Raw genomic sequence first — 80,982 nt, forward strand, 5'->3', positions numbered from 1 at the left:
TCCCGCTGTCGTTCCGCGAGGTGGAGGAACTGATGCTCCAGCGCGGTGTCGTCGTCTCCTACGAGACGGTCCGGCGGTGGTGCCTGCAGTTCGGGCAGAGCTACGCCGATGCGCTGCGCCGCAGGCAGCCCCGGACCGGGGACAAGTGGCATCTGGACGAGGTCTTCATCAAGGTCAACGGCCGGCGGAAGTACCTGTGGCGGGCCGTTGACCAGGACGGCAACGTGCTGGACATCCTCGTGCAGGGGCGGCGGGACAAGGCCGCGGCCAGGCGCTTCTTGCGCCGCGTCCTCAAGCGGACCCGCGCGGTGCCGAGGGTGATCGTCACGGACAAGCTCCGCCCAATGGAGCCGCCCACCGCGAGGTCATGGCGTCCGTGGAGCACCGCTCCCACAAGGGTTTGAACAACCGGGCCGAGAACAGCCACCAGCCCACCAGGCAACGCGAACGCGCCATGAAGGGCTTCCGCTCCGCCGGCGCGGCCCAACGCTTCCTGTCCGCGTTCAGCGGCATCTCACCCCACTTCCGACCCCGTCGGCACCTGATGGCCGCCACCGGCTACCGAGCCGAGATGACCGTCCGCTTCGCGATCTGGGAGCAGGTCACCGGAGCCGCCGGCCCGCCCACCGCGGCCTGAACACACAGCTGCAACCCGGCTCCACCACACCCCGACACACCCTCAGGCACTCTCGCACGCAACAACGTGACAACGCCCAGAGCGATAGCTGGCGCCCGGACACGGTGCCGGCGAGCCGAGCGGAGCAGGCCGGGCGTCGTCGAGCCGCGGCTCGACGATGAGATCTCAGGGTTGAATTGCAGAACATAGACGGGCCCTGCCGTCACTCATCGTCGCCGCGGACTTTCGTCGTGCACGGGTACCACGCTGCTCGGGTACGTCGGATGGCTGTGAAGGTGGGCCATCGAACGAACCTTCCCGGGCAATGGTTGATCACCATCGAGCGGGCTCGCCGCCACCGCCGAGGACCCTGGCTGTGTCCCGGGCATGTCACGGATCAGGTCCTGGGGCCTCGCCGGTCGAGCCGATCGGCGAGCGGCGCCCACGTCTTCAGGGCGGCGCGCGGGCGGGGCCGCTGGAGGTGTTCGGCGTTTCTCACGATCGCATCGAGTCGGAGGAGCGGTTCCAGACCGCGGTCCGATGACTCGCAGGAGTCCCGGTAGCGCCGGGTGGTCGTTGTCACACCGGGCCCCGGGCGCGCTTCGTGGCCCTTCTTTCACCGCAGGCGGGTGGCAGGACGCGGCAGGGGCATTGGGCCGGGCGGGGTCCCGCGGGTGAGTTCGCGTCTCGCCGGAAGCAGCCTTGGCCGCGGCCCGTTGCGGGGCCGCGGCCAAGGTTCGGCGTGCCGGGAGCCGGCGACCGCCGCGTTACTGGTTCCGGGGTCAGGAGAGCAGGGTCCAGGACTGGCCGGGGGTGGCGCCGTTGGCGGTGTTGGTGACGGCGGTGGAGCCGGCGGTGGTGCCGGAGGTGTCGAGAGCCAGGCCGGTGGCGACGTTGGTGATGGTCAGTGCGCCGGTGGTGGTGTTCTGCATGACCCGCCATTCCTGCCAGGGGTTGCCGGGCGAGTAGTTGAGCAGGTAGGCGCTGTTGCCGGGCTGGGTGCCGGCGGCGAGCACGGTGTGCTGGTGGGTGGGGGTGTAGCAGTTGTCGCTGATGCGCACCGTGCCGTCGGGGTTGGTGGTGAAGGTCCACTGCTCGGAGGTGTGGTCGGTCCACCAGGTGTTGATGTCGGCCGAGGAGCCCAGCTGGGAGCTGCAGGTGCCGGAGACCTCGAGGACCTGGCCGCCGGTGCCACCCGCGCTGATGGAGTGGTAGCGGCCGTCGCCGACGACCGCGGCCGGGATGGTGGCCGGCAGCGGGGTGAGGCGGTACATGGCGACGGCGTGCGGGGCCAGCCAGGAGCTCAGGTTGCCGGTGATGTTGCCGGTGGTGCCGGTCCACAGCTCCTTGGAGGAGTAGCCGGGACCGCCCAGGCCGAGGGCGCTGAGGCTGGTGGAGACGGTCTGCCAGTTGGTCGGGTCCTGGTTGACGAGCAGGACGGCGGTGTCGCCACCCGCGAGCTGGCGCTTGAGCACCACGGGCGCGGTCTGCGAGTTGGGGGCGCTGCCGACCAGGGTGGCGGGCTTGGCCAGCGTGTCCTGGTCGATCCTGATGACATCGGCGTTCTTGTAGATCGCCAGGCTGTTGCTGTTGATGCCGGTGGTCCAGTTGACGCCGTTGTAGCTGTGCTGGGTGTCGGCGACGTTGCGCAGGTCGGCGCCGGAGATCAGCGGGGCGGCCATCATCGAGAGGATCGACATCTCGGTGCGGGACTCGTCGTCGGTGAACGACTTGGAGCTGATGTTGTTGTCGGTGGTGCCGTACACGCCGTAGGGGTCGTTCCAGCCGGTGAACATCATGTCCATGTCGTTCCAGCTGCCGGGGCGGACGTTGCCCGGGTACTGCAGCGCGGTCTGCAGCTGCCCGTTGTAGAGCACGCCGTTGATCTCGCTGTCGCGGTCGCCGCCGATCCGGCACAGGTTGGCGACCTGCCCGCACCAGACGCCCGTGGGCGCGTAGCCCGGCGAGCTGTACTGCGGGGTGCCGGCGGCGAGGATGACCGGGTCGGTGCGGGCCGGGTCGTTGGCGTTCAGCAGATAGGGGACGCCGGTGTGTACGGGCTGCGCGGAGACGCTGAGGGTGACCTTCGGACGGCCCTGAGCGGCGGAGGCGGCGTCGAGGGCCTTCTGGAAGGTCTGCACTCGGGCGTACATGGACTGGGTGAGTTCCTTGCCCTCGCCCTGGGTGTAGTAGTTGTGGCCGTCGGGGCCGGTGATCTGCGGACCGTAGGGGCAGTCGTCGTACTTGACGTAGTCGACGCCCCAGGCGACGAAGTCGCCCGCGTCGGTGGTCTCGTGCCCCAGGCTGCCGGGGTGACCCTGGCAGGTGGTGTATGTGTCCGTGCTGTAGATGCCGAACTTCATGCCCTTGCTGTGCGCGTACCGGGCCAGGTACTGGATGCCGTTCACCGACTGACCGTTGACCGTCTGGGACGGGTAGCCGGCGTTCGGCACCAGGTGGCCCGACGTGGGGTCGTTGCCCGTGCCGTCCGTGCCCCAGACCGGATGGTTGTCGTTGTCGTACAGCTGCATCGCGCCGTAGGAGTTCTTGACCAGGTCGGCGCTCTGGTCGCTGCGGTGCGAGAGTGACCAGCCGTCGTCGATGGTGACGGTGTCGTAGCCGGCCGCCACCAGGCCGTTGGCGGACATGAAGTCGATGGTCTGCTTGACCTGTTGCTCGGTGACGCCGGTACCCAGTGAGTTCCAGGAGTTCCAGCCCATCGGCGGGGTGAGGGCGGTCCCGTTGTCGAGTGCGGCGGCCGGCGTGGCTGTCGCGAGGGTGGCGGCCCCGACGACGGCGAGCCCCGGGGCGGCCAGGGCCAGCGTCAGCAGGACGTTCGAAAGGCTGGTGATTCTTCGTGATACGCGCATGGAGGCAACTCCGCTGGGGCGCATGGGGGATGGGTGGGGGAGCGGAAGAACGCACGGCGCGTGCCGTGGCAGGGGCGCGGGGGTGACGCCACTGCCGGACGAGTCGGCGACGCGGTATCGACTTCAAGAGGGCGAAATCCAACAAGACGTCACGCGCAAGTGCCCCACTTCCGGTGCGCCGACAGCCCACTGGCGCCCTGAGCCCTTGCGGGAACTCACTGGGACAAGACCCGGCTACGCACGGACCGATCGAGCCCGAGGCGAGAGCCTTGTATCGACCAGGGTGCTGTCGTCGCCGACGACACTGTAATGGCACATTTCACAGACCAACAGGGGTCGCGTGTGACTGTGTTCGATAATGTCTGATTGTGTTTCACTGTCGATCGGATATCCGGATGTTGAGGCCGACCCGGACGCGGCTTCGGGTGGGAGTGCTGGAGGGCGCAGTGGCCTCCGCGATCAGGGCGCAAACCCTGCGGGGCGGTCAGTGTCGCTGTGCACACTCCAGGCCGACCGGGCCCGCCCGCAGCCAACCGACCGGCGGCTGGGTACAGCTCGCCGGTGACGACGACGCCACCAGCCCGCTCCACGACGTGGAGTTCGACATCGTCCACCATGAGGCCGGCTCGCCCGGAGGGATCCTGCGACTGGGCCGGAAACGCCAGCCGTTGTGGGGCCGTGGCCGAGGTTGGGATCATCCGGCGTGGCCGGCTGCTGCTGCGCCGCCGGCCGCTGGGTCAGGAGAGCAGGGTCCAGGACTGCCCGGGGGTGGCGCCGTTGGCGGTGTTGGTGACGGCGGTGGATCCGGCGTTGGTGGCGGTGGTGTCGAGGGCCAGGCCGGTGGCGACGTTGGTGATGGTCAGTGCGCCGGTGGTGGTGTTCTGCATGACGCGCCATTCCTGCCAGGGGTTGCCGGGCGAGTAGTTGAGCAGGTAGGCGCTGTTTCCGGCCGAGTTGCCGGCGGAGAGCACGGTGTGGACGTGGGTGGGGGTGTCGCAGTTGTCGCTGATGCGGACGGTCCCGTCGGGGTTGGTGGTGAAGGTCCACTGCTCGGAGGTGTGGTCGGTCCACCAGGTGTTGATGTCGGCCACGGAGGTCAGCGGGGAGCTGCAGGTGCCGTTGACCTCGAGCACCTGGCCGCCGGTGCCAACCGCGCTGATGGAGTGGTAGCGGCCGTCACCGACGATCGCGGCGGGGGCGGCGCCAGGCAGCGGCGAGGCGGATCGGGTGGCCGGCGCCGGTGTGACGGAGGCGGGGCTTGTGGTCGGTGTCGCCGAGGTGGGGCTTGCGATCGTTGATGCCGGTGGAACGGGGGGTGCTGTCGGGGTGGTGACCGGGGTCGGGGTGGCGGTCGGGGTGGGGGTGGAGGGCGTGGTGGGCGTGGCCGAGGGGGTGGGGGATTGAATGGGTACGGTCGGCGGGTCGGGGGTGGTGGGGGTTGCCGTCGATGGCGGGGCCGACAGGGCGGCGGTCGCGTCGGAGGGCGACTGCTGCGTTCCGGCGACGGCCACGATCGCCAGGACCACGGAGGCCGCGCCCGTTGCCAGAACCACTTTTACCCTTCCGCGGGGCGACGCGGGGTGACGGCGGGTACCGTCGGGCCGGCGTGCGGACGCGCTCGCTGCGGTCGCGGTCGGGGACCGCACCAACGCGGTCGGCGCATCGGCGGACGGGTGCGCCGATGGATGCACTGGCCACAGCAACAGCGCCGGGGCCAGGGTGGCGCGTTGCCAGGTGTGGATGGCGATGAGTTCGGTGCGCGCGCGCTCGCAGCTGTCGCATCCGGACAGGTGGAGGTCGAGGTCGTCCGTCCGGCCGGAGGCGGTGCTGCGGACGATGTCGCCCAGTCCGGCCACCAGGTGGCGGCAGGAGCGATTGGGGGTCTGGGAGACGTATACCTGCAGGTAGGCCTCATAAAGCCCATGACGTGCCGTCAAGTCAGGGCGTGGGTGCGGCGTCGAAGCCGGCGTGGCCGGGGCCTGCGTTCCGGCGGGTGCCCCGAGATATTGCCACAGGTCTGCCTGTGAGGATTGCGGCAGGCTTCGGAAGGCGCGTAGAAGGAGTGAGGCTTCTTCCGCGGCGACGGCCGCCGCCTGGGCCGAGGGCTGCGCCGGGTCGGTGCGGGGCAGGCTCTCAAGCCAGGAGGCGAAGTCGGGGGAGAGGGATGCCTGCCGCCCGGTGTCGGCCCAGCTGGCCGCGGTGCGCCGTACCGCAGCCAGCAGGTACGGGTGCCAAGCGCCGGTCGGGCCGGCGCCGGCGCGGACCGCGTCCAGGGTCCGGGTGAGGGCCTCGTCCGCGAGTTCCTCCGCGGCGCGGCCGTCCCGGCAGCACAAGGCCGCGTAGGCCAGCACTGCCGCCCGGTAGCGGCCGGCGATCTCCTGGGCCGCCGGCCCGCCCTGCCGTGGTCCACCACGGATGCGCCCCGCGATTTCGGCATCCGTGGGCATGGTGGTGGCTGGGTCTGGCACTTGCTGTCCTCCGTGCACTTCTTGGGCCACGCGGCCGATGGGGGGCGAGCGAGAACGCCGCGGCGCCGTAGCGGGGAGATTGGGAGCTCGTGGCCCCGACATATGGCCCCGGCCCGGCCCGGCGCGGACGCCGGGCCCGCCTGCAGACGGTCCCGAATGCAGGGCCCGCGGGGCTTGGTCGCACCCGGCCCGTCAATGCCCGGCTGACCTGCAGTGATGTCGTGTAGAACCGCCACCCGCCGAGGATGGATAGTGGCTGCAACGGCCCCCACCCGTCAAGGGGGTGCCACTCGGACCGCACGCACTCGACTCCGACACCCAGTCATGCCGGCAATTCGTCAACAAGCCTGCGGCGCGTCAGGATCGGGCCCTCGGTGGCGAGCAGCATCTTTGCCTGGAGCGGTGTCAGCTCGTGGACGGTGGCATCGGCCCGGACTCTCCTGTGCAGCGGCGGGCGCTGGCTGGGAAGAGGCTGATGACCTCTCTGGCCGGTCCATCCGGGGGCTTGGGCGGGGGCCCAGTCCCACCGATGCGCTGACAAGGTGAAATATCCCACTCCATAGTTATCAACTATAGTAGTTATGGTTCATAGGTAAAGGGCCTTCAACGATGAGCACCAAGACCGCCCTGATCGCTGGCGCCTCCTCCGATATCGGGTCGGCCACCGCTGTCGCGGCCGCGATGCGCGACGCCGTCAAGGCGGGCGTGCTGTCGGCAGCAGCGGAGGCGGCCGGGGTGAGCGTGGAGGTCCGCTGTTCCTCGCCCACCTCGCGGGCACCAACTGACCCTCGCCCCATCTGAACCTCGCCGGGCAGGCGCGGGCCGCATTGGGTCGCGGCCCACCCGGCCGCAGGTCTGCCACGGCTGGATCGCGGGCGTCAGATCATCCAGGCCGGCGCAGAACTGCGCCACGCCCGCCTTCAGGAAACAGTTGCTGGGTCATCGCTCGCCCAGGCACCTTGGCGAACCAGGTCACCGGCGGTCAAAAAGTGTGAAATTACACCGGATTTCCGTCCCCAACAGGACCCCAAGTTGCCGGCGGCACGCTCGCCCGCCCCCATCGCTGCCAACCGGAAGACCCAAGGACCCGCCGACATATGCGCAGTCCGCTTTCCATTGTCGGGATCCTCCCGAGGGGTCTCCCGGGGCGTTGGAGCGGACTTGCCGCGCCAACCCAACTGACGGGGCGAACACCTCTTACAAGGAGCTATCCAGTGAATCACCCCCTGCACCGGACCCTTCCGGTCCTGGCCGGCCTCGGCATAGCCGTGAGCGGCCCGCTCTTCGCCAGCGCCGCACACGCCGTCGGTCGCGACTGCGGCGCCCCCACCGTCCAGTACTCGGTCGACGGCGGTGCGCACTGGGTCAACGACGACCGGATGCCCGCCCCGCACGGCACCATCCAGGTCCGCCTCGCCGGCGAGCCCTTCACCGGCTGCGACTACAAGGTCTCGCTTGCTCCTACAGCACCGAAGGCCCGACCTTCGCGTCCTCGGGCACGCAGGCCTTCCTCGGATCGACCACCGTGACGCTCAGCCGTGAGAACCCCCGGGCGACTCTGGACATCAGCGCCTACCTGCCGAAGTGCTTCGGCCAGATCGACCTGTACCCCGGTGACCGGAAGTTCGACGGCCACAGCAATCCGCTGCCGCACTACCCGGACACCGTTCTCCCGGACCACCTGATCACCGGATGGAACGGCGGCACGGCCTGCCAGTCGCCCACCCCGACCCACCCCGCCACCTCGCCTGCCCCGACCCGCCCGGCCATCAGCACCCCGCCCCTTCCGGGCAAGCCCTCGGCCAGCGCCTCGGCCTCCCCCACCGTTCCGGGCACGTCGGGCGGGTCGGCCCCAGCCCCGGGGGGTTCCACGGACGTGGCCACTCAGGTCGGCTCGCCTTCGGCCAAGCTGACCACGGACCAGCCCGCGCCGGGCCTGGCCCAAACCGGCAGCAACGACGGGCAGGTGATCGCCACCGCCGCGGGCGGCGCGGCTCTGCTCGTTATCGGTGCGGGCACACTGGCCGTCAGCCGACGCCGCACCAGGCGACACTGACGCACCATGATCCAGGCGCCCGCAAATGGCTGGGGCTGGCGCTGCCGCGCCGGCGACGTATCGCTCTCACGTTGCACTCCGTCGGGCGACTGATCTGCGGAAACGCTCCGTCCGTCGCATCAGACGCGAGTTTCGCGTCTGATGCGACGAACGGAGAGTAGTGGCACCGCACGGGAGCGCAGCGAAACCCACAGATCGGGCCCGACACGGTACTGCCCGCTCACCGCATGGCGCGCGTCCAGCCGGCTGGACGCAACGGGCAAGGGCCGGACTGGCCCGTCGGCCGGTGCCGCCGTCAGGTCTCAAGGACCAGTTGCAGCAGTTCGCGCAGAGACTCGCGCTGCTCAGTGGTGAGCCGGGCCAGTGGGGCGCCGGCGAAGGGCATGCGGGTGCGGAGGTCGGCGGCGACGGTACGGCCGGCCGCGGTGGCGGCGACGAGCTTGACGCGCCGGTCGCCCGGGTCGGGGTGGCGCTCGACCAGGCCGCGGGACTCCAGGCGGTCGATGATGGCGGTGACGTTGGAGGGTTCCGCGCGCAGGTGGTCGGCGATGCGACGCATCGGGACCGGATCCTCGGCGGCGAGCAGGGCCTTGACCTGGAGCGGGGTGAGCTCGTGGGCGTTGGCGGCGGACTCGGACTCCTGTGCGTAGCGGCGATTGATGGCCGCGAAGAGTCCGATGACCTCCCTGGCCAGCTCATCCGGTGACTTGGGCATGGGATCCAGTCTACCGGCATGCTTGACAAAGTGAAATATCGCATCCCATAGTTATGGGCAATGGTAGTTATGGCTCATAAGTAAAGGATGACTGAACGATGAACACCAAGACGGTCCTGATCACCGGCACCTCCTCCGGCATCGGCCTGGCCACCGCCGTCGCCGCCGCGCAGAGCGGCTGGCACGTCGTCGCCACGATGCGCGACACCGCCAAGGCGGGCGCGCTGCTGGCGGCGGCGCAGGAGGCCGGGGTGAGCGTGGAGGTCCGCACGCTGGATGTGACCGACCCGGCCTCCGTCTCGGCGTGCCTGGCCGGCCTCGACCGGCTGGACGCGCTGGTCAACAACGCCGGCGCCGGCCACGTCGGCACGCTGGAGCAGGAGAGCGTCGAGGACGTGCGCGCCGTCATGGAGGTCAACTTCTTCGGCGTCCTGCACGTCACCAAGGCCGCCCTGCCCCTGCTGCGCGCGAGCAAGGGCCGCGTGGTGACCGTGTCGAGTGTCGGCGGCGTGGTCGGCCAGCCGTTCAACGAGGCGTACTGCGCCGCCAAGTTCGCGGTCGAGGGCTTCATGGAGTCGCTCGCCCCGGTCGCGGCGACGGTCGGCGTGGCCGTCAGCGTGGTCGAGCCGGGCGCGGTGGCGAGCGAGTTCGTCAGCAACGTGGGCGGCCGCGGCACCCTGCTGGAGCAGGCCGGACCGTACGCCCCCGCCCTGCACGCCTACATCGAGCGCACCCGGAAGGCATTCGACAACGCGCAGACTCCCGAGCAGGCCGCCGCCGCGATCATCGAGGCCCTCACCGTGGACCGGCCGGTCTTCCGCGTGCAGACCTCCGACGCGGCCCGTCAGTTCAGCGCCACCAAGATCGCCGACCTCGACGGCTCCGCCGTCCTCGCCCTCACCGGCTCCTGGATCCGCTGACCTCCAGCCGCCCCGTCCGCCCCGCCCCAGAAGCGAGAACCGACCTTGTCAGAGAACACCGCCGCCGACCTCGACCGCCTACGCGCCGCTCTGCTCGCCGGCTCCTACGAGCACCGGGTCCGCACCGTGATGCACCGCTGGTACAGCGGCTACGAGGCCCCGTACATGGACCTCGACCGCCAGGGTGAACTCGTCACCGAAGACTTCACCATGCACCGCCCGCCCGAGAGCGGCATGCCCAGTGTCCAGGGCCGCCAGGCCTACCTGGACAGCGTCGGCGGCGCCGACCCCAACCAGAGGAACGCCCACCACCTGCGCAGCCTCGCCATCGAGCACACCGGCGCACGGACCGCGCAGGCGGTGGTCACCCACGACTTCGAGACCGTCGGCCCGGCCATGAACGGCGCCGCACTCATGCGCTACGACCTCGAACTCCTTCAGGACCCCACCGAGCGCCTGCCCCGGATCAGGGCCCTGGGCCAGCGGGTCCTCAGCCACCAGGAGGCGCCGTTCACCGAGGCGTACACCGAGAACCGGGTGCTCGCCTTCGTCCACTACTGGCTCTCGCTCCTGGAGCTGCCCGCCCCCGACGCCGAGCCTCTGCGTGAACTCCTGCACACCGACCTCACCATGACCCTCTCCGACGGTCGCGTCCTGCACACCTTCGACCAGGTCGCCGCCTGGTACGCAGAAAACGCCGGCCTGGTCGCCATCAGCACCCACCACCTCGCCGACCTCACCAGCACCCTCGCAGGGGACAACACTCTCGACCTCTCGGTCGACTTCGCCTGGGAAGGCATCACCCGCGCGGGCCAGCCCGTGATCGCACGCACCCGCCACCACTGGAACCTCGCCGAAACCGGCGAACGCTACCTGCGTCTGCGGCGCTTCGCCGTCACCGTCCTCGACCCCTTCACCCATGCCACGGCACAGGAGGCGCACGCCCACCATGACGCCAACAAGATCGGCTGACCGGTGTCCACCGGCCGGACGGGGTAGGAGGACCAGCTCGGCGCGCTCGGCCTGGTGCTGAAGGCCACGGTGCTGTGGACCACCTGCTACCTGGACGCCGCCGTGGCCACCCTGCGGGCCCTGCCCGCCGAGCAGCGCGAGCGCGACGTCCTGGACGAGGAAGTGGCCCGGCTCTCCCCGCTCCAGCACGCCAACCTGAAGGCCTTGGGCCGCTACGGCTTCCGCGGCTCCACCCCGGCCGACGGGGTGCTTCGGCCCCTGCGCGCCGCGGCCGGGGCAGACGAGGAGTAGGACGAGACCGTCGAGAGCTGACCGGGGCTCCGCGTAGTTGCCTCACGACCAGGAAGTGCCGGTCCAGATCACGTGTGGTCGTTGTCGGCGGCGAGGATGGCGTGGCTGGCCGCGGCGAGCCGAGCACAGCGCCGGGTCATGGCTTCGGGTGTCTGGCCGGGGTGGTTGATCCACCAGCGGATGAGGGCGGTGCACAGGCCGCGCCATGCGTACTTGAGGGCGTCGGCGTCGAGGGGGTCGCCGGATCCGGCTGCGTGGAGGAGTTCGGCGGTGCCGGTGGCGGCGAGGTCGTCGATGGCGTCGCGGTAGTACGCGGCGCGGTGGGCGGCGTCGCTGCCGGGCGGCAGCGAGGGGTCGTAGAGGACGAACCAGGCCTCGCGCTGGCCGTCGAGGGCGTCGAAGAGGGCGTGCAGCACGCGCAGGGGCGTGGGCGGTGCGCCGGTGCCGTGTTCGGCCATGGCGCTGCGGATGGCGTCCAGCAGCCGGTCGCCGACCGGGTTGAGACAGGCGAGGTAGAGGTCCTGCTTGCTGCCGAAGTACTGGTGCAGCAGCGGTTTGGTGACGCCGACGCGGGTGGCGATGGCGGCCACGGTGGTGGCCTCGAAGCCGCGGCGGCCGAACTCCTCGGTGGCCGCGGCCAGGACCTGTCGTTCGCGGTCGGCCCTCGGCACGCCCTTGGTGCCGGCTCGGGAGGAGAGCATTGTCATGGAGCCATATCTTACCCTAAGGTAATTTACCGTTGGGTAAGTTAATTCGATCCCATCCGGGAGCACCCCCATGCCTGCCGCCATGTCCGTCCCCCGTACCCGCTCCTGGTGGGGCTGGGGCTACGCCGACGTCCACCCCGACGACGCCGAATGCGCCGCGCTGGGCGCCCTGTTGCCGGGCACCCTGGCCCGCCCGCTGCCGGTGCCCCGCGTCGCCGACCTGCCGATCTGCCGCCCCGCCGCCACTCCCCCGCCCGCCCTGGCGCACCTGGTCACCACCGACCCGCAGGCCCGGGCCGCCCACGCCATGGGCAAGGCCTACCGCGACGTGATCCGCGCCCTGCGCGGCCGGCCCGGCCGGATCCCCGACCTCGTCGCCCACCCGACCGGGGACCAGGACGTGGCCGACCTGCTGGACTGGGCCGGCGAGCACGACGTGGCCGTCATCCCCTTCGGCGGCGGCTCCTCGGTGGTCGGCGGCGTGGAGTACCGCGGCGACGCCCACCGCGCCGTGCTCTCGCTCGACCTGACCTCGATGGACCGAGTACTGGAGATCGACACCACCGGCCGCTCGGCCCTGATCCAGGCCGGGGCCCTCGGCCCTGTGCTGGAGGCCCAGTTGCGGCCCCACGGCCTGACGCTGCGCCACTTCCCGCAGAGCTTCGAGTTCTCCACCCTCGGTGGCTGGCTCGCCACCCGCGCCGGCGGCCACTACGCCACCGGCCGCACCCACATCGACGACTTCGTCCAGTCCCTGCGCGTGATCACCCCCGCCGGGGCGGGCACGTCCTGGCGGCTGCCCGCCTCCGGCGCCGGGCCCTCGCCCGACCGGCTCTTCCTCGGCTCCGAGGGCTCACTCGGCGTCATCACCGAGGCCTGGGTGCGCCTGCAGGAGCGCCCCGGCCACCGCGCCTCCGTGTCGGTGGCCTTCGCCGACTTCCGGCGCGCACTGGACGCTGTGCGCGCCATCGCCCAGTCCGACCTCGCCCCGGCCAACTGCCGCCTACTCGACCCCGGCGAGGCACTGCTGGCCAGCGCCTCGCCCGACGGCTCCAGCGTCCTGGTGCTCGGCTTCGAATCGGCCACCGCCCCGGTCGGTGACCGCCTCGCCGCAGCCCTGGACCTCGCCCGCGCGTACGGCGGCCACGCCGAACCGCCTGCGGCGGACCGCGACGCCCCCGCCGACTCGGCCGTCAGCGCCTGGCGCTCGGCGTTCCTGCGGATGCCCTACCTGCGCGACGGACTGGCCCGGATGGGCGCCGTCGTCGAGACCTTCGAGACCGCCGCCACCTGGGACATGATCCCCGCCCTGATCGACGCCGTCCGCACCGAAGTCGCCGCCGCCGCTCTGAAGGCCACCGGCCACCCCGCCACCGTCAACTGCCGTCTCACCCACGTCTACCCCGACGGCGCCGCCCCCTACTTCACCGTCGCCGTGGCCGGGCGCCCCGGCGACGAGGTCGCGATCTGGGACGACATCAAAGCCGCCGCCAACGACGTGCTGCACCGCCACCACGCCACCATCACCCACCACCATGCCGTCGGCCGCGACCACCGCCCCGCCTACGACCGCCAACGCCCCGAGCCCTTCGCCCTGGCCCTGCGCGCCGCCAAGCACGCCCTCGACCCCCGCCACATCCTCAACCCCGGCGTCCTGATCGACTGACAAGACAGCCAACCGGGCGAGGGCGGTGCTCAGCAGTGCGGAGCCGCGCCCTCGCCCTCGGGGTCGGCCTTCTCCTGGTCGCCGGGCCGAGGTGGACCGCCGGCACCGCGCCTTCCTCCAGAGCCCGGCCTGCACCGACTGCGGCGACGTGCCCAAAGAGGAGTCCAGCCACGTCTACGAGACCGGCCGCTCGTGGACCCGCCGCCCCGGCAGACGCTGCTACCCCTGCCACAAGAGCCAGGAAGAGCGGCAGAAGAAGGAAGCCAAGAAGGCGGCGGAGAAGCCACCGGCACCGGAGGCCGCGCCGGTCACCGAGCCTGCTGCCACGGTCGCTCCGGTCGCTGCCGCGCCGCGTCCGATGGCCGAAGCCTGGCCGTGTGAGCTGCCCACCGTTCCCGAGGGCCCGGCGGGCGCCCCGTTTGAGGCGGTGGGCACCCCTGGCCTCCAAGCGCCCGAACTTCGTCCAGCAGGCCCGCTCCACATTCCTCGACGCGGCGGCCGGTGTTCTGGTTGCGCGCGACCAGGTGGTCCGGGCCGACCTCGGTTCCCGCACCCCGGGCGAGATCCTGGATGCCGTCCCGGCGACGGCGCCGGGCACCGAGCGGGTCTACATCACCGCCGGCGCCCCGTGGCACGACGGCGCCGAGCGGTACAGCACGCTCAAGGACGCGGTCGCGGCGTGGCTGAACACGGCGTCGGAGCGGTGGGCCATCGCCACCGGCTCCGGCCGGGACAGGCTGGCCGGGCTTTTCGTGCACCAGCGCCAGCCGGTGGGCCGCTACGCTCCGGTCGCCGTGCCCGACGGCGGCACCATCGAGATCCGTTTCGTGGGGGAGTGGTTCGACCTGGTCGTCGCGGACGTTGTGACGTGCCGGGAGGCGTTCCGGCTGCTGTGGCAGGCGTTGCGCCGGCACCCGTGCGGCCGAGGTGGTTCTGGCGGAGATCGGCGCGGACATCACCAGGTTCCCCTCGGCCGCTGACCTGGCCTCCTGGGCCGGGGTCTGTCCGGGCAGCCACGAGTCCGCCGGCAAGCGCAGCACTGGCAGGACCCGCCGCGGCGACCCCTGGCTCAAGGGGGTCCTCGGACAGGCCGCCACCTCAGCGGCCCGCTCCAAAGGGACCTACCTCAGTGCCCGCTGCCGGCGTATCGCCTCCCGCCGCGGCAAGAAGAGAGCCCTGGTCGCACTCGAGCACTCGATCCTCGTCGCCGTGTGGCACACGTTCACCAACGACATCGAGTATCACGATCTCGGCGGGGACTGCTTCCTCGAACGCACCGGCGAGGCCCGGCAGGCCCGACGGCTCGTCAGCCAACTGGTCCGCCTCGGCTACCAGGTCACCCGACAACCCGCCGGAGCGGCCTGACCTGGGGCAACAGCCCGAGGACGGGGGACTTTCGTACTAGCCGTTTGCTGGGCAGACCCGGACCCGCCCAAGGGGAGACGGCAGAAGGGGGCGTCAGTCGGTCACGGTCTCATCGGGCCTGATCTCCTCCGGGCCCTGGACAGGGAGCGGACCCGTCCGCGGGCGCGGCGGGTTCACGCGCTCGGCAGTGGGAAGTTCATCCGCATCATCGTGTCGAAGGCGGCGTCCGGCAGCAGCCGCTTGGCCAGCATCGTTCCGCGTGCCATCGCCCCGATCGCGTACCGCGCCCGCGGCCTGCGGGTGGTCGCCGCGCGGACGATCACCCTGGTCGCCGCCTCGGCCGGTACCGCGCCGTTGCGGCGGCGGAAGGCCTTGTTGGCGTACATGTCGGCGAGCTCGGCGCGGAACCGCCCGTACGGGTCGGCGGGGTCGGCCTCGGTCCGCATCGTGCCGACCGCGGTGTCGGCGAACTCGGTGATCGTGGGCCCGGGTTGGACCACCACGACCTTGATGCCGAATGGCGCGACCTCCAGCCGCAGCGAGTCGCTGATCGCCTCCACGGCGTGCTTGCTCGCGTGGTAGAACGCACCACCGGGCGGGGAGAAACGCCCGCCCATGGAGGACAGGTTGACGATCCGTCCGTGCCCGGCACGCCGCATCCCGGGGAGCACCAGCTGGGTCATCCGGACCAGCCCGAAGACGTTGGTGTCGAACTGTGCCCGCACCTCGCCGGGCGTGGCGGACTCCACCGGCACGTGCAGGCCGTACGCGGCATTGTTGATCAGTATGTCGACGCTACCGTGCTCCTCCTTGACCCGGGCCACGGCGGCGGCCATGGACGCCTCGTCGGTGACGTCCAGCGCCAGGGTAATCAAGCCTTCACCGGCCAGCTCGGCAAGCGTTTCCGGTCGACGGGCCGTGGCGTAGACGCGGTGGCCCAGCCGGTGCAGGGCGAGCGCGGTACGCCGACCCATGCCCGAGGAACAGCCGGTGATCAGGACGGTCTTGGCGGTGGTCATCAGCCGGCCTTTCGGTGCAGGAGGTCCCAGACGGCTTCTTCCGCCTGGGCGAGGGCCTCGGGGGAGAGCTGGGCGAGACCTGCGGGGCGCTGCTGCTTCAGCAGTCCGGCGAACGCCCCCATGGCCATCGCGACCAGCTGTTCCGGGTCTCCGGCGCGGATCTCGCCGGCCCGCTGCCCGCGTTCGATGAAGTCCTGGGCCAGCGCGTCGATCTGCGCGGCCAGGGCCTGGCTCTCGGGAGCCAGGAAGGTGTCGTGCTGCTGGTGCTCCAGGAAGACGAACGCATCCAGGTGGTCGCTCGCGTACCGCGTGAAGCCGCGCCAGAACTGGCCGAACTCCTCCCGGGTGTCCACCGCCGGGCCGTCCTCGGCGAACGTCTCGGCCAGCCGGTCCAACAGCGCCTGCTTGGCGTGCTGGAAGGCGGCGTTGCCCAGCGCCTCCTTGCTCGGGAAGTAGCGGTAGATGCTGCCCACCCCCACCCCGGCGCGCTGCGCAACGGCGGGCATCTGGGTGCCCTCGTAGGTGCGCTCGGCGAACAGTGCGATGGCAGCGTCGAGCAGCCGTTGGGCAAGGTCGGGTTTGTTGGACGGAGTCACGGAATGAATATTCATTCCGCCCCTGGGGTGCTGTCAAGCGCCGGGTATCGGGCAGGATCCGCCGGCGGCACCAGCAAGGTCACAGCCTCGCGGCGTAGACGGAGAGTGTCCAACCGCAGGGTGGAACTTCACGCAGGTCCTCCTCCGGCGGCGTGTGGTCGTCCCCGGTGAACCGGTCGTGGAACAGCGGTTGTTCGTCCAGGCCCAGGCGTGGGTAGACGGCGGCCCGGCCGCAGCTGGCGTACAGGTAGACCAGCGCCTCGGCGCGGTGGCCGACGAGCTCGACCAGGGTGTCCCGCTCGTCCAGCCCGAGCAGGGCGCCGTCGAACCCGTCGGTCCCGTACGCGGCGTGGCAGAGCCCGGCGGCCTGGACGGTGGAGTCGGTGTCCCACTCCGCCAACAGTGCCGCCACCCGGGCCAGGTGTTCCAGGAGGGTGCCGCCCGGATGCGGGATCCGGTCGGCCCCGTGGGCGCGCAGGAAGTCATCGATGTGGCTCCACACGGGAGCGCTGCGGTGGTCGGCTGACATCACCTCAGGAGTTCTACTCGTGGAGTCAGCCGCCCCGCAACCGGAATCGGCGGGTCTGCCGGAAGGGTTCGTCAGGCCAGCTCGCGCACCAGCCGGGCGATGGTCGGGGTGTCGACGCCGTGCGCCTCGGCGGCCCGCAGCACGGCGCCGCCGATCGCGTCGAGCTCGGTTGAGCGACCGGCCTCCACGTCGCGCTGCATCGAGGACTTCATCGTCCCGGGGATGCGGTCGAACGCGGCCAGCAGGGTCTGCGGGTCTGCCGGGGCGCCCACCGCCTTGGTGACGGCGGTGATCTCGTCCAGCACGGCGAGGAGTTCGGCCCGGTGCTCGCTGCGGACGACACCGATCCCGTCGGCGTGCCGGGTGGTCAGCAGGGCGAACGGGGCGAGGAAGGACAGCTTGCTCCAGAGCATCGCCGTCTCGTTCTCGCGCAGGGTGACGTCCAGGCCGGTGTGCCGTAGCCGCTCGGCGAACTCCTCGACCGGGGCGGCAAGTTCGATGGTGGCGAACGGGCTGGTGTGCTCGATCCGGCCGGGCGCGGTACGGGTGGCCTCGACCCGGATCGTCCCGGCCGTGACCCGGGCGGCGGGGTAGCGCTCGCGCAGCAGCGCCATGTGGTCGAGGCCGTTGAGCAGCGGGACGACGATCGCCCCGCCGAGGACCTGCGGCGGGATCCGGTCGAGCGCGGCGGTCAGCGCCGTCGCCTTGACGGTCACGAAGACGGCGTCGACCGGTTCGCGCAGCTCGGTGGCGGCGTCGACCCGGGCGGTGAACTCGCCGAACTGGGCGCTGTTGACCTGCAGGCCGTCCCGGTTGAGGACGGCGGCGGTCTCCTCGCTGGCCAGGCAGACGACCCGGTGGCCGTCGCGGGCCAGCAGCCCGCCGATCAGGCCGCCGACGCCGCCGGGGCCGAGTACGGCAACGTTGAGGGGGGCGGTGGTGGACATGGTGACTCCTTTGGATGGCTTTGGATGCCTTGGACAACAGGGGGATCGGGTGCGGCTACACCCCGACGTCCCAGAAGAAGCGACCCTCCAGGCCGTCCGGGCTGAGGAAGCCGAAGCCGTCGCCGTAGTCGAAGTCGAGGAAGAACGGATCGTCCTCCTCGCAGGCGTTCGAGAGGGAGAAGAGGTACCGCCAGTCCGGGCCGACCTCGGCCCGGCCGCTCGGGAAGGAGGGGATACCACCGAGGTGGTCGTGGACGTGCGGGCCGTCCGGGAACGGGACCTCGGGGCCCTCGCCGCGCCAGTACCGCTGGAAGGCGGCTCGTCCATCCATCGACCGGTTCAGGTCGGCCGACAGTGGCACCAGGTCGAGGTGGAACTCGACCGGTGTCCGCTCGCCGTCGGGCTCGCGCCGCCAGAGCGTACGGCCCCGGGTGCCGGGCGGTCCGATGACAGCGAAGGGCGGGATCCGCCCGCCCGGCTGGATGAGCAGCAGGCCGTCGCCCGCCTCCGGATCGCGGCCGCCCATGCGGGCGTCGTCCGCGGCGAGGAAGAGGTAGGCGAGCCGCGATTCCTCGCCCGGGACGGGGAACTGGCCGATGAACACCAGCGGTTCACCGGTGGTGGGGGAGAGCGGCCAGGCGGGTTCGGCCAGCCAGCAGGGCTGGCCGCCGAGCTTGGGGACCGGGGCGGTGATCGGCTGCCCGGACCGGCGCGGGGAGAGTTCCAGGCGGGGGAGGAAGGCGGCGTCGTGCGGACCGGTGGCGGTGCCGGTCGGGTACGTGGTTACGCGGTGGCCTCGGGGGGCGGTGCTGTGGAGGGAGACGTGGTCGAAGTGGAACGGCGGCTCGTGGCGCGGCTTCCGGCCGGGGACCAGGGGCGGACGGCATCGGACGTTCCGGGAGAGGCGCAGTGTGTCGTACCGCAGGCTGCCGCTGCTCGGGTCCGGCACAGGCAGGCCCTCGGCACGCAGCGCCTCCACCAACTCGTGGGCGGGCCAGCCGAACAGGTCGATCCCGTGGTACCCGACCGGGCAGGCGGGCCGGTCGTCGTTCGGGTTCCGGCCCACCATGACGCCCTGCAGGCCGTCACCGTCGCCCGAGGAGAGTGTGACCGCCACTCCGGGCAGCTCGAAGCCCAGCGCCCAGCGGGAGCGGCAGACGAAGGTCGGACGCACCCCGTCCGGCAGTAGCTCGCCGTGCGGGGCCAGCAGCGCGCGCACTGCCGCCTCGGTGAGGCCGAAGCGCAGTTCGGGCAGCGGGGCGGGCAGACGAACGCCGTGGCCGGGCAGCAGGTCGATGGTCACCTGATCATGATCCCTCCTCGGGCGGGTCGGGGGAGCCCGTTTTTCGCGGCCGGAAAAGTGCGGGCCCGGGGTGGGCGGAGCGCGCTAGGGTCGGCCTGGGGGACTGATGACCGTAGATGATCGGTTGGTTGCGGCGGTGCGGGCCCGGGCCGCTGTCGATACGTTGGCCGTCGGGCGTCGAGGGCGCCGGGCTGCGTCACGTCGACCACCCGGATCCGCGGGCGCGCCGGCGGGCCTCCGACTGCCTGCGGACGTACGGCACCCCGCTGTTGGCGGAGGTCGTCGTCCGTCTGCTGCGGCTGGCGCGGGATCCGGTGCCGTCGGTCCGTTGCAGCGCGGCCCTTGTCCCTCGGCGACGGCGGTTGACGGGGGAGACCAGGGCAGCCCGGCTCACGCTCGTCCGGGACGAGGAGGCTGGCGTACGCGTGGCGGCCGGGCACGTCCCGGCGGCCTCCGGGGACCGGACGGCGGAGGTCGCCGACGCCCTCGCGGCGCTGCTGGACGAGGACGAGTTGCGGGTGCGGCTGGAGGGCGCGTACGGGCTCTCGCTCCGGGACGACCTGCGGACGGCCCTGGCGTCCGAGTGGGTCGGCGAGCTGACCGGGCCCGAGTACGAGTACGACGATCGGGCGGAGGCGATCTGGCGCTGGCAGCTGCGGAACCGGCCCGAGGGGACCTAGTTCCACCTGCGGGGTTCGGTTTTCCGAACCCCGAATCGGGGTGCTGGCACAATCGATCTCCCGGTCCCGGATGCCCAGGATTGAGGGCATGAACGGGATGACGACAGCCGCCGCAGCGGCGGCGCAGGACACGGTGACGGACGCGGCGCTCACCGGTGAGGGGCTGTACCGCGAGTACGGGCGCGGCGGGGCCGCCGTCCGGGCGCTGCGCGGGGTCTCCGTGGCCTTCGCGCCGGGGACGTTCACGGCGGTGATGGGGCCCTCGGGCTCGGGCAAGACCACCCTGCTGCACTGCCTGGCCGGGATGGACCGCCCCACCCGGGGCGCCGTCCGCTGGGGCGGCACGGAGGTGTCCCGGCTGCCCGAACGGCGGCTGGCGGAACTTCGGCGGACCAGGGTCGGGTTCGTCTTCCAGTCCTTCAACCTGATGCCCGCGATGACCGTCGCACAGAACGTCGAGCTGCCAGGCCGGTTGGCCGGCCGTCCACCGGAGCGCGCCCGGGTTCGGGAGGCGCTCGCCCGGGTCGGCCTGACCGGGCGAGAGCGCCACCGACCAGGCGAGCTGTCGGGCGGCCAGCAGCAGCGGGTGGCGATCGCCCGCACGCTGGTCGCCCGGCCGGAGGTGCTGTTCGCCGACGAGCCCACCGGCGCGCTGGACCGGGCGACCGGCCACGACATCCTCGACCTGCTGCGCGCGGGGGTGGACGTGGACGGGCAGACGTGCGTGATGGTCACGCACGATCCGGTGGCCGCCGGGTACGCGGACCGGGTGCTGCTGCTCGCGGACGGGGTGCTGGTGGACGAGCTGATCCGGCCCACAGCGGCGCAGGTCGGCGAGCGGCTGAGCCGGTTGGGTGGGTGAGGGCGATGAGTGATTCCGTGCTGATCCTAGCGGTCAGTCAGATCCGGCGTCGACCAACGGCCTTCGCCGGGCTGGCGGCGGCGCTGTTCCTGGCGGTCGGGGCGGTGACGCTGTTCGGCTCACTGGCCGCGGCGCAGCTCACGGCCCCGGCGGCCGTGACCCGGGCCGCGGTGGCCGGGCCCGGCCTGGTGGCGATCGCCGGGGCGTTCGGCGAGATCGCCGTCCTGGTCGCGCTGTTCGTCGTGGTCAACGCGCTCGGCTTCACCCTCCGGCAGCAGCACCGTGACCTCGCGCTGCTGCGGACGGTCGCGGCGACACCCCGGCAGATACGGCGGCTGGTCCGCGCCCAGGTCGCGGCAACGGTCCTGCTGGCCGTCGTCCCCGGCTGCGTGGTGGGCTTGCTCGGGGCCCGCGCCTTCCTCACCGCGCTCCAGCGGCGTGGCATGGCCGCGCCCGGCCTGCGGATACCCGGGACGCCCGTGCCGATGCTGATCGCGCTCGCGGTGGCGCTACTGGTCGGCCTGGCGGCCACCGCCGTCGCGGCCCGGCGGGTCATCCGGCCTGCCCCGGCCGCCGCGCTGACCGACAGCGCGGCCGGACAGCGGCGGACGGGCGTGCTGCGGTTGCTGGCGGGGGTGGCGGTGTTGACGGGCGGTGTCCTGCTACTGCGGCTGGCCGCCGGCAGGCCGACCAGGGAGTTGGACAAGGCGGGGCAGGCGGCGCTGCTCGGTTCGCTGGTGCTGCTGGCGGCGGTCGGGCTGCTGGGGCCACTGGCGGCGCGGGTGCTGGCAGCGGTGCTCGGCGTCCCGATCCGGGCACTGGCGCCTCGGGCGGGCTGGCTGGCGGACGCCAACCTGCGGGGGTACGCGGCCCGGCTCTCCTCGGCGGTGGTTCCGGTCGCGCTGCTGGTCGGACTCTCGGTGACGGTGCTGGTCATGACCAGCACCGTCGAGCACGCGGCCTGGGCGACCGGTGCGACGACCAGCGTCACCAAAGCGAGCGATGTCTGGCTGCGGCAGGCGGAACTCGGGCTGCTGGTCTGCTTCGCGGCTGTCTCCACGGTCAACACCCTGGTCGCGCTGACTGCCGACCGGCGCCGTGAGTTCGCGCTGCTGCGGCTGGTAGGAGCCACGCGCAGGCAGCTGATGCGGATGCTCTCCGTCGAGGCCGTCCTGACGACCGCGGTGGGTGTGCTGCTCGGCGCAGCGGTGGCGGCCGCGGCGACGGGGGCTTTCAGCCGGGCGGTCACTGGCTCGATGGTTCCGGTGGTGCCGGGCACGGCCTGTGCCTGGGTGGTGGCCGGCGCGGCGGTGCTCACGGTGCCGGGGATCGTGGGCACGGGGCTGTGGGCGGTCGGCGGGCGTGCGGTGGAGGAGGTGGGCGGGGAGCGGGGGTGAGGTGTCGGGCGGCGGGTGGTCAGCCGCGCGTGTTGGCGGTGGCTCGGGGAGCGGGAGGAGGGACGGGCGATGGTCCGGGTGGCTGGCGGTCGTTGTGGGCGCTGAGGGGCGTGTGTCCTGGCGGTTGCCCGGGTGGGTGTGCGGCGGTCGGGCCGGCGCCTGGGGGATGCTGGGGGCCGGTTGATCAGTGAACGGTGAGGCGCGTGGTGGCTGGGTGGCGGCGGGTTCTGACGGTGCGGGGCGGTGACGTGGCGTTCGCCGTCCTGGGGCTGCCGCTCGGGGTGCTGGGCGGGGTCTACGCCGTGGCCGTGCTCTACACGGGGGTGCTGCTCTCGCTCACCGTCCTGGGGCTGCCGTTCCTGGTGGCCGCCCTGGTCGGCGCACGGGGGATCGGTGGGCTGCACCGGCGGCTGGTCGGGCGGCTGCTGGGCGAGCAGGTGGCCGCGCCGCCGCCGCGGGAACGGCCCTCCGGGGCGTTCGCCCGGGGGCGGGTGGTGCTGACCGACCCGGTGGCCTGGCGGGCGCTGCTCTACCTCTTCCTACGGCTGCCCCTCGGGACGCTCGGCTTCCTGGTCGTGGTCGGGTTGCCACTGAGCTGCGTCTGGCTGGCGGCCTTCCCGCTGTGGGTAAGGCTGTTGGAGCCGGGGCCCCGGCCGGCGGGCTGGCTGGACGTGCTGGGGCTGCCGGCCGGCCTCGCGGTTCTCGCCGCCGTACCGGCCGCGCTGCGGGCCCTGAGCCGTGCCAACCGCGTACTCGCCCGGGTGTTGCTCGGGCCGGCGCGCTCGCAGCAGCGGGTGCGCGAGCTGGAGAGTGCGCGGGCCACGCTGCTCGCCGAGAGCACCGACCGGCTGCGGCGATTGGAACGCGACCTGCACGACGGCGCCCAGGCGCAACTGGTCGCGCTCGCCATCACCCTCTCGCTGGCCGACGATGCCCTCGCCGACCTGGCCCCGGCCGACCCGGGCCCCGGCGCCGGGGCGGGACGGCTGCGCACCCTGGTCGACCGGGCCCGCGGCCAGACCGACGACACCATCGCCGGGCTGCGCCGTCTGACCCGGGGCATCCACCCGGTGGCGCTGGACGGCGGGTTGGCCGAGGCGCTGCCCGGACTCACCGCCACCTCGCCGGTCCCGGTCACGGTCCGGCTGGACCTGCGGGAGCGGCCGGAGGAGGTGATCGAGCGCGCCGTCTACTTCTGCGCGGCGGAGCTGCTCACCAACGTCGCCAAGCACAGCGGCGCGGACACGGCCGAGCTAACCGCGAGCGTGGTCGAAGGGCAGGTACGGCTGACGGTCCGTGACGACGGTCGCGGCGGTGCGGCGATCGGCGCGGGCACCGGTCTGGCGGGGCTGGCCGAACGGCTCGCGGCGGTGGACGGGGCGCTGCGGGTGGACAGCCCGCCCGGCGGGCCGACGACCGTCACCGCCGAGCTGCCCAGCAGGTTGTGACGCACCTGGACTTGGATTCGGACCTTGACCGGGACCCGGATCCGCCCGCACCCTCACTCTCACCCGCACCTGCGCCGGGACCCGGACCCGCACCTGCGCCGGGAGGCCGGTCAGGCGCCGGTCTCCGCGAGGTAGGCGAGGACCGCCTTGACCCGTCGGTTGTCGGCGTCCGTCGCGGGCAGGGCGAACTTGGTGAACACGGCGGCCACGTGCTTCTCCACCGCCCGCTCCGACACGGTGAGCAGCCCGGCGATCGAGCGGTTGGAACGGCCCTGGGCCATCAGCTCCAGTACCTCCCGCTCGCGTGCGGTGAGCGAGTCCACCCGGCTGCGCCGTCCGCCGTGCATCAGCCCGTTGACGATCTCCGGGTCGAGCGCCGTGCCGCCCTCGGCGACCCGGTGCAGGGCGTCCACGAACTCGGAGGTGCGGGCCACCCGTTCCTTGAGCAGGTAGCCGATGCCGGCGGCGCCACCGGCGAGCAGCCGGGCCGCCCAGGCGGTCTCCACGTGCTGGGAGAAGACCAGGATCCCGACCTCGGGCGAGGCGGCCCGGATCTCGATCGCCGCCCGGATGCCCTCGTCGGTGTGGGTGGGAGGCATCCGGATGTCCACCACGGCCACGTCGGGCCGGAGCTCGGCTACGGCGGCGACCAGCTCGGGGGTTGTACCGGCGGTCGCGACCACCGCGCAGCCGCGGGCGGTCAGGAGCTCGACCATGCCGTCCCGGAGGATCACTGAGTCCTCGGCTAGCACGACGCGGAGCTGCTTGTCGATCATGACGTCATTATCGGGGTGCGCCAGGGCTGCCGGGTGCGGGAGTCCGGCGTCGGCGGAAAATGTACAGCGAGACTGGACAGCCCAGACTGATGAAATTACCGTGGAGTCGTGACCGAGAAGCGAACCTCCCAAGCCACCCTCGAAGCCCCCGCCGACTCCGCACACCCCACCGGCTCCGCCGACCCTGCGGACTCGGCGGCCGTGGCCGCCCGGGAGCTGCGTGCCGTCTTCAGCCGGCTGCGCCGTACCCTCCTGGCGAAGATCCAGGGAGTCAGCGATCTCACCCCCTCCCAGACCGCCGTGCTCAGCAGGCTGATCGGCGAGGGCCCGGCCTCGCCCAGCGCGCTGGCCGCCGCCGAGCGGGTCCGTCCGCAGTCCATGGCCGCCACCCTGGCCGCACTGGAGGAGCACGGGCTGGTCGGGCGGCGGCCCGACCCAGAGGACGGGCGCCGCCAGCTGGTCAGTCTGACCGAGGCAGGCCTGGCGTGGATCGCGGACAGCCGTCGGGCGCGTGAGGAGTGGCTGGCCCGGGCCCTCCAGGAGGAGTTCACCGAGGCCGAGCGGGCCGCCGTGCTGGAGGCGCTGCCGCTGATCGATCGGTTGAACCGGCGGTGACCGGCCCATCGACCCTGCTGGCCCGGCTCCGGGGCCGCCGCAAGTCGCCGGGTGGTCAGCAGCCCGAGCGTCACGATGAACGGCCCACCCCGCGCGGCGAGTTCAACCGTCGGCTGCTCGCGCCGATGGTGCTCGGTTCGGTGCTCAACCCGATCAACTCCTCGATGATCGCGGTGGCCCTGGTCCCGGTCGGCGCCGCCTTCGGTGCGCCGCCCGCCGAGACCGCCTGGCTGGTCACCGCGCTCTACCTCACCACCGCCGTCGGCCAACCGGTGATCGGGCGGCTGGTGGACGACTACGGGCCGCGCCGGCTCTACCTGGCCGGAACGGCCCTGGTCGGTCTGGCCGGAGTACTCGGTGCGCTGGCGCCCTCGCTCGGGGTGTTGGTCGCCGCCCGGGTGCTGCTCGGCCTCGGCACCTCCGCCGCCTACCCCGCCGCGATACACCTCACCCGCAGCGAGGCCGAGCGGACCGGGCAGAGCAGCCCCACCAGTGTGCTGACCGTGCTCGCCGTCGCCGGCCAGACCGTCGCGGTGATCGGACCCACCCTCGGGGGTCTGCTGATCGGACTCGGCGGTTGGCGGACGGTCTTCGCGGTCAACGTCCCGCTGTCGCTGACCTGTCTGGCGCTCGGCGTCGCCCGCCTGCCCACCACGGCGCCGCGCCGTATCCGGGAGGACCGGCTCGACCACGCCGGGATCGCACTGTTCGCGATCCTCCTGCTGGCACTGATGCTGTTCGTGATGAGGCCCAGCACCGCGCTCTGGTACCTGCCGGTGCTCACCGCCCTGGCCGCCGTCGGCTTCGCGGTGCGCGAGACGCGGACCCGCAACCCCTTCATCGACCTGCGGGCGCTCGCCCGCAACCGTCCGCTGATCGCCACCTATCTGCGCCAGGTCCTCGGCAACACCGGCACCTACGCCTTCCTCTACGGCTACACCCAGTGGCTGGAGGAGGGGCGTGGCCTGAGTGCGGCCTCCGCCGGGCTGGTCCTGCTGCCGCTCTCGCTCACCGGCCTCGCGTCCGCCGCCGTCACCGGCCGCAGTGCGGCCGTGCGTGGCAAGCTGGTGGTCGGATCGGTCTTCCAAATGGCCGCCTGCGCCGCTCTGTTGCTGCTGGGTTCGACCAGTGGAGTCGCACTGCTGATTGCCGTCGGCGTGCTGGCCGGCATCCCGCAGGGGCTGATCGGACTCGGCAACCAGAGCGCCCTGTACCACCAGGCCGACCCGGCTGCCATCGCCTCCGCGGCCGGGCTGCTGCGCACCTTCATGTACCTCGGCGCGATGGCGGCCTCGGCGGCGAACGCCGCCTTCTTCCCGGACGGCGCCACCACGGGCGGGCTGCACCACCTCGCGCTGTTCATGTTCGGCGGTGCGGGACTGCTCTTCGTCGTCATCCTCCCCGACCGCTCGCTCGGCCGGGTGGGAACGGCTGCCGTGAAACAGAACTGACGGAGAGTGATTCCTGGCCGACCGCTACCGCACCCATGAGAGCCAGCGCGGCCGGTACGTGGTCGCCCTGCACCGCTTTGGCCGACGCGGCGAGGCCCTGGAGGCCAACCAGCGGAAACCCGCTGGTTGGCGTCGCCCGGGCCGCCGTAGACTCCGGTGCTCGTGACCGAGACCATCACCACCGCCCCGACACCCGGCCCCGCCGCCTCGCCCTCCGACGCCGAGCGGATAGCCGCCGCCGTGGCCGCTGCCGGAAGGGGCATGGTCGGGCGCTAGACCGTGGCCGAGGTGGTGGCGCTGTGCGCCGTCGCCGGTGAGCACCTGCTGGTGGTCGCCGCCCCGGGTACGGCCAAGTCGGAGGCTGTGCGGCGGGTCGCGGCGCAGCTCGGCGGCCGGTACTTCGAGTACCTGCTCGGCCGCTTCACCGAGCCCAACGAACTGTTCGGCCCCGTCGACCTGCGCCGACTCCGGGCGGGGCGGGTCGAGTTCGAGACCGCCGGAATGCTGCCCGAGGCCGAGGTCACCTTCCTGGACGAGATCTTCCTCGGTGAGTTCCTCCCCCTCGTGACCGACTCCGTTGGGAAATCCGCAAACCGGGCTGGATGGTCAGGCTGCCAGGTCGAGTGCGGCGAGGTGTGAGATGCGGGTCTGGCCGAGGGGTGTGTCGTTGAGCCAGGAGTCGAGGCGGACGATGTTGATCGCGGTGGCGGCGAACACATTGCCGAGGTGGGTCTTGGGTAGGCAGAGCGCCCCGTTGCGGCGGCGTGAAGCCGCCTGGTCGGGCGGGGCCTCCTCGGCGCTATGCGAGGCCGCCGGGCCCGAGGGTGAGGTAGCCGTTGAGGCGGGTGGCCGCGGTGAGCATCGCCCGGCCGCGGGTGGTGAGGCGGTGGTGCCAGGCGTCGAGGGCCTCGGCCAGGGAGTCCGTTCCGCCCGCCGTGCGGACCTGTTCCAGCACGGTGGCGATGTGGGGCAGTGGGTAGCCGCCGCGGCGGAGGAGATGGGCGAGTTCGGCGTCGCGGACGTCGTCCGGGCCGTATCGGCGGTGGCCGGTGGTGCGCTCGCGGGATGGGGCGAGGATGCCGGCGGCCTCCCAGGTGCGCAGGGTGGCGGGGGTGAGGGCGAGGCGGTGGGCGAGGTCGCCGATGCTGAGCGGGCCGGGGACGCGTGGGGGTCGCACCGTGGGCTTCGCCGTCAGGTGGTCGACGGCTTGGCGGACGGCGGTGAGGGCCTCGCGGTCGCGCAGGAGTTGGGTGTGGCCCCGGTCGATGGCGGTCAGGGCCTCGTCGAGGCGGTCGGCGTGGACGGCGGTCATGATCCGGCCGCCGGTGGCGTGCCCGTACGCGGCGACCAGGGCGAGGTAGGCACGCAGTGCGGCGGCGTGCAGTTCGGTGTAGATCCGGTAGCCGCTGGGGGTGCGCTCGGCGGGCGGGAGGAAGCCGTCGCGCTCGTAGTTGCGGACGGCCTGGGTCGAGAGGCCGTGCTCGCGTGCGAGGTCGGCGGGGCGCATGGTGGCGTTGGCCTCTCGTTTGAAACTTTTCTCCATGGTTGAGGGGCGCTGTCGCTGAAAGCCTCAACCGAGCTTTCAAGGATACGCTTGAGCTCCATGAGTCACGACATCCGAGACTTCCTCACCCCCTCCTGCGAGCTCCTGGCGCTCGGCGAGCCGACGCACCAGGAGCCGGCCTTCGGGCGGGTCCGCAACCAACTCTTCGCCCGACTGGTCGAGCGGGGCTACCGGTCGATCGCCCTGGAGACCGACCGGGTGGCCGCGCTCGCCGTGGACGACTACGTCCGGGGCGGCCCGGGCACCCTCGACGCGGTGCTGGCCGAGGGCTTCACGCACGGCTTCGGCGCCCAGTCAGGAAACCGCCAACTCGTAGCCTGGATGCGAGAGTTCAACCGCGACCGGGAACCCGGGGAACAGCTGGCCTGCCACGGCTTCGACATCCCGACCGAGAACACCATGGCCCCCAGCCCCCGCGGCTATCTCGAACACGCCCGCGACTACCTCCAACTCGATTTCGACATCGCGGCGTTGACGGGCGAGGGCGAGCGCTGGAGCCGCGAGCAGGCGGTGCTGGACGGGGCGAGCTCGCCCGGTGCCACCCCCGAGGCCGGGACGCTGCGCCGCGTCGCCGACGACATGCTGATCCAACTGTACGTACGAGCACCCGAGTTGATCGCGGCAGGCTCGCGCGCCGACTGGCTCCGGGCCGGGACGCACCTGCAGGCCGGGATCGGACTGCTGCGCTACCACGCGCAGGCCGCGATCCAGGGCCTCGGGCTGAGCGACCGGGTGGCCGGCCTGCTCGGGCTGCGGGACGCGCTGATGGCGCAGAACCTGCTCGACATCCGCGCCGCCGAGGCCGAGCGCGGGCCGACCCTGGTGTTCGCCCACAACCTGCACCTCCAGCAAGCCCCGAGCAGCTGGGCGGGAGGAGAGCTGGACTGCCGCTGGAACGGTGCGGGCCGCATCGTCGGCCCGCTGCTGGGCGAGCGGTACGTCTACGTCGCCGGGAGCCTCGGGCGCAGCGAGGTGCTCGGCTTGGGCGAGCCGGCGCCCGGGACGTACGAGGCCCTGCTGCAGAGGCCGGACAGGGCATGGGAGTTGGTGGCGGCCTCGGCGCTCGGCGAAGCCCGCGCCCGTACCGACACGGCCCCGCAGCAGGGTTACTTCTTCGACCGGTCGACCCTCCGTGGGGCGGCCGCCGTGCTGCACATCGGCGACGGCGCGGCGGCGGCCGGGTAGGAGTGCGTCAAGGTCCCGGGTACGCGACGCGCAGGTGGTCAAGCAGGGCGGCGGTCGGCGGTGCCGGCCGTCGCCCGGTCGGCCAGGCCAGGGCGATCCGCACGCGTGGGACGGGATCGGTGAGCTGCCGGATCCGCAGGTCGGGGGAGGGCCCCGGGTCCGGCAGCACTGCCACGCCGAGCCGGTGCGCGGCGAGTTCGGCCAACTGGGGTGGGGCGGCGGCCTCGACGGTCACGGTCGGGCTCGCCCCCGCCTCGGCGAGTGCGCGTTCCAGGGCCGTCCGCAGACCGGTGCCGCGCGGTGTGCTCACCAGGGCGTGCCCGGCGAGCGCGGAGACGGGCAGGGGAACGTCCGGCGCGGAGGCGAGCGGATGGTCCTCGGGGCACACCGCGACCAGCGGTACCTCCAGCACGGTGTGCAGGTCGAGCCCGGTGAGGCTCGTCCAGCCGTCGTCTCCCTCCTGCCCGCGCTCGGCGGTCGGCAGGCCGATCACGGCGAGGTCCAGCCCGTCCTCACGCAGAGCGGCCAGCATCCGTGCGGTGGTGTCCTCGGCGAGCGAGAAATCGATGCCGGGGTGCTCCTGGCGGAACGCGGCGAGCGTGGTGGCGAGCCCCGGAAAGGTGCCCAGAGCGGACGGCGGGGTGAGCGCCGCCCCGGCGACCATGCCGAGCCGCACGTGCCCGCGCCGCAGCCCGCCGAACTCCTGCGCCGTCTGCCGGGCGGCCGCCGCGGCGGCGAGGGCGGCCCGGGCGTGCGGCAGCACCGCCTCGCCGACCCGGGTCAGCCGGACGGTGCGGCCCGAGCGATCGAGCAGCGGGTGCCCCAACTCCCGTTCCAGCCGCCGGATCTGGGCGCTCACTCCGGGCTGGCTCAGGTGCAGCAGTTCGGCGGCCCGGGTGAAGCTGCCGTGCTGGGCGACGGTGACGAAGTACTGGAGCTGCCGGAGTTCCATAACTGTTGATCATAGGTGGCAGAACTGCCTGGTCTTGGACGTGCGGACGGCGGGCACTGCAGGCTGAGGGGCATGGAGAGCGTGCGGCAGGACCAGGGTGTGGAATGGATCCGCGAGCAGATCGCGGCGGAGCGACGGGAACTCGCCGGGGTGTTCACCGGCTTCACAGCGGAGCAGTGGAACTCGCCCTCGCTGTGCGACGGCTGGCGGGTGCGGGAGGTGGCCGCCCACATGAGCACCGGCTTCCGGCAGTCGAGGGCTCGGACGGCCTGGGAGCTGGCCCGCTCCGGCGGGAACATCCATCGGATGTCGGACCGTGTCGCCCGCCGGGACGCTGCCGCCCTCACCGACGGTGAGCTGTCCGCCGCCCTGGCCGACCACGCGCGGCACCCCTGGCGGCCCCCGGTCGGCGGCCGGATCGCGGCCCTCGCCCATGACGCGGTCCACGGCCTCGACATCACCGTGGCCCTCGGGATGCCCGCGCGCCTCCCGCTGCCCCGCGCCGTCGCGCTGCTGGGCGCGGTCGCGGCGCGAAGCGTACGCTTCTTCGGCGCCCGGCTGGAGGGCGTGCGACTGCGGGCGACGGACGTGGAGTGGTCGTACGGGGAGGGGCGCTCGGTGGTGGAGGGCCGGGCGGAGCACCTGCTGCTGGTGGCGTACGGGCGGCGGGTGCCGCGCGGGCTGCTGGCGGGGGAGGGGGCGGAGCGGTTCGGGTGGGGTGGGTAGGGGGTTCGGGTGGGGTGGGTAGGGGGTTCGGGTGGGGTGGGTAGGGGCTGTGCGGGGCGCGAGCGGTACTACCGCACGTAGCTGAACAGCCACTCCTTGAGGGCGGCCCCGGTCCGCCCGTCGCGCGTTCCGTCGTCCCCTCCGCCGCCTGACCTGCGCCCGCCACCCGCCGTGCCTACGATCGGAAGCACCCCTTCCGAGTGCATGGCGAGACGGAAGTCAGGTCGTCGATGACCCCGAGGTCCGCGCAGTGGCCGCCGTACGTGCGGGTCGCGCCGTGGTTGCTGATCGTCGGCGGGCTGGCGTTGAACTCGCTGGAACCGACCGCCTACTGGGGCGATCCGATGCTGGCGGCGGCCGCCGTACTGGCGGGTGCGCTGCTGACGCTGCGGGACACGGTGGCCGCCGGGGTGGCGAACGTGACCGGGATCCTGCTGCTGTCCTTGCAGGACGGGTCGATCGGGACCCGGGCCGGCTATCTGGAGCTGTTCAACACGCTGTTCGCGGCGCTGCTCGGGGTCGGGGTGAACCGGGTGGTGACGCGGCACGGGAGGCGGCTGGCCCGGGTGCGGTCGGTGGCGGAGGCGGCGCAGCGGGCGGTGCTGCCGGAGCCGCCGCGGCGGGTGGGGGAACTGGAGGTCGCGGCCTGTTACCGGGCGGCCCAGGACGAGGCGCTGATCGGCGGGGACGCCTACGCGCTGCAGGCGACCCCGTACGGCGTGCGGGTGCTGATCGCGGACGTGCGGGGCAAGGGGCTGTAGCGGTGGGGGCGGTGTTGGTGCTGCTGGGCGCGTTCCGGGAGGAGTCGCACCGCGCGCCGGACCTCGGCGTGCCGCTCGGGATACCGGAGACCCGGCCGTTCCCGCCGGGGTGCACGCTGCTGCTGGTGACCGACGGGGTGACCGAGGCCCGGAATTCGGCGGGGGAGTTCTACGACCCGGTGCTCGGGCTGGCCCCTCTGGGTCCGTTCGCGGGGCCGGGGGAGGCGCTGGTGGCGGACGTGGCGCGGTGGACGGGTGGGCCGCGCGACGACGACATGGCGGTGCTCGCGGTCACCCGCCGAACGGCGACGGGGTGACCCGCCGCAGCACACGCCGCAGCACCGATCACTCACGTGGTTCACGGCTCAGCCCGGTCACGCCGATATCACGATGTAGTTACGGAAGGTGGGTGCTCCATGGAATCCGGCCAAGTTGAGTGACGTACTCCGGTGGCCGGAAACCAGAGGTCCGAATATCGGACGGTGAAATGGACCACGGCTCCCGTAGGTGGTGCGGATCCCCTGTCGGGCCGTGCTGCCTTGGTCGACGGGCGGGTGTGGCGTCGTGGTGGATCGGCAGCGGGGCATAAGGGGCCGTAAGGGAGGCGCAAGGGCAGGTCACGGCAGTGGCGGGATCCGGCCGACCCGCGGTTCGTCTGGAAACGGTTCCGCCGGTTGCCGCGTATCGAAGAGGTGACCGAGAGTCGCATCGATGAACGAGACGCTTCGCCCCCGCCAGGCCCGACTGCTCGACCACCGCGACTTCCGGCTCCTGTTGGCCGGAGCCGCAGCGGCCCAGACGGGCAGTCAGGTCACCCTGGTCGCCTTGCCGCTGGTGGCGGTGGTGGTGCTCGACGCCACACCGTTCGAGGTCGGCCTGTTGACCGCCGCGGAGACCGCCGCCTTCCTGCTGGTCGGCCTGCCCGCCGGGGCCTGGCTGGACCGGATGCGCAAGCTCCCGGTGCTGATCCGCGCCGACGTGGTGCGCTGCATCGCCGTCGGCTCGATCCCGCCGGCGGCGGCGCTCGGGGTGCTGAGCATGCCGCAGCTGTACCTGGTCGCGCTGGTCACCGGGGTGGCCACGGTGTTCTTTGACGTGGCCCACCAGTCCTTCCTGCCCGCCGTCCTGCCGCGCGAGCAACTGGTCGGCGGCAACGGGGCGTTGGAGACGGTCCGGTCCTCGGCCCAGATCGCCGGGCCGGGCCTCGGCGGCGGGCTGGTCCAGCTGCTCGGCGCGCCGCTCGCCATCGTGGCGGACGCCTGCGGCTACCTCGCCTCCGCTCTGCTGCTCGCCCGGGTCCGGGTCGAGGAGGCGCGGCCGGAGCCCGAGCCCGGGCGCTCGCTGCGGGCCGAGGTGGCCGAGGGCGTGCGCTTCGTCCTCGGGCACCCGCTGCTGCGGGCGATCGCCACCGCCACCGCCGTGTCCAACCTGTTCGCCGCCGTGCTGATGGCCGTGCAGACGGTGTTCTGGGTGCGGGTTCTCGACCTGTCGCCCGGCGCCATCGGCGCGCTGCTGTCGGCCTCCGCCCTAGGCGGACTGGCGGGAGCGCTGTGCGCGGGGCAGCTGTCCCGCTGGGTCGGGCAGGCCCGGCTGATCTGGCTGTCCACCGTGGTGACCGCGCCGTTCGCGGTGCTGTGGCCGCTGTCCGAGGGCGGCGCGGGCGTGTGGCTGTTCGGCCTGGCCGCGGGCGTGGTGCTGTTCGGTGCGGTGGCCTACAACGTCGCCCAGGTGAGCTTCCGGCAGAGCGTCTGCCCGCCCGAACTGCTCGGGCGGATGAACGCCACCATGCGCTTCCTGGTCTGGGGCACCATGCCGATCGGCGCCCTCGGTGGCGGGCTCGTCGCCGACTGGGCCGGGCCGCGCGCCGCCCTGTGGCTCTGCGCGGCGGGATTCCTGCTGGTTCCGGTGCCGCTGCTGCTGTCGCCGCTGCGGCGGATGCGCGACCTACCCGAGGCGGAAGCCGGGGGCGCTGCGACTGCGGAGGTCCAGGGGGCTACGGCCGCGGATGCCCAGGACACCCAGAGCGCCAAGCAGCCCGCCGCGAGCCCGACCACTTCCTGACCCCTGACCCCTGACCCCTGACCGAGCACCCGAGCCGAGACCGGAAACCGGAGACCGTTCCGTGCACGCCAGCATCACCGCCGCCTACCTAGCCAGGTACCGCTCCGCCTCCGCCGACTCCCCGGTGGAGCTGCTCCCGCTGACCGGCGCCCAGCGGCGGTTCCTGATCACCCGCCGACTCGCTCCGCTGACCCGCTCCGACATCGTCCCGCTGTTCTTCGCCTACCCGCGCGGCACCCTCGACCTGGCCCGGCTGGCGCGCGCGGCCGACGCGGTCGCCGCGCGTCACCCCGCACTGTGCGGCGGCTTCGCGACCGTACGCGGTACACCCGTGCTGCGGGCCGGCGGGCCCTCGGTCGAGGTCGCCCGGATCGCCGTCGCACCGAACGGCACCCCCGGTGGCGGCGCCGCCGAGGCGGCGCTGCGCGCGGCCCTGCTGGACTGGCCCCTCGACGGGCCCGCGCTGCGCCTGCTGATCGCCCAGGAGCCGGCGAGCGAGGAGGAGTTGCTCGCCCTCGCGCTGGACCACGCGGCCTGCGACGAACAGTCCCTCGGGGTGCTCGTCGGCGAGATCACCGAGGCCTACCGGCGGGACGAGTCGCCCGCACCCGGCCCTGACCCGCAGGCCATGGCCGACTTCCGGGAGGCCGTCGAACTCCAGCTGGCCGCCGAGGAGGCCGCCGCCGGCGAGGCCGCCCAGGCCCACTGGGGACGCCGGCTCGGCTCCCTGACCGGGACCGAAGGCGGCGCGGCCACGGCCACCGGCATGCTCACCGAGCGGCTGCCCGCCGCCGAGGGCGCCGCCCGCAGCGCCGTCTTCCCCGCCCTGCTGGACGCCGTCGGTGCCGCCGCCCAGCGGCTGCACCGCGCGGACGGCCCGCTGGCGCTCGGCTACCCGTGGGGCGGCCGCCCGCCCGGCGCGCCCGCCGCGCTTGGCTGCTTCCTCAACACCCTGGTGCACGCCGTGCCGGCGCGATCCGCCGCCGACCTGGAGACGCTCTGCGACGACTGGTGGGACGACCTCGACCACGCCGGCACCCCCTTCGACGAGGTGGTGCGCGCGGCCCGCGCCGCCGGCTCCCCCTGGTCCGGCGCGCTGGATGCGATGCTCACCCTGGAGGACCTCCAGCGGCGCCCGCCGCTGGTGCTCGGCGGCGTCACCGGCCGGGAGGTCCACCTCGCCGGACGGCCGCTAGCCGCGCCGCTGGCCGTCGCTGCCACGCACGGCGACGAGCTGCTGGTCCGTTTGGCCTGGGACAGCGAGCGCTTCCCCGCCGCGGACGCCGAGGCCGCCTTCGAGCAGCTGCTCGCCGTGCTGCGCCACCACCTCTTCTAGGCCCAGCCCCTTCCCAGGCCAGCCCGTTCCGACAGGTCAGTCCTTCCGACAGGCCAGTGCCTTCAAACCTCGGGCCGCACCCTCACCCCGGTGCGGCCCGGCCCCCACCGGCCGCCGCGGGACCACCCCACACCCGCGCCCGGCCATCGCAGTGCCAACACGCCCACCACACAAGGGAATCATCCATGTTCGCACTCTCTCCCTCGCAGGAGATCGTATGGCTGCACGAGCAGATGCTGCCGGGCAGCCGCGCCTACAACTTCACAGCCGTGCTCGACCTGTGGGGCACCCTCGACCGCGACGCGCTGCACGCGGGCCTCGCCGCCGTCTTGGGCCACCACCCGGGCTTGCGGCTGGAGTTGGTTGCCCGCGCGGAGGGCCTGCCTGGCCAGCGGGTCGCCGAGAACTGCCAGCCGGTGCTGCGCCACAGCGACTTCACCGCCGAGGCCGACCCGGAGGCCGCCTTCCGCCGGCTGCTCGCCGCCGAGGCCGAGGAGCCGCTGGACACCGAGTGCGCCCCGGTGCTGCGCTGGCACCTGGTCCGACTCGGCGAGGACCACCACCGGCTGATCCACGTCGAGCACCACCTCGTCCACGACGGCCACTCCTTCGCCATCCTGCTGCGCGACCTGTTCACCGTCTACCGCGCCCACGTCCTCGACCAGCCGTACGAGCTGCCCGCCGCCCCCTCGTACGAGCAGCACGCCCGCCGCTCCGTCGACCCCGACGCCCGCGAACGCGATCTCGCCTTCTGGACCCGGGAGTTGGCCGACGCTCCGCGCGAGGTCACCCTTCCCGGACTGGCCAAGCCGGGCGTCGAGCGCCGCCACCGCGGCGGGCAGCTGCGCCAGTCGATCGGGGCCGACCTCGCCGAGCGGCTGCGCGAGCGCAGCAAGGCGGACGGCCACACCCCGTTCAGCACCCTGCTCACCCTGTTCGCGGAACTGCTGCGCCGCCACAGCGGCCACCGCGAACTCGTCATCGGCACCGCCGTCGGCAACCGGCCGGAGGGCTTCGAGAGCACCGTCGGCATGTTCGTCAACACCGTGCCGCTGCGCCTGCGGCTCGACCCGGCCGCCCCCGGTACCGAAGCCGTGGACGAGGCCACCGACGTCCTGTTGCGCGCTCTGCCGCACCAGGACCTGCCGGTGCAGGAGCTGACCCGCCGCTTGGGGCTGCACACCGGTGGCGCCGACAACCCGCTGTTCAACGTGATGTTCAGCGCGCACGACGCCGCGCTGCCGGACGTCCAGGCACCCGGCCTGGAGGTCTCGCTCTACGAGGGCTTCAACACCGGCACCACCCGCTTCGACCTCGACCTGGTGCTGCTGCCCGACGACCGCCGGGTGGTCGGCGAGAAACACGGCGCCGCCGGGATGACCCTGGTCTGGGACTACGACGCCGACCTCTTCGGCGAGGCCGGGGCCGTGCTGCTGGCCGACCGCCTGCTGGAGCTGCTGCGCCGCTACCTCGACCGGCCGCAGACGCCGCTCGCCGAGCTCGCCCCCGCGCCCGAGGCCGAGCCTGCCACCCCGGTGACCCCGGGCGGGCTGGACCCCGCCGCCGCCCACGACCCCACCGCGCTCGCCCTGCTGGCCGGAACCGAGCGGATCAGCTACGGCGAACTCGACCGCCGTATCGGCGAGTTGACCGACCGGCTGCGCGCCGCCGGGGTCGCCCCCGGCCAGCCGGTGGCCGCCGTGCTGCCGCGCGGCACCGACAGCGTGGTCGCCCTGCTCGCCTGCCTGCGCCTCGGCGCCGTCTACGCGCCGCTGTCCACGGAGGACCCGGCCTCCCGACTCGGCCTGTTGCTGGAGCGGCTCGCCCCCGCGCTGGTCCTGGCCACCCGGCAGAGCGCGCTCGCGCTGCCCGCCGAGGGCGTCACCCCGGCGCTACTGGACGGCCCCGCGTTCCCGAAGGCCGAGCCCGCCGCCGTGCTGGAGGGCGCCGCCTACGTCATCCACACCTCCGGCTCCACCGGTGTCCCCAAGCCCGTCCTGGTCGGCCGTGAGGCGCTCGCCGGGTACGTCGCCGCGATCGCGGCCCGCTACGAACTCACCTCCGCTGACCGGGTGTTGCTGTTCGCCCGGCCGTCCTTCGACGTGGCACTGGAGGAGGTGTTGCCCGCCCTCGCCGTCGGCGCCACGCTCGTGCTGCCGCAGCGCGAGGTGCCCACCGGGCCCGAGCTGGTCGCCGTGCTCGCCGCCCGCGGCGTCACCGTCGCCAACCTGCCGACCAGCTACCTGCTGGGCGTGCGCGAGGACCTGCGCGAAGCGCTGCGGGACGGCCGTTGGACACCCCGGCTGCTCGTCCTCGGCGGCGAGCGCCTGCCCGCCCGCGCGCTGGCCGGCCTGATCGAGTCCACCACCGTGCTCAACGCCTACGGCGTCACCGAGGCCACCGTCACCTCCACCGTCCACCGGGTCACCGAGGCCGACGTCGTCGAGGACGGCGAGATCCCGCTCGGCACCGAGATCGACGGCGTGCGGATCCACGTCCTGGACGAGACCCTGCGCCCGCTCCCGGTCGGCTGCGTCGGTGAACTCGTCGTCGTCGGCGACCTGTTGGCCGAGGGCTATGTCGGCCTGCCGGAGCCCACCGCCGCCCGCTTCACCATCGTCCCCGCGCTCGGCGGTGCCCGGGTCTACCGCACCGGCGACCGCGGCTACCGCGACACCGAGGGACGACTGCGGTTCCTCGGCCGCGCCGACAACCAGGTCAAGCTGCGCGGCCACCGGATCGAACTGGAGGAGATCGAGGCCGCCGCCTCCGCCGAACTCGGCGGCCGCTCCTGCGCCGTGCTGCTGCACACCGACCCGCAGACCGGCCCCCGCCTGGTCGGCTTCCTGGAGGGCACCGACCGCCCCGACCAGGCCGCCCTGCACGCGGCGCTGGCCCGCCGGCTGCCCGGCGGACTCGTCCCGGCCACCTGGACGGCCGTCCCCTCGATGCCCACCCTGCCCGGCGGCAAGCCCGACCGCGCCGCCCTCGCCCGGCTCGCCGACGAGACCCCCGAGCATCAGGAGAGCGCGCCCAGTGCCTTCGCCGACCCCGGCCAGGAACTGATCGCCGCCGCCTGGCGCGAGGTGCTCGGCCATGACCGCTTCACCGCCGACTCGCACTTCTTCGAGGTCGGCGGCCACTCGCTGCTCGCCGCCCAGCTCGCCGCCTACCTGGAGCCGCACCTGGGCAGCCGCCCGCCGCTGCGTACCCTTTTCCGCCACGCCGTGCTGGCCGACCAGGCCCGTGTTCTCGCCGGAGGCTCCAAGTGAGCGCCCCTTCCGCCGTCCTCGAAGCCGGCCACCGCGAGCTCGTCGAGGCCTTCGAGAGCTTCGTGCGCCGTGAACTCGTCCCGCTCGCCGCCGAGTTGCCTGAGACCGCGGACCAGGTCCCGGCCGACCTGCGTGCCTATGTGCGCAAGCGCTCCGCCGCGCTCGGCTTCTACGCCGGGGACTACCCGGAGGAACTCGGCGGCGCCGACATGCCGTTCACCGCCGTCGTTCTGCTGCACCACGCCGCCGGGCGCAGCGGCTGCGTGCTCGCGCCGTACGCGCTGGCCGGCTCCGACGGCCCCAGCCCGCTGCTGCGGCACGGCACCCCCGAGCAGATCGAGACCCACCTCGTCCCGCTGGTGCGCGGCGAGCAGACCCGCTGCCTGGCGCTGACCGAGCCGCAGGCCGGCTCGGACGCGTTCCGGCTCACCACCACCGCCGTGCGCACCGGTGACGGCTGGGTGCTGAACGGGCGCAAGACCTTCGTCAGCAACGCCGAGCACGCCGGGATCGCGCTGGTGGTCGCCGCCACCGACCTCGGCGACGGCGCCGGGCCCACCGCCGGGGCCACCGCCTTCGTGCTGCCGATGGACCAGCCCGGACTGCGGATCGGCCAGCGCTACGAGGGGATGTCCGGCGAGCCGCTGTTCGAGTTGCTGCTCGACCAGGTCAGCGTCGGCCCGGAGGCCGTCATCGGCGGCGAGGAGGGCATCGCGGCGGCCACCGCCCTCGCCATGGACAGCCTCTCCCGCGGCCGCCTGGTCGTCGCCGCGATGTGCAACGGCATCGCCGAGTACGCGCTGCGCGCCGGCGTCGAGTACGCCCGCGAGCGGCGCGCCTTCGGCCGGGTGATCGGCGAGTACCAGCACGTCCAGGAGCACCTGGTGACCACCCGCGCCGAGGTGGAGGCGTCCAAGCTGCTCACCCTCGCCTGCGCACGGCTGGTGGACGAGGGTACGGAGGCACCCGAGAACGCGGCACTCGCCAAGCTCACCGCCTCCGAGACGGCGGTGCGCGCGGTGGACCGCTCGCTCCAGGTGCACGGCGCCACCGGCTGGGTGCGCGGCCACCCGCTGGAATTCCTGTACCGCTATGTCCGGATGACCACGATCATCGAAGGGACCTCCGAGGTCCAGAAGGTGATCATCGCCCGTTCCATGGGTCTGAACTGACGTCTAGTCACTTATCTGGAGTCGATGATGGAATCCCTGAGCATCGGGTACGGCCGTCCGCACCAGGACGGCGGGGTCCTTGACCTGTTCACCGGCTGGGTGCACCGCACCCCGCACGCACCCGCCCTGATCGACGGCGAGCAGAGCTACAGCTACGCCGAGCTCGACCGCCTCGCCGACGCCGTCGCCGAGACCCTGCGCGGCCGGGTCGGCAAGGGCGACCTGCTCGGCGTCTGCCTCGGCCACTCGGCCGCGCTGGTCGCCGTCACCCTGGCCGCCGCCAAGCTCGGCGCCGTCCACCTGCCGCTCGGCCCGCGCCCGGGCGAGCGGCGGCTGCAGGCCGTCGCCGAGCAACTGCGGCCCGCCTGCCTGGTCGGCGAGCCGGCCGTCCTGCCGGCCGTCGGCGAGCGGCTGTCGCTGGACCTGCCCGCCACCGGTGCGGTGGAGGCCGTACTGGCCTCCGGCGACCAGGCTGCCGTCCCGGTCGGCACCCACTACGCGGTGCTGACCTCCGGCTCCACCGGCACCCCCAAGGCCGTCGCCGTCACCGCACCGGCGCTCGGCGCGCTGCTGCACTGGTACCGCGAACTGACGGGCCTCGGCCCCGGCGCCCGGCACAGCCTGCTGATCGGGGTCGCCTTCGACCCGCATCTGATGGAGCTGTGGGCCGGCCTCACCTCCGGCGCCGCGCTGGTCGTCGCCCCCGAGGCCGTCCGGTGGGACTCCGGCGCGCTCACCGACTGGCTCCGCGAGGCCCGGATCACCGTCACCGTACTGCCCACCCCGCTGGCCGAACCCGTCCTCGGCCGGCCCTGGCCCGCCGGGCTGGTGCTGCGCCACCTGACCGTCGGCGGCGACCGGCTGCGCCGTGCTCCCGGGCCGGACGTCACCGCGACCGTCCACAACGCCTACGGCCCCGCCGAGGCCACCGTCACCACCACCGTGCACACCATGGCCGCTGGCGGCGACCACGGCGACGGCGCGCCGCCGATCGGGCTGCCCGTCCCGGGCGCGGTGGTCCTGGTCACCGACGATCAGGGCCGCCCGGTGCCCAGAGGAGTGGCCGGCGAGCTGCGGATCGGCGGCCGGGGCCTGGCAGCCGGCTACCTCGACCCCGAGCTGACCGCCCGCCGCTTCGTCGAGGTGCCGCCCGGCGTGGACGGCACCGACCGGGTCTACCGCAGCGGCGACCGGGTGGTGATGCGCGCCGACGGCGTGCTGGAGTTCCACGGCCGCCTGGACGACCAGGTCAAGGTCAGCGGGGTGCGGATCGAACCCGCCGAGGTCGAGGCCGCCTTCGAGCGCGACTCGCGGGTGCGCCGGGCCGTGGTCGCCGCCGAGGCCGCGGCGACGGGCGGCGCACGGCTGGTGGCCTTCGTCCAGGCCGAGGACGGTGCGCAGGCCGTGGCTCTGCTGGACGCGGTGCGGCCCTGGCTGCCCGAGCAGGCCGTGCCCTCGGCCGTCCGGCTGGTCGACCGCTACCCGCTGGACGCCAACGGCAAGGTGGACCGTGCGGCGCTGCTCGCCGCCGAGCCGCCGGTCGCCGTGGGCACGGGGGCCTCGGGAGTCTCGGAGGTCGAGGAGGGCGACACCCCGGTCGAGCGCACCGTGCTGAAGCTCTGCCGCGAGCTGATCGGCCGCGCCGACCTCGGACCGGGCGACAACTTCCTGGCGTCGGGCGGAAATTCGCTCGCCGCAGCCCGACTGCTGGAGTCCCTGGAAGGGGAGTGCGGCGTGCGGCTGCGCGCCGCCCTGCTGCTGCGCCAGCCCGACCTGCGGGCGATCGCGCGGCTGGTCGAGGAGCGGATGCCCAGCACCTCGCTCGCGTAGGGCCTGTCCGGCGGATCCTCACCGGGTCCGACGAAATCCGCCGGACACGCCCTGACCGTCCACCCCGCCTGAGCACGGGCGCCCCGGCCTCGCCGCCGGGGCGCCCGGAAGGGAACCAGCCATGACGCCCACCATCTCCACCCTCCCCGCCCTGATCGCCCGGCAGGCCGAGCAGCACCCGAGTGCGCTCGCCGTGACCGACGGCGCCACCTTTCTCACCTACCGTGAACTCCTGGACGCCTCCGGCCGGTTGGCCGCCGTCCTGGCCGCGCGCGGGATCGGCCCCGGCAGCGCCGTCGGCCTGCTCTGCGCCCGCTCGGCCCGCCTGGTCGTCGCCCAGCTCGCCGTCTGGCGGGCCGGCGGCCACGTCCTCCCGCTCGACCCGGCCTACCCGCGCCCGCGCATCGCCGAGATGACCGCCGACGCGGACGTTCGCCTGGTCCTCGGCGACAAGGCGCTGCTCGCGGAGGCCGGACTGCCCGAGGAACGCACGCTGGTGCTGACCGAGCGCGGCACCGAGGCCACCGGGGAAACGGTGCCGGACGCCGCCGAGGCGGCCGCGGCCGCCCTGCTCTACTACACCTCCGGCTCCACCGGCCGCCCCAAGGGCGTGCTCGTCCCGCACGGAGCCGTCGCCGACCTGGTCACCGCCCCGGACGCGGTCGCCCTCGGCCCGCGCGACCGGGTGCTATTCCACTCCACCGTCTCCTTCGACGCCGCCACCTTCGAACTGTGGGCTCCGCTCGTCCGGGGCGCCGCCGTCGCGATCTCCCCTGCCGAACGGCCCTCCACCGAGGAACTCGTCCGCGACGTCGAGCGGTTCGGCGTCACAACGCTCCTCCTCACGACCGCGCTCTTCCACCACCTGGCCGCCAAGCAGTCCCGGATCTTCGGCGTGCTGCGCACCGTGGTCGTCGGCGGCGAGGCGGTGTCCGCCGAGCACGCCGGGGCGGTGCTGCGGGCCTTCCCGTGGCTGGAGCTGTGCAACGGGTACGGGCCCACCGAGGCCACCACCTTCACCACCCTGCACCGGGTCACCCCGGCCGACTGCGACAACGGTGCCGTTCCGATCGGACGACCCTTCGGCGACGCCCGTGTTCTCGTCCTGGACGAGCGGCTCGCGTCGGTGGAGCCCGGCATGGTGGGCGAGCTCTGGATCGCCGGCGGACGGCTCGCCCAGGGCTACCTCAACCGGCCCGAGCTGACCGCTGAGCGCTTCCGCGTGCTCCCGGGCCACGGCCGCGCCTACCGCAGCGGTGACCTGGTGCGCCAACGCCCGGACGGCGTACTGGAGTTCCACGGACGCACCGACGATCAGGTCAAGGTCCGGGGCTTCCGGATCGAACCCGGGGAGGTCGAGCACGCGCTGCTTCAGCTCCCCGAGGTCGCCGAGGTGGCCGTGGTGGTCCGCCGCGCCGGGCAGCCCGACGCCGCGCTCACCGCCTGTCTGGTCCTCGCCGAGGGCGCCCGACCAGCCGCCGACAGCCTGCGCACCCGGCTCGCCGAGCGGCTGCCCGCCCACCTGGTGCCCACCGCCTGGACGGTCCTCGACGTGCTGCCGCTCACCGGCAGCGGCAAGGTCGACCGGCGGGCGCTCGCCACCGCCCCCGACCCGGCCGCCGCCTCCGGGCCGGGCGAGGCCGCGCTCACCCCGATCCAGCAGGCCGTCGCCGAGGCCTGGAGCCGCGCCCTGGAGCGCCGGATCACCGACCCGGCCGCCGACTTCCTCGCCGAGGGCGGCCACTCGCTGCTCGCCATGTGGGTCGTCGACGACCTGCGCGAGGACCTCGGCGTCGAACTCTCCCTCGCCGACTTCCTCGGTCACCCCACCGTGGCGGGGCAGGCCGAGCTGCTGGAGCGCGCCCTGCGGGCCGCTGACGACACCCCCGGAGCCGACCGATGAGCACCACCGACCAGAGCGACCTGTTGCGCCGCGCCCGCAACCGCCGCGCCGCCACCGCGCCCGACCGCCCGGCGGCAGCCCCGGCAAGCCCGGCCGGCCCGGCCCCGCTCTCCCACGCCCAGCAGCGGATGTGGCTGATGGACCACCTCGGCCAGGGCGGCGCCCTCTACAACGTCCCGCTCGCCACCCGACTGCGCGGCCCGCTCGACCCGGCCGTCCTGGCCGCCGCGCTCACCGCCCTCACCGAGCGGCACGCCGTGCTGCGCACCCGCTACCCCCGCCGGGGCGACCAGCCGTACCAGCGGATCGAACCGGCCGCCCCGGTGCCGCTGCCGATCGTGGACGCCGACGGCACGGACCGGCTCGCCGTCGAGGCCGCCCGGCCGTTCGACCTCGCCACCGGCCCGATGCTGCGCGCACTGCTGCTCCGGCACGGGCCCGAGGACCACACCCTGCTGCTGACGATCCATCACATCGCCGTGGACGGTGGATCGCTCCCGGTGCTCGCGGCCGACCTCGCCGCGCTCTACACCGCCGCCCGCGACGGCGTCGAGCCGGGGCTCCCGTCGCCGGGCATGCCGTACGCCGAGTACGCTCGCCAGGAGCGCGCCCGCGACGCCGAACTCACCGCCGCTGCCGACGCCCGCGCCGCCCACCTGGCCGGCGCCCGGCCGCTGCCGCTGCTGCGGCCGGTCCCGCCCGGCACCCGCGAACGCCGCGCCGCCCTGCACGCCGCGCCGCTCGACCCCGCCACCGTCGAGGGCCTGCGGCAGCTCGGCACCCGGCACGGCGCGACGCTGTTCGCCGTCGTGCTCGCCGCCGCCTTCGCCACCCTGCGCACCGCCTCCGGGCAGGATGACCTCACCCTGGGCTGCGCCAGCGGCCATCGGGCCCGGCCCGAGCTGCGCCGCACCGTCGGCCTCGGCGTCAACACTCTCGCCGTGCGGGCCGAGCTTGCCGGGGAGGAGACCTTCAGCGAGGCGCTGGCCCTGGTGCGCGGCGCGCTGCTCGACGCGCAGCAGCACCACCAGGTGCCCTTCGACCTGGTGGTCGAGCGGCTCGGCGCGGCCTCGCGCGGCGCGGACGGCATCCCGCTGCTGTCGGTCACCTGCGACCTGGTCCAGCCCGTCACGCCGTTGGAACTTCCCGGGCTGGACGCCGAGAACATCGAACTCGACCTCGGTCTGGCCAAGTTCGGCCTCGCCCTGCTGCTGGAGGACGGGCCGCAGCCGCGCTGCCTGGTCCAGCACGACCGGGACGCGCTGGACGAGACCACCGCCGCGCGGTTGCTCGACGCCTTCGCCGCCGTGCTCGGCGCGGTGGCCTCGGACGCTGACCTGCCGCTGTCGGAGCTGCCCGGCAGCCGTCTGATCGTCGCCCAACACCCGGTGGTGGAGGCTCTGCTGGCCGACCCGAGGGTGGCCGAGGCCGCGGTGGTCGAGGCCGCCGACGGTCCGCCGCTCGCCTACGCCGTGGTACGCGGCCCGGTGGCCCCCAGCGGCAGCGACCTGCGCTCGATCCTGCGGCGCTGCCTCGCTGCTGCCGAGCTCCCGCTCGCGGTAACTCTGTTGGACCGGATTCCGCGCGCCGTGGACGGCACCGTCGACCGAGGCCGACTGCCCGGTGCCGCCCCGGCCGGCGCTTCCGCGCGACCCGGCCCGCTCGACCTGGTCCGCACCGCGTTCGGTGAACTGCTCGGCAGCGTCCCGCCCGCCGACGGCGACTTCTTCGCCCTTGGCGGCCACTCGCTGGTCGCCGTCCAGCTCGCCGAACGCCTGCGCGCCCGCGTCGGGCTGCCGCTCACCGGTCTCGACATCCTGGAACAGCGCACCCCGCGCGCCCTTGCCACCCTGCTCGCCATCCGCGAGGACGAGCGTCGCGCCGCTCTCGTCCGGACCGGCGCCCACCCCCGCACCGAGTCCCGCACCGGGACCGTGCTGCTCACCGGCGCCACCGGCGGCGTCGGCGCGGCCGTACTGCAGGAGCTGATGGCCCAGGGCCGCCCGGTGCGGGTACTGGTCCGACCGGAGTCCGCGCACCTGCCGGCGCTGCACGGCGCCGAGATCGCCGAAGGCGACCTGGCCGACCTGGACAGCCTCCACCGCGCGGTCAAGGGCGTGGACGCGGTCATCCACTCCGCCTGCACCTTCACCGAGCACGCCACCGACGTCACCGCCATGCGCGCCCTGCTGGACGGCTGGTCCGGCGGGCCGTTCGTCTTCGTCAGCAGCATCGATGCCTACGGACAGCCAACCGGCACGGACGTCGCCGAGGGCGGTCCGAGCGGCGCGCCGGTCACCGCCTACGGGCAGGCGAAGCTGGACTGCGAACAGCTGCTCTTCGAGGCCGCCGAGGCGGGCGGACGCGGCCCGGTCACCGCCGTGCGCGCCCCGATCGTCTGGGGCCCGCACCAACGCCTGTGCGATCAGCTCCGCTGGGGCTCCACCGGCGAGCTCTACCAGGCCGCCCTGGCCGGCCGGCCCATCGCCCTGCCCGCCCCGGCCCCCGGCGGGCGCGACACCTGGAACGGCGCCGCCTGGGTGCACTCGGCGGCCCTCGCCCGGGCCCTCGCCGCCTGCGCGGTGCCCGACCAGCCCGCCGCCGGACGCGTCGTGAACGCGATCAGCGGGCACGTCTCCTGGGCGGAGTTCACCACCGAGCTGATCCGGCTGCTCGGCTCGAAGAGCACCCTGGACCAGCGTCCCGACGCCGACCCGGAGCTGCGCCGCCCCTGGCACTACCGGGCGGAGACCCTCGCGGCCGCGCTCCAGCCGGAGCCGGGGGAGGACTGGCGCACCGTGCTGGCGGCCATGGTTGGCTGAGGTCGGCGATGCGGCGGAGGAGTCCGTTACCGGACTCCTCCGCCCGGCTACCGCAGCTGCCGCAGCCGGGACGCGGCGGTGTTGCGGATGCGCTGGGTGCGCCCCCGCCCGGCCAGGACGCTCAGACAGGCCCCGGCCGTAGACCGCTCGGCGGCGTGCGACTGAAGCCAGTTGGACGCCGCCAGCAACTGCCGTTCCTCCCACGGCTCGTCCAGGGCCATCGCGCGGAGCAGCGCCCACTCGCGCAGGCGCCGCACGGCGAAGTCGTCGGCCGCCACGGCTCCGGCCATCTTCCGGCACCAGGCCGTGAAGCCGGGCTCCGTCAGCAGTTCCGCCGCACGCCGGTCCAGGTACTCGCACACCGCACCGCTCGCCATCGCCCGGTCGGGATCGGCGAGCACCCGTGCCACCAGCTCGGCCGCGTCCGCCGGTGCCACCTCCGCGAACGCCCGGCGGTAGCGGGCGAACCGTGCGTGCTCGTCGGGCTCCCGGTCCGCGGCTTCGGCCGATCCGGTCGCGCTCGTGCTCAAGGGACCGTCCTCCGTGTTCGTACCGCCGCCGCTGCGCGTCGGAGTGTAACGGGACCGGGCGCGTCCGCCGTACCGGTCGCGTCGGCCGGGAGCCCGCCCGACCGCCTCAGCCGATGGTCACGACCCTCGCCCACGCGGGTGGCGCGTCCGGCCGGTAGTCGGGGTTGGCCTCGTTGTACCGCACCGGCCTCCGGAACAGGCCGACCACCGTACGACAGGACGGCGCGACCTCGGGCCAGGGAGTCTGCCCGTCCGTCAGCACCACCACCACGTCCGGCTGCGGCCGGGTCCGCAGCGCCGCCGCGAAGCCCGTGCGCAGATCGGTGCCCCCGCCGCCGATCAGGGAGATGCCCGCCGCCTGACAGATCGGCTGGACGGTCTGCGCGGCCGCGTCACAGGACAGGACGGTGACCTGGTCGTGACGGCCGCCGACCGCCCGGCCGATCGCCGCGACCTCCAGCAGCGCGCTGCCCAGCTCGTCGTCGGAGACCGACCCCGAGGTGTCGATCACCACCGAGACGCGCGGCGGGCGCCGCCGCAGGCTCGGCAGCACCACGCCCGGTAGCCCGGTCGAGCGGCGGGCGGGCCGGCCGTAGCTGTAGTCCCCGCCCGAGCCGGGCCCGGAGACCGCCGAGCGCATCGCCGCGCCCAGCAGCTGGCGCCAGGGCTGCGGCGGGTGGAACGCCTCCTCGGCCCAGCGCCGCCAACCCGCCGGAGTGTCGCCGGGGCGGGCGCGGATGCCCTCGGCGACCCGGAAGCGGACGGCGTCCCGCTCCTGCGGGGTCAGCCCGTCGGCGCCGTCCGGCCCCAGCTCCCAGGGGCGGTCCACGCCGTCGGCGCCGCTGCCGCAGTCCAGCCAGGCCAGGCCCGGCTTGCGCAGGTCGAAGCTGAAGCCACGGAGGTAGTCCTCCATCAGCTGCCCCTCCGGCAGATGGAGGCGCTTGGGCGTCAGGGCGCCCACGGGGGTGACCAGCCCGTCCCCGTACGCGTCGTCGTTGATCTCGCAGTCGGCGGCGATGTTCATCCGCAGCCGGTCGTGCTGGCCCTTCAGCCCGAGGTCGCGGGCCAGTCGGTCGCTGCGCCCGTGATGGTCGCGCAGCAGGTGCGACACCTCGTGCACCCACACCGAGGCCAGGTCCTCCACCGGGGTGCGCTCGACGAAGACCGGCGAGGCGTAGCAGCGCCAGTAACGGTCCACGGCCATCGTCGGTACCTGCCGGGACTCCGCCAGGTGCAGGGCGAACAGCGCGGTCGCCAGGTAGGGGCGGGCCCGGACGGCCTGCAGTCGGGCGGCGTACAGCTTGTCGAGGTCCAGCAGGCTGGCCTGCGGCTTGATCTGCCAGCCGGCGTCCAGGGGGGTGGGGGCCGGCCTGGCGACCTTCGGCCTGATGCGCCTGCCGACGTCCAGCGGCGTCACGCCCGCGCTCATCGGCGGGTCTTCGCGTCGGCCCGGGCGGCGGCGCGGTCGGCCCGCCGCGACAGGGCCACCGTCGAGGCCAGGTGCTCGATCGACTCCGGTACCTCCCAGTCCTCCCGGCGCAGCGAGGCCAGCGTGGTGGCCGGGACGACCAGCACATCCGGCGCGCCGGTCTCCATCGCCCGCACCAGCAGCGCCCAGGCCGAGTCCCACCGCGCCCGCTCCGGCCGGTTGCGCACCGCGGCCACCACCCCATCCAGCACCACCTGGCGCAGGTCCCCGCGCTCGGGCAGCACCGCGTTCGCCGGGTCGGCGAGCAGCTTCTCCGGGTCCGGCAGGTCCATCCGGTCCATGCTCGCCATCAGCTCCAGCCCCGGACCGTCCCCGACGGTTCCCCGGACCAGCAGCGACAGCACCTCCCGGGAGGAGCCGGCCGCGGTGGCGAAGGCGATCAGCCGCAGCGTCATGTCCCAGCTGCGCGGGGACGGCCAGGCACCGCCGCGCCGGGTCTCGGTGGTGGGCAGACGGTGCACCAACTCCGGCCGGGCGGACAGTAGTTCACACACCGCGCGGCGGGCGAGCGCGACCGCGGACGGCAGCTGCGCCGGATCGAGCTGCGGAAGGGTGGCGACCGGCCACACCCCGCCGAGGCCGCGCAACACCACCTCGTGGTCGTGCACCCACTGGAGATGGACGAACCGGTTGGCCAGCGGCGGGCTCAGTTCCCACCCGTCGGCCGCCGACGAGCGCGGGTTGGCGGCGGCCACGATCCTTACGTCGGGCGGCAGTTGGAGGGCGCCGATGCGCCGCTCCAGGACCAGCCGGAGCAGTGCGGCCTGGACGGCGGGCGGCGCGGTGGACAGCTCGTCCAGGAACAGTAGCCCGCGCCCGGCCCGGACCAGGCGCACCGCCCAGTCCGGCGGGGCCAGCGGGACGCCCTGCTGCGCCGGATCGTCGCCGACGATGGGCAGGCCGGAGAAGTCCGAGGGCTCGTGGACGCTGGCGATCACCGTGGTGAGCGGCAGCTCCAGGGCCTCGGCGAGCTGGTTGAGGGCGGCGGTCTTGCCGATTCCGGGCTCGCCCCAGAGCAGGACGGGCAGGTCGGCGGCGACGGCCAGGGTGAGGGCCTCCAGTTGGATGTCGGCGCGGGGCTCGGTGCTGGTGTCGTTCAGCAGGGTGAGCAGTTCGCGGGCGACGTCGAGCCGGGTGGCAGGGGCGTACGTGGGCATGGGTGATCACCTCAGGAAGTCGGAAGCTCGGGAAATCGGAAGTACCGGGGCTCGGCAAGGGGCTCCGGCAGGCTTCAGCGCGTGCCGGTGCGCGGGTTGCAGCGTGGGCTGCACTGCGGGTTGCAGCGTACGGCGGTGTACAGGCGGGAACGGCGTCGGCACGGGCGCCGGCGGAACGGGAAGCCGTTGGGCCCCGGATCAGTCAGGCCCGCCCGGTAGAGGCCGTAGGCCATCCGGCGCTTCGCGGCCGCCGTCAGCTCGTCCCGCAGCGGGCCCGGGCGCAATACCGCCTGGGAGCCGAGCAGGTCCTCGACCACGGCCAGCGCCCCGGCGGTGTCGCCGTGATCCAACCGCTCGCGCACGCCAACCAGTTCGGCCGGATTGCGGTGCGCCTGGTCGACGGCCCGCAGGCAGGGCAGCGGGGTGCCGGACAGCGCGGCGAGCAGCTCCTCGCGGCGCAGCTGGGTCGGGTCGTGGTCGAGCGGGGTGAGCACCCCGTCGACCACGGCGATCCGGTGCCGGGCGCCGCGACAGTCCACCAGCCGTTGCGCGGGAGGTGGTTGGAGCGTCCGACTCGGCTGGTGCCCGGGCGCGAGCGCGGCCGCGACCAGTGGGTGCAGCCGGTCCGGCCCGATCGCGCCGCTGTGCAGCAGGTCGAGGTCGGGTAGCGCCCAGGTCGCCGCGTCGGGCAGCAGCGGCAGCGCTTGGAAGTTCCCGGCGGCCTCCGCAACGGGCTCGCCCGCCCTGAGCAGCACGTGCCGCCGACGCCCCAGCCGCACCACGACGGGTCCGGCCGGGCGCCCGTCGGCGCGCAGCAGCAGCTCGGCCTCGGCGGCCCACCGGTCGACGGCGCAGCGCAGCTCCGGCGTGCCGAGTCCCTCCGCCTCCTGGGAGCTTGGCGGACCGGCCCCGGCGCGCGACGCCAACTCCCCGCTCCGGTCCGCGTCCCACAGGTGCCGGTGCAGGTCGTAGCGGAACCGGCGGCTGGGATGCGGGTGCGGATGCCGGGGCCCGCCGTCGTCGTAGCCGTCCCAGAGCGCGAGGCTGATGTGCTGCCCGTACGCCGCCCAGGCGGGTGGCGTACGGACCACCAGGGAAACCGGCCGCTCGCCCGGGTACCGGGCCAGCGTCATGGTGAGCCCCGGCCGCAGCAGCCCGTCGGGGGCGGTCCTCGGCAGGTGCCAGCGCAGCAAGTCCGGTGCCAGGCGGCGCAGATCGCTCCGCACTCGGTCAGCGATCTGTTGGCCGTGGGCACGCGAGACATCCCGCAGCCGGAACTCGACCTCGACGTTTGCCGCGGCGCAGGCCCCGGCCCAGTCGCCGACCTGGCGCCGCGCGGTGGCGGTTTCGATCATGGAGGGCGGCACGGCGTACTCGCGTACGCGCCGCCAGAAGGAGAGGTGGGAGTCGTACCCGTTCGCGGTGTGAGTGTTCATCAGCACTCACCTTGCGCGGACGGGCCCTCCGATCTGTGATCAGCGAGAGTGGTCATCGCCGGGGAGCATAGCGCCCCGCCGTCGCCGTCCGCCACACCGATTCCTCCCGCGCCCGTCCGTCGGCGCTCAAGGACCGCTGGAGGGCAGGTCAAAGTCGCTCCCGGTGGATCGCGCCGGGGGCGCTCGGTCCTGCCCTTCCATGCACGGGGGTGATCGTCGGACCCGGTCAACCCGCCGCTCGGCTGGCCGATTTCACCCCCTTTCGTCCCAGGGAGGGTCGCGAGGGCGTGGCGCTTGGGCGCAGACTGGTCCGTACACGGGAGCTCCGACCGCAAGGGGTAGGCATGGCCGTACGACCCGGCAGGCGCAGGGAAGTTGGACGGATCCGGGCCGCGATCGGCGCGCTCGCCGTCGCGTTGGTGGCGGGAGTGGCGGTCGGGGTGCCGGCCGCACCGGCGGAGGCGGCCGGGGGCAAGGTCGTGTACCTGACCTTCGACGACGGCCCCAGCCCCGCCTACACGCCGCGGATCCTGTCGATCCTCGACCGCTACGGGGTGCATGCGACCTTCTTCGAGATCGGTGAGAACGTCGCGGCCCATCCCTCGCTGACCAAGCAGGTCGCCCGCCAGGGGCACAGCGTGCAGAACCACTCCTGGTCGCACCCGGACCTGCGCCGGCTCTCCGCCACCTCCTTCAACGCCCAGGTGAGCAGGACCGATCAGGCCATCCGCGCCCAGACCGGCCGCGCCCCCAAGTGCCTGCGCCCGCCGTACGGCGCGGTCAACGGCACGGTGCGCTCCTGGGCGGCGGGGCTGGGCAAGCAGGTGGTGCTCTGGTCGGTCGACCCGGCGGACTGGTCCCGACCGGGGACGGGCGCGATCCAGTCGCGGGTGCTGAACAACGTCCGTTCGGGTTCGGTGGTCCTGCTCCACGACGGCGGCGGCGACCGCAGCCAGACCGCGGCCGCGCTGCCGACGATCCTGTCCACCCTCAAGGCGCGCGGGTACAGTTTCGGGATCCTGTGCTGACCGGGCGATCCCGCTCTGACCAGGGGACCCTTGGCTGACCGGGCAGGCGCAGACTCGAAAGGGTGGCCGCCACCAGGGCGAGTGTGCGTGCTGTTTCCATCTTCGCAGCCCCTCTGTTCGGCATCCGCCGGACATCGGCCCGGCCCCCGTGGGCCGATCATGCGGAATCCGGGCCGCTCGGGCCACCTCGACCGCTCGCAACCGTCTCAAGTGACGAACCGTCAAATAATTCCTGATGTCGGCCGAGGGGGCGCGACCAGCCGGGCCGGGAACTCGTGCTAAACCGTCGGGACCGCGCCGCCCTCGGCGTGGTCCACCTGGACACCCGTGAGGCCTCGGGCCCAGGCGGTGGTGATCGGGGCGAGCTGGGCGCGGGTCAGCGGGGTGGGACCGAGACCGATGGGGAGGTGGGTGCGGCCGTCGGGAGTGCGGTAGGGGTGGGGCCAGGCGTGGAGATGGGTGGCGCCGGCTTCCTCCAGGGCGGTGAGAAGGGCCCGGAGCCGGCCGCGGACGGCGCCCAGGGACTCCTCGCCGGTGCTGACGACGGCCCAGGCGGCGTGGCGGCGGTGCAGCGGGGGCGGGGAGAGCAGCGCGGGCCAGGGGTCGGCACGCTCGGTGGTGAGTTCCCAGGCGCGGTAGAGCTCCTCGGTGAGCAGGTCGCGGGTGTCGGAGCTGACCTGGGTGGTACAGCTGCGGACCGGGGCGGAGGGGGTGAGCACGGTCAGGGGTGCGTCGGGGCGGTCGGCCGGGTCGGCGGCCAGGCCGACGGGTCGGCGCCAGTCCCAGGACGCCCAGGTCTCGGCGAAGCGCTGGAACAGGTCGCCCTCTGCCGTCTCGTGCGCATCCAGGACGGTCCGCGCGGCCAGTACTGACCAAGCCAGCGAGGGCAGTTGGCCGAACGGTGCGGAGTCCAGGCCACGCGCCCGCGCCCAGGTCTTGACCTCCCGGGCCAGCCGGACGAAGCGTCGGTGCCGCTCACCGACCGCCGTCAGGAGCGTCTCGGCGTCCGTGACGGCGCTCAGCGCGATCGCGGCCGCTTCGCCCAACTCGGCGCGCCGGCAGACGGCTTGGGCGGGGTCGAGCGAACCGGTGAAGACCACGACCAGGTCGACGGCGAGCCCGCCCGCCTCCAGTCGCAGCCCCGGCACCCGGGCGCCGCGCACCTCGCGTACCTGTCGTGCCTCCGACAGTGCGGCCGCCACCCGGGCGCGGACGCCGGCCAGGTCGGCCGGGCCGGGCAGGGCTGCCACCAGGTCGAGGTCGCCACCGTCCAGCTGGCAGCCCAACCGCCGCGAGCCGACGGTGTGGACCGCCCCCTCCGGCAGCGCCGAAGCGATCCGCGAGGCCAACTCGGCGGCAACAGCCGTCCGTTCAGCGGTCTCAGGTCGCAGCGAGACCACCGGATCCGCCGGCGGCACCCGCACCTCGCCTGTTCCCAGCGAGACCACCGCCCGCGTCCGCATCGGCTCGCCGGCCCGCCGGGAGAGCACCACCAGCTCACCCACCCGGGCCGAGAACCCGCTGAGCCGGGCCGCGCAGTCGGCGGCCACCCGCTGCGGGTCCGTGCCGCGTCCGAGGGTCAGATGCGGGGTGTAGCCCTCGGCGCGGCCCCGGCAGCGGGGGAAGCGCCGTTCGAGGGCGTGCCGCAGGGCCGCCCAGGGCTCGGCGCAGGCGGCGGTCGGGTCCAGCCAGACGGTGGCGTCCTCGCGGTGGCCGAAGGTGTGCACGCCGTCGAGGCGGGCGGTGAACGGCGCGACCTCGGCGGCGGCCGCTCCGAGCAGCGGCAGGGCGCGGTCGAACTCGGACTCCGGGACGAAGCCGAACAGCAGGTTGACGTGCGGGGGCCAGCGCCGCAGCTGGGGGTCGTACGCGGCGCGCAGCTGCTGGATCGGCGGCCACAGCTCCTCGGGCGGCAGCCAGGCGACGGCGGTGCGCGCGGTCGGTGCGGCGTCGAGGGTCTCCGCGGCGGAGCCGCCGCCGAGGGCGAGGTCCACGGCCACGCCGTAGTGGTCGGAGGGGTGGAGCCCGTCCTCGGTCGGGCGGTCGCCGAGCAGGGCGGCCGCGGTGGCGCGGGCGCGGTCGGAGCGGAGCAGCACGCGGTCGAGGCGGCCGGAGCGGCCGGTGAGCGAGGAGACGGCGGCGAGCGGGTTGGCGGTCGGGTCGAAGGTGGGGGTGTCGTCGGCCGGGCCGTGCACCTGGGACCAGGCGTCACGCAGCCCGAGGGCGTTGGCCGGGCCGGCCGGGCCGGAACGGCCGTCGTTGAAGTCCCCGAGCAGCAGCAGCTCGCCCTCCACCGCCCCCAATCCCTCGGCCAGCTCGGCGAGTTCGGCCTGCCTTCGGGCTGGGCCGTCCGTCGAGTGGTCGCTGGTCAGGTGGACGGCGGCGACGGTCAGCGGCACATCGGCGGTCCGGAGGGTGACGGCGATGACGGCCTTGTGCGGGCCGAGCTGGTGCCGCCCGGCCTCCAGCGCCGGGAGGCGGCTGAGCAGCAGCAGCCCGTGGTCGGCCACGTCAGGGCCGGACGGGTCGGTGCCCAGCGTGTAACCGTCGCGGACCCAGGGCGCGGCCAACAACAGGGCCACCAGGGCGGGTTCGACCTCCTGCAGCGCGATGACGTCGGCGTCGGCGGCCTCCAGCGCGGCGAGCAGCAGCGGTCGGCGGCGGGCGGTGTCGATCCGGTCGGCGTCGTAGCGGTCCCACAGGGTGTTCCAGGTGACGACGCGCAGGCTGTCCGTGGCGGCAGTGCGGGCATCGGCGCCGGCATCGCCGCCGGGCTGCCAGCCGCCCTCCGGCCGCCAGACGTACGGCGCGGTGGCGGTGAAGAAGGGGGCGGGCAGCCGGCGCGGCTCGGTGCGGTGCCCGGCCTCGGTGGTGTCAAGGATGTCCACGCCGGTGGCGCGGTCCCAGACCCGCACGCCGTCGGCCTCGACCCAGTGCACCCGGTGCCAGGGGATCTCGCCGGAGGCGGCGAAGGACTCCAGCGGGACGCGCTTGGTGCGGTCGTCGCGCTGGCGCACACCCAGGGTGAACCGGGCCGGGTCGAAACGGGCGTCCCAGCGGATGCGCTGGCAGACCTGTTCGATGGGGCGCATCAGTCCTCCTCGGGGCCGGGCGTGTCGGGCGAGTGGAGCGTGCCCGCCGTGTCCTCCACGGTGCCACCCGGGCCGACGTACCAGGTGCGGTGGGCCTGGCCCGGGTAGGGCGGGCTGTAGCGGTGCAGCTGGGCCGTGAGCACCTCGGGCGGTACCGGGTGCGGCCGGACGGCGTTGCGGCGCAGCAGTTCCTCCTCGCCGACCAGCAGCACCACCTGGGTGACCAGGGCGTCGCGACGCTGCGCGATGGCGTGGATGTGGGAGCGCTGGTGGCGGTTGAGCGAGGTGGCGTCCCAGACCACGGTGGCGGCCGGGTCGGCGAGCGCCTCGTCCAGCCGGTCCAGGGCCTCGCGCAGCACCTCGGGGTTGTCGCGCTGGTCGGCGCGCGAGCCGCGGGCGGCGCGCAGGTCGTCCAGGCTGATCCGGGTGGCGGCCCCGGGCAGTGCGGCGGCGAAGGTGCTCTTGCCGCTGCCAGCCGGGCCGCTCAGCTGGACCAGTCGGGGGAAGCGGCCGTCCCGCCAGCGCCAGGAGGCGGCGACCGCTTCCTCGACGGTGGAGATCCGGCCGAGCGCGTAGGCCTCGCGGGCCTGCGCCCAGCAGCGGTCGGCGACGTCGCGGTCGAGGTCGGCGAGCGCCTCGCGCAGGCCGGTGCGCAGCCGGCCGAGCGGGTCGGGGCCGAGTAGTCCGGCGTCCTCGGCGTGCAGGGCGGACCAGGCGACCTGCTCGCGCTCTGTCTGGCCGGGGGCGGCGGTCGCGGCCACCGCATGCAGTACGCCGAGGTCGGCGGCGTGGGAGAGCCGGACGAGCCCGGCGCGGCGGTTCTCGTCCGGGTACGGCTGCTGCAGCCGGGGGTGCAGCCCGACCAGGTCGGCGACCCGCCGGGCCAGCGGCAGGCCGAGCCGCCCGGCGAGCCGCGGTGCCAGCTGCTCCCGGCGGGCGGTGCGCAGTGCGGTGGCGAGCACACCGGCCAGTCGGGCGTCCCCGGTGCGGCCGAGTTCGTCCAGCCGGACGGAGACCTCCGCCAACTCCTCCGGCGGGCAGCTCGGGTCGGGAAGTTCCAGGGCCTCGGCCAGCATCGGGAGTTCGGGCAGCTGGCCCGAACGCACCGACCACAGCGCGGCGTTCGGCCCGAGCCCGTTCTCCACCACGGCGGCGTGCATCCAGTGGGTGCCGGTGCGCACGTGCTGCGGGCGGACCCATTTGGCGACCCGCTCGCCGAACTCGGCCCGGGGAAAGCCCCGGACGGTTCGGACGACGTACCCCTCCTGTCGGTCGAGGTCCAACCGCAGGGCACGCAGCGCGCGTTCGTCGTAGCGGCCGCGCCACAGCACCCGGGGCGTGGGCACGCCGAGGCGGCGCAGGAAGCGGACGGTGTCGTCCCAGTCCAGGCAGTGGTCCTGGTCGGTCCAGACGGAGAAGCCGTAGAACCAGCTGTCCAGGTCGGTGTACGGGATGGAGTGCCGGGCGAACAGGTTCTCGCCGCAGATCCGCCAGCCGTCCGGGATCCTGGCGCCGATCCGGACCTGCAGGCCCTTGACCCAGGCCCGGGAGGGGTGGTGCGCGGAGTCCAGCGAGCGGGCGTGCAAGCCGTCGGGATAGAGGGTGGTGTTCTCGCCGTCGAGCTTCTCGGTGACGACGACCTCCGCCCCGGCCAGGCCGGAGAGGTCGCGGCTCCGTACGTCGTCCGCCGCCGCCCCCGGTGACCAGGGGAGGTGCGGCGTCCGGGGGTAGTGCACTCGCATGTCCGGCTCCCTGAACGTCCTTGATCCGGCGGACACTGTAGGAGCGCGTGGGAGGGCCGGGCCACCGATTAACGGACCCGGCGGAGGCCCAGGGCCTGCCGCTCGGGTCCCTGCCGGGACCGCGACAATGCCCTGGAGGCAGGCCCTAGTCGATGCGGTGCTCGCGCCAGAAGGGGCCCAGGTCGACGCGGGTGGCGGCCTGGGCGGCGGCCTTGAACTCGGCGGTGGTGGAGAGGCCGTTCCAGTGCGCGTGGGCGTAGTCGTGCAGTAGGGCGGACATGGTGTCCGGGCCGATCAGGCGGCGCAGTTCGTGCAGGGCGCAGGAGCCGTGGTCGTAGATGACGGCCTCGTAGCGGTCGGGGTGGGTGTCCCAGTAGCTCATCGGGTTGGTGAGGCGTTCGGCCGCGGCCTTCCAGGGCGTGGCGGCGGTGCAGCCCTCGCCTGTGTCGTTGAGGGCGAGGTCCATGGCGTACTCGGCGAAGGACTCGTCCAGCCAGGGCGCGTGGTACTGGTCGTCGCCGACGATGCCGTACCACCACTGGTGCGCCAACTCGTGGATCACGGCGGACGGTCTGACCCGGGCGAGGACGAAGGCCGGGTACTCCATGCCGCCGAACGAGAAGGCGTCGTCGAGCACCAGGGCCAGGTCGCCGTACGGGTAGGTGCCGTAGTTCGCGGAGTGCGCGTCGATGGTCCGCAGCGACAGGTCGAGCATCTTGCGGGCGTCCTCGGCGCTGACGCCGGCGGTCGAGTAGGCGGCGATCCGGACGCCGTTGCCTGACTGGCCCGCGATCCGGCGGAACGGCCCCGCCGCCCAGGCGAACTCGCGCACGTGCTTGGCGGCCGCCCGGGTGACCGTACGGCCCGGCTCGCCGGGGGTGTCGACGGCGGTGCCGGTGGCGGGGACCGACAGGTCGGCGGGGTGGTCGAGGGTGACGGCGAAGTCGGAGGTGAGGGCGTAGAAGGACTCCCCGAGCTCGGAGTACGGGTCGAGGTGCCAGCCCGCCCCGTCGCGGACGGCGAGGACGGGCAGGGCGTTGCCGACGAAGCTGAAGGCGCCGTCGCGGCCGAAGCGGTCGATGCCGTCCGGGACGTCGATGGCGAGGTCGAACTCGACGGTGCCGGAGGCGCCTTGGGCCAGCGGGCGGGGCAGCGGGACGCGCAGCGCGGTGCAGGCGACCTCGGGGGTGCCAGCCAGACCGGTCACCCGGACGGACGGGGACGCGCAGCCGCCGCGGAAGTTGTCCCAGAGCCGCAGGTGCACCTCGCGCAGCGGTTCGGGCGAGACATTGGCGAAGGTGATCCGCTCGTGGCCGCGCCAGTGCGCGCCGGTGGCGTCGCTGCGTAGCTCGACGGTGTAGGCGGGCGTGCCGGGGGTGCGCGTCGGGTCGGCGGGGACGCGACCGGGCGGGGCGGCAGCCACCGACAGGATCGCGGCGAGGACGGTGAACAGGGTGAGGGGGCGTCGCACGCCGTGTACTCCTGTCGGTGGTGAGGGAATCAGATGAGGTGTCGGGCCAGCACCCGCTGGACCGCGCGGTCGACGGCGGGCAGTGCGGTGGCGAGGTCGGTGTAGACCACGTCCTCGACGGTCGCGACCGTGTGCAGGCCCTGGACCAGGAAGGTGTACTCCCGGCCGCGTTCCAGCAGCAGCACGATCGGCTTGCCGAAGGCGCTGGCCCAGCCGATCTCGATGTGGGTGCCGGGTGAGGCCGGCGAGCCGGGCAGGGCGACGAACAGCTCGGCCTTGCGGATCTCGTCCTGGTCGAGCTTGGTGCACTGGTCGGGCCGCATCAGCTCGGCGCCCCAGGCCTCCCGGCGGTGGGCGTTGTGCACGGCGGTGCCCTGGGCCTCGAAGTGTTTGATCAGCAGGTCGAAGGGCGCCCGGGCGCCGGCCGGCATCTCGCCGGTCGCCGGGTCGAGCAGCTGGATGAACGGGCCTGCCAGGAAGAGGGATCGGGGCGGGGCATGGGTGTGCTCGGTCATGGCGGTCAGTCCTTTAGGAAGCACTGGATGTAGGCGTCGCCGCTGGTGCCGTAGGTGTACTCGGTGGTGTCGTAGGCCGTGTACGGGTGGCGCTCGACCCGGATGCGGCGGAAGTGCGGGGTGTACTGCCAGCGCAGCTCGGGCTTGGTGCTGAAGAAGGGGATGAAGACGCCGCCCGGGCGCAGCACCCGGACCACCTGGGGCATGGTCCGGGCCCAGAGCTCGGAGTCGGTCCACACGTCCATGTCCAGCGCCGGGTCGAAGAACATGCCGTCGATGCTATCCGAGGGCAGCTCGAAGATCCGTTGGAAGAAGTCGCCGCGCTCGACGGCCAGGTTGGCGGGCAGCTGCGGGTGCTGGTTCCGGAACAACTCCTCAACCTCGTCGAAGAGTTCGAGCACGGTGTGGCTGCGGGTGGCCGGGTTCCCGGCGATCCGCAGGGCGGACAGGCCGAGGCCCAGGCCCACCTCGTAGAAGTCCTGGCCGTACTCGCACAGCAGGTCGGCGCTGGCCCACATCAGGTCTCGCTCCCAGGCCTGCATGGCCTGCTCGCCGCCAATGCTGAGGGTCACCTCGCCGTCCTGTTCGATGAGTTGGATCTCGGGCTTGGTGCTGGGTGTGGTGGTCATGGGGGGTGTCCTCCGGTCGGGAGTGCGGGGGCGCTGGGGTTCAGCCGGGCAGGACGCCGAAGTGGCGCCGGGCCGTGGACACGGCGAGGTCCTGGACGGCGAAGACGGTGAAGTAGTACGCCTGCGGGGCGGTGGCCGGGTCGAAGCGGACCCGGAAGTGCACGTCCCGCGGCTGTCCGGCGACGGCGCGGACCTTCGCGGACTCCGGCTCGACGGTAATGTCCTCGCGCAGATAGCCGGGTACGAACAGGCCGAGCCGGACCGGACCGCTGCGGGCGGGTGAGAGCGAGGCGCGCACTTCCAGGACACCGCCCTGGCGGACCTCGTCGGCGCTGTACGCCAGCACGGCGGGCGCCTCCGGTAGCCGGAAGGTGACGTCCCCGCAGCGCATGCAGACCGTGCAGACGGTGTCGAGCACGTTGGGCAGCAGGCCGCGCCGGGTGAACTCCTGGGCGGGTCGCCCGCAGTGGCAGGTCACCTCGTGGACCTCGGGGTCGAGCGAGCTTCGGTCGCCGAAGTGCGCCGGGTAGTTCATCAGCTCGTCCTCGGGGTTCGCCGTGACCTGCCCGGCGATCACGTGGTCGAGTGACTGGAGGTCGGCGGTGAGCGAGGCGCGGACCTCGTCGGCGGACTGGTCGGCCAGATGGGTGGGGCGGGCCACCCAGAGGTCCACCTTGCGGGCCAGCTTGGTCAGCCGGGGGCGCAAGGCGTGGTTGTGCGGCAGGAGTTCGGAGCCGAGCAGGGCGGTCAGTCGGCGGCCGACGGTGAGCAGCAGGGGGTCCGGCCGGTGGTCGGCGAAGACGGGCTGCGCGGTCGCCGTCGAGTCCGGCAGGCCGAAGCGCAGGAAGGCCGGGTACGGGTGGGAGCCGGCCAGGCTGGCGTTCAGGGTGTTCACGGTGTCGCCGCCGGCCAGCGCGGAGCGCATCCAGGCGACGTTCTCCGGCCGGTCCGAGTCGTGCACCGAGACGGCCGCGACGACCGTACGGGCGGGCCCGTCCAGCGCGTTCAGCAGCAGCTGGTACTTGGGGTCGTACAGGGCGAGGTCGGCCAGCGGCCCGCTGTTGCAGGCGCTGAGTACCACCTCGACGGCGGGCACCCGGTGCAGCGGGACGAGCTTGTCCTCGGGCTTGTAGCAGGGCAGCCCGTAGGCGCAGCGCGGGCCGAGCAGTCCGGGGCGCGCGGGGGCGGCCGGGTTGAGGCCGCAGATGGTGAACTCGCCCAGGTTGACGCTGTCGTCCTTGCCGTGGCCCTGGAAGGCGACCTTGCGCCAGCGGCCGGCGAGGATCGCGGACTGGATGTCGACCCGCTCGAAGTCCCGGTCGTCGAAGACCTGGATGCCGGGCAGGTGCGGCGGCCGGTCGGTGTCGGTGAACAGGCCGACGTCGTCCACCCCGGCGTCCGGGCGGGCGTACTGCTTGGCGATGCTCCAGGCGAGCGAGGCGGCGTCGCGCCCGCTGAGCAGGGTGAGGGCGTGGGTGCGGCTGCGGTAGGTGGCGAGCAGCAGCGAGCGCACCGGGTCGAGGGTGAGCCGGTCGTAGCGGCCGACCAGCAGCAGGGTGCCGTGGTGGTCTCGTAGGAAGGCCGGGGCGTCGGCGAGTTGTTCCTCGGTCAGCCATTCGCGGGCCAGCGGGCGGGCCAAGTCGGCTACACCGTCGGGGAGTTGTTCGGCGCCGAGGATGACGCCGTGGTCCAGCGGGCGCGGCCGGTCGAGCGCGGTGTACAGCCGGGCGGCGAGCTCGACGCTCTGCGCCAGGTCGTCCCGGCCCTCGACCGGGACGGGCACCGCCGCTGGCCCGGGAGCCCCGTCGGCCTCCGAGGACTCCAGGAACTCCTTCACAGCTGACGGGAGCTGGGCGAACTTGACCGGCCGGAAGAGCTGGTCTGCGGACTTCATCGTCGGTGACCTCGGGGTCGGGAGGGATCTCGTGGGCAGGAAGGGCAGGAAGGGCAGGAAGGCAGAAAGGAGGTGCTGTCATGCGGCACGCTCCGGCTCGGTGGCGGCGGTCGAGTCGGTCGAGGCGGTGGCGGCCTTGGCGGCAGTAGCGGCGCGGGAGAGCATCGGGCGGCAGACGAATGCCAGGGCGGCCGCGGCCAGTGCGGCGCCGAAGGCGACCGCGAAGACCCCGCGCGGCCCGAGCGGCTCCACCAGCAGCCCGCCGGCCTGCTGGCCGGCCGCGTCGCCGAGCACCGTCGCCAGTGAGGCCCAGGTGAAGGCCTCCGCCAGTGAGCGTCCGTCCGCCACCGCGCCGACCAGGGTCATCTCCACCGCTGACACCAGGGCGATCGGCGCGCCGCCCACCGCGAGAGCGGCCGCCAGCAGCGGCTGGGAAGTGGCGGCCAGGGTCAGGCCCGTGCCCAGTGCGTACGCCAGGACCAGACGGGGGAAGCGCACCGGAGCGGGGACGTCGGACTGCGAGCGGCCGAGCCAGACGGCGCCCAGCGCGCTGCCCACGCCCCAGCAGGCGTAGACCGTGCCGGTGCCGCCGGGGGAGCCGTGCGCGGCGACGAATGCCGGGATGGCCAGGGTGAGCAGCCCGATCGGCACCGCGCAGGCAGCCATCACCGCGGTCAGCGCCAGCATGGCGGGGCTGCGCAGCGGACCGATCAGGTCGCGCCGCTCGGTGGACGGCGCGGGGTCCGTCCCGGCGGGCAGCCGGACCAGGGCGAGTCCGAGCGCGCCCAGGCCGCCGAGCGCCGCCACGGCGGTGAGGGCCAGGGCAGCGGAACCCGCCAGCATCAGCGCGGCCAGCATCAGCGGCGCGCCGATCACCAGCACCTCGGCGAGGATCGCCTCCCAGAGGTAGGCGGTGTCCCGCTCGGTGTCCGCGAGCGGCAGTCGGGCCCAGAGCGAGCGCATGCAGGCGTTGGCGGGCGGCAGCGCGATGCCGGCCAGGGCGGCGACGGCCAGCTGGGCCCAGCCGCCCGGTCGGGTGTCCCAGGCGAGCGCGGCCAGCGCCGCCGGGTAGAGCAGGCCGGTGACGAGCAGGACGGGCCGGCGCCCGGCGCGGTCCAGCCACCGGGCGACCAACGGGCCGCCGGCCGCCATCCCGGCGGTGTAGAGCGCGCTGGTCAGCCCGGCCTGGGCGAAGCTGCCGTCCTGCTCGCGCACCACCAGGACGGTGGCCAGTGACATCAGGTAGACCGGCAGCCGGGACACCAAGCTCCACCCGGCGACGGCCGGCACGCGCGGGCGGCGCAGCAGGGCGCCGAGGCGGCGGGCCAGGGTGTCCCGGGGTGGCGGGGTGGTCTCGCGGGGCGGGGTTTCGCTCACTGGGCGCCTTCCAAGGCCGGGCGGTCCGTGGGCGTGGAGCCCTCGATGGGCGCAGGCGTGAGCTCGATGGTGAACCTGCCGAGCACCTCGCGCATCCTCCGCTCCACCTCCTCGATCGAGGCACCCACCACATGGACGTACCCCGAGGCGTTGTGCGAGGCCCGTCGGGCGGACACCGTGTCGCCGACACCGACCTTGAGAACGGCTTCGACCACCCCGGGGACACGCAGCAGTTCCTCCGTCTGGGTGATCCGGTAGACCGTCCCGGAGCCCGGCAGCGGTAGCAGCAGGTCACCCGCGCAGCGCCGTTGCCGGTAGCGCAGGTCGGGACGGAAGCCTCGGTAGACGTCAAGGGTGGCGCCGAAGACGTCGAAGCCGTACGCGTGCCCGTGGTTGGCCGGGATCTCGCAGCCGGCCAGCCGCAGCCCGATCTCCCCGGCGTACAGCCGGCCGTCGATCAGGAAGAACTCCATGTGCGCGTAGCCGTGGTCGATGCCCATGCCCGTGACGATCCGCTGGAGCAGGGCACGCAGGTCGACCCGCGGGGCCTCGTCGGTGCCGACGCTGATGTTGGCGTTCATCGCGCCGTCCACGATGTCCAGCGGACGGCAGGGCATCGCGCTCGGCCAGGCGTCCAGCACGTCGCCCCGGTGGATGACCGCGCAGACCTCCCACTCGGTGCCGCCCAGGAACTGTTCGACCATCCAGTCCCGGGCGGTGAGGTCGATGCCGTCGAGGGACTGCGGGCCTTCGAGGCGGTGGGTGTCCACGCAGGCGAAGGAGTCCACCGGTTTGAGCACCAGCGGCCAGCCGTGGGTGGCGGCGAACCACTCGATCTCGGCGGCCGTTCGGACGCGCGTGAACTCGGCGGTGCGCAGACCGAGTTCACGGAAGCGCTGTTTCATCTCGGTCTTGTCGCGCACCCAGGCGACCTGCTGCCCGCTCAGGTGCGGCAGTCCGGCCAGTGCCGCGAAGCGGTGGGCCAGGGCCTGGCGCGGCTCGGAGGGATTGCAGAACCGGGTGGGCGCGACGGAGAGTTGCCCCGCCGCCCAGTCGCGGTAGCGCGCCGCCTCCTGCTCCAGCGGGACCCCGGCGCGCACCCAGAAGGCGGGCAGGTGGGCGGTGCGACGCAGGTGGTCCTCGGAGAGGTCGTCGCGCAACTCCTCGAAGCGCAGAAGCACCAGGTGCTCGGGGAGCGTACCGGCGGCGTGGCGGGTGAAGGAGGACGGCCGGTCGTCCACCAATAGCAGTACCGGGTCGGGCGTGCTCACACCGCCTCCAGTGCGCGCCGGATCGCCTTGACCGCCACCGCCTGCTGCTCCTGCGGCAGTTCGGGCGAGAGCGGCACGCACAGGGTGCGGTCCAGCAGGTCGCGGGTGCGGGCGAAGTCGTCCCGGCTGAGCGCGAGCGGACGGCCCTCGGGGGCGAGGTTCCAGGGGAAGCCGTCGGCGTACAGCGAGCGGCGGCCGGTCAGCACCGGGTGCTCGGGCAGCAGGTACTTGCCGAGCGTCCAGTTGGCGATGCCCTCGGCGGTCAGGGCGGCCACGGCGGCGTCGCGCAGCTCGCGGGACTCGCAGCGGAACCGCAGGCTCACCTTGACGTCGCCCCTGGTGCGCGGGAGCACGTGGAGGTCGGTGCGGTTGGGCAGCGCCTCCATCGCCAGGCCGTACATCCGCTCCAGCCCGGCGAGCACCTCGTCCAGGTGCCGGAACTGCTGGCACTGGATCGCCGCGACCTCCTCGCTGGTGACGAAGTTCTCGCCGTAGTAGGCGTCCTGGTTCCAGGTCGGATAGTGGCCGGGGACGCGCGCGGACCCGTGGTCGTGGTAGCAGCGCATCGCCGCCCAGGCCTGCTCGTCGTCGGTCACCACCAGCCCGCCCTCGCCGGAGGTGAGCACCTTGTTGTGGTGGAAGCTGAACACGCCCGCGTAGCCGGCCGTGCCGACCTCCCGGCCGTTCGGGAACCGCCCGCCGAGGGTCTGCGCGCAGTCCTCGATGACGTACGGCACGCCCTTCGGCAGGGCGGCGACCGAGCCCTCCATGTGGGCGACGATCACCCGTTGGGCATCCGGCGGGAGCAGCGACGCGTCCAGGGCGAGCGACTCGTCGGCGTCCACCAGGACCGGGATCAGCCCGCTGGAGAGCACCGCACCGGCCACCGCGACGAAGGTGACCGCCGGGATGTACACCAGGTCGCCGATCGAGGGGCGGGTGGAGACCAGCGTCAGCCGCAGTGCCTCGGTGCAGTTGTGCACAGCCAGGGTCCTTGCGGCGCCCAGGCGTTCGCTCACCAGGCGCTCCAGCCGGGAGGCCGCGCTCTCCTGCTCGGTCTGGTAGCGGAACAGCACCTTGTGGCCGATCACCTCCCGCAGCTCCGTCATGTCCTGCCAGTCGAGGTAGTTGGCGCCGTACGGGAGGAAGCGCTGGCCTTGCCGGTGGTGGAGGGTCATCGGGCGTCGGTCTCCGTGATCGGGTGCGTGGAGCCGTCGACGCGCAGCTGCTGGCCGCGGAAGTTGTGCAGCAGCAGGCCGCCGTCGGGCGTCTCGGTGAAGGAGGGGCGGGAGACCGGGATCTTGCCGATCTTCGTGGTCAGGACGTACTGCGGCACGGCGAAACCGGTGATGTGGCCCTGAAGACCGTCCATGATCTCCCAGCCCTTCTCGACGGAGGTCATGAAGTGCGCGACGCCGGTCACGTTGTCGCAGTGGTAGAGGTAGTAGGGGCGCACCCGGATCCGCAGCAGCTCGGTCATCAGACGGCGCATGGTGGGCACGTCGTCGTTGACGCCGCGCAGCAGCACGGTCTGGTTGCCGACCGGGATGCCGTGCCGCAGCAGGCGGTCGACGGCGGCGGCGGACTCGGGGGTGATCTCCTTGGGATGGTTGAAGTGGGTGTTCAACCACACCGGGTGGTAGCGGGAGAGCATCGTGCACAGCTCGTCGGTGATCCGCTGGGGGAGGAGCACGGGGAAGCGCGAGCCGATCCGGATGATCTCGACGCTGGGGATCGCCCGCAGGCCGGCGACGATCTCCTCCAGCCGGCCGTCCTGGTAGCTGAGCGGGTCGCCGCCGGTCAGCAGCACGTCCCGGATCTCGGGGTGATCGGCGATGTAGCGGAGGTCCTCGTCGTATGAGCCGCCCTCGTCGTCGCGGAAGTAGCTGCCCTGGAGGTCGGTGGTGTGGAACTTGCGGGTGCAGTGTCGGCAGTAGACCGGGCAGGTCTCGGTGACCAGCAGGATCACCCGGTCCGGGTACTTGTGGACCACCCGGTTGGTCCGCCGGTAGAGGGTGTCGCCGACCGGGTCCACCTCGGCGCCCGGGAAGTCCAGCAGCTCCTCCGCGGCCGGGACGGCCTGCTGCCGGACGGGGCAGCTCGGGTCGTCGGGGTCCATCAGGGAGGCGTAGTACGGGGTGACGCTCCAGCGGTAGCGCCCGGCCACCCCGGCGATGGCGCGCTCCTCGTCGGCGGTGAGGTTGATCCACTGCCGGGCCTTCTCGGCGGTGTTGATGCGCTTGCGCATGTGCCAGCGCCAGTCGTCCCACTCGGCGGGGGTGGGGGTGGGCTTGCAGGCGGTGTGCTCTCGTCCGGTGTGGTCTCGTTCGGTTCGGGCGGAGTGGGACACGGTGGCTCCGTACGGGGCGGCGGGTGTCGGGCGGCGGTCGGTGGGGGCGGTCGACGGGCGACTACAGCGGCGCGAGCAGCAGTTGGCGGACGGTACGGGCGAGGGCCTGGGCGCCGCGCAGGTCGTCCAGCTCCGGGCCGAGACCGGCCCACTGGACCTCGGCCGGCGGCGGCTCCCAGCAGGTCGGGTCAGAGGGGTCGGCCGTGGGGACCGGGACGAGGCGGGCGATCCGTTCGGCCAGGGCGCGTTGCGCGGGGCCGTGCGGGGGCAGGAAGGCGAGCGGGGCGCGGCGGGCGCGGGCCAGCGCGAGGGCGGCCATGGTGGGGGAGGCGAGCAGGAGTTCGGCCTCGGCGTGCCGGGCGTCGACATCGGTGTCGGCGGCGCGGACGGTGGTGGTGTCGGGCAGGTCGGCGGTGGCTGCGCGGACCTGGTCGAGGGAGGTGTCGCAGATGACGGTGCAGGAGCCGGTGCGGCGGACGGCCTCCCCGACCAGGGCGGGGAGCCGGCGGCTGGTGAATGCCTCGGTCTCCGTCGCGGGGAGACCCCAGAGGGAGATCAGCAGCAGGGTGCCCCGACGGTCGCGGTTGCGGGCCAGCCGGGCGGGGGCGAGCAGGCCGGTGGGGCGGATGCCGGGCGGGCGGTCCAGCCAGCCGGGCCAGTGGGCGCGGGTGAGCAGGCCTTCGGCTGGGTCGGTCGCCGGGGCCTCGGGCAGGGCCGAGGACAGGTGCAGCACCGGAACACCGAGGCGGGTGAGCCGCGCGGTGACCGCCTCGTCGTCGCAGACCAGGGCAGCCGCCGGCCGCTCGGCGTTGGCGGCGCCGAGCCTGGGTAGGTCGTCGAGGCGGGGCGGGTCGTCGAACCGGGGCAGGTCACCGAGGTGGGCGGCGATCCGGCGCAGGGCCAGCAGGGAGTCCAACTGCTCCTCGCGGCAGGCGAGCAGGACGGTCGCCCGGTTGGTCAGTACTGCCACGGCGTCACCGTCCCGAGCCGGGCGACGTCGTCGCTGTACCCCGCCGCCGTGGTCGAGCAGCCGCTGCACACCTGCGGGCCGCGCTCCCGGAAGTAGTCGACGTGCGCCCGGAAGGCGGGGGTGTCCAGCAGGATGACCCCGCTCTCACGGATCGGCGCGCCGCCGGGCCCGTCGGCGTCGTCCCGGTGCGGGATGCAGCTGCAGGCGTGCATCCGGCCGCGCTTGCCGTCGATGTAGATCACGTCGTCGGTGACGTGGCAGAGCGGCAGCGAGGCCCGAGGCGGGGTCGAATCCTCGAAGTACTGCCACTGCTCCTCGGGCGTGTCCCCGTAGAAGCGCTTGCCCATCGGGACCAGGAGGCTTGCCGGGTCGGCCGCGTACAGCGGGTCGCAGACGGCGCGTACGTGCTCCGGGTCGGGGTAGCGGATGGTGCGGTCTAGCTTGAGCGCTGACAGCTCCCACTGGCGCACGCCGGCCTCGGTCAACACCCGTTGGAGTTCGGGCATCTCGGCGTAGTTGTGCGGCCCGACCACGGTGTTGACCCGCGGCAGCACGCCGAGTTCGGCGGCGAGCCGCAGCCCGCGCAGACCGGCCTCGAACATGCCGGGGGAGCGGCGGTAGGTGTCGTGGGTCTCGGCCGAGGCGCCGTCCAGGCTGACGATCACCTGGGCCAGCCCGGCCGCCGCCAGGTCCTTGGCGTGCTTGGGCAGGAGGGAGCCGTTGGTGATGACCGACATCATCATCCCGGCCTCGGTGCCGGCCCTGACCAGCTCCACGACCTTCGGGTGCATCAGCGGCTCGCCGCCGGTGAAGCGGACGTACGCCACCCCGGCGGCGCGGGCCTTCGGCAGCAACTCGGCGAAGTCGGCGGGGGAGAAGCGGAAGGTGTCGCGGGACAGTGCGAAGTCGCACATGAAGCAGTCGGCGTTGCAGGCTTCGAGGATACGGATGAACAGGTAGCGGAGGCGCGGGTGCGTGGTGGAGGACACGAGGACACCTGGGACCGTTTCGTCGGGGACCGGTTCGTCGGTTGCACTGTTGCTCGCTCGGTTGCACGGCACAGCGCGGCGGGTACATCAGCGGGCGGGGGCGGTGGCCCCCAGGAGTTCGACCAGGGCGTCGGCGACCTGCGCCGCGCCGTCGGTGCCGACCGCCGTGGTCAGCGCCGTCCAGTCGATGCCCGGCTCAGCGGCCAGGTGTCTGAGCTTCTCGACGAGGCCTACCCGTACGGCCGTTGCCGTCCGCTGCCGGTCCAGGTCGGCGGCCCGGGTGATCCCGCCGTAGATCAGGTCGAGGGACTTCCCCTCGCCGTGGGCGCGTAGCGCGAGCGCCTCGTCCTCGGCGAACACCGCCGTGGGCCAGGGGGTGCGGGCCTCGACACCGAGCGCCTGGCTGTGGAAGCGGCCGTTGAAGATCTGGCTCAGGTTCTGCGGCGGCAGACAGAGCGTCGGGGTCCCGAGTCGCCCCGCCTCCAGCAGCGTGGTCAGCCCGGGGGAGGTGAGCAGCACATCGCACTCGGCGAGGCGACGCAGGAAGTCCTCGTGCGGGAGCGCGCCCACGGTGGTGACGGCCGGGTGCAGGCAGGAGTCCACCAACTGCGCGGCCAGCCAGGCGGGCAGGTTCCCCGCGATGTGCACCGCGGTGACCCCGCTCGCGGTCAGGGCCTCCAGCGCTGCCGGCAGCACGATGCGCGGATAGCTGGCCCAGTCGGCGAGTTGGGGCGCGCGCAGCCCGCCGAGACTGATCAGGGCGCTGCGGTGGCGCTGCGTCGGCGCGGCACGACGGGTGACTCCGCCGTCGGCGATCACCGCATCCACCCAGCGTAGGCGGGGTGCGGCCGCCAACACCCCGGCGCCTTCCGGCGGCAGATCCACGCAGCGCTGGGCGCAGTACACCTCGGTGTCCAGCGGGAGGTCGGGCCGGTCGCCCTCCGTCCAGAGGAACGGCAGGCTGTCCACGAACACCACCGGCACCCCGCACGCCCGCAGCGCCTTGGCCAGCCGCCCGTCCAGCACCACCAGCGCCGCCTGCACACGCTGCGCCCGGACGATCCGCCCGAGTTCCTCGCCCGACTCACCCTCCGGCAGGTCGAACCAGCGCTCCACCGGCTGCCCGGTCAGCACCGGCCGCCCCAGCCCCGAGGCCAGCCCGACGAATCTGAGTTTCCCTCCGCCGCGGTCGCGCAGGGCGGAGAGCACCGCGCTCAACTTCCCCGAGCTGCCCCACCCGAACTCCACCCCGGCCACAGCTACGGTCCGGACTCCCGCACGTGCCTTCATCCGTTCCCCGTCTCCCTCCCGCGCCACTCCGGCAGCGCCGCCGTAACCGCGCCCCCGCCTACCGGATCTCCTTCGCTCCGTATTCGTACCAGGCTGATCGGAAGGGGCGGTTCGACTACCTACGGAATGGTGGAGGCTAACCACCCCGCCAGGTGAAGTTGCCGTTCAGGGAGTTGACGAAGTGCGGTCAGATCGCGCGGCGCGACACACGGGCAGGAACGTGCCTGCACCTCGCCGGGGCCTCGACCCGATGCAATGAAGCCCGCTGCCGGGCCCGCACACCACATGGAGACCGATGGAACCCCTGGCCACCGACACCGTTCCGGTCCGAGTGCTCGACGTCTCGGGCGCCGACTACCGCAGGGCCTTCGAACTCTTCCTCGCCGGAACGGACGAGAAGCCCCGCACCCACGCCCGGCTGAGCGAGATCGCGGACGCCCTCCCGCACCGCCGCGTCCTGCTCGACATGGGCGCCGGTGACGGACGCACCACCGCTCACCTGGCCCGGCACTTCGACCGCGTGATCGCCATCGAGCCCAGCGCCGCCATGCGCGAGAAGCTCCGCACCACCTGCCCCGAGGCCCTCGTCCTCCCGGAACCGATCGACCGGGCCCAGCCGCCCGAGCCGGCCGACCTGGTCCACCTCTCGCACGTGCTCTACTACGTCCCGGAAGCCGACTGGCTCCCCACCGTCACCCGGGCCCTCGACTGGACGGCCCCCGGCGGCACCCTCCTGATCGTCCTGCAGAACCCCGACAGCCCCTGCATGCGGATGGCCGCCCACTTCACCGGCGTCCGCTACGACCTTCGCCCCCTCCGGGACCGCCTCCGCGTCCAACAGCCCTCGCACGGGTACGCCCTGGAAACCCTCGCCCTCCACTACCGCACGCCCCGCCTCAACGAGGCCGTCGACGTCGCCGAGTTCATGGTCAACGTCGCCGACCTCGCCACCCTCGACCCCCGCCCCACCCGCGCCACCCTCACCGCCTACGTCCGCGAGCACTTCACCCAGCCCGACGGCAGCTACGCCATCGGCCACACCCAGGACATGCTCACCATCCGCCGCGCCCCGGCGTGAACTATCGGGGGCTTCACTCGCTGCTCGAACCGGGCACGTAGTGCGCGAGGTAGGCAAGGAGCTCCGGATCGATCGTCGGCCCGCTTCTTGTCGGCGATCGCGCGCGAGGGGGAAGCCCTGGAGGAAGGGAGGTGGCGACGCGTCCGCTACCGGGATGTCACGGGCGGACGCGTCGACCTCGAAGCGCTGCGAGGGCCCCTCGACAGCGTCGGCACCAGGCCGATGGCGCGCGGCCCTTGGGGCGCGCACCGCACCGAACCCGAGCGATCGGCTTTCGGCACTCCCCCGATGGCCTCACTCGGCGCCCGGCCGCTGCGCCGGGTCCGTCCGCAGCAGCGACTGGATGACCGGTGCGAGCGGCCCGGCCCGACGCGGCGCGGGTGGCTGCTCCGCCGGCGGTCGGCCTCCACTGCCGTGTAGAGCGTGGCGCCGAGTGACCACAGATCCGCCTCGGGGCCGGGCGGACGGCCCGCGAGCCGCTTGGGCGCCCGGTACTCGGGGGAGGCGTCCAACGGACCGGCCGCGAACGCGCTGAGCACCGCCCGTCCCCGCCCCAGCACCACCCGGCCCGGCTCGACGGCCCCGTGCACCAGCCCCGACCGGTGCCCCCGGACCAGCGGGGCCGGGATCTGGGCGCCGACCCGGGCCGCCTGGCGCGGCGGCAGCGGCCCGTCGGCGGCGATCACCTCGGCGAGGGTCCGCCTTTCTACCATCGCTGCGCTCCAACCGTGCCTCGCCCCCTACGGCCAGTCTCCCGCCGAACCCCGTCGAGGGCCATCCGATGCAGTAGGGGTGGAGTGAGGCGTCGAACGGGGCTTCGCAGCCGAACTGACCTGTCCCGCCTTGGCGACGGCGGTTGTGGCAGCGCCTTTTCCCGACGGCGACGCTGCCGCGCGTCGGCGCGTCGAAGGCCGTTCACGGTCCATGTCGAAAATGTTGAGGATGCGACGTTTCACTGAATGGGAAAACTGTGTTCTGACCGCTATTCAGTGAATGGCTACACGCGTCAACTTCACTGCCCACCACGGGCCTCGCCTGCCCTGACGTCCATTCTTAATGATTCCTTACCCCTCGCCGTTGACCCGCGTTCATCAGCTCTGCTTTCCTTCATGCCCAGCAGGCGGCCCTCAGTCAACGGGCAGTCAATTCCGGGTGTCGGAACACGAGGCCGGATTTGGCGGTCGGTTGAATTCGCCGTCAGCTCCCTTCCCCACAAAGGGATCGTCCGCGGCCCCCCAGCCGTTCGGGCGATCGGTTACCAGAGAGGCACCCTCACCCCATGGGTCACTCCCGCAGTATGCGGCGCGCGAAGTACGCGGCGCTCACCGGAATCGCGTCATTCGCGCTCGCCGCCGCAGGGCTCGTCGGCGCGGCCGGACCGGCCGCCGCGCAGGACATATCCAGCTCCTCGGGCAGCACCGCCAACGAGTTCAACCCCTGGAACCCGCAGAACGGGCACCAGTACCGCCACGGCGCGGTGCCGGGCATGAAGCAGCACGAGAACTACAAGAAGTGGCTCGCCGCGCAGAACCAGGCCGCGGCCACCGGCCAGCAGACGCTGTCCTACGGCGGCGGCGTCGACGGCATCGGCGTGCAGAGCGGCCACTCCAAGGTCTACCTGGTCTTCTACGGCAACCAGTGGGGCACCCAGACCACCGACGCCAACGGGAACGCGAAGTTCTCCGGCGACTCGGCCGGCGCCGCCGGTGCCACCCAGCAGATGTTCAAGGGCATCGGCACCAACGGTGAGACCTGGTCGGCCGACCTGACCCAGTGGTGCGACGGCCCCAACGTCGCCTCCGGCGCGGTCAGCTGCCCGTCGAACGCCAACTTCATCCCGTACCAGAGCGGTGGCGTGCTGTCCGGTGTCTGGTACGACAACGCGGCCGCCTCGCCCAGCCAGGCCAGCGGCAACCAGCTCGCCCAGGAGGCCGTCAAGGCCGCCGGCCACTTCGGCAACACCACGGCCGCCGCCAACCGCGACGCCTACTACATCATCCTGTCGCCGCACGGCACCAACCCGGACGACTACCAGAACCCCACCACCGGGTACTGCGCCTGGCACGACTGGAACGGCGACACCACCCTCACCGGTGGCGCGGCCACCTCGCCCTACGGTGACATCGCCTTCTCCAACCAGCCGTACAACATCGACCAGGGCAGCAACTGCGGCGTCGGCTTCGTCAACTCGCCCGGCACGCTGGACGGCTGGACGATGACCCTCGGCCACGAGTGGCACGAGATGATGTCCGACCAGAACCCGGCCGGTGGCTGGACCAACCACGTGACCGGCAGCTCGTACAACGGCCAGGAGAACTCCGACGAGTGCGCCTGGATCAAGCCCGGCAGCACCGGCGGCGCCGCGAACGTCTCGTTCGGCTCCTACGGCTCCTTCGCCGAACAGGCCAGCTGGTCGAACGACACCAACTCCTGCGCGATCTCGCACACCATCCTGACCCACGGCAACACGGTCACCGTGACCAACCCGGGCAACCAGACCGGTACCGTCGGCACCGCGGCCAGCCTGCAGGTCAGCGCCAGCGACTCGGCCTCCGGTCAGACCCTGACCTACTCGGCCACCGGCCTGCCCGCCGGCCTGTCGATCAACTCCTCGACCGGCCTGATCTCCGGCACGCCGACCGCCGCCGGCACGTCCAGCGTGACGGTCACCGCGACCGACACCACCGGCGCCGCCGGCAACACCACCTTCACCTGGACCGAGTCCTCCACCTCGGGCGGCGGCAGCGCCGTCACCAACGGTGACTTCGAGGCCGGCAGCCTGACCGGCTGGACCGCCGCCGGCTCCGCCTCGGCCACCACGGCCGCCGCCCACAGCGGCAGCTACGGTGCCATGGTCGGCTCCACCAACCCGACCGGTGACTCCTCGATCGCGCAGACCTTCACCGCGCCGACCGGCTCCCGCACGCTGTCCTTCTGGTACAGCAACACCTGCCCGGACACGGTGACCTACGACTGGGCCACCGCCACACTGAAGGACAACACCACCGGCACGACCACCACGGTCCTCGCCAAGACCTGCGCCGCCACCGCGACCTGGACCAACCAGACCGCGGCCGTCACCCCGGGTCACTCGTACACGCTCACCCTGAGCAACCACGACGACAACTACGCGGGTGACCCGACCTACACCTACTACGACGACGTGACCGTCTCCTGACGATCGACGCGCCGAACGCACCGGGGTGGGCCTTGGGCCCGCCCCGGTGCGGTTTTTTGGTTCGAAGGGATCCGATCCGGCCTCCGACGCGTCGAATCGACACCCTCCAACACGGCACAAGGAAACCACTGTGAACCTGAGAAGACCCACCACCCTCGCCCTGACCTGCGCCGCCGCCCTGCTGGCCCTGGCCGGCTGCGGCTCGACCGGCACCACGACGGCCTCCTCCGCCCCGGCCTCCACCGCCTTGGTGCCCGCGACCACGCCGGCCGCGGTCACCGCGGACGAACAGGCCAACCGCACCACCCTCAAGGTCGCCGTCGGCGCGACCGTCTCCGTGGACCTACACAGCACCTACTGGTCCGCCGCCACCAGCTCCGCCCCCGACATCGTCGCCCCGGCCGGTTCCCCCGCCACCTCCCCGTCCCCCTCCTGCCGCCCGGGCGGGGGCTGCGGCACCGTCACCACCACCTTCGCCGCCCGCACGCCCGGCACCGCCCACCTCACCGCCTCCCGCACCATCTGCGGCGAGGCCCTCAACTGCGGGCCCGAGCAGCGCACGTACGACGTCACGGTGGAGGTCACCGGCTGAGCCCGGTGCCCGCCACGGGGAACGTCGCAGCCGGTGTGGTCCGGACAGCCGGCCAAGGCGTCCGCCTCGGTGGCGGTCCGGTGCATCGCGCCCTCCAGGCGCAGCCGGGCGAGGTGGCGTCGATGAGGAAGCCGACGCCGCTGCCGTCCTGGTTCACCGTCACCTTCCCCGCCTCGTACCCGAGGTCGGCGAGGGCGGCACGGGTGCTCTCGACCCGGAAGTCCCCGCGCCTGCGCAGCGGTTCGAGGGCACCCCGGACGCGCTTCACCGCCGCCCGGCCGTCGCGGCGCGGCTGTCCGTGCAGGGGGACCGGGATCTCGAACCCGTTGTTCCCCCGGTAACGGTCGGGCGGCGACGGCTGCCCGGTCGTCGTCGGCGTGGGAGTCGGCGCTCAGATTCTCACCAGCCCGGCCCGGAGCGACGGCGTCCTTCTTGATGAGGTCCTGACATTACCTCAGGTTACCTTAGGGTAATTTAATAGTGTCATCCGAGTGAATGTCACCGGCCTCTCATGAAGGACTTGTACGTGCTCGATCACCAGCCCCGCCGTTCCGGCCGCCGTCTCGCCGGTTCCGTGCTGGCCCTCGCCACCGCCGTCTGCGTGCTGCCCGTCGCCCCCGCGTTCGCCGATCCGGCTCCCGCCCCGGCCGCTGCCGGGCAAACCGACGCCACCCCGCACCTGGACGCGGTGGAGCAGACGCTGCGTCAGGTGTCGCCCGGCCTGGAAGGGACGGTGTGGCAGCGCACGGCGGGCAACCGGCTCGACGCGCCGGCCGACGATCCGGGCGGCTGGCTGCTGCAGACCCCCGGCTGCTGGGGCGACCCCTCCTGCACCGAGCGCACCGGCACCCGCCGGCTGCTCGACAAGATGCGCGAGAACATCTCGCACGCCACCCGCACCGTCGACATCTCGACCCTCGCGCCGTTCCCGGACGGCGCGTTCCAGAACGCCATCGTGGACGGCCTCAAGGCGTCGGTGGCCGCCGGGAACAAGCCGCACGTGCGGATCCTTGCCGGGGCCGCGCCGCTGTACAACATCACCGCGCTGCCGTCCAAGTACCGGGACGAACTGGTGGCGAAGCTCGGTCGCGCCGCCGGGAGCGTGACCCTCGAGGTCGCCTCGATGACCACCGCCAAGACCGCGTTCTCCTGGAACCACTCCAAGCTGCTGGTCGTCGACGGGCGGAGCGTCATCGCCGGCGGGATCAACAACTGGAAGAACGATTACCTCGACACCGCCCACCCGGTCACCGACGTCGACCTCGCGCTGACCGGTCCGGCCGCCGGCTCCGCCGGTTCCTACCTGGACACCCTGTGGGACTGGACCTGCCGCAACACCGGGACGTTCTCGGCTGCCTGGTTCGCCGCCTCCAACGGTGCGGCCTGCACCCCCGACCTGGAGCAGCGCCTCAACCCGCCGGCCGACCGGGTGCCCGCCACCGGCGGCCAGTCGGTGATAGCCGTCGGGGGCCTGGGCGTCGGGATCCGCGACAACGACCCCGCCTCCGACTACCACCCGGGCCCGGCGCCCGTCGCCGACGACGTCAAGTGCGGCCCGATCGGCCTGCACGACAACACCAACGGCGACCGTGACTACGAGACGGTCAACCCGGAGGAGAACGCCCTGCGCGCGCTGATCGCGAGCGCGGACAGCCGCATCGACATCTCCCAGCAGGACGTCACCGGCACCTGTCCGCCGATGCCCCGCTACGACGTACGGCTCTTCGACCTGCTCGCGGGCAAGCTCGCCGACGGCGTGAAGGTCCGCATCGTGGTCAGCGACCCCGGAAACCGGGGCACGGTCGGCAGCGGCGGCTACTCGCAGATCAAGTCCCTGAACGAGATCAGCGACACCCTCGCCGCCCGCCTCACCGCCCGCCTCGGCGACCCGGCCCAGGCGAAGACGACGATGTGCCAGAATCTCCAGCTCGCCCCGTTCCGCGCCGCCCCCACCTCCACCTGGGCCGACGGCCACCCCTACGCGCTGCACCACAAGCTGGTCTCGGTCGACGGATCCGCCTTCTTCATCGGCTCCAAGAACCTCTACCCGGCCTGGCTGCAGGACTTCGGCTACCTCGTCGAGAACCGCACCGCCGCGACGCAGCTCAACGACCAGCTGCTCGCCCCGCAGTGGCAGTACTCCCAGGCCGCCGCGACGTACGACTACACCCGCGGCCTCTGCCAGGGCTGACGTCGCACCACCCTTGCTGGTGCCGCCGGACGGAACGAGTCCGGCGGCACCGGTCCGCGGCCGCTGCACCGTGAGGGTGCCGGCAGGACACGAGGGGCCGGTGGAGCAGCTGTCGCCCGGCAGTGACGCCCCGGAGGTGGACGCTGCGGTCCACCGGCTGCTGGGCACCCGTCCCGCCGACGCGCGGCCCGGTGACGGCCCCGGGTGGGACCGGGCGGGCGGCGCGGTGGTGGCGCCCGGCCGCTGTGACGCCCAGTACGGCGAGTCCCATGGAGCTGGAACTCGCCTCCTCGGCGGACGCCGCGGTACCGGACGACTCCGTCGAGGGCGGCCACCTGACGGGCACCCACCTGGCAGGACTGCAGGGCGAGGTCACCCGCCGCTGGTCGTTCGCCCGTACGGAGGGTCGGCTCGACCTGGAGCTGGCGACTCCTTCGGGCTGCGCCCGGTGCGCGAACTGCGGCGCCTCCAGCTCCTGGGCGGCGACGACCGCTCGCTCATCGCCGAGGACCTGCACGGCATCGCCGACCCGCGGCACTACCGGCTCGCCCGGGAGCGGCCCGTCTGAGACCCGCGGGCGGCGGTCGGCTGCCGGCTCCGCCCACCCGCCTGAGCTGGTCTTCAGGTGATCCCACCAGCGCCCGGTGCCCGGCCGTACCCGGACGGCGGGCGCGAACGGTCCGCCGCACTCCGGGCGTGACGTTCACGAATTGATGGCTACGGGTAGTCAAGCAGGTGCGAAGAGTAGCAGGGCGGGGGGTGGTGCGGGGAGCGATGATGCCGGAACACGAGCGGTTCGGTGTGCGGGCCGAGGCGGAGGGTTCGGCCGGCCGACGCGTGCCGCCGCAGGGACGGTCCGGTGAGGCCCAGGAGGCCGACCCCACCCTTGGGCGGCCGCCCGGAAGGCCGACGGCGCCCCGGCAGGACACCGGTGCATCCGGGGCGCGGAGCGAGAGCGCCGACATGGACGCCGCAGCCCACTGGCCCGACCTGATGCTGCCGCTGTTGCGCACCCCGACCACCGCCCGTCCGCTGGTCGGTGACCGCGCGGTAACCGGCGCGGACGAGCCGGGGCCCGCCGAGGTGGCCGCCGTCCTGGACCTGGCACTGCTGGTGGGTGAGCTGATGCTGGCCTGCGGCGAGGCCGCGGAGGACGTCGAGGCGGCCATGCTCGCCGTCGTGCGGACCTACCGGGCCCAGCCCTGCGATCCCCAGGTCACCTTCACCCGGGTGGCGATCTCCTACCAGCAGGGCCCCGACGGGCCACCGACGACGGCCGAGAGGTCCGTGCGCCACCCTACCGGGGACTACGCGCGGCTGGCGGCGCTCTTCCGGCTGGTCACCGAGATCACCGTCGGCGGACTTCGCGTGAACGACGCCCACCTGCGGCTGAGGGCGGTTCGCCGGCACTGCCGCCGCTACCCCGCCTGGGCGCTGGTCCTCTCCTCCGGCCTGCTGGCCGGCGCCGCGGCGATGCTGCTCGGCGGCCGGGCCGACGCCCGGGCCTGGCTGGTGTTCGTCAGCGCCGTCGTCACGGCCATGGCGGGCGACCGGCTGTCGGCGCTGGTCGGTCGCCATGACCTGCCGAAGTTCTACCGGATCGCGACGGCCGCGACCCCGGCCGCGGTGGTCGGCATCCTGATGTCCTTCAACCGGCTGCACCTGCGCGGGCCGGAGGTGATCACCGGGGGGCTGTACGCGCTCCTGCCCGGATGGCCCATGGTGGCGGCGGTGCAGGACGGCCTCGCGGGCTTCTACCTCACCGCCGCCGCGCGGCTGCTGGAAGTGCTGTACCTGATGGCGGGCGTGGTCGTCGGGGTGATGACCGTGCTCTACGTCGGCGTCAACAACGGTGCCGACCTGGCGGCCCAGGGCGTTTCGGCATCGTCGTCGAACCCGCCGCTCCAGCTGGCGGCGGCGATCCTGCTCGCCCTGACCTTCGCGGTGCTGCTCAACACCGAGCCGGGCACGCTGCCGGGCGTCCTGGTCAACAGCGGGGCGGGCTGGTCGACGTACGCCGTGCTGGTCGACGCCGGTGGGGAGCCCATCATGGCCACCGGCCTCGCCGCGGTGCTGGTGGGCCTGTCCGGCCAGCTCATGGCCCGGTACCGGGGAAGCTCTGCACTGCCGTTCGTCACCGCCGCGCTGGGGCCGCTGCTGCCCGGGTCGCTGCTGTACTTCGGGCTGGTCGCCTTCGTCCGGGGCGAACCCGAGACGGGGCTCAGCGGCCTCGGGCGCGCCACGGCGACGGCGATGGCCCTCGCCATCGGCGTGAACCTCGGCCGCGAGGTGGCCCGGCTGTTCCTCCCGGCGCCGGGCGTGGCCCCGGCCGCCCGTCGGCGCAGGGGCCGCCACCGTCGCTGAGGAGCGGTCGACTGCGGCGGCTGCGAGGTCCGGGTGGAGTGCCGCCGTCACGCGCTTGCCGTGCGGGAGCCGTACGGCGTCCGGGGCGGGCTGGCCGAGGAGGAACGCCGCGCCCTGTTCACCGGCGATCCCGTCCCCTCGGCCGGATGACTTTCGGGGGCCGGTCAGGGGTTTACCGGGCCCGTGGGGCGGTAGACGCGGCTTATGGGCCCGGCCGGAGAAGTGACGGCTCCACCGCCCAGGGGCGGCGGCGGCGCCGAGCGCGCCGCAGCCGGCACCTCCCGTCAACCGTCACCGTCACCCTCAGGGAGGACATCGTGATCGTGCTCGGCGTCATCCTGCTCATTGTGGGCTTCGTCATCGGGATTCCGGTCCTGTGGACCATCGGCGTCATCCTGCTCCTCATCGGCCTCGTCCTGTGGGTGGCCGGAGCCGTCGGGCACTCCGTCGGTGGACGTCGCCACTACTACTGACCCGCATCCCAGTCCATTCGCCGCGGACCCCTGAGCCGGAGCCGTCGCGCTCTGCGTCCGGCCGGTCGTCGGGCCCGGGCCTGCTGTCGGGGAGGAGCCCGTCTGCTGTTCCATCGGGACCCGGCCGGCAAGCAGCATGTGCACCGGGCGTTGCAGCGGCTCGCTGAGGGCGGGGTGACCATCGTGCCCCCGGCTTTGTCAACGACCCGCACCCCGGCGGCCCCGGCGGCCACCCGCCGGGGCCGCCGGATCGGAGGTGAGCATGCGGACACGGTGGTCCGGCCAGCCCGGTCGCGCAGGTCGCCGGCGGCGCTACGCTGTCAGGAGGCTGCCGCCGGAGAAGCTGCTGCCGGACACTCTCGGGCTGGTCCTGGTGCCCTTCATCCCGGGGGTTCGGTCCGTCCCCCGCTGGACAGGGTCTACCGCCTCGGGTGGCGCGACTACTACCGGGACCGCCGCTGACCGGGCGCCGAACCGACCCCAGCGGGTCCGGAACCCTGCGGCCGCACGGGGCACGCGTGGGGATCCGAGCCGTCAGGAGGCCAGGGTGCGCGACATGCCCTTGAGGGCGAACTCCATGGCCTGCCAGGGGCGCCCGCCGTGGAACGGACGGCCGGCGCGGAACCGGACGGGCAGGTAGAGGCCGAGGGCCTTCTTGCCGAGGCGCCAGAGCGGGGAGGTGCCGACGCGGTAGGCGTCGCCGGCGTCGGCCGCCACACGTACGGGCCGAGCCGGGTCGCCGGTCTCCTCCAGCGGCACCTGGGCGAAGGTTGCCTTGTCCAGCATCTCCATCACACACATGCTGATCGGTTCGAACGGCCTTGGCCGGGACAGCAGTTGGGGGTCGACCACGGTGCAGATGTGCTGGCTGACGGCGTCGGCCTGGAGAAAGGCCAGGAAGGCCTGCTTCACCGGGAAGTCCCCCGCGTCGCCCGGCGCGTAGATCCTCGGGTGCCCGCGCACCTGCCGGGTGTCCGCGTGGGTGTGCAGGAACCCCCGTTCGTCGTGCGGCAGTTGCTGGTAGTCGACGGCGGATACGTACGGCGGGAAGGCGACGAGCAGGTCGTACGGGCGGACGGAGCCGTCGGCGTAGCGGACCTCGTCGTGGCCAACCTTCTCCACCACGGCCGAGGTGTGTCCCTCGATGCCCCGGGCCGCGAACTCCTGCTCCACCACGTGGTGCAGCCGCGGGCCGAAGGCCTGGATGTAGCCGGACTCGTAGGTGGTCCAGGTCAGGTCGACGTACGGCCGCAGGTTCGCCCGGCGCAACCAGGTGTCCAGCATGAACGCGATCTCGTACAGCGGCCCGGCGCACTTGTTGTTCGGCGGGACGAGGAACAACACCCGGCGGTGCTGCCGGGCCTCGGCGACCTCCTTGAGCTCCTGGAAGCGATGCCCCAGCGAGCGCATCTGGCGGGGAGTCCACACCGCCTGGGCATGCTCGGCCAGGCCGGGCACCTCCTGCGGGCGCATCGCGGCGCCGGTGGCGAGGACCAGGAAGTCACCGCGCAGCCGGGTGCCGTCGGTGAGGTCCACCGCCAGGGCGTCCGGATCGACGTCAGCCACCGTGCCCTGGTGGAAGACGATGTGGCGGCGGAACAGCGGTCCGGGCAGGTGGATGTGGAGCGGGTCCTCGTCGGCGCCGAACGGCAGGTAGACGGTGTTGGGCTTGAACAGGAAGTCCTCCCGGTCGGCGGCGAGCGAGAGCCGGACCCGGTCGCCGAGCAGATGGCGCAGCCCGAAGGCCGTCTCCAGTCCGGCGAAGCCGCCGCCGACCACGAGGATGTGCGGTTTCGGGTTCATGTCGGTCGTTCCTTGCCTATGCGGAGTCGATGATCGGGGGGCCTTCCGGGAGGATGATCCGGCCGCTGATCCCGCTGGGCCGGATGCGCATCCAGGTGTCCCGGGCCAGGGTGCCGTCCTCGGCAGTGCGGTACAGGATGGTGGCGTCCAGCACCCGGTAGTTGACGGGCAGCGCCACCAGCCCGCGCGGTGCCGTCAGGATCACCCGGCCGACGCCGCC

The 80,982-nt window shown here is 73.3% G+C and carries 62 protein-coding genes and 5 pseudogenes; 36 read left to right on the forward strand and 31 right to left on the reverse strand.

The window, feature by feature from the left end; genetic code table 11:
* A pseudogene (locus ACWC9T_RS18835) lies at nucleotides 1-637 on the forward strand (IS6 family transposase); the annotation flags it as partial.
* A gap of 761 nt (nucleotides 638-1,398) precedes the next feature.
* Here the strand turns inward: ACWC9T_RS18835 and ACWC9T_RS18840 are convergent.
* Complete coding sequence (locus ACWC9T_RS18840) at nucleotides 1,399-3,486, reverse strand: alpha-galactosidase (RefSeq protein ID WP_449822162.1); 2,088 nt, start codon at nucleotides 3,484-3,486, stop codon at nucleotides 1,399-1,401.
* 737 nt (nucleotides 3,487-4,223) lie between these two features.
* Entirely contained in the window at nucleotides 4,224-5,954 is a 1,731-nt protein-coding gene (locus tag ACWC9T_RS18845) for a hypothetical protein (protein WP_449822163.1), read from the reverse strand.
* 609 nt (nucleotides 5,955-6,563) lie between these two features.
* Between ACWC9T_RS18845 and ACWC9T_RS18850 the strand changes: the two genes are divergently transcribed.
* From ACWC9T_RS18850 to ACWC9T_RS18860, 3 genes are all read left to right on the forward strand, one after another.
* Nucleotides 6,564-6,755, forward strand: a complete 192-nt coding sequence (locus ACWC9T_RS18850; RefSeq protein WP_449822164.1) for a hypothetical protein — start codon at nucleotides 6,564-6,566, stop codon at nucleotides 6,753-6,755.
* Nucleotides 6,756-7,168: 413 nt separating this feature from the next.
* Nucleotides 7,169-7,483, forward strand: coding sequence for a hypothetical protein (locus ACWC9T_RS18855; protein ID WP_449822165.1), 315 nt, complete (start codon nucleotides 7,169-7,171; stop codon nucleotides 7,481-7,483).
* Entirely contained in the window at nucleotides 7,480-8,010 is a 531-nt protein-coding gene (locus tag ACWC9T_RS18860; protein WP_449822166.1) for an LPXTG cell wall anchor domain-containing protein, read from the forward strand. The genes ACWC9T_RS18855 and ACWC9T_RS18860 overlap by 4 nt, the downstream gene beginning before the upstream one ends.
* Before the next feature lie 295 nt (nucleotides 8,011-8,305).
* On the opposite strand, the gene ACWC9T_RS18865 is transcribed toward ACWC9T_RS18860, so the two are convergent.
* On the reverse strand, nucleotides 8,306-8,725 hold the full coding sequence (locus tag ACWC9T_RS18865; protein WP_359970315.1) for a MarR family winged helix-turn-helix transcriptional regulator: 420 nt from the start codon (nucleotides 8,723-8,725) through the stop codon (nucleotides 8,306-8,308).
* Nucleotides 8,726-8,823: 98 nt separating this feature from the next.
* Between ACWC9T_RS18865 and ACWC9T_RS18870 the strand changes: the two genes are divergently transcribed.
* From ACWC9T_RS18870 to ACWC9T_RS18880, 3 genes and pseudogenes are all read left to right on the forward strand, one after another.
* On the forward strand, nucleotides 8,824-9,645 hold the full coding sequence (locus ACWC9T_RS18870; protein WP_449822167.1) for an SDR family NAD(P)-dependent oxidoreductase: 822 nt from the start codon (nucleotides 8,824-8,826) through the stop codon (nucleotides 9,643-9,645).
* A gap of 45 nt (nucleotides 9,646-9,690) precedes the next feature.
* Nucleotides 9,691-10,617, forward strand: coding sequence for a hypothetical protein (locus ACWC9T_RS18875; RefSeq protein WP_449822168.1), 927 nt, complete (start codon nucleotides 9,691-9,693; stop codon nucleotides 10,615-10,617).
* Nucleotides 10,618-10,644: 27 nt separating this feature from the next.
* Nucleotides 10,645-10,908 (forward strand): annotated as a pseudogene (locus tag ACWC9T_RS18880) (Tn3 family transposase); the annotation flags it as partial.
* 68 nt (nucleotides 10,909-10,976) lie between these two features.
* Here ACWC9T_RS18880 and ACWC9T_RS18885 read toward each other — a convergent pair.
* Nucleotides 10,977-11,615, reverse strand: a complete 639-nt coding sequence (locus tag ACWC9T_RS18885) for a TetR/AcrR family transcriptional regulator (RefSeq protein WP_449822169.1) — start codon at nucleotides 11,613-11,615, stop codon at nucleotides 10,977-10,979.
* A gap of 70 nt (nucleotides 11,616-11,685) precedes the next feature.
* Between ACWC9T_RS18885 and ACWC9T_RS18890 the strand changes: the two genes are divergently transcribed.
* The 3 genes and pseudogenes from ACWC9T_RS18890 to ACWC9T_RS18900 all read left to right on the forward strand — a co-directional run.
* Nucleotides 11,686-13,281, forward strand: a complete 1,596-nt coding sequence (locus ACWC9T_RS18890; RefSeq protein ID WP_449822170.1) for an FAD-binding oxidoreductase — start codon at nucleotides 11,686-11,688, stop codon at nucleotides 13,279-13,281.
* 419 nt (nucleotides 13,282-13,700) lie between these two features.
* Complete coding sequence (locus tag ACWC9T_RS18895; protein ID WP_449822171.1) at nucleotides 13,701-14,261, forward strand: hypothetical protein; 561 nt, start codon at nucleotides 13,701-13,703, stop codon at nucleotides 14,259-14,261.
* Nucleotides 14,197-14,646, forward strand: a pseudogene (locus ACWC9T_RS18900) (transposase); the annotation flags it as partial. The gene ACWC9T_RS18895 and the pseudogene ACWC9T_RS18900, both read left to right, overlap by 65 nt.
* A gap of 173 nt (nucleotides 14,647-14,819) precedes the next feature.
* Here the strand turns inward: ACWC9T_RS18900 and ACWC9T_RS18905 are convergent.
* From ACWC9T_RS18905 to ACWC9T_RS18925, 5 genes are all read right to left on the reverse strand, one after another.
* Nucleotides 14,820-15,665, reverse strand: coding sequence for an SDR family NAD(P)-dependent oxidoreductase (locus ACWC9T_RS18905; RefSeq protein ID WP_449822172.1), 846 nt, complete (start codon nucleotides 15,663-15,665; stop codon nucleotides 14,820-14,822).
* On the reverse strand, nucleotides 15,665-16,261 hold the full coding sequence (locus ACWC9T_RS18910; RefSeq protein ID WP_449822173.1) for a TetR/AcrR family transcriptional regulator: 597 nt from the start codon (nucleotides 16,259-16,261) through the stop codon (nucleotides 15,665-15,667). Before ACWC9T_RS18910 ends, ACWC9T_RS18905 begins: the two co-directional genes overlap by 1 nt.
* 79 nt (nucleotides 16,262-16,340) lie before the next feature.
* Nucleotides 16,341-16,790 (reverse strand): DUF6817 domain-containing protein, encoded by a 450-nt coding sequence (locus tag ACWC9T_RS18915; protein ID WP_449822174.1) that lies wholly within the window; start codon nucleotides 16,788-16,790, stop codon nucleotides 16,341-16,343.
* 71 nt (nucleotides 16,791-16,861) lie between these two features.
* A complete protein-coding gene (locus ACWC9T_RS18920; protein WP_449822175.1) occupies nucleotides 16,862-17,737 on the reverse strand; it encodes a ketopantoate reductase family protein in 876 nt (291 codons plus the stop codon).
* A gap of 55 nt (nucleotides 17,738-17,792) precedes the next feature.
* Complete coding sequence (locus ACWC9T_RS18925) at nucleotides 17,793-19,040, reverse strand: hypothetical protein (RefSeq protein ID WP_449822176.1); 1,248 nt, start codon at nucleotides 19,038-19,040, stop codon at nucleotides 17,793-17,795.
* Nucleotides 19,041-19,168: 128 nt separating this feature from the next.
* Here ACWC9T_RS18925 and ACWC9T_RS18930 point away from each other — a divergent pair, with 128 nt between their 5' ends.
* From ACWC9T_RS18930 to ACWC9T_RS18945, 4 genes are all read left to right on the forward strand, one after another.
* Nucleotides 19,169-19,720 (forward strand): hypothetical protein, encoded by a 552-nt coding sequence (locus ACWC9T_RS18930; protein WP_449822177.1) that lies wholly within the window; start codon nucleotides 19,169-19,171, stop codon nucleotides 19,718-19,720.
* Between the two features lie 97 nt (nucleotides 19,721-19,817).
* On the forward strand, nucleotides 19,818-20,582 hold the full coding sequence (locus tag ACWC9T_RS18935) for an ABC transporter ATP-binding protein (protein WP_449822220.1): 765 nt from the start codon (nucleotides 19,818-19,820) through the stop codon (nucleotides 20,580-20,582).
* A gap of 5 nt (nucleotides 20,583-20,587) precedes the next feature.
* Nucleotides 20,588-21,979, forward strand: coding sequence for an FtsX-like permease family protein (locus ACWC9T_RS18940; RefSeq protein WP_449822178.1), 1,392 nt, complete (start codon nucleotides 20,588-20,590; stop codon nucleotides 21,977-21,979).
* 248 nt (nucleotides 21,980-22,227) lie between these two features.
* Complete coding sequence (locus ACWC9T_RS18945; RefSeq protein WP_449822179.1) at nucleotides 22,228-23,427, forward strand: sensor histidine kinase; 1,200 nt, start codon at nucleotides 22,228-22,230, stop codon at nucleotides 23,425-23,427.
* 110 nt (nucleotides 23,428-23,537) lie between these two features.
* On the opposite strand, the gene ACWC9T_RS18950 is transcribed toward ACWC9T_RS18945, so the two are convergent.
* Nucleotides 23,538-24,203, reverse strand: a complete 666-nt coding sequence (locus tag ACWC9T_RS18950; RefSeq protein WP_449822180.1) for a response regulator transcription factor — start codon at nucleotides 24,201-24,203, stop codon at nucleotides 23,538-23,540.
* A gap of 201 nt (nucleotides 24,204-24,404) precedes the next feature.
* Here ACWC9T_RS18950 and ACWC9T_RS18955 point away from each other — a divergent pair, with 201 nt between their 5' ends.
* From ACWC9T_RS18955 to ACWC9T_RS18965, 3 genes are all read left to right on the forward strand, one after another.
* Nucleotides 24,405-24,818 (forward strand): MarR family winged helix-turn-helix transcriptional regulator, encoded by a 414-nt coding sequence (locus ACWC9T_RS18955; protein ID WP_449822221.1) that lies wholly within the window; start codon nucleotides 24,405-24,407, stop codon nucleotides 24,816-24,818.
* Nucleotides 24,819-24,832: 14 nt separating this feature from the next.
* Nucleotides 24,833-26,269, forward strand: coding sequence for an MFS transporter (locus tag ACWC9T_RS18960; RefSeq protein ID WP_449822222.1), 1,437 nt, complete (start codon nucleotides 24,833-24,835; stop codon nucleotides 26,267-26,269).
* Nucleotides 26,270-26,548: 279 nt separating this feature from the next.
* Nucleotides 26,549-26,908, forward strand: coding sequence for an AAA family ATPase (locus ACWC9T_RS18965; RefSeq protein WP_449822181.1), 360 nt, complete (start codon nucleotides 26,549-26,551; stop codon nucleotides 26,906-26,908).
* A 160-nt stretch (nucleotides 26,909-27,068) separates the two neighbouring features.
* Here the strand turns inward: ACWC9T_RS18965 and ACWC9T_RS18970 are convergent, their stop codons facing one another.
* Complete coding sequence (locus ACWC9T_RS18970) at nucleotides 27,069-27,812, reverse strand: TioE family transcriptional regulator (RefSeq protein ID WP_449822182.1); 744 nt, start codon at nucleotides 27,810-27,812, stop codon at nucleotides 27,069-27,071.
* A gap of 60 nt (nucleotides 27,813-27,872) precedes the next feature.
* Here ACWC9T_RS18970 and ACWC9T_RS18975 point away from each other — a divergent pair, with 60 nt between their 5' ends.
* A complete protein-coding gene (locus ACWC9T_RS18975) occupies nucleotides 27,873-29,018 on the forward strand; it encodes an erythromycin esterase family protein (RefSeq protein WP_449822183.1) in 1,146 nt (381 codons plus the stop codon).
* 7 nt (nucleotides 29,019-29,025) lie between these two features.
* Here the strand turns inward: ACWC9T_RS18975 and ACWC9T_RS18980 are convergent, their stop codons facing one another.
* Nucleotides 29,026-29,970: a LysR family transcriptional regulator gene (locus tag ACWC9T_RS18980; RefSeq protein WP_449822184.1), complete on the reverse strand. Its 945-nt coding sequence runs from the start codon at nucleotides 29,968-29,970 to the stop codon at nucleotides 29,026-29,028.
* 72 nt (nucleotides 29,971-30,042) lie between these two features.
* Here ACWC9T_RS18980 and ACWC9T_RS18985 point away from each other — a divergent pair, with 72 nt between their 5' ends.
* The 10 genes from ACWC9T_RS18985 to ACWC9T_RS19030 all read left to right on the forward strand — a co-directional run bounded on the left by ACWC9T_RS18985 (nucleotide 30,043) and on the right by ACWC9T_RS19030 (nucleotide 45,853).
* Complete coding sequence (locus tag ACWC9T_RS18985; protein WP_449822185.1) at nucleotides 30,043-30,696, forward strand: maleylpyruvate isomerase family mycothiol-dependent enzyme; 654 nt, start codon at nucleotides 30,043-30,045, stop codon at nucleotides 30,694-30,696.
* Between the two features lie 230 nt (nucleotides 30,697-30,926).
* On the forward strand, nucleotides 30,927-31,457 hold the full coding sequence (locus ACWC9T_RS18990; RefSeq protein WP_449822186.1) for a hypothetical protein: 531 nt from the start codon (nucleotides 30,927-30,929) through the stop codon (nucleotides 31,455-31,457).
* A 2-nt stretch (nucleotides 31,458-31,459) separates the two neighbouring features.
* A complete protein-coding gene (locus tag ACWC9T_RS18995) occupies nucleotides 31,460-31,774 on the forward strand; it encodes a SpoIIE family protein phosphatase (protein ID WP_449822187.1) in 315 nt (104 codons plus the stop codon).
* A 394-nt stretch (nucleotides 31,775-32,168) separates the two neighbouring features.
* Nucleotides 32,169-33,518 carry an MFS transporter gene (locus ACWC9T_RS19000; protein ID WP_449822188.1) on the forward strand — a complete coding sequence of 450 codons (1,350 nt, stop codon included), beginning with the start codon at nucleotides 32,169-32,171 and terminating at the stop codon, nucleotides 33,516-33,518.
* A 61-nt stretch (nucleotides 33,519-33,579) separates the two neighbouring features.
* A complete protein-coding gene (locus tag ACWC9T_RS19005; protein ID WP_449822189.1) occupies nucleotides 33,580-34,854 on the forward strand; it encodes a non-ribosomal peptide synthetase in 1,275 nt (424 codons plus the stop codon).
* Nucleotides 34,855-35,039: 185 nt separating this feature from the next.
* Nucleotides 35,040-38,126: a non-ribosomal peptide synthetase gene (locus ACWC9T_RS19010; protein WP_449822190.1), complete on the forward strand. Its 3,087-nt coding sequence runs from the start codon at nucleotides 35,040-35,042 to the stop codon at nucleotides 38,124-38,126.
* Nucleotides 38,123-39,298, forward strand: coding sequence for an acyl-CoA dehydrogenase family protein (locus ACWC9T_RS19015; protein WP_449822191.1), 1,176 nt, complete (start codon nucleotides 38,123-38,125; stop codon nucleotides 39,296-39,298). The genes ACWC9T_RS19010 and ACWC9T_RS19015 overlap by 4 nt, the downstream gene beginning before the upstream one ends.
* 27 nt (nucleotides 39,299-39,325) lie before the next feature.
* Nucleotides 39,326-41,128 carry a non-ribosomal peptide synthetase gene (locus tag ACWC9T_RS19020; RefSeq protein ID WP_449822192.1) on the forward strand — a complete coding sequence of 601 codons (1,803 nt, stop codon included), beginning with the start codon at nucleotides 39,326-39,328 and terminating at the stop codon, nucleotides 41,126-41,128.
* Nucleotides 41,129-41,249: 121 nt separating this feature from the next.
* Nucleotides 41,250-43,031 carry a non-ribosomal peptide synthetase gene (locus tag ACWC9T_RS19025; RefSeq protein ID WP_449822193.1) on the forward strand — a complete coding sequence of 594 codons (1,782 nt, stop codon included), beginning with the start codon at nucleotides 41,250-41,252 and terminating at the stop codon, nucleotides 43,029-43,031.
* Nucleotides 43,028-45,853 (forward strand): condensation domain-containing protein, encoded by a 2,826-nt coding sequence (locus tag ACWC9T_RS19030; protein ID WP_449822194.1) that lies wholly within the window; start codon nucleotides 43,028-43,030, stop codon nucleotides 45,851-45,853. Before ACWC9T_RS19025 ends, ACWC9T_RS19030 begins: the two co-directional genes overlap by 4 nt.
* A gap of 47 nt (nucleotides 45,854-45,900) precedes the next feature.
* Here ACWC9T_RS19030 and ACWC9T_RS19035 read toward each other — a convergent pair whose 3' ends face one another.
* From ACWC9T_RS19035 to ACWC9T_RS19050, 4 genes are all read right to left on the reverse strand, one after another.
* Complete coding sequence (locus tag ACWC9T_RS19035) at nucleotides 45,901-46,383, reverse strand: hypothetical protein (protein WP_449822195.1); 483 nt, start codon at nucleotides 46,381-46,383, stop codon at nucleotides 45,901-45,903.
* A gap of 106 nt (nucleotides 46,384-46,489) precedes the next feature.
* Entirely contained in the window at nucleotides 46,490-47,812 is a 1,323-nt protein-coding gene (locus ACWC9T_RS19040; protein WP_449822196.1) for a vWA domain-containing protein, read from the reverse strand.
* Nucleotides 47,809-49,029, reverse strand: a complete 1,221-nt coding sequence (locus tag ACWC9T_RS19045; RefSeq protein ID WP_449822197.1) for an AAA family ATPase — start codon at nucleotides 49,027-49,029, stop codon at nucleotides 47,809-47,811. The genes ACWC9T_RS19040 and ACWC9T_RS19045 overlap by 4 nt, the downstream gene beginning before the upstream one ends.
* A gap of 74 nt (nucleotides 49,030-49,103) precedes the next feature.
* Nucleotides 49,104-50,465, reverse strand: coding sequence for a hypothetical protein (locus ACWC9T_RS19050; protein ID WP_449822198.1), 1,362 nt, complete (start codon nucleotides 50,463-50,465; stop codon nucleotides 49,104-49,106).
* Between the two features lie 344 nt (nucleotides 50,466-50,809).
* On the opposite strand from ACWC9T_RS19050, the gene ACWC9T_RS19055 reads away from it, so the two are divergent.
* Nucleotides 50,810-51,493: a polysaccharide deacetylase family protein gene (locus tag ACWC9T_RS19055; RefSeq protein WP_449822199.1), complete on the forward strand. Its 684-nt coding sequence runs from the start codon at nucleotides 50,810-50,812 to the stop codon at nucleotides 51,491-51,493.
* 278 nt (nucleotides 51,494-51,771) lie between these two features.
* Here ACWC9T_RS19055 and ACWC9T_RS19060 read toward each other — a convergent pair whose 3' ends face one another.
* The 13 genes from ACWC9T_RS19060 to ACWC9T_RS19120 form a co-directional block, all read right to left on the reverse strand.
* Nucleotides 51,772-54,585 (reverse strand): poly(A) polymerase, encoded by a 2,814-nt coding sequence (locus tag ACWC9T_RS19060; protein ID WP_449822200.1) that lies wholly within the window; start codon nucleotides 54,583-54,585, stop codon nucleotides 51,772-51,774.
* Complete coding sequence (locus tag ACWC9T_RS19065; protein ID WP_449822201.1) at nucleotides 54,585-56,327, reverse strand: RNA ligase family protein; 1,743 nt, start codon at nucleotides 56,325-56,327, stop codon at nucleotides 54,585-54,587. Before ACWC9T_RS19065 ends, ACWC9T_RS19060 begins: the two co-directional genes overlap by 1 nt.
* Nucleotides 56,328-56,472: 145 nt before the next feature.
* Entirely contained in the window at nucleotides 56,473-57,798 is a 1,326-nt protein-coding gene (locus ACWC9T_RS19070; protein ID WP_449822202.1) for a M1 family metallopeptidase, read from the reverse strand.
* Nucleotides 57,799-57,827: 29 nt separating this feature from the next.
* Nucleotides 57,828-58,313: a nucleoside 2-deoxyribosyltransferase gene (locus tag ACWC9T_RS19075; RefSeq protein ID WP_449822203.1), complete on the reverse strand. Its 486-nt coding sequence runs from the start codon at nucleotides 58,311-58,313 to the stop codon at nucleotides 57,828-57,830.
* Nucleotides 58,314-58,318: 5 nt separating this feature from the next.
* Entirely contained in the window at nucleotides 58,319-58,942 is a 624-nt protein-coding gene (locus tag ACWC9T_RS19080; protein ID WP_449822204.1) for a class I SAM-dependent methyltransferase, read from the reverse strand.
* A gap of 40 nt (nucleotides 58,943-58,982) precedes the next feature.
* Nucleotides 58,983-60,836, reverse strand: coding sequence for a hypothetical protein (locus tag ACWC9T_RS19085; RefSeq protein WP_449822205.1), 1,854 nt, complete (start codon nucleotides 60,834-60,836; stop codon nucleotides 58,983-58,985).
* Nucleotides 60,837-60,914: 78 nt separating this feature from the next.
* Complete coding sequence (locus ACWC9T_RS19090; RefSeq protein ID WP_449822206.1) at nucleotides 60,915-62,213, reverse strand: MFS transporter; 1,299 nt, start codon at nucleotides 62,211-62,213, stop codon at nucleotides 60,915-60,917.
* Nucleotides 62,210-63,484, reverse strand: coding sequence for an ATP-grasp domain-containing protein (locus ACWC9T_RS19095; protein ID WP_449822207.1), 1,275 nt, complete (start codon nucleotides 63,482-63,484; stop codon nucleotides 62,210-62,212). Before ACWC9T_RS19095 ends, ACWC9T_RS19090 begins: the two co-directional genes overlap by 4 nt.
* The gene (locus ACWC9T_RS19100) at nucleotides 63,481-64,662 is read right to left on the reverse strand and encodes a DegT/DnrJ/EryC1/StrS family aminotransferase (protein ID WP_449822208.1); all 1,182 of its coding nucleotides are present in this window, start codon (nucleotides 64,660-64,662) and stop codon (nucleotides 63,481-63,483) included. The genes ACWC9T_RS19095 and ACWC9T_RS19100 overlap by 4 nt, the downstream gene beginning before the upstream one ends.
* Nucleotides 64,659-65,834 carry an arginine 2,3-aminomutase gene (blsG, locus tag ACWC9T_RS19105; RefSeq protein ID WP_449822209.1) on the reverse strand — a complete coding sequence of 392 codons (1,176 nt, stop codon included), beginning with the start codon at nucleotides 65,832-65,834 and terminating at the stop codon, nucleotides 64,659-64,661. The genes ACWC9T_RS19100 and blsG overlap by 4 nt, the downstream gene beginning before the upstream one ends.
* A gap of 61 nt (nucleotides 65,835-65,895) precedes the next feature.
* Nucleotides 65,896-66,804 carry a CGA synthase-related protein gene (gene blsF, locus ACWC9T_RS19110; RefSeq protein WP_449822210.1) on the reverse strand — a complete coding sequence of 303 codons (909 nt, stop codon included), beginning with the start codon at nucleotides 66,802-66,804 and terminating at the stop codon, nucleotides 65,896-65,898.
* Nucleotides 66,792-67,793 carry a cytosylglucuronate decarboxylase gene (blsE, locus tag ACWC9T_RS19115; protein WP_449822211.1) on the reverse strand — a complete coding sequence of 334 codons (1,002 nt, stop codon included), beginning with the start codon at nucleotides 67,791-67,793 and terminating at the stop codon, nucleotides 66,792-66,794. The genes blsF and blsE overlap by 13 nt, the downstream gene beginning before the upstream one ends.
* A gap of 87 nt (nucleotides 67,794-67,880) precedes the next feature.
* Complete coding sequence (locus tag ACWC9T_RS19120) at nucleotides 67,881-69,083, reverse strand: hydroxymethylcytosylglucuronate/cytosylglucuronate synthase (protein WP_449822212.1); 1,203 nt, start codon at nucleotides 69,081-69,083, stop codon at nucleotides 67,881-67,883.
* A 295-nt stretch (nucleotides 69,084-69,378) separates the two neighbouring features.
* Between ACWC9T_RS19120 and ACWC9T_RS19125 the strand changes: the two genes are divergently transcribed.
* The 7 genes and pseudogenes from ACWC9T_RS19125 to ACWC9T_RS19155 all read left to right on the forward strand — a co-directional run bounded on the left by ACWC9T_RS19125 (nucleotide 69,379) and on the right by ACWC9T_RS19155 (nucleotide 78,959).
* Nucleotides 69,379-70,161, forward strand: coding sequence for a class I SAM-dependent methyltransferase (locus ACWC9T_RS19125; protein WP_449822213.1), 783 nt, complete (start codon nucleotides 69,379-69,381; stop codon nucleotides 70,159-70,161).
* Between the two features lie 1,279 nt (nucleotides 70,162-71,440).
* On the forward strand, nucleotides 71,441-73,339 hold the full coding sequence (locus ACWC9T_RS19130) for a putative Ig domain-containing protein (protein WP_449822214.1): 1,899 nt from the start codon (nucleotides 71,441-71,443) through the stop codon (nucleotides 73,337-73,339).
* A 130-nt stretch (nucleotides 73,340-73,469) separates the two neighbouring features.
* Entirely contained in the window at nucleotides 73,470-73,931 is a 462-nt protein-coding gene (locus ACWC9T_RS19135; protein ID WP_449822215.1) for a hypothetical protein, read from the forward strand.
* Nucleotides 73,932-74,457: 526 nt separating this feature from the next.
* The gene (locus ACWC9T_RS19140; protein ID WP_449822216.1) at nucleotides 74,458-76,122 is read left to right on the forward strand and encodes a phospholipase D-like domain-containing protein; all 1,665 of its coding nucleotides are present in this window, start codon (nucleotides 74,458-74,460) and stop codon (nucleotides 76,120-76,122) included.
* Nucleotides 76,123-77,085: 963 nt separating this feature from the next.
* Nucleotides 77,086-78,486 carry a threonine/serine ThrE exporter family protein gene (locus ACWC9T_RS19145; protein ID WP_449822217.1) on the forward strand — a complete coding sequence of 467 codons (1,401 nt, stop codon included), beginning with the start codon at nucleotides 77,086-77,088 and terminating at the stop codon, nucleotides 78,484-78,486.
* A 12-nt stretch (nucleotides 78,487-78,498) separates the two neighbouring features.
* Nucleotides 78,499-78,636, forward strand: a pseudogene (locus tag ACWC9T_RS19150) (WhiB family transcriptional regulator); the annotation flags it as partial.
* A gap of 167 nt (nucleotides 78,637-78,803) precedes the next feature.
* The gene (locus tag ACWC9T_RS19155; RefSeq protein ID WP_449822218.1) at nucleotides 78,804-78,959 is read left to right on the forward strand and encodes a DUF6131 family protein; all 156 of its coding nucleotides are present in this window, start codon (nucleotides 78,804-78,806) and stop codon (nucleotides 78,957-78,959) included.
* Nucleotides 78,960-79,493: 534 nt separating this feature from the next.
* On the opposite strand, the gene ACWC9T_RS19160 is transcribed toward ACWC9T_RS19155, so the two are convergent.
* Together ACWC9T_RS19160 and ACWC9T_RS19165 are read right to left on the reverse strand one after the other, a co-directional pair.
* Complete coding sequence (locus ACWC9T_RS19160) at nucleotides 79,494-80,762, reverse strand: NAD(P)/FAD-dependent oxidoreductase (protein ID WP_449822219.1); 1,269 nt, start codon at nucleotides 80,760-80,762, stop codon at nucleotides 79,494-79,496.
* A 16-nt stretch (nucleotides 80,763-80,778) separates the two neighbouring features.
* Nucleotides 80,779-80,982: pseudogene (locus tag ACWC9T_RS19165) on the reverse strand (hypothetical protein); the annotation flags it as partial.

The organism is Kitasatospora sp. NPDC001159 (genome assembly GCF_053598235.1).

Bases quoted from the DNA above. Each gene is read 5' to 3' on its own strand.
- ACWC9T_RS18970 (WP_449822182.1), bottom strand. From the start codon at position 27,812: ATGGAGAAAAGTTTCAAACGAGAGGCCAACGCCACCATGCGCCCCGCC.
- ACWC9T_RS19045 (WP_449822197.1), bottom strand. From the start codon at position 49,029: ATGCCCACGTACGCCCCTGCCACCCGGCTCGACGTCGCCCGCGAACTG.
- ACWC9T_RS19025 (WP_449822193.1), top strand. From the start codon at position 41,250: ATGACGCCCACCATCTCCACCCTCCCCGCCCTGATCGCCCGGCAGGCC.
- ACWC9T_RS18885 (WP_449822169.1), bottom strand. From the start codon at position 11,615: ATGACAATGCTCTCCTCCCGAGCCGGCACCAAGGGCGTGCCGAGGGCC.
- ACWC9T_RS19040 (WP_449822196.1), bottom strand. From the start codon at position 47,812: ATGAGCGCGGGCGTGACGCCGCTGGACGTCGGCAGGCGCATCAGGCCG.
- ACWC9T_RS18985 (WP_449822185.1), top strand. From the start codon at position 30,043: ATGGAGAGCGTGCGGCAGGACCAGGGTGTGGAATGGATCCGCGAGCAG.
- ACWC9T_RS18915 (WP_449822174.1), bottom strand. From the start codon at position 16,790: ATGTCAGCCGACCACCGCAGCGCTCCCGTGTGGAGCCACATCGATGAC.
- ACWC9T_RS18840 (WP_449822162.1), bottom strand. From the start codon at position 3,486: ATGCGCGTATCACGAAGAATCACCAGCCTTTCGAACGTCCTGCTGACG.
- ACWC9T_RS19050 (WP_449822198.1), bottom strand. From the start codon at position 50,465: ATGAACACTCACACCGCGAACGGGTACGACTCCCACCTCTCCTTCTGG.
- ACWC9T_RS18975 (WP_449822183.1), top strand. From the start codon at position 27,873: ATGAGTCACGACATCCGAGACTTCCTCACCCCCTCCTGCGAGCTCCTG.
- ACWC9T_RS19120 (WP_449822212.1), bottom strand. From the start codon at position 69,083: ATGAAGGCACGTGCGGGAGTCCGGACCGTAGCTGTGGCCGGGGTGGAG.
- ACWC9T_RS19030 (WP_449822194.1), top strand. From the start codon at position 43,028: ATGAGCACCACCGACCAGAGCGACCTGTTGCGCCGCGCCCGCAACCGC.
- ACWC9T_RS18940 (WP_449822178.1), top strand. From the start codon at position 20,588: ATGAGTGATTCCGTGCTGATCCTAGCGGTCAGTCAGATCCGGCGTCGA.
- ACWC9T_RS19075 (WP_449822203.1), bottom strand. From the start codon at position 58,313: ATGACCGAGCACACCCATGCCCCGCCCCGATCCCTCTTCCTGGCAGGC.
- ACWC9T_RS18890 (WP_449822170.1), top strand. From the start codon at position 11,686: ATGCCTGCCGCCATGTCCGTCCCCCGTACCCGCTCCTGGTGGGGCTGG.
- ACWC9T_RS18850 (WP_449822164.1), top strand. From the start codon at position 6,564: ATGAGCACCAAGACCGCCCTGATCGCTGGCGCCTCCTCCGATATCGGG.
- ACWC9T_RS18870 (WP_449822167.1), top strand. From the start codon at position 8,824: ATGAACACCAAGACGGTCCTGATCACCGGCACCTCCTCCGGCATCGGC.
- ACWC9T_RS18935 (WP_449822220.1), top strand. From the start codon at position 19,818: ATGACGACAGCCGCCGCAGCGGCGGCGCAGGACACGGTGACGGACGCG.
- ACWC9T_RS18980 (WP_449822184.1), bottom strand. From the start codon at position 29,970: ATGGAACTCCGGCAGCTCCAGTACTTCGTCACCGTCGCCCAGCACGGC.
- ACWC9T_RS19020 (WP_449822192.1), top strand. From the start codon at position 39,326: ATGGAATCCCTGAGCATCGGGTACGGCCGTCCGCACCAGGACGGCGGG.
- ACWC9T_RS19000 (WP_449822188.1), top strand. From the start codon at position 32,169: ATGAACGAGACGCTTCGCCCCCGCCAGGCCCGACTGCTCGACCACCGC.
- ACWC9T_RS19145 (WP_449822217.1), top strand. From the start codon at position 77,086: ATGGACGCCGCAGCCCACTGGCCCGACCTGATGCTGCCGCTGTTGCGC.
- ACWC9T_RS19060 (WP_449822200.1), bottom strand. From the start codon at position 54,585: ATGCGCCCCATCGAACAGGTCTGCCAGCGCATCCGCTGGGACGCCCGT.
- ACWC9T_RS19085 (WP_449822205.1), bottom strand. From the start codon at position 60,836: ATGAAGTCCGCAGACCAGCTCTTCCGGCCGGTCAAGTTCGCCCAGCTC.
- ACWC9T_RS19100 (WP_449822208.1), bottom strand. From the start codon at position 64,662: ATGACCCTCCACCACCGGCAAGGCCAGCGCTTCCTCCCGTACGGCGCC.
- ACWC9T_RS19065 (WP_449822201.1), bottom strand. From the start codon at position 56,327: ATGCGAGTGCACTACCCCCGGACGCCGCACCTCCCCTGGTCACCGGGG.
- ACWC9T_RS19125 (WP_449822213.1), top strand. From the start codon at position 69,379: ATGGAACCCCTGGCCACCGACACCGTTCCGGTCCGAGTGCTCGACGTC.
- ACWC9T_RS19130 (WP_449822214.1), top strand. From the start codon at position 71,441: ATGGGTCACTCCCGCAGTATGCGGCGCGCGAAGTACGCGGCGCTCACC.
- ACWC9T_RS18905 (WP_449822172.1), bottom strand. From the start codon at position 15,665: ATGACCACCGCCAAGACCGTCCTGATCACCGGCTGTTCCTCGGGCATG.
- ACWC9T_RS18865 (WP_359970315.1), bottom strand. From the start codon at position 8,725: ATGCCCAAGTCACCGGATGAGCTGGCCAGGGAGGTCATCGGACTCTTC.
- ACWC9T_RS19055 (WP_449822199.1), top strand. From the start codon at position 50,810: ATGGCCGTACGACCCGGCAGGCGCAGGGAAGTTGGACGGATCCGGGCC.
- ACWC9T_RS19080 (WP_449822204.1), bottom strand. From the start codon at position 58,942: ATGACCACCACACCCAGCACCAAGCCCGAGATCCAACTCATCGAACAG.
- ACWC9T_RS19010 (WP_449822190.1), top strand. From the start codon at position 35,040: ATGTTCGCACTCTCTCCCTCGCAGGAGATCGTATGGCTGCACGAGCAG.
- ACWC9T_RS18920 (WP_449822175.1), bottom strand. From the start codon at position 17,737: ATGTCCACCACCGCCCCCCTCAACGTTGCCGTACTCGGCCCCGGCGGC.
- ACWC9T_RS18990 (WP_449822186.1), top strand. From the start codon at position 30,927: ATGACCCCGAGGTCCGCGCAGTGGCCGCCGTACGTGCGGGTCGCGCCG.
- ACWC9T_RS18950 (WP_449822180.1), bottom strand. From the start codon at position 24,203: ATGATCGACAAGCAGCTCCGCGTCGTGCTAGCCGAGGACTCAGTGATC.
- ACWC9T_RS19160 (WP_449822219.1), bottom strand. From the start codon at position 80,762: ATGAACCCGAAACCGCACATCCTCGTGGTCGGCGGCGGCTTCGCCGGA.